Raw genomic sequence first — 115,343 nt, 5'->3', positions numbered from 1 at the left:
GCCAATATCAGTAAAACATCTGCGTACCGCAATATCGGATAGTTGTTGTTGTTATTGTTGCGCGCAAACGGTTCCGGGTCATAATATTTGAAAATACTCAGTTCCGTTAGTCCTCCGGAAGGATAGCTGACTACCTGTTGATTATTGGGGTCTATAAAACTGGAAAGAATCGAGGCGTCGCGTCTTTTATCGCTTGTTTCAAACGATTGCCAAAAGGCGTCTTCAACCATGTGGGCACTATAACCGCTCCCGCCTTTGAGAATTGCATTTGCTTGTCTGGACATAAAAAAATGGGAATAAGCGCTTCCCAGGCCTTCTGGACCTGATTGGTATTGGCAGGAGAAGATGTGTTCCCGCGTATTCTCATTTTCGATTTTCCATATATCCGAATATTCCTCAAAGAGACTGTAACCAAAGGACGCGGCATTATCAGCCACTTCTTGTGCTTTTGTTGCGGCGTTCGACCAATCACTCCTTGTAAGGTATACGTAAGCTAACAGTGTAGATGCCGCTCCTTTAGAAGCCTTTCCGCCTGATACAGTGTTTGGCAAAATGGCTTCTGCCTCAACTAAGTCGGATATGATCAGCTCATAAACTTCCTCAGCTGAACTTCGGGGTATACCCAAATCGGCAAGTGAAGCCGTTTCCTGAAGACGTAGCGGAACACCACCGAAAAGCCTCACTAGATTAAAGTAATTCAAGGCCCGTAAAAATCGGGCTTCCGCTACAATGACACCTGCGCGTTGGGCATCCATGTCAATATCCGGAACACGATCAATCACCGCATTTGCACGGTTGATATTGCGGTAACTGTGATTCCATATGTTCATCACAATCTGATTCTCTGCTTCAAATTGAAAATTATCGATATTAATACGATCGACGTTTGTTCCTGTTCCAAAATTCGTTTGCTCAGAAGGTAGATCAGCTAAAAAATACATATTCTGGCTATAAATACTCATCAGGCCGGCATACACCGAAATGATTGCGGCCTCTGCATCTGACGATGTACGATAGTAATTAGTTGGTGATAGAAAATCCTTCGGACTTTCATCCAAAAACTTATTGGTACATGCGTTTATGGTGAATAGCATGATGATGAATCCTAAATTTATATGTAATGCCTTATTTTTCATTATTCATTGATTTAATATGTTAAATACCGATATTCAGTCCGAACATAAAGGTCTTAGCCATTGGATAACTTCCCCGATCAACACCAATGCTCAAATTAGCTTGTCCAAATGCGTTTACCTCCGGATCGAAACCCGTATAGGAAGTGAATGTCAATAGGTTCTGACCACTGACATATATCCGAAGGGAACGAAGATAGCGTGAGATCATCCGTTGGGGTAAGTTGTAGCCCAAGGTAACATTCCTTAACCTTAAAAACGAACCATCCTCTACCTGTTTGTTGGTAATACGCGATCCGAGCGCTGATCGGGGAATGTCGGTGTCTGTATTGGTGGGTGTCCACCTGTTCAGGGCATCGGGCACATTAATGTTCGTTTCGGCATTGAGGTTAAGATTCAAAATGCTGTTGCCTTGCACACCTTGGAAGAATACGCTAAGGTCAAGTCCGCCGTAGGAAATATTGTTGGTAAAACCGTAGAAAAAGTCGGGTTGCGCGTAGCCAAGAATAACCCGGTCATTCCCATCCAGCACGCCATCCTGATTGACGTCCTTATACCGGCGATCTCCCAGTTCAACATTGGGTTGCGGAGAGGCATCGATCTCTTCCTGGCTTTGGAAAAGCCCGTCTGTGAGATAACCATAGAATATGCCCACCGGCTCGCCCACCCGAAGTATGCCCGAATAAGGAATTTGCCTTCCTGGACTAGCCTGACCGGCAGGCCGCTCAAAATCACCACCCAAATCCAAGACCTTATTGCGGTTAAAGGTGATATTGAAGGATGTCTCCCACCGTAATGCGCGGTCTATATTTACGGTATTCAAGCTAAACTCTACGCCCTTGTTAAGCATACTGCCCGCGTTCTGTAATGCCGAAGTGAAGCCCGAACTCCCAGGGATGGCAACATCAAGCAGTAAATCGACCGTCTTCTTATGGTAAAAATCAGTGGTTATCTGAACACGTTCGTCAAATAAGGCAAGGTCGAGTCCGACATCAAACTGTGCAGTGGATTCCCACCGTAGATTGGGGTTGGCCACACGATTTGGCGCAAGGCCACTGGTGATCGCGCCGCCGACCGGATAATTATTATTCCCCAGTGCGGCCAGACTTTGATACTGAGGGATCTCCTGGTTACCCGTTACACCGTAACTAACCCGGAGTTTAAGGTCGTCGACAAACCGCACCGGTGCCATAAATCGCTCCTGCGACAAGCGCCATGCGACAGACCCGGATGGAAAAAAGCTGTATTTATTATCGGCGCCAAAGCGAGATGAGCCATCGATACGGCCCGTAAGGGTGGCAAGAAACCGGCCTTCGTAATCGTAATTAACCCGGGCAATGTATGATTCGAGTGCCCACTCATCTTTTCCGGACGACGGAGGAAGGGGAAATGCTCCGCTGTTCAGTGAATGATTTTCAAGGATATCGTTCACGAAACGTTGGGCGCCTGTTTGCGCGGACTCCCTGGAAAATGCTTGCCGGGTGAACCCCAATAGACCTGTAAAAGCGTGCTTATCAAACCGTCGCCGGTAAGTCAGCGTATTTTCATTTAACCAGCTAAAACTATTGATAAACCCTTGCCGTGCAATCGCATCTACCCCTTCATCCTGTATGGATGCCGGGTAATAAAAATCTTCCTTGAGGCTTATCTGGTCAGCGCCTAAACTTACTCTGGCCGTGAGGCCTTCAGCAATTTCATATTCCCCAAATAAATTACCTAATATGCGATTGGTTTTTACACTATTGGTTAACATATCTAAACGCGCAATGGGATTAACCACAAAGTTGCCGTCGTTGCTGAAAAAACGATTGTAGTTTCCTTCTTGGTCATAGACGGGCTCTGTTGGCGGTGTTGTTAAAAGTGCCGTAACCGAACCAATCGTAATGTTGCTGGCAGGATCCGTATCAGACGTTATCTGATGGTTGGTGGTACGTGACGCATTGAAGCTGGTACCAATATTCAGTTTCTTGCTGACTTTGCGATCGAGGTTGACCCTAAGGGAGCCCCGCTGGAGATCGGAGCCCCGGACGATGCCTTCTTGTCCAAAATAGTTACCGGAGACCGCATACCTCGTTTGCTCATCGCCTCCATTAAACGCTAATTGGTAATTCTGCACCGGTGCTGTCTGGAACCCTTCGCTCTGCCAATCCGTGCCTTCACCAAAAGATTGGGGGTCTGGATAGGGTTCTGGACGATTAAGGCGAATCGCTTGCTCATTCGCTAAGACCGCGAAATCCGATGCTCCCAGCAGCGGTATCTTGCGCCGTATGCTTTGCAATCCATAATAGGATTCGAAATTGACGTCGGACTTCCCCGCTTTACCTCGCTTCGTAGTGATGATCACAACACCGTTCGCACCCCTTGAGCCATAGATAGCCGTGGCCGACGCATCTTTTAAAATTTCCATCGATTCAATGTCGCTCGGATTGATGGAGGCCAGTACATTTGCAGGTTGCCCGTTATTCAACGCGCCGGTGGAGTATTGGTTGTTATCGTTGTATATTGGGAAACCGTCAATGACGTAAAGCGGCTCATTACCGGCGCTTAGCGAATTGCCCCCCCGGATCCGGACGGATGCATTGCCTCCGGGCGCGGAGGAAGATTGGGTCATTTGGACACCGGCAGCACGTCCTTGCAAAGCTTGGTCAGGTGATGTCAGGACAAGGTTTTTCAAATCCGATTCTGGTATTGACGATATGGAGCCGGTAATGTCCCGGCGCTGCTGGCTCCCATAACCAACCACTACTTCTTCCAATTGGTTTGATTGTAGCGTCAGACTTACATTCACTTCATTGTCTGATCCCAGACTGACGCTTAACTCTTCGTAACCGATCATGTGAAAGACTAAAGTCTTGGCATTACCCGGTATGGTCAAGCTAAAATGGCCTTGTACATTCGTTGGGGCGACTTGGGTTCCTTCGCCGACTTTTACCGAAACCCCTTCCAGCGGTTCACCGTTTTCATCTGTCACGCGGCCACGAATGACTCGTTCCTGCAATAAGGAAAACTCGCTTTTCTTATCCTTCTTCAAAGGAGGAGTAATAATCACGATGGTATTCTCCCAAATGTTATATGTCAAAGAAATAGGCGCTAATACAGCTTCCAGTGCACGCGTTAGACCAACTTTATTGAGCTGGATAGAGACACGGGTATTGGGATCCAAGAAACGATCATTGAAAACGACGGTGAAATCCGTCTGTGCCTCTATGCTTTCAAATACCTTAGCGATGGATGCATTTTTCACATTCAACGATATGGTTTGTGAACGCGTCTCGGCACTCAGGTGAAGGGAAACAATCAAAATTATAAAAGCAACCAACTTCATGATCCGCAAGATTTGGATAATATCATAAATAGGGTTCTTTTTCCCCCTCATTGGGGGAAAATCATAATTAATCATTACGTTTGTTAATTAATGTAGTTTACTAATCGGTTTATTTCACTTTGCTGTAGACTGGTTAGTCTAAACATCGGGGGAAGTGTTGGTCGCACTTCCCTTTTTTATTGTTATTGGTTGGACATTTTTCTCATTCTAAACATTTTATAAGTTAATAATTGGACAATTGCTTACCGGTTTATTTACCATTAACGATTAATTTTTTGTCTTCCAGACGGACATCGATTGTTGATACCTGAAATATATTCAACACGCCTTTTAACGATACGTCCCGATTCATTTTCCCACTGAATGTTTCTTGCGGGATTTCATTCCGGTATTCGACCTCCACATCGTACCAGCGCGAGATTTGCTTCATGATTTCTGTCAACGGTGTGCGCTGGAAATGGAACTGTCCGTTCTTCCAAGCGGTGTATGGACCGACATCTACCTTTTGCACATGAATATGCGTACCTTCGGCTCCGATAATTGACCGCTGGCCGGGCTGTAATACGGAGAATTCATTCCCCGACGCTACTTTGACCTTGCCTCGTACCAAGGTGGTTTTGATGTCGATATCGCCGGCATATGCCGATACGTTAAATTCCGTGCCCATGACTTCGATGGTTTGGTGCTGGCTAAGGACTTTGAAAGCTAATGGCTGTTGTCTGACGTCGAAATACGCTTCTCCTTCCAGCTCCACTACACGCTCATCCCCCTGAAAATGGACAGGATATTTAAGGGTGGAGGCCGAGTTAAGCCAAACTTTCGTCCCATCGGACAGCGTAATCTGGTAAATGCCACCCTTTGGCGTACGGAGTATGGCATAGTGTGCGGTGCGGCTTCCTGCGCACGCGCCAGGATCCTGACCTTCTAGCTTCCTTGCTCCAGCACCGAACACTACACTACCATCTCTATACCTCAGTTCATTCCCGATAACAATTCCTTCTTGCGCTTCACTCAAGTCGATGACACGGCCATCGGATAGGCTAAGGGTAGCACGGTTACCGCCGGGTTGGATATCCGCTACCTTTGCGGCATCGATTGGATGACCAACATTGGAATCATCACGGAAAACTCGAAGGCCTATCAATAGCAGGATAACAGCTGCAGCGGCGACATAGGGCCACAAGCGACGAACGCCAAAACGCTTCGGATGGGATTGCATACCTATCTGCTCCAACAGACGCTGGTACATACGGGTTTTCAACTGGTCGGCGTCATCCCCAGTGCCGGAAGGCACGACCACTTCAGTATCATCAAAATGATTGTACCAATGGACCAACTCTTCCAATTCCTGGTTGGTGATAGTACCTGTCGATAACTTGACGATAAGTTCATCGATTTTGTGGTCTTGCTTCATTGGTTTTACCGCTTTTTCTTATAGACACCAAAACAAAGCGGGGGGGTAGGTCATTTTTGGAAAAAACAATAAAACATCATGATCCAGGCTAGGATATCCAGGTTTCCCCGGATGTTACGATTGGCTTTTTTCAGGTGATACTTCACTGTATTCTCGGAAATATCCAATTCTTCTGCAATTTGTTTGTTCGTCTTCCCATCCTTTCGGCTCATTTCGAAAACAATCCGGCATTGGTCGGGCAAGGTTTTTATTGCCCGGTCGATCCGTTCCTGAAGCTCACGAACAATCAGCTCCAGTTCAGGAGAGGGATAACTGGTGTCAGGAATTTCATAGCTCGTTGCCCGCAAGCGTTCCCGATATCGCTTCAAACGCCTGTTGAAAACTTGGTTACGAACCGCCACACCGAGGTATGCTGACAGGTTTTCGTTTTCAATGCCGAACGACTCCCGCATTGTCCATAGCTTATGGAAAACATCTTGCACACACTCTTCGGCGTCTTGTTGGTCGCCCATCCGGTTCATGGATACTACAAACAATTTATCCCAGTACCGCTCGTAAATTTCCGAAAAAGCCACCTCATCGCCCTTTCGCAAACGGGTAACCAGTTCCTTATCAGTAAATCGTTGGTAATTAGACTGCATAGGTTATATTACGGGTAATTCTCGTTTTCAAGTTTAATAAATATTCCGCACTTTCAAGTGATGTGGTATGTTTTTTAAAATTCGTTAGCCTGCAATGACCTATTTCCTGCCTAGCTTTGGAACCTATTAATTATAACGGCGGATAATATAAAAACGTGATTCGCTATCGTACCCTTATACAGGAAAAATAGCGCACAACATATAAGATCCACTGACGATTGACGTAGCGTTATAGACCGGAATAAATGTTTACCATACACAAAAAAACTTTGAAGCCTCTCAACTTTTGTTACCTTTACCAATCTAACAATAAATCTAAGGCCAAAAACCAGTTGATCTATACATAGAACGGCTAAGCGAGATTATGAAAGTATCCACAGACCAGCAGCAATTATTGATTGCGATGAGGAATGGTAGCGAGGCAGCGTTTACTGCTTTATACGAGCTTCATTGGCAGAATCTGTTTACCTATGTAATGAAGGTGGTTAAAGATGAGGACGAGACTGCAGACATTATACAGGACATTTTCCTTAACCTATGGCTATCACGAGATAAGGTTCACCGCATCGAGGATCTGGATGCTTACCTTTTTATTATGGCGAGAAATACCAGTTTACAGCGCTTGGCAGCCAAATCTAAAAATAATAAACTCGTGGAAAGACTACAATGCTATTTGGCCGGTACGCACCAGACAGAAACAGATAAAATGATGTTTGGAAAGGAATTGAAAGAAATTGTGGATAAAGCCATAGCGCAACTTCCCAACAAAATGCGCGAAGTTTTTGTGCTCAGCAGAGAGGAAGACCTCTCCCACCGGGAAATTGCTAACCGTTTAAGCATCTCAGACAAGACTGTAAAAAAACAGGTTAGCTATGCGATAAGAATCATCAGGGCTTGTATCAAGGCTAAAATCCCTATACTGGTTTGCACGCTCCTCCTATTTATTTAACCTTTTTTTTATTTTCTCTACTACCAACTGGCTGTTTTTTAATCTTTATATAAAAGCAGCGGAAATTAAGCCTATATGAACCGAGCGGAAATTGAACGCCTTTTAGTAAAATATCGTCAAGGGGCATCCAGTCCTGAAGAGGAGCGTCTTCTCCACGAGTGGTTTGCCAATGAAGCGGAGCATAGCAAATGGGAATGGCAGGACCAACAGCAGATGTTGCAGATGAAAGCCCGAATCAAGCAGGTTTTAGATAAGCAAATCTACGCTTCTTCTTCTCCAAAACGCCTAACCCCCATATACCGATACGCCGCAGCGGCAGCTGCGCTCTTATTTTTGACCATAGGCCTGTGGTATTTTCTGGAAACAGATCGTGGACTTAAACATACGGAAGCAAGCTATGCGAACGAATCGGTCACTGCCGGGAGCAACGCTGCCATCTTGGTTTTAGAGGACGGCACTTCCTTACGATTAAATGATACCGATGATCCACTTGAAGTTACCAAGGCACACAGAAATACGCGAAAAGCCCTAAAAGGCGAACACAAACGCACCATTCATGTTCCGAAGGGTGGAAATTTCCAGCTTACCTTATCTGATGGCACCAAGGTGTGGATGAATGCCCAATCATCACTCACCTACCCGCTCTCATTTGATGGTAAAACGCGAGAGGTATCGCTGCTTGGTGAAGCCTACTTCGAAGTGGCTAAAGATGTACAAAAGCCCTTTAAAGTGCAATCGAAAGGTGACCTGATCCTAGTTACCGGCACTAAATTCAATTTAAAAGCCTACCCCGATGAACCGACGGTAGCGGTCGCGCTTCTAGAAGGAGGTGTCAACCTGCTGCACGAAGAATCAATCGTATCTGTTAAGCCCGGTCAACAGGCCGTAAGCCGCTTGGGCGAGTCACATATAACCTGTACTAACATCGACATTGAAAGCGAGATTGCCTGGCGGAATGGATACTTCGTTTTTGATAACCAAGATATAACTGCTGTTATGAACAGTTTGGCGAGATGGTATAATGTGGAAATCAACTTTGTTGATCCCCCCTCGTCCAGAAAATTTAACGGCACCTTTGCTAAATCCAGAAGCCTGGAAGAGGTACTCAACTTTCTCACAAAAGTAAGCGATATCCGATTTGAGCAAAAAGAAGGGAGGGTATACGTTATGCATTGATACGTTTATTTTCGATAGCTTATATGCAAAAAAAACCAGAAGTGATGCGAACACTCCTGGCTAACCAATTAATTGGCATATCAGGTGCTATCAATAACCCTATTCATTATTGAAATTTAACCTATAAACAAATGTATAAAAAAACTACTGCATTCAAACGCAGCCTGTATATCTGTGTCTCATTTAAACGATGCTTAAAGATGAAGCTCTGCCTTTCGATTTTGTTACTTTCGTTCATTCATGTCAGTGGCAGTAACCTGCTGGCACAGCACGTGAGCATACAGGAGAAAAAGATATCCATAAAAGCTGTGCTAAAACAGCTTAAAGCGCAGGCCAATATCGAATTTCTATATATGGCCGATGAGCTGGATGATCAGCAAAAAGTAAGTATTAACTTAAAAAACAAGCCGCTGCAGGAGGTGCTAGATGCATGTTTTAACGACCAGCCGGTAAACTATACCATCGATGGTGCCGTCGTGCTGATCAGCCGGAAGAATACGAAAACTATCACGCAGTCACCTTCCCAGCAAGAGAAGACGGTAACGGGCACGGTGCACGATGCATATGGCAATCCGCTAAGCGGTGCTTCTGTCACCCTGAAAAACACGCCGTCCACCAGCACTTCCGTACAATCGGATGGCAAATTTTCCATCCGCGTGCCGGCTAATGGTGTACTTATGGTTTCGTACTTGGGCTTCATTACGCAGGAGGTTCCAATTGAGGGTAAAGAAAACCTACAAATCATATTGGATGAGGAAAATGCCGAATTGGAAGAGGTCGTTGTTGTAGGCTATGGTACCGTTACCCGTAAAGATCTAACGGGATCCGTATCTTCCGTAAGTGCCAACCAGATACAGGATCTGGCCGTGCCACGATTAGATCAAGCCTTACTGGGTAAAATTCCAGGCGTGCAGGTGATGCCGGTATCCGGAGCACCGGGCGCCGAGCCTCAGATCCGGGTTCGGGGTGTAGGAAGCATTTCAGCAGGTTCCACCCCCCTTTATGTCGTGGATGGGTTTCCAATTGATAATATCCAGACACTGAACCCCAATGACATTGAAAGTATGGATATCTTGAAAGATGCATCGGCTACCGCCATATACGGCTCCAGAGGGGCCAACGGTGTAATCATCGTCAATACCAAAAGGGGGAAGACAGGTAAGCCTGTGCTCGGCTTCGATGCCTATTATGGCTTACAATCCATCTCTAAGTCGCCGAGCTTTATGAACGTACAACAGCAGGCACAATATTATTACGACGGTATACGCAACCGTAATATTGACGTCAACAATGCTATTTCCGGAGACCCCGCGCAATGGGGCTTTACCGTTCCACAGACCGTTCTCGATGTATTAAATGGCACCAATACGACCAATATAGATGCCCTTGATTATGTCTTGCAAACCGCTCCACAGCAACAATACCAGCTTTCGGCGAACGGTGGAAGCGAAAATGTTAAATATGCCGTTAGCGGCGAATTTCTGGATCAGGAAGGTATTATTATTAATAGCGATTTTAGACGCTATTCGTTCAGAAGTAACCTGGATGCCAAACTAAGCGATAAGCTTAACATACAACTCAACCTAAACGGCGCCTTTACTGATGAGAATAGAGTAACCGAAAGTGGCTGGGGCGGTGGAGCCAATCAAAGCATTGTCTCGCAGGCAACGTCCGCCCAATACTATTATCCCGTATTAAATAATGACGGTTCCTATTTCATCTATCGCGACTTAGATGCCTCCACTAACCTTTTTAACCCACTGGCACTCGCCACTGATATCAAAAACTCGGTGCAGATGGCTCGGTTTTTAGGAAATATCAATGCTTCCTACGCCTTTAGCGATTCCTGGAAATTGAATCTCATGGCCGGTGCAACTTACAACAGCTTGAAAGATATGCGATTTGTTCCGCAGCTGCCTGCGTTTTTAAATAGTCCGCCAAACGGAACCGACAATACCGCTATGACCTTAAATTGGATTACAGAAACGACCCTTAATTATAGTAAAACATTTGGTGACCATAGCCTTACAGCATTGGTAGGATTCTCGAGTCAGCAGGAAACGATCAAAGACAATTTTTTGGAAAGCAACAATTTTCCAAACAATTTAGTTCCCTATTTAAGTGCCGTTAGTGGCATTTTTACCGATGGTAGTGCCAACCGAAACGACTGGTCGCTGGTCTCTTACCTATCCCGTTTTAATTATAACTATAAAAGCAAATATTACCTGACTGCCTCGGTAAGAACGGATGGATCTTCGCGTTTCGGCAGCGACAGCAAATATGGATTTTTCCCTTCTGCGGCATTCGCATGGCGGCTTTCTGAAGAAGGATTCCTACGCAATGTGGAGGTATTAAACGACCTTAAAATGCGCCTAAGTTATGGGCAGACCGGCAACAACAACATCGGCAACTACGAGCATTTTGCTACGGTCATGTATTACCGATATAATCTCGGCGGATCTCCGGTAGGCGGCTATGCGCCTGACCGTTTAGCTAACCCCAATTTAACCTGGGAGAAACAACGTTCATTAAACCTGGGGGTGGATGCTACGCTATTGAAAAACAGAATCTCGGTGACGTTCGATTATTTCAACTCGAGGAATACTGACCTACTGCTAAACGTTAACGTTCCAGCCATCACTGGGTTTAACACCACCTTACAAAATATAGGTGAAGTGGAAAATACCGGCTTCGAATTTGTATTAAATACGCAGAATATCAAAACCGCCTTTACTTGGAGTACTGATCTCAACCTATCCACCTACCGCAATAAAGTTTTACGCTTAGGGCCAACTGGCGACCCCATTATCTCTGCCCGCCATATCACGATGATAGGACAGCCCATTGGCATGTTTTACGGTTTACAGACAGATGGTGTTTTCCTTAATCAACAAGAGCTTGATGCGGGCCCGATTTATAATCCTGGAGCACCAGATCGCTCACGGGTGGGAGATCAGCGTTTCCTGGACGTCAGTGGCCCGAATGGTGTTCCTGATGGCGTAATCAACAGCTACGACTATACCATCATCGGCTCCCCTTATCCTGATTTTTATTATGGCATGACCAATCGCTTCTCTTATAAAAACTGGAATCTCAGTATCAGCTTACAAGGCGCTTATGGCAATCAGATTACCAGCACGGCCAACGACATACGCCTTACCACCCGCTCAAGGAGTAAGACGCTTGACACACAACTAAATTACTGGCGTTCGGAAGCCGATCCGGGAGATGGCCTGACACCGCGTCCGAACGATGCGCCTACGGGGGGAGTGCGTACCGTAAGCGACCGATACCTTGACTCTGGCAGTTACCTGCGTATTAATAACATAACACTAGGCTATATGCTTCCATCTGCTATGGTAGAAAGTATGAAAATGAGTTCATTCCGGATTTATCTCAGTGCAAATAACCCATTCTTGTTTACAAAAAACACCTCATTCAATCCAGACGTAAGCACTGGGATCGATGCACTCACCCCGGGGATTGATTACAATAACTATCCACTACCGAAGAGTTTTATCTTAGGAATTAATGCCCGTTTTTAACCAAAGCTATTAAACCGATGAATACAATATATCAAAACAGTAAACGATTATACTTTCGAGGATTACTTTTCTTTTTATTGACCTTGAGTGTATCCTGTAGCAAGAACTTTATCGATCTGGCTCCCGAGTCAACCACCACCACGGATCTTTTATATCAAACCGACAGTCATTTTCAAGATGCTGTTAATGCTTGTTATACCGCCATGCAGGAGCAGTACCAGAATTTCTGGATTTTTGCGGATGTTCCGGGAGAGGATGTGGCCCAGGAAGTTGTTAAAAACGATGCCTGGTATTTTGCTGACGCCTTCACTATGCCGGATAATGTAGAGATGTTACACGATACCTGGAGCAATTATTACGTGGTTATCAACCGCGCCAATATCATTTTGGAGAAAATAGAGGAAGCGGACGAGTCCCTGCTGCAAAGTAAAGACCGACATATAGGGGAAGCAAAATTCCTTCGCGCTATGGCTTACTTTGACCTGGTGCGGATATTCGGAGGAGTACCCCTCATCACACAAACCCTGGCGCCTCACGATGCTTACGCAATTGGACGGACCGACGTACAGCAGGTATATAACGAACTGATCATACCCGATCTGCTTGATGCCGCCGCTCGTTTGCCGCGCAGTTACAGCGGAACACATATCGGCCGTGCCACTTCCGGAGCAGCCCTGGCAATGCTTGGACGCGTATACCTCACAACTGGTGATTTTGTGAATGCAGAGCTTACTTTACAGGAAGTAACCACAATGGGTTACGCCCTGTTACCCCACTTTGAAGACCTTTATGATTATGGACTTGATGAACATCACAGTGAGTACATATTTGATATAGAATACGAGGAAGGTCTGGGTAACCAGGGTAGCGTTTTTACCCATCGCTTTATGCCGAATTCCTCCGCAATGGCCGATTTTTATGATATCAGAGGAGGGGAGCTATCAGAGACATTTTCACCGACCGACCAATTACGAGCACTCTTTATAGAAGAAGATCAGCGTCGTGATATAACCGTTGGTGTATCTGGTGGATTTTATGATGCCAGCGGGAGCTTTCAGCGCTTACCTCAAGCTACCTCACAGAACTATACTAAAAAATATATTACTCCGGTACAGCTTGTAAACGACAGCCGGGCGAACTGGAAAGTTATCCGTTACGCTGATGTCTTGCTGATGTATGCCGAAGCACTGAATGAAAACGGGAAAACGAGTGAGGCGTTGGCGCCACTGAACGCCGTACGCTCACGGGCAGGCCTAAGCCCTTATGACCTTAGCGCTCCGGATGACATCCGGGAAAAAATCTATTTGGAGCGGCGTATGGAATTGGCATTTGAGGGGCATCGTTGGTTCGACTTACTGCGAACGGGCCGCGCGCTGGATGTCTTAGCTCCTTTGGGCATGCAAAGCTTTCGGGTACTGTTTCCAATTCCACTCAGCCAAATACAGGTAATTAATAATCCGGCAATATTTCCGCAGAATCCAGGCTATAATTAAAGATCCTATGATGAAGTGCTTTTATCTATTTACCCTGTACCTGTCACTAATATGTCTACCGTTTTTTGTAAAGGCGCAAATACAGATCTTTTCGGACGCTCCCGATGAACTGATATGGGCCTTGAACCGATTTGAACAGGAAGTCAGGGAAACAGGCGCCACGCTGTCCAAAGCTGTCTCTCTCGAGACGCTTGGAACAGGCAATGCTCTTGCCGTCATTACATCGGAAGAGAAAATGCAAACTCTGGCATCGGAATTCCCTGGTTTTTCGCCAAGTAGCATACAGGAGGAGGGATATGCTTTACAGTGGGCCAAGTATGGCAGATTGCTCTTTATTTTTGCTAAAGATCCGCTGGGCGCACAGTACGGACTGCAAGATGTTGCTGAGCATTATCGCAAACATCGAAAGCTTCAAGGTATGGTAGCTAAAGTAAATAATCCCTACCTCAACTATCGTATACTTAAATTTAATCTGCCATGGTCACCCTACCGAAGAAGTAAAGCAAGCAGTGTTCATGAAGAAACCTGTCGGGATCTGAAGTTTTGGGAGCGCCTCTTGGATATGATGGCGGAAAACCGCCTCAACGTGCTTTCACTCTGGAGCAACCACCCCTTTCCCTTCATGGTCCGATCGGCTACCTATCCGGCAGCTAGCCCTTTTAACGATAGGGAGCTGGCGGAATGGAAGAGCTTCTGGACAGCGCTTTTTGCTTTAGCGAAGGAGAGAGACATACAAACCTTTATCGTGAATTGGAATATTGTTGTGTCACCTTCCTTCGCTGCCGCCTATGGCGCGAAGGAGTATAGCGACCTTTCGACGCAAGTCATAGATTACACACGGGAAAGTGTGCGACAGACAATTGATGAATATCCTGACCTAACGGGAATAGGCGTTACCTTAGCCGACTGGATGGGGAACTTCCCCGATAAACTCAGCGCACAGCAACGTGAAGACTGGATTGCAAAAACATTTGTTGCCGCCATGCAGGAAGCTTCGCGGCCCATAAAGTTTCTCCACCGATCTGTTCTCGCCGGCGACCCCATCGCCATGCGGGAGCTTATAGATCAGGCAAAGCTTAAAGATCGAGCTTTGGTAGAAATTAAGTTTAACTGGTCGCACGGCCACTCTACCCCCGACCTTGCTATTACGCACGACTATCATTCCGGAGAGGTCGATCGTCGCTTTTGGGATCCGCAACCTGAAAATTACGACATTCAGTGGATGGTTAGAAATGAGGATTTTTTTATCCTCCGCTGGGGGCAGGCCGACTTTATCCGTAAACATCTATTGGCCAACAAGGCACCTGGTGTCAATGGGTATTTCATTGGATCTGAAGGATATATCCCGGCGGCCGACTATGCTACCATAGCGCTCAACGAGCAAAGCTGGGACTATGCCTTTGAAAAACAATGGTTATTCTATAAGCTCTGGGGCCGTCTGCTGTATGATCCCAACTACGCAGATAAACATTTTATAGAAGAACTGAACAGACGCTATGGTGCCACGGCTTCATTGCCTTTATGGACAGCCTATCAGCTAGCTAGCAAAATGCCCCTACGCTTGGCTTCCTTTTTCCGCTCTACCTGGGATTACACCTTATATAGTGAAGGCTTTATAGCGGCAGAACCTGCCGATCCAAGTGACAGTACTTTTAACAGGAATTCGCCATTCATAGCTATTCAGGATCTTATTCATCATCCCACCTTAGACACTTCACTGCTTTCTATCGGCACCTTTGTACAGCAAGAACTTGATGGAGCCGTAGCACAAGATAAAACCAACCCGCTCGAGCTAGCAGCCCAGTCGGAACGCGACAGTAGGGAAAGTTTGGCCATGTTACGGAAAATTGAGAAAAACTTACAACCAACCGGTTCAACGCTATTGTCTGAAGTACAGGACTTAGCCGTTTGGAGCTACTTAGGGCTATACCTCTCCGATAAGATACGCGCGGCAACAGCCGCTCATCGCTACCAGATCAGCGGTGATAGTCGCGAAAAGCGGCAGGCCTTGCAGTACATCGATAAATGTCAGCAGCACTGGGATGAAGTTATCCGGCTAACCAAACACCGCTATCGAGCGGTACCCCATGTCAGTACGGAAAATTACGATCACCATTTCCAGGCATTTTCATGGGAATTAATGCGTCCACACGTTTTGGATGATATAGAATGGGTAAAAGCGTTGACCTACAATAAAAAACAATAAAGCCTTCATTATGATAAATAAAACATATCTCTTCACACTGCGCCTACTTTTCTCCTTCATTCCTTGTCTTGTTCTTGCCCAGGAGGAGGATCCCTCTTGGTGGAAACGCAATAATCTGCGGGTCATTCAAACTAATCTTCCAGACTTTACTGCGAAAAACATTGAGCCGAAAGCTTTCGTAGAACAGCTGGTGGCAGCCTCTGCCAACACATTGATTATCAATGCTGGTGGCATTATGGCCTTTTACCCCACCTCCCTACCCTATCATTACCGCAACCCCTATGCCGCCGATCATATGTTGGCCGATATCATCGATCGGTGTCACCAATGGGACATACGTGTCATTGTGCGGGTAGACTTCAGCAGACTGCACAAAACCGTTTTCGAACAGTACCCAGACTGGTGCTATTTATCTGCCGACGGCCAGCGGATGTTTAACGACGATATTTATGTCGTATCTATCAATGCGCCCTATGTACAGGAGAAGTCGTTTGAAATTATCAACGAAATAATAGGACGATACCCGGTTGATGGCATTTTCCTTAACATGCCCGGTTACCAAACCGCCAATGCCTATAAAGGACAATATTATGGTATAGACCACAATCCGCATGACCAAGCACGCTTCAAATCTTTCAGTGGCGGATTGGATTTACCCAAAAAAGAAGATGGCAAAGACCCGGTTTTTAGGAAGTACCAAGCATTTAAGCAAATGACACTAAACAAATGGGCGGAGAAGTTGCATACCTTAATCAAAACCAAAAATCCGGCAATAGCCATTTGCACTTATTCAGATCAATATGTTGACATCATTCGTCATGAATCCCAAAGTAATACCAGCTTACCCTACTGGCCTTATACCGCATCTGACAATGTCAGTAATGCCATGGGTTCTTATCCCGAACATATTGTAAGCAATGCATCCATCCAGCAGGTGTCGTTTCAATCGCGCTTTAACAGTGTTGGGCCTGAAGAAGTTCGCATCCGGCTATACGAAAATATTGCCAATGGCTCGGGATTGGATGTCAGCATGATGGGCGAATTTAATCATAGTGCTGATCCACGCAACTTTCAAGTCATCCGTGATGTTTACCGTTTTCACCAGCAGAATGAAGGTTATTATGGTAATTATCAATCGCTCGCTAAAATACTGGTACTTTCCCCAGCGGCCTGGGCACATGGTGAAGCTGGAGAGGAATACAGAGGCATTCAGCTCATGTTGAAGGAAGCCCATATTCCCTTCGATGTGATGGAGCGGCGCCGCCTGAATGCACAAGAGGATAGGCTTAGCCAATATGAAGCCATCATCGTACCGGGCACCCCGTCCTTCGATAGTGTAGATTTAAAAGCCTTATCGGCAGCAACAGAAAGCGGGGTGAGCATATTGGCAACCGGCCCTTCGTTTATACAGCACCGGTCGTTTTTAAAGGAGCGTTTTGGAGCATCAGTAGTAGAAACGGATTATGATGCCGCTGGAAATTATCTGATGATTGACGATACAACAGTTTTTACAAAAATGGATGGGCAACGTCAGGTTTTTCTAAACTACACCGCGGGGCTCTATACCTTTGATTCCGCTGTTTCCACTTATTTACCGATCCTCAGCAAAGGCAGACCAGGCCCGCCGGAAATTGTAGGTGGTCATGAGCCCACTGACTATAAAGGGCTTGGAGTTGCGGGTACCAATGAGCTTAAGCACGCCCTCATGCCGCTTTCCATCGGGCGTCTCTATTACCTCAAAGGTTATGAACAACATAAACAACTATTTTTAAATACGCTAACAGCAATCTACCCTCAGGCACAAGATCTCATAAAAACGAATGCCCCAGAGAAGCTGGAAATAGTGTTTAAGCAATATGCCCACAATAATGCTGTCAATTCCTCCTCCGGCTTTCAGAAAAATGGACATATCTTACATCTTATTAATCTCACAGGCTTCAATGGAAACACTTATTTTAAACCATATGACCTATCCAATATAGTCATAGAATGTTCGCTTAAGGATGAACCAAGCGAAATACACTTATTGAAAAGTAGTCAGCAAATCGATTTCACTTGGAAAGATGGCAAATTGCATTTCACGATTCCAAAAATAGTTGATTATGAAGCAGTGGTTATAAAAAATAAAAAATAGCCTTAATTGATCTTTTATGAGATTCCTTCTCCTGTAGATCAGTTAAGCAAAAAGGGGCAGTTCCATGGAGTTGGCAACTTGCTCCAATATCTGAAGCTTTTGTTTATCTGTAAAATTCATCCACATAGCTTGAGATCGATAGAGGTTAATAATGTGCTTCTGAACCCGCACAGAGCCATACATCAATTGATCTTGTAGTGCACATAATCTAACGTAGAAACATAATCTAACGTAGAAGAAATACTAAACGGTTAACAATATACTAAAAAAGTACCAAAAACGATCGGAATTTCGGGTGGGATTTAATGGAATTTCGTCCTCACGCATAATTTAAATCATCCTCAGTTTGGCTACAAAAAAAAGCAATTCCACTACAAGACCGGTCTGGTTCAGATTTAACTTTGTTTTATCATTTAATACGTAAAATTATGTCGTCAGAAAAAAAGAAAATCGCGCTTGTAACAGGTGCAAATACCGGAGTTGGCTATCAAATCGCAAAAGCATTGGGAGAAAATAATTACACCGTTTTTGTGGGTGCAAGAAATATTGAGAAAGGAAATGATGCCGCGTCAAAAATAGGAGAAAATGCAGTCGCAATTGCACTGGACGTTACAAAGCCAAACACGATTAATGCAGCAGTGGATGAAATTCAGCGGATATTTGGAAAACTTGATTTATTGGTTAACAATGCTGGCATTTCCAATGCTGGGAACCAAAACAGAAGCATGGAAGAGATGCTTGCTGCTCAAAAGCCAAGCGTAGTGAACATTGACGAAATGCGTACCGTTTGGGATACCAACGTGTTTGGAGTAGTCGCTGTAACACAAGCATTTTTGCCTTTATTAAAAAATGCCGAAGCTCCTCGTATCGTCAATGTTTCAAGTGGACTGGGTTCTTTGACCGCCAACATGAACCCTGAGAATCCTTATAGAAAACATTACGATGTAGTTTATGGCGCTTCAAAGGCAGCGATGAATGCCGTTACCGTTGCTTTGGCCATAGATTTGGAGGATACAAATATTAAAATAAATGCAGTAAGCCCTGGCTTTACAGCCACTGCACTTAATTACTTCCAGGGAACAGAAACGGTAGAGGAAGGATCAAAAGAGCCAATTAGAGTTGCACTTGATGAAAGTGGTGTGACCGGCCAGTTCACCGGACCTAATCAGGAAGTTTTTCCTTGGTAATACATAAAATAAAAATCTATGGCGGCTTTTCGACTATAGATTTTTATTTTTTTAAATTTAATACATGAAGAAAGATGGAAAATTGGTTCGCTACAGTTCCATACCTGATATACATACCGCCTTTGGGCTGCCAAAGCCACAACATCCGCTGATTAGCTTGACTTATTTCGCTAGGGACAAACCGTTGAATCCTTATAATTTGCCAGGTTATGATGTATTGAGCTTTTATAAAATCACCTTTCTGCTGGATGGAACGGGAAGACTGAAATACGGACAACATCATTATGATTTTGGCGACGGCGGTATGCTGTTCCTGGCACCAAACCAACTAGTAGGTACTTCAGATAGCAATGGTGATGCTACCTATTATATTTTGTTGCTACATCCCGATTTCTTGCATGGTTATCCTTTGGCAAAAAAAATTAAACAATATAGTTACTTTTCTTACTCGGTAAACGAGGGGCTTCACTTATCAGAAGATGAAAAACAAACCATCCTTTCTGTATATATGATTTTAGAAAAGGAACTGAACAGCAGAATCGACGAATACAGTCAGGAAGTTGTCGTTGCGCAATTAGAGTTGTTGCTGAGTTATGTCAACCGATTTTACAAAAGGCAATTCATTACCCGTAAAACAGCGAACAAAGATTTGCTTCAAAAAACGGAAGCCCTTTTGGATGATTATTTTAACAACGAGCTATCTCTTAATCTTGGGATTCCTACAGTACGTTTTCTTGCTGAAAAACTTAATCTTTCCGCAGGATATTTAAGTGACATGTTACGCGCGCTCATGGGCAAAAGTGCCAAGCAATATATTCACGAGAAGCTTATAGAGAAAGCGAAAGAAAAGCTTTCTACGACGAGTCATTCCGTCTCAGAAATTGCTTACGCACTCGGATTTGAGCATTCGCAATCCTTCAGTAAATTATTTAGGCAAAAAACAAACCAAAGTCCGTTGGAATATCGGGCGGGATTTAATTAGCATAGGATATACCAATGCTCGGTTTCAGTGTCAGTCCACGCAAGATTTTTAAGATATGCGTCACATTCTTTTCCTGTTAGCAAGACTATAAATTTCGCTTGTTACTTTCAATCGTAATGAACTCGGGTAAATATTCTGGAGTACAACCCTTTGATACCACCTTGCCTTTGTAAAGACCTGTTTTTTCTCCAAGTGCAATGCAACGATTCCGACACTTTTTGTCATAAACTCCAATCCAGCCCGCTGCGAAATTCATTGCCCATTGAACTTCTGGTTCTTCTTTTTCAATTTGGCTTTCAATTTTAGATAATAACTCTTCATTGTTTGGAGGAGGAGTTTGCCCCATCCAACGTAAGCGACCTTGATAATACCAGAATATCCGTCTCTGAAGTGTAGAAGGACTATCTTCCCAGGATTGAATCAATGTAATTGTTTTTCTGCCCTTAGTCAGCTGATTGGCCATGAGCCAATCCGTAAGCTGATTTCTCTCATTCAATGGATGCGTCTGCATGTCCTTATCAAGCTTGTTAATCAAATCTTGGGAAAGAAGCTGACTATCCATAATCAAGATGGCCAATTGTCTGGATAAAAAACTTTTGGTTGACCATAATTCCATAGCCAGTTCGTGATCCTTTTTGATGCCCTTAGCGATCTTCCGCAAGTCTCCCAGCTTAGTTTCAGTATTGATTTGAGCCAAGATGTTTTCTGCTTGTGACGATAGTTTCATATCAATCTTTTATGTTTGGAGACTAATAAATAATTCTGAACTTAAATATTCGTCCGCTTATTTTGCTGTTGTCTGTACATTGATAGGCTCTTTTGCAATTATACCAATAATTGCCCGTTGTGTAGGGTCGGCTGATGAAATATTCTCATTTTCTGCCGTTAAATTAACACCTAGATTGATTTGGCAGTTTTCTTTTTCGGCTTCCGCCAATCCCAGGGCGGTATCGGGTTAGGATCCTTCCAAAGACCTATCTTTTGCTGCCTTGCCTCTGACTCTATTTGTGCATAGATGGAATCGCTGGAGTATCTTTTAAAATGCCAAGCCATGCCCAGTCTGAGCATTTCCTGATTGATATTTTGGTTTTTATTATTCCGTACAACAGCGATCAGCCGGCCATAACGATCGTAGCTATCACTGTAGACCTCTACTTCCTGGCCGAAACATAATGCCGACAATGCTTCTTTAGCAGCGTTGCCAAAAGGCTGTGAGGCTCTTTTCTCAGGGCAATCTATATGCGCCAGACGTACTTTGATTGGATTACCCTCGTAAAGTACTTCCATCGTATCGCCATCAATAACGCGGATTACCTTGGCTGTAAAGTGCTGATCTTTTAACCTTTGGGCTAAAGCAAAAACAGCTTTATTTTGCCCAAAGATTGGATAGCTATTTAAACATAAGAGCAATAAGATTAATTTTCCCAACCACATAGTGTTTTGCCTTCTTTCTTAGCTTTCGCCAGCGTTGTTTTAATAGTCTTATAATGGCAATTACTTAGACCTCTACAGCTTGCGCTTAGATGATATTTTTTTCCTCTACCGCTGCCGCAAAGATAAACTGTTTCCTTTGTCTCGCTAACACTTACCTTTTTATTTGTGCAGACACTATTGAATAGAAGAAACAGGACAAAGAAGAGTATTTTCATTTCTTTTACAAAGACCAAACGTAGCGACTGCCCCGGTTTTGATGAAACAGGTATAAGCCGGAAGCAGTCTGCTACAATCTGGTGGTTTAGGTGATGTGTCTGTTGTGCTTCATTTACTTGGTATGGCATGCATACGAACATATTTTACAACCATCTGCGCTGGCATATATCTTTTTCGCTTCTGCAACGGCTTCTCTACAGGAATTGAACTCTCCCAAGTATCTTCTGTTACTAAGTGTTGGCAGGAATATGCAGTCTGCACGATGGACCTCATGATCGCCATTAGCTTGTGCCTTGGTGTTTACATAGTACTTTCTCATAAATATCTTTTTTCGATTTTCTTATTCAAAAATACCTAGCTACCAAGCTCTTGTCTTACGGGAAACCGTAACGCGATGATCTTTTCTGAAAATTAAACAGGTTTATATAATCCCCATGTCTTTACAGTAGGCGACGAGCTGTTCGTTCTTGGAGAATTCGAGTACTTCCTTCATGAGATTAAGACGCTTTTCAATACTACTTAAACCTGCCGGTTTAATATTGTGCTGTTGTAAATAAAGCGGAATATCTTTCTGTAACATCCCTTGAGCGAGTAAAGAGATGATGGTGATATCGAAGGATGAAAATTCATAGGAATTCTGCTGCTTGATCTTCTGTCTCAGATCTGGCGAAATATATTTACCACCCTTGTAGACGGCATGGATTGCTTCCTTCAGTGCCTGAGCATCATTTCTCGCTTTACGTACGTAACCATCGATCGAGAGCTCTTTAAAAAGTGTATCAACAGCAGCAGGTCTGCTTTCAGCAGAAAACACGATTATTTTGAGGTTCGGTTGCTCATTTTTGACAACTTTGATAAGCTGGGCACCACCCGCTAGTTTTGACTTGTGATGATCTTCTTCGAAAAAAAGATCGGTAATGAGTAAATCATAGGCTTCTTCTTTTTTATACGCATTGCGTATCCAGGTCAACGCATCATCGCAGTAGAATACGTAGTTGGCTTTTGATATGCCAAAGTCTTCCAGGGTTTTCTGTACCGAAATATTTGCGCTTTGGTGATCTTCTGCTATTAATACTTTTTTGAACATCCTTTTATCAATTTACGAAATGGGGAACGAAAAATGAATTTTCAATCCTCTTTCAACTTTGGTGTCAAAGATAATTTCACCGTGAAGACTTTTAATACGGTTTCCCGTATTCGTAAGCCCGTTACGATAAAGCAAACCTGCTGGCATACCTACTCCATTGTCTGTGTAGTAAACATGTATATCGTTAGCTTGCTGTTCAAACCTGACCAATACGTTAGTGGCCCTGCTATGCTTGCGCATATTGACCATAAACTCCTGAAGGATATGCTCTAGCTCGTATTTTGTTTGCTCGTTTATCTTCTGCCATAAACTGGCTTCATTTCCCGCAATAATGATTTTTGTACTTTCCGTAGCAAAAGACCGGAGTAGATTGGCTATCTTCTCATTGAAGTTCTGCTGTTTGTTGGGCAGCGATTCAGCTTCATATGAAATATCACGAGATTTTTCATACATCTGCTCCAAACGTCCTAAGACTCCCTCTCTATCAATAGCAGGTTGGTTCTCAATCTCTGACATTACTCTGTACAAGCCATTTGCAACAACATCATGCACCTTTTTCGACGTTTTCAATCGATTTTCCCGGATAGTGTTTTCAGCTGCTAAAGCTAAGTGCTGCTTACGTTTTTTATACCAGACCAGGCTTATAATGGAGCCCACAAGCACTATAAGAAGTGTACTGAAAAGTACTATACGCTGTTTGATAATTTGGTATCTCTTTCTGGTGTTGTCCTGCTGTAACTCTAGGTTATCTGCTTTGTGTTTTTCCGTTTCGTACCGGATGAGCGCAAACTGATTTTTAGCCGCACTACGGGCCAGTTGAACACTGTCATTCAACTGCTGGTAAATTTCAAAAAAATGTTTGGTGGATTCGGATGGACTCAACCTGATCAGTTTCTGCAGGGCTTCGATCTGATCATCCGGACTGTTCAACTTCTTGGCTATACCATACATGCTGTGCGCATAGAGAAGACCTGAATCGGGCTTGCTGTTGGCATAATAATCGGCCAAATGAGCATAGCTGGCATTCTGGCCCCAAAGATCATTTTCCTTTTCCCGGATACTTAGTGCTTTTAAAAAGTCTGGCACTGCGTGATAACGTGGATTTTGAAGCCATTTAGTTTTTGCTATATTGGATAGTACCCTTGCATATTCCTTTTGATTTGCGGTATTATCGGAAACAATCTGACTATAAATATGGAGGGCTTTATCAAACTCTTCGATCTTTTGGTAAGCTAAAGCCTGATTATTTAACATGATTAGCCGCGAGGCGTCTTTGTCAGCATACTTGAGTGCTAAATCATAATATCTCAAAGCGACTTCGTAATTTTCTAAATGAAGATTGTTTAACCCCAATTCATTGTAATTGGAACTAAAACAGTCAACATGCGCAGCCTTGTTCTCATCTAAATAGGTTAGCGCGGTTAACGAACTTTCAATACTTCCAAAATAATCTCCCGCACTATTTTGTATTACTGCCATGTAGGTGTAAGCTATCGCGATGTCCAAGCTGTCCTCGGAAGCTGTAGCCATCGTGCTGAAATAATAAAAAGCAGAGTCATTATCTTTATTGAAAAAAGACACCGCCTTGTCATAATTGACATCCTCTCTCGGAACATCCGTATTTGGCGCTTGCTTACACGCAAAAATGGTAAATATTAGAATTATAAAGAGTAATAGTCGTTTCAAGGCTGAAAAATATTTACTCAAACTTATATAAAATGCTTTGCATTCACGAACATAAAATAACAGGGGTCGTTTTGTGTAACGGAAACAAAAAAATAGGGCAGTCAAACTGCCCTATTTTTTTTCTGCTATGGTCTTGTAGGTAGGACGTGCCCGCCTTCACCACCGGTCATAACCGTTGCACTGTTTTTATTTTTATTGGTGTTGTGCTTCTTTGGTGGGCATGCCAATCCCAGCATAATGGCAATCATTATTTTCCACATGATTCAAAAATTTTAGAATGAAATACTCGGTAGGTCCCCGCGAACCATTCGTGAGGATTGCTACAATTGCGTATCAGAAGGCCTTCTGAAATTTTTGGGAAGTGGGAGAATCGAATGCGGGAGCTAGTAACTGCTTCCCAAACCGGCTATTAACCACCACATTTTCATCTCATTGTGAAATCTGTTTTGTACATTTGATCCGATTTACCGAATAGAAGCTTGAACCGATTTCTGATGCAAACATACAGCACTCAAACACCTAACCATCAGGTAATTCCGATAATTCCAATGATTCTGTCGGCATTCCAGAAATTCCGAACGGATTCCGGAAATTCCGGTGAAATACGGTTTAGGAACACCCAAAATCTACATGCGTTCTACTTAAAAAGCTTATTGAAAAATGTTTGAAGATTATAAAAAGGGAATATTCGGCGACTATAAAAGGGAGGTAATAAATGCTTATCGAAAAAAGCAAAGCAAAGGTGAACTTCCCAGTGATCTGGAAAGCCCTACCCCCAGTAAGTTGAGAAGCCAAAGTCTGCTTGCCCTTAGAGATAGGTACTTACAAAAGGATGATCAAATGCTCAGGGATTTTTTCAATCCAGAGAATAAGTTTGACTCACACGAAAAAAGTATCAATAAATTTGAATTGACTAGGTTCAAACCCTTAGTGAATTTTTTAAAAGGCGAAACAAATGGTACCTCAGACGATAACATTAAGCTACTAGCTTGGCTAATAGGTTTCGAGCCAAGGCCATACGAATATTGGAGAAAGGGGAATGGTAGCGTAAAGTTTAACTTAGATTCGATTACTGATGAAACTCAAGAGACGGATATTTCAAAAACTCTTGCTGCTGAGGATGAACATGATGAGGAGGCAAAAGGTAAAGAAGTTGTAACGGTAGATGAAAAACCAACGGAGGGGACAAGCATCGAAAAAGCCGATACACCAATTATTGACAAAGGAGAAAAAAACACCGAGCAGTTGGAAACCAGCACTAAAGGGAAGGGCATTGGACGATTGGCGTTATATTTTATTGGGGCAATAGTAATAGCTGGTGTAACCTACCTATTCTCTAGAAATAGCGTTCCGGGATGTATGTTTTGGGCAGATGATCATTATCAGCCTATTTCCTGCAAAGAGAAGGTTCAGGACGCGACTGTTATTGCGCTGGATACATCTTTGGTAGAAAATCAAAAAAAAATCACTCAACGGGACACCCTAACCAAAAATGCCTTGGATAAAGTTTGGTATGTGAAGATAAATGCAGATAGTATTGAATTTTATACGGCTGACGGCTTTCATCCCGTTTACACAGACAAAAAACTGAAGCCCGTGACCATATACATTCTAGATAAATATGTAAAAAATTAACATGATGCATATCCAGTAAAACGAGTACCAAAGTTTACGTATTTAAAAATGCTGGTTTACATTTCACGAACTTAAGAACTATCAGTTTCCCAAACAAAAATAACCTATTTACTTTCATTCGCTCCCGAAAAACATCAGGCAGCCAAATGCGAATCTTTCTGACAGCAAATCAAAATTGGTGTTATTTTTGACGTGACGGTAGTATCGGTAAGATGTTCAAATACGACAGAAAATGGATCTCGCCTGTATCGTTGAGATAAAAAAATGCAATTGCCTGTGGAAAAATGTTACATCATCAATTACGATTTGAACAAGGCTAAAGATTATAAAAGTCTGTTCGATGCCATTGAATCTTATGGAACTTACGTAAAAATCCTGGAATCCTGTTGGGCTATCACGACCACAAAATCAGCCATAGAGGTACGGGACCATTTACTATCCGTGATGGATAGTGACGATGGGATCTTAGTTGTTAAATCCGGCTACGAGGCCGCTTGGATGAACGTGGAATGTTCAAACGAATGGTTACAGAAAAAAATCTGACCGAAAACTGAAAAGCCCTCCCGAAGGAGTTGGCTTTTCAATTTTCGGTCAGGTCTTCTCATAAAATCGGTTATTGCCCAGACTGGACGACGAACGGTCTGGAGGACAGACAGGCAATGGAATTAAAGCATAACGGTCATTCTCGTACCCCGAAGATGCGTTCATCCAGCGATAAAAGGGCAGAACCACCTCCTGAACGTCGGCAAGCGAAAAGAACGAGTGCGATGTAACCCCCTGTTATATTGCATAATTTCTTCATGGTGTATATGTTGGGTCGTGCTGTTTTCATTTTTTGTCGGTGGACGACTCCGTTGTGATCACCAGTTCCTTTCCTTCCTTTAATTCGTCATGCGAAACAAACCATCCATCTATTTTACGGCCTCCGTAATTGATGTCCCTTATTTTCTGGCCATTGCCTTTTTTGGTTATCGTGAACCGGTTACCATCGCCCATTGTAAATTCAACCTTATCGAACAGTGGAACGGTTACGATATATTCCGGATCGGCCGGCGAATAGGTATACAGGCCTATTGCATTAAATACATACCATGCCGACATCTCACCGGCGTCATCCATTCCGGCATAGGCAAGCTTGTCGGCACCCATGTCATAGTAGTGATTCATTATGCTATCCAGATAGAATTGTGCCTTTTCCTGTTTCCCAATGAAATAATACGTATAGGGCACACTATGGTTAGGTTGGTTGCCGTGGCAGTAGTTGCCGATGAATCCGGTCATATTGTGTGCCTCATAACCCCGCCAAGGTTCTGAAAAAAGTGAATCCAGTTTCGCATCGACAGCCTCGCGGCCCGAATATAACGCAATCATCCCTTCGGGATCATGCGGGGCGAAGAACAGCGATTGCCAGGCATTGGCTTCCCTATACATATAGGCGTAATATGGATAATACGGGTCGAAGTCCTTTATCCAACTTCCGTCGTCTATTCTGCCCCGCCAAAAACCGGTTCCGGGATCGAAAAGATTTTTATAATTGGACGAACGCGACATCAGCAGGTCGAAGTTCTCTTCATCACCAAGTTCCTTCGCCAGCAGTGCCGTTGCGTAATCGTCATAGGCATACTCGACGGTCTTGGTAACCGCGGCTTTATATTCATCGTGCGTAGGTACATTTACCGTATCTTTTTCTGCTATCCAACCCCGCTCCATATACTCGTCGAGGTAAGGGCGGCCTCCCCTGCCGGGAACGGTCGCATTTTTCAGCAGTAATTCATAGGAGCGCTCCAGGTCAAAATCCTTGATTCCCCGCAGGAATGTTCCGGCAACGAATACCGACGCGTGGTCGCCATGGAAGAACGTAGGCATATACCCATTGCGTTTCTCACCTTTATCCGTAATTGATTTGATAACGTCGGTAGTGACTTCCGGCTGGAGCATGGCCAGCAATACAAGTTTATTGCGGTAATCGTCCCAGAAAGACGGGTCAGTGTAATACCGGAATCCCCCGTTGGCAAGCTCCCCCGTTTCATCCATGTAATCGCCGTTAACATCGCTCCGCAAAGCAGGCCAGAGGAAAGAGCGGTAAAGGGTGGAATAGAAAAGCCCTTTTTCCCGTTCCGTTCCACCGGTCACCTTGATCTGAGATAAGAGTTCTTCCCATTTTTGGTCTGCTTCCCCACGTACCTGGCTGAAACTCTTGTTGAGCATTTCCTGTTCCAGGTTCATCTTGGCGTTCTCCATGCTGACAAAAGAAAATCCTATCTTTAATTCGAGTGGTTCTGACTTTTTGCTGTCGCGGAAGTTCACAACGGAAACCACATTCCCTTCCTCCCTTACCTGCTCGATGTTTGCTATCTCATAATTGGAGACGGCATAGAAATGGAGTTTCCCGTCTGCATCCTGATATCCCCCAAACGTATTCTCGTCCACCTTCTTTATTTCCCAATCCTTTACGCGATTATTGGAACGCGCCATATCGGCAAGTAGCTTTTTGTCGGTTGTGTCTGGGAAAGTGTACTTATGGTAACCGCAACGAAGCGTGGAAGTCAATTCCGCGTTAATGTGGTAACGCTCCAGGAAGACCTGATAATAGCCTGGATGGGCGGATTCATTGTTATGGCTGAATTCCGATTTGAAATCTAGCGGCGATACCTCACCCGTAACGGGTAACATCGGTATATGGAGCAGATTCCAGTGTCCTTTATTTGTGTGGGCAAAACCATAGATCACCGTATCTTCATATTGGTAGCCCGCCCCGCTGCGGTATTGGGTTACGGGGCTTAACTGCACTAGTGCGTTAGGCAGGGAGGAACCCGGGAAAACCTCAGCACCCCAGGTCCGTTCCTCTATTTTGCGAACATATCCGAGATCCTCCGGTTCCCAGAGGGTTGCCGTACCCAGAAAAGGGTTTACATGATTGGTCAAATGGCTGCCGGTCTCCTGGCAGCCCGCTATGGTAATGGTAATCAGCAATGCAAATAGCACAAAAAAATTTCCTTTCATATATCTGTCTGTTTTATTTTGGTAATGCTGTATTGGTTACTTCATTCCCTTCGAACGTAATTTTATTACTTTCGGCGGCTTCGTTTCCGTCTGCAACGATGATCGAACGTAGGGGGTAATCTTTAGGGTGCTATTCTTAGTGTACTCGTATATGCCTTCGTACGATTTAAGATGCTCACACGAAACCTGGTATTCTTTCTGGACTATTGTTGCCATACAAAATAGATTAGTAAGCAGGGCGGGTATATATTTATACATGGTTTTTGCACTACAATAAGGTATAAATCTAGTGAAATAGTTTAAAGAAATCTCATAAAATAAAGATTAAGGATAGCCGTATGCATTTAAAACGTCTCAACCTATGCAGTAAATTGTATGGGTTCTGTTTCTTATTTTGCGCAGGAAGATTAGTTTATACAGAAGTAAATAAAAAATCATCCCTCCGTGATACAATACGCCATCCCGAAATTCACCATCAGCAGTAAAGCCTGTATCGTCTTTATAATCAATATGGTTTCCTGTTACTTTGTAACTACCTTGGTAAGCACTTTTTCGATTACCTCGGGCTTCATCGTATCGGTTATTGGGTAACAGTTTACCGAATATAACCATCTGTAGTCACCCACATACCGATAAATGCCTTTGTTTCTTCTATTGTTGATTTAATAACAAAGCCTGTTTTTTGATCTCCATCACCTTGTCTGCGTAATCTATTTTGTTATTTCCTTTTATGAGACTAATCTTGAAATAATCCCGTCGGCAGTAAGGTATGGGTTTTTCGCCTGTCCCTACAAAAGGATCAAGCCGGAATACATTAAAATGACCTATTTCCTGTTGGATAATACCTGGTGCCCAATTCAGCTTGGCCTTATAGAAAACCTCTATCATTTCAGTCTTATTCATTTTTAAAAAAAAATTCAAATGAAACGCCTCAATTTAATGGGTAGCTTTTAATTGGAGTTAAATTTAGAACCGTAAAAGCGGGCCATGCGAGATGGTCTCACTGATAACGCTGTTCCATTACGGGCAATTCAACAACCTGAAATTAAAGAGCCCGTTGAACTGCAATCGAAAAAATCAAAACCAAATGATGCAGATCTTACTGCGGAGGAACCGCACCATTTTTTCGACTTCATTAATATGCCGATAAAAAAGAAGTGTAAACGCAAAAGAGGTCAGCACTAATCATATTTATTTCTCAGTGGAAATCAGTAACATCATCGGACGACGTAGCTCATCTTTCATTTCGGGGATGTTTTTCAGCATCTCATCGCTGGGTACGGGTTCTTTAACTTCAACGATTTTAAAACCTTTTTTTAAAAGCACATTCAAATATGTGCCAACCGTTCTATGATATTTTAATACACGCTCTCCCAAAAATAAAGTATTTCTCTCTCCCTCAAAAAAATAGCTATCAACAGCCCAATGCGACTTGTTTCCAGCTGCATCATAAACCCAATCCTGACTATCTTTGGATGTAAAAACCGGATGTTCAACAGAAAAGACAAATCTGCCTCCGGCTTTAAGCCACTGATATATGTTACCGATAAGCATATCATAAGATTGGATATAATGAAAGGTTAAAGAGCTGAATATTACATCAAATATTTCGGGAGTAAATTGAACATCTTCAAGTGCCATCCGTTTATATATAATACCATCTAATTGATTGATTTTCTTTGCTTTTTGAAGCATTTTTTCAGAAAGATCAATACCGACTACCGACTTTGCTCCTTTTTCGATTGCGTATCTACAATGCCACCCGTAGCCACAACCTAAATCAAGCACCTTTTTCTCCTTAAAATCTGGCAGCATTCCCTTTAATACATGCCACTCTCCCGCAGCGTCAAGCCCTTTTTGAGAACGGCTCATTTTTCCATATTGCTCAAAAAATGAAAAATCATCGTATTTATTTTCTTTCATCTGTTCTGCACTATAATATTACCATACAAAAATATGATAAAAAGTTCTCAATGGAGGAGGAGAGATCGACAAACGGCTTTAGCCCTCATGAACCGAGTGTAACGAGCTCATGAATACCGAACAAAAGCAAATGCTTATGAATAATTCCTTTTATACGCTACGCAATTATTATATTGTATATAAAAGGAAATTTATCTAAGTTTGATAAGGATATGCGCATAAATCCGCTCTGATCAAGATCCATGCAGGCTGTTATTTACCCATTGGCTTTTATCAAAAGCCCCTATTGTATGAAAGTCAAATGCGTAGAAAAAATTATAATACCATTAAGGTTATGAAAAAGGTTCTTTTAGGCTTATTAATCGTTCTGATTGTTTTAATCGGCTTCATGCTAATTCGCACAATCACCTATCCTTTTAAAGAAGCACAGTTCATTAAATCTCAGGCTTTCACTATTCAAAGGGACGATTCTGCTATCTATCGCTTTTCCGGAGGGATAAAGATTCCGACAATTTCTACCGGTGAACTTGGTGATTTTGATTATACGAGCTTTGATGAGTTCAAAAAATACTTAATGAAAACTTATGCCCTAGTTTATCAGCGAACAGATCATTATGAAGTAAATGGCTATGGGCTGGTTTTTAAGTTAAAGGGCAGCAATCCTGCCTTGAAGCCTATTCTATTTCTGTCGCACATTGATGTTGTTCCTCCCGGTGACGCGCCTATTCTAAATAAAGAAGGAGAGACTTTCAATCCGCTGGACAAAGCAGTACCGGCTATACAAGAAGTGGCTGAGAAGTGGGATTATCCTCCCTTTTCCGGAGCTGTTGCCAATGGAAGGATTTATGGGAGAGGGTCCCTGGATATGAAGGGGATGCTTTTTTCATTAATGGAATCAATGACGGGTTTGATTAAAAAGGGCTATATCCCCCAGCGTGATATTTATTTTGCTTTTGGTTTTGATGAAGAAGTTGGTGGAAGAAAAGGCGCTGAAAAAATTGCGGCGGATTTTAAACAAAGAGGATTGGAATTCGACGCCGTTTACGATGAAGGAGGGGTAATATTAGAAAAGGGAAGTATCGGTGGGATAGATGCTGATATTGCACTGATCGGTTGCGCCGAGAAAGGGTTTCTATCTGCAAGGATAAAAGTTAAAGGTCTAGGTGGGCATTCATCCATGCCTCCTCTGGAAAGTGCCATAGGTAAGGCTGCTATCATTATGCAGCGGTTAGAGGATAACCAAATGAAGCCAGCCATTACTCCGCTTATCCAAGAATTTTTTGATAACGTTGGCGGAGCTATGTCTTTCACTACCCGGATGGGTATTGCCAACAAGTGGTTATTAAAACGTATTTTCCTGTCGCAACTAACAAAGAACAACTCGACAAACGCATTGGTTCGCACCACCACGGCTTTAACGATGATGAAAGGAAGCGATGGCACGAATGTTCTTTCACCAGAAGTATCCTTTGTCGTCAATTTCAGACTGTTGCCCGGCAATAGCGTTCAGGAGGTGAAAGATCATATCGCAAAAGCTACAAAGGGTTTCGATGTGGAAATAGAGGAAATTGATAATACTAGGGCAGCCTCTAATGTATCCCCAACTAGCACAAAAGCCTACCAAATGATAGAGGCCGGTATTCAGCAGGTCTTCCCTAACGTTTTAACCACACCTTATCTTACCGTAGGTGGAACAGATGCGTATAAGTACCAGATTGTCAGCAAAAATATCTATCGATTTATACCCTTTAAAATTAATAGCGCCGAACAGCAGAGTATTCATAGTACCAATGAATACATCAGCATCGAAAATTATCAGAAGATGATCTATTACTTTACGTATATCATGCAAAATTATGACAATTAAACGCAGAAAATCATTAATAAAAAACAGAATACATCTTTTCTTTGAGATCACAGGCCCGAACTGCGTCTTCGAGAATCAATATAGTCCGTTAATAACGGCAGTTGAGGAAAGGTAATTGATTTGACAGATTACATTTTTGGTTATAAAGCCAAAGGTTGGCTACCTACGGGCCAACCCATTTTCCCTTTTTGTCCTCTAAGATCAGCAACGACCTTAATCTACAAAATGGTTTAGTGGTCAATAAACTATCAATCATGAAGGCTCATACGTAACCACTGCAGATACCTTCATGCACCTCCCAGCCTTGCGGAACCTCACGGTTGGTAAATACCAACGCTCTTCATCTCCATTCAATCGGTATGCTGTTCCCCGGTAAAAGTACGAGGTATTACCGGTTACCAGAGATATTTTGCTCAAATTTAAAACAAAAAGCACCACATATAATCAGGCCAATGCTTTTGTCATATTTATCTATCGAATGGTTCAGTTGAACGAAGCGCGAAATTCTAAAGGCTATGCTTTTGTTTTCTTAAAAAGCGTACTGAAGTTAAAATTCACTGGAGCAGCTAAGAAAGCACATGAAGAAGGTTTTTATGAAGAAATTGTCTCGCATTTGAAGAAGTGGGAAAGTAGAAGCTATTTTATTAATATATTGGTTATTAATGATTTATAAATCATCTAAAACGCCTATGGTTATCATGCAACATGCTGTGTTAAAACCCTAATAACGCTTCAGTTTACAAGGATTATTTTAGACAAAGTCTTTCGATAAGTTCGGCCTGAGTGGGACATAGCTCAAGTAGCTTTTCTTTTTCTCCAAGCTCGAACTCCGAGAATTCAAATCCAGGAGCAACCACGCAGCTTGAAAGAGAAAAACCAAGGCGGGATGGAATTTCTGCAGCAAACCACATTCCGGCTTCTATGATTACAGATAATGAACCGGTTTCATTAATGGAAAGTTCCTTCAATTCATATTGACCATCCGGCCGGAGTATATGTATGTGAAGGGGGGAGCCTACATGAAAATACCATATTTCATCCGATTGAAGTCTATGAAAACTGGAAAAATCGGCATTTTGCAGCAAGTAGTGGATTGAAGTGCACGAATTTTTTAGTTGACTTTCTCCCTTTCGTATTACCTGCTGCTCAGAGCGGAAGACTTCATTGTAATACCCTCCTTCCGGATGCGGTTTTAATCTTAAATGCTTTATCCAGTTATCTGCCTGCGCTGAATTCATGCTCATCTTGTTTTTAGTAATGCACTGATGCTGATGTAAAAATACTTTTTTCGACGGAAATCAATAGCCTGGCTTTTGCTGCAATTGACTGGAGGGCTCCTGAGACACTCATGTTGGTTAAAATATAAAGGTTAGATAGTGAAGATGTAGTTCGTAGGGATGCTCAAATCAATCGCCATCATCTTAAATGAATTATCGAATTTTCTATACATCTCTACAAATTTAAAATTACTCTTAAATATGTCTTTAAAGGTAGCAACTCCACTTTACACCTTCGTCATATCGAAAGGTAGACGTCTGATCCGCTTGCCGGTAAGATCGAAGACCGCATTGGCAAGCGCTGGAGCAAAGGGAGGCAGGGCCGGTTCGCCCACTCCGCCCGCATTTTCGGCATTTTCCATAATATGCGATTCAATCAGGGGCATGTCCATGATTCTCGGAATTTTATAGTCATAGAAATTTTTCTCGTTCACCAGGCCATCGGTGAACGTAATCTCATGCATCGTTGCGGCACCCAGCCCCATGATCACACTTCCCTCAATCTGCGCATGGATAATATCCGGGTTAACAAACCAGCCGCAGTCCATCACCACCCATACCTGATCAATCTTGATACCCCCCTCGGGTTTGCGCGACACCTTTACCACCTGTCCGACGGTAGAATCGAAGCACTCGGTAATAGCCACGCCATAACCCTCGTTGGGCCTGCGTGATTTCCATCCGGACAGTTCTTCCAGTTTATCAATCAGTTGATGCACACGCTCTTCTGGAAGGTGAGCCCTGCGGAATTGCATTGGATCGCTGCCGGCGGCAACGGCCAGCTCGTCGATAAAACTTTCATAGGCAAAGCCATTGGTAGATGCATATACAGAGCGCCACCACAGCACCGGTATGGGAAGTTCAAAAGGCACATCGGCAATACTGATGGCCGGAATAGCTTTCAGATAGGGTTCAAGGAAGCCCTCACTGGAGCTCCCATTGGCTTTAGATCGGTCGTCGCTGCTGAAGTGACCGATATTCTGCCCGCAAAGGCGAACCTTCATTGCCCCAATTTTTTCTCCATCCACCACCCCTTCGCAACGGTAAGAGATTCCGGGGCGGTAAGGGCCCTGGGTAGCATCATCCTCCCGCGTCCAGACCACCTGCACCGGCCCGCCCACTACCTTAGATACCATAACCGCCTCAAAAGGGTAATCCATAAAAGCCTTACGCCCGAAGCCACCGCCCAGAAAGGTCATGTTAACTTTCACCTGCTCCCAGGGAATGCCAAATTCTTCAGCGATTGCATCCTGAACAAGCTCCGGTGCCTGTATCGGCCCCCATACTTCTACGGTATCCCCCTTCCAATGGGCAATACAGTTTACCGGCTCCATTGCATAGTGCGATTGATAAGGCGTTTCGTATACCACATCCAGTTTACTGCCTGCTGAAGCAATAATTCCTGAAGGATCGCCCTGCATATGGTAGGTCAGCCCCTCCTCTCCGGCCAATAGTTCTTTCTGGCGTTGATAGATATCCGCCGTATTAACGTGTTCAAAGCCGCTATCATCCCACTCCACCTTCAGCTTTTTCTTAGCCTGCAAGGCCGCCCAAGTAGAGTTGGCCACTATGGCCACCCCTTCGCGCCAGGTATTGAATACCTTCATCCGCACCTTGAATACCCGCTCCACTCCTTTCACCTTCATGGCCTCCGCATCATCGAAGGACTTCACGGTGCCACGCATACGGGGATTACGCACCACCGTAGCAAAACGCATATCGGGTATTCGCTTATCCAGGCCAAAAACGGCAGCGCCATTTGTTTTCAATGGTGTATCTATCCTACGGAGCGGCTTCCGGATAAGCTTATACTCGCTCATTGGCTTCAGGTCAACCTCCTCCGGTGCCTGGAGCTGCGAAGCGGCGGTCACCAGTGCCCCGTAATTCAGTTTTTTGCCCGAACTGCGATGGATGACATGGCCCGCCTCGGCATAGCAATCTGCAACATCCACGCTCCATTCATTTGCCGCGGCCTGCACCAGCATCATCCGGGCGGTGGCGCTCAGGTTTAGCAACTGCTTATAGCTGCCCCTGATGGTAGAGCTCCCGCCGGTAATCTGTCCACCGTATTTCTTTCGATCACCGGGTGCAAATTCGACCACGATATCCTTCAGATCCACTTCCAGCTCTTCAGCAATAATCTGTGGAACCGAGTGGTAAGAACCCTGCCCCATTTCTGCGCGGTGATCGAAAAGCGTCACTTTCCCGTCGGTACCGATGTGTATCCACGCATTGAGGGATACGGTTGTTGCGACGTCGGCATTTCCCGGGGCCGTCATGTTCACTATCCGGGCACTGGCAGGCAATAAATAGCCCAGGCAGAGCGTGCCCGCACCGATTCCCGTTGCCTTTAAGAAATTGCGCCGGGATATGGAGGTTCTTTCTTTTTCAGTAGCCATATCTGTTCATCTTATTCTCACTTAATGATTCAGGTCATCTTCATTATTGCGCCTCTTTCTCCGGCGCTGGCGCATACGCTCCGTTTGGAGTTGCTACCTTTAAAGCGAGACAGATTTAGACAGTAATTTTAAATTTGTAGAAATGCATAGAAAATTTGATGATTCGTTTAAGATAATGGCGGTCGATTTGAGCGTTGTTAAGGGATCTGTAGCCGATGTAGCTAAGGAATTAGACATAGACCCCAGTTTACTGAGTAAATGGCGTAGAAATCCACGTTATAATGGGAATAAGGTTTTACCTGACAATCCCAAGATCAGTCCGGAGGAGCAGGAGTTAAGGATTTTACGCAAGAAATTAAGAGATACAGAATTAGAACGCGATATCTTAAAAAAGGCCATAGCCATCTTCTCCAGGGGAGACGGTCCATATACCGGTTCATAAAGGAGAACCGAGAAGTATATTCCGTAGAGAAGATGTGCGAAGTATTGAACGTTAGCAGCAGTTGTTTTTACCGTTGGCTGGTTTGGCCCGAATCCCCCAGGGAACAACGCAGTAAAGCACTTGTGGATAAAATACAGCAGGTACACAGTGACAGTAAGTATATCTATGGCAGCCCACGGATAACCGCAGAGCTGCACAAAAAAGGTGAAATGGTATCAAGAAGCTACGTAGCAAGATTGATGAAGAAACATGGGATACGAAGTAAGGTTAAGAAAAAATATAGGGTGACCACAGATTCGAGCCATAGTTATAGGATAGCTGAAAATCTCCTCCAAAGAGATTTTTCAGCGGATTCCCTATCGCAAAAATGGGTTAGCGACATTACTTACATCCATACCGGCAAAGGGTGGCTTTATCTAACAACGGTTATCGATCTGGCGGACAGAAAAGTCATTGGATGGTCTTTAAGCACCGATATGACGACTAAAAACACTTCTGTACAAGCCATCAAAATGGCTATTAGAAACCGAGGTATCAAAGATGGTCTTATCTTCCATTCGGATAGAGGGATCCAATATGCCTGCGATGAATTCAGGAGGGTAATTGTAAAAAACAAGATACTTCAAAGCATGAGTAGGAAGGCCAATTGCTGGGACAATGCAGTAGCTGAGAGCTTTTTCAAGACACTAAAGGCTGAAATGATCTACCATAGAAAATTCATCGATCAGCAATCGGCTAAATTGGAGATCTTTGGATATATTGAAGGTTTTTATAATACCAAAAGAACACATTCTGCCCTGGGATATAAAACCCCTAAGCAGATCGAAGAGATGCTATTGGAAAAAGAGAAAATGGCAGCATAAAAAAGTCTCCTATTTTAAGTTGCAATTCCAGTGGGGCGTTCGCCCTTCGAAGACCATTTTCATATCTTCGGGTGGGAGGTGCCATTCCGGATGGCCGGGCGGGGCGTGCGGCCCCTCGGTATTTTCCGGCTGGTGGCAGTTGGCGCACTTCATGGCAAGCATACCCTTCCCATCGGGGCCCCTTTTCGGGTTCATTTCGTGCAGGTGGCTATCATCACCCTGTAAGGGGATGTCCCCTGCCGGATGGCAGTTCATGCACCGGGGGCTCATCAATACCGCGTAGACCTTCTCGAAGGCCTGCACGGAAACGATACTATCTTTGGCCAGGGCTATCTCCTTCCTATCGAGCATCGGCTCTCCCGTCTTTACGGCACTGAACACCGAATAGCCAGCGATAGCGATGATCCCTGAAATGATGGTACGTTTAGTGATTTTAGACATGATTAGTTTAGTTTAGTTTTTCCTGGAGTCTTGAGGCTATCCCTTCGGTGTGTCCTGTGCAATTTTTGCAGCCAGGTGAATGGCCTTTCTCACGCGGAGGTAAGTCCCGCAGCGGCAAACATTCCCCGACATGGCATTGTCGATATCCTGATCCGTCGGGTCCGGAACTTCCCGCAGCAGTACTGCAGCGGCCATAATCTGGCCGGAATGGCAATAACCGCATTGGGGCACATCAATTTCGGCCCATGCCTGCTGCACGGGGTGGTCGTTCGCTGCCGATAACCCTTCGATGGTCATCACCTTTTTTCCTTCCGCCCGTTTGAGTTTGGTGACGCATGACCGGACGGCTTCGCCTTCCAGATGCACGATGCATGCGCCACACTGGGCAACCCCGCAGCCATACTTGGTACCGGTAAGCCCGACGATATCTCGTATCGCCCAGAGAAGTGGCATTTCCGGATCTGCATCCAAGGTATGCAGCTCTTCATTTACCGTTAATGAAATCATATTTTATATAATTATTGTTCAATCGGTATTGTTCCGGGCAAGCATTTCGCTACGCTATAATCTATCCACATGTTCAACCATTTAGCCACCAGCTTGCTACTACAATTCTAATCTATTGATTAATAGTGACAATACAAAAAAGAAGTAAATGTTTTAGTTCAGTGCTTATAGAACAATATCAGTACATCCTAAGCGGCCCTAGCTAAAGGGATTAATATTGAGCAGGATGAAAAACCAAATTGAAATATATCAAGCTAGTGATGGGCAAACGCAAATCGAAGTAACGTTCGAGCAGGATACCGTGTGGCTCGATACAAATTCCATGGCGGCAATTTTCGAAGTTCAACGACCTGCCATCGTGGAACACATAGGCAATATTTATAAATCTGGCGAATTAATAGCAGAATCAACCTGTTCCATTTTGGAACAAGTTGCTACGGACGGTAAAAAAAGAAAAATTAATTTTTATAACCTGGATATGGTTATCTCAGTTGGTTATCGAGTTAATTCTACAAAAGCGACATTATTCCGCCAATGGGCTACCCAAAGATTGAGAGCGTATCTTGTTTCAGGGTTATGCTATCAATGAAAAACGACTGGCACAAAAGCAGCAAGAAGCTCAAACGTTAAAAGACGGAATCCGCATTTTGAGCCGTGCCATCGAAGACAAGAAAGGGGAAACTGATTTTGAAAGGTTGCATCAATTTGCTAAAGGACTTGAATCTTATCCTGCCAGCAGTCATCGTATTGGTTCCATTGATTGTACTTTATAGGAATGTACTGATATTCTCGAAGCCTTCGTCTCAATAATTTCTTAACGGAAATAGATGAAGATTTCTTTATAGGAAGAGATCGTAAACAAATACAACTTAATCCATACCAAAAAACAATTCATATGATGTTAAAAAGAAAGATAAATAACCCATAACTAAGAGCGGTATTCTCTAACCAAACAGGGTCGCTTCGAACGCATTGTTCGCAATCGAACACAGGTGTCCGCTACCGCACACAGATAAAAAGCCAAATTGTCCCTAAGTGTCCCTAACCAAGATATATCCAATTGGCAGTCTTCTTGATAATGAATGTGTAATACGAAAAACAGCATGATGCTATGTTCAAAAATTACTTTACGATAGCTTGGCGAAACCTGGTCAGAAACAAAGCCTATACCGTTATAAACATTTTCGGTTTAGCGTTGGGTATGACGATAACAATCTTAATAGGTTTGTGGGTATGGGACGAACTATCGTTCAATAAAGGTTTCAAAGATCATGAACGAATTGTAAAGGTACTGCATAATTCGTCGGATGGGCTCCATATCAATACTGTAGGAAGTATATCCATTCCCGCAGCCATAGAGCTGAAAAGCAAATATGCTGCCGATTTTGAGCATATTGCACTATATCGGTACGGCCGGGCAACCATGTCAACAAAAAATAGTGACGAAAATGCAAACAGCTTCGGCTTCTATGCAGAACCCGGGTTTACGGATATTCTATCATTACAGTTGGTAAAAGGTTCTGTTGATAGTTTTGCCGACCCATCATCTATTTTGATCAGTGAACGTCTTGCCACTATTCTTTTTGACAAGACAGATCCTATTGGTCAGGTTATCAAAATAAATAATGAATCATCTGCAACGGTTACAGGTGTTTATCAAAACTTTGCGCCCAACACAGATTTTACTGAACAACAGTTCATACTTCCCTGGAACAGTTTAGTTGCGTCGCGAACATGGGTAAAAGATGCTTATAAGCAATGGAACAATAACTCCTTTTTTATTTTAGCCAAAATTGCAAAAAATGCTGATTTAGAACAGGTTTCAGGCAAGGTTAAAAACTTGCTCGTGGGTAAGCCCGACCGGAACGATCAGCCGGAAATCATACTCCAACCGGCAACGGAATGGCATCTTTACAATGAATTTAGGAATGGCAAGAATGTAGGTGGTAATATCCAGTTTGTATGGATGTTCGGTTTGATAGGTCTTTTTGTCTGCATACTTGCTTGCATTAACTTTATGAATTTAAGCACAGCACAATCTCAAAAACGGGCAGCGGAAGTAGGAATCCGTAAAACAGTAGGTTCTTCCAAAGCGTATTTGGTCATGCAGTTTTTGAGTGAATCGATACTCATTGCCATTTTAGCTTCAGTTCTAGCCATTATTTTGGTTTGGCTTGCCTTGCCCTGGTTTAATACTTTATCCAGTAAGGAGATGCTGCTTCCGACGCATGCCCCCATATTTTGGCTAGCTATTGGCCTGTTCGCACTCTTCACCGGTATATTATCAGGAAGTTATCCAGCGCTATACCTATCTTCGTTCAAACCAATAAAGGTATTGAAAGGTGCATTTAACGTAGGCCGTTTTTCAGAAATATCAAGACGTCTGTTGGTCGTTTTTCAGTTTACGGTTTCATTATCCCTTATTGTCGGCACGGTGATTATTTTTCGGCAGATACAACATGTCAAAAATAGGCCTTTGGGTTATGAACAACAAGGTCTGATCAGCATAGACATTAACACTCCCGATCTGAAAAAGCCGGGTATTTATGCTGTTTTACGGAATGAACTGATAAATTCCGGTTATTTGGAAAACATGGCCGAAGCTTCCAATACCGCCACTTACATAGGTAACCATTTCAGTGGGTTTGATTGGCCGGGAAAACAGCCCGATATCAATCAAAGTATTGGTGTTTGTTATGTTACGCATGATTTTGGCAGTACCTTAAAGTGGCAATTTAAGGATGGTAGAGATTTTTCCAGAGACTTTCCCACGGACACTAACGCTATTATTCTCAATGAAGCTGCTGTGCGCTATATGTCCTTGGAGCATCCGATTGGAGAAACCATAAAATACGAAGATGTTCCCTATAAGGTTATCGGTGTTATAAAAAATGTTTTAATGGAATCGCCTTTTGAGGAAGTATCTCCGAATGTGTTTATGCTCAGTTATACGGAGTTGGACGCAATAACCATTAAAATTAAATCAACGGTAAATACGGCGAACGCACTAGCTGCTATTGAATCGATCTTTAAGAAATATAATCCGGCCTCCCCTTTTGAATACTCCTTTGTAGATACAGATTATGCAGAGAAGTTTTCCTTTGAACAGAAAATAGGAAGCTTGGCAAGATTGTTTGCCAGTTTTGCAATCTTTATCAGTTGCCTTGGAATTTTTGGATTGTCAGCTTTCATGGCCGAACAGCGGACAAAAGAGATTGGTGTAAGAAAAGTTTTGGGAGCAACGGTGCTCAGTCTCTGGGTATTGTTATCGAAGAACTTTTTGTTATTGGTTCTTGTTTCTTTTAGTTTGGCCATACCACTTTCTTGGTATATTATGAATCATTGGCTAGAGGGGTATGATTACCATACAGGCATCTCTTTGTGGGTTTATTTATCTACAGCAATAGGCGTGATTATGCTAACGCTTGTTACGGTGAGCTTTCAAACCATAAAGGCAGCTTTGGTAAATCCGGTGAAATCACTAAGAAGCGAATAGTAAATAGAGGATTGTCCAAAAAAAGATCCATAAGGTCTAGAAAAACAAGCTTTTATAATGAGACTCCGATAATAATATATTAAATATAGTTACATGAAAACTTTTTTTGCAGAAATTATCACCAAAATCGAAAAGTTTAGTAAAAAGCTTTAGAACTTATTTACTTTGTTGGACAACCTTTAAAATCGATGCAATTGATTGCTCTATAACTCTTGCCCTGTTTTGTCCATAGCACAGTACGTTGAATTTAGTTGTCTATGGTGATCTGTTTGGCCCTTTCGATTCGATAGAATGTTTTTTATCAAAGCGGTTCTTTGCAATTGCATAGGCTTCTTCGATGAAATTGATTGTATATATGAGATTATTTTCCAGCGGATTAAGTATACAAATGAAATTTTGAGCGGCATAATGAGGGTGAGGCATAAAAGAGTTTAATTCAGTAAAATCCCATTCCTTTTTAGAGTTAGCAAAAAGTTTGTTGAACGTTTCTTTTGAAACCCCAATATTCACGCGAAATACGCCGTCCCGGTTTAGATTGGAGACACTGTCATATTCATTATCTGATTTAGCAATGCTGATAAATGGAAGAACATGGTCAGTTCCGTAAAAGAAAAGATTGTATCCAAAACTATCCAATTTCTGAACGTTGTGGAGATTTTTGGAAATGTGATTTTCAATTTTTTGTAATGACATAATTGATGGTTTTATCAATTGCAAATTTCTACCTTACACTTTAGATTTGCAAGTAGTTACCATTTTGGCTATAGGAACATAAGGTAAAGTTATGGTAGGGATACAGTCATGGGCTACAGAAAATTTTGATCGGGAGTAAACTCATCCCTGCTAGTGGCTTAACGATAGTCACATGGTACAATTCCAATTACTGACCGTTCCTAAAAGGAAATGGTCTCACTATCATTATGAAAGACAATTCCGAACTACCTCTAGAAATTAGGCAAAAGATCATAAAAACGATATTCGGTATATCGAGCAAATAAATAAAACCCGTTCAGCTTGAAACATACAGTTAGTGATTATGTCGACTTTTCTACGCGGTTGCACATGACTAGTGTTTGAATATTGATTCAGTAATCTAACCATTCTTTTAATAGCGTTGCTTTTAATCTGCTCACTATAATTCCTTCCTTAGATTGTTTTACATCTAGTTTTATTTTGGAGTTGAAATAATTATGTACTTTCTCAATTGCCCGGATATGCACAATGTACTGTCGGTTTGCACGAAAAAAGTATTTAGGATTTAACTGTTGTTCCAGCGTTTCCAACGTCTTGGGGATAACGTTCGATTCCCCATTAAATAAGGTTGCGACACAAGTCCCATCTTGGGAGTAAAAAAAAGCGATGTCCTCAACATCGACCTTTTTATATCCATCGCGGTAGGGCAGCAGAAATTTTTCTCTGTATTCTCTTTTGTCTATGTAATCAAGCAGGTTCCTGATCAGCAGATGCTGCTCAAAAGATTGTTGAAGTAATGATTCAAATTTTATTACGGCAGTCTCCAGCTCTTCCTCTTCGATCGGTTTTAAGAGATAATCGATGCTATTGTATTTGAAGGCTTTGACAGCATACTCGTCATACGCCGTCGTAAAGATCACCGGATATTTTATTTCCGTAAGGTTGAAAATCTCAAAACTTATGCCGTCAGCAAGGCGGATATCCATAAATATTAAATCAAGGGGCTCTCCATGAGACAGCCAAGCTATTGTTTTTCCTATACTGTCCAGTATACCTAATACTTCATATTCGGGTCTGATTTTCGCAAGCAATCTTTGCAGACGCTGCGCATTTACTTCTTCATCTTCGATAATCAGTACTTTTTTAATAACTTTCATGCCAACAAAGGTATTTTTACGGTAAATGATAATTCATTTTGTTCGATATGGGGCTCCCTATCAGAAAGAAGCGCATAACGGCTTTTAATATTTCCCAAACCTATACCTGAAGAACGTGGCTTTCTCAGCAATGGTAATAGGTTGTTATGGACAATCAGCTCATCAGATTCATTCGTAAAAATGCGTACCCTTAATGGCTTGTCTTTCTCTATACGATTGTATTTGAGTGCGTTTTCCACTAACAATTGCAAGGTAACCGGTGGAAGACGCATATCCAATTTAGTTGGCGATACTGAAATTTCAAAATTAACACCCGATCCGATGCGATTTTTCAGCAGAAAGAGATAGGCATCAAGAAACTTCAGCTCATCTTTCAATATGATCAACTTGCTTTTTGAATTAAGTAACAAGTAACGATATACCTTTGCGAAATTTTCGGTATACTCAAAACCTAATTGTTGGTCTTTTAAGATCAGTTCGGACAGAACACTCAAATTGTTGAATACAAAATGTGGGTCCAGCTGTAATCGCAAAGCCTGTAATTCTATTTCGGCAACCAGTTGTTTACTTTCTGCAGCCTTGATTTCATGTTCCGCCCTGTTTATGATTTCCGATTTCCAATTTTCTGTCAAATAGTGAATCGTGCTCACACCACTAATCATCAGGCTCAGTACGATGATTGCCGTGATATAGTGCCGGAGATTTACATCATTATCGGTCAATTCTTTGACATCAACATTTAAAAAGCTGAAAATTCCTGAGATCATAATAGACAAAACTATGAGAAGCGGGAAAATACATATGATTTGGACGATGGTTTGAACAAATAATCTTCTTAAGGTCCCTTTTGTCCATGGTAAAAACCTGTTCATTTTTCTGTCGACTAATAGTGAAAATTCTACCATGATGATGCAGAAGAACAAATTAAGTAAAAAGTTGATGAGTAAGTTTGCAAAGGTCAAATCAACATAATTCGCCAGGAAAAAGATTGGATCAATTAGGTATGCAACAAAATACAATACCATCAAACTGAAAAAAATCAATCCTATTTTTTTCCATAGGCCATTGAGTCTATAATTCAATCCATTTCTCACACTTTGTACCTTTATAAATCCGTTTTTAGAAACTTAATGATTACAAAATACAAATTTCACCGAATAATAGCCAAAGTTGAAAATGGTTACTGTTTTAAACTCTTACCCATGAAGGTATTACATAGGTAGGGGTTATTGTTTTTTAATAAAGCAAACGTTTTCTTCACCTAGCGGTTAGCGTGCAATAAAATTACTATATTCTGAAAGTGTTTGTACCTTTACTTCCTGTCCAACAAATTTAGCGAACATATTGAGTTCATCACTGACCGTAAAGTATTGCTTAGCTTTATCATCCCAGTTATATTTAGTGGTTTTGTTAAGCTTGTCAACATTCAGTATTTTAACTTTCACTGGTTTCTCATTAAGCACTTCTGAGTATTCTAGTTGCTTGTTTTTAAGGTTAATAGTTAAATAAGTCCTGCAGTCTTTCAAAAAAGAGGCGTCTTTGGTAACTGTATTGGGATCAAGTTTGAAACTGATCACCAGCTGATCAGTATTCTCCTTTTCAACTTTATAACTCGCGTCATCCGGCTGGGGTTTTTCTGATTGCTCTTTCCGGTTTTTGATGAAAGATTTGACTGCTGATTTGCTCGGAGATTTTCCGTCTACGGAATTTACGATCCAACGTTCTGCTTCTGGTTTTGAAGGATCGTAGCTAGCCAAAGTGATCGTTGATTTATCGGCCGTTACAACCGTCTGTTTGAACTCGTACGCATAACCTTCCGGCTGTTTTACATCAACTGTTAAAATATCTGCATCGATGCCATTTTTGGAGAAAACATCCAACACAGTCGATTTTTGGGCCGAAGCAACAAGCGTTAATAAGGAAAAAACAGAAAGCATCAATAGTCTGTAAATCTTTAGGTAGGGATATATACATATATTTTTGCTGTCGGTGCCGATGCTGGTATCGAGAAGATTTTCTTCAAATTGATTCTTAGACTTGGTCGACCTCACTCTCAAGGATGACAGGGGCAGTTCTTTAATTATTTTCATCTATTTATTTTCTTTTATTCATTTTTTGCTTGTTTTTATAAGCATTCATGCTGCCTTCGGCGGTTAATGGCTGATGAAGAGCTCGATGTAAATAACCGAAGCGACAGCAAAGCTCATTGACACCTGAAAATGTAAATACTTGTCAATAATCATTTCCCTGCGTGTCAATATTATTTACATCTCGGTTTCATTTTTGCTTTTTTTATATTTCGATTAGCCAAAATTAAGTCCACACTGGGTCTCCGATCCAAAAACTTCAGCGAAGTTTCAAAAACGATCTATGAGAAGCCAAATAAACCGGATGAAATGAAGTGGGAGTACAAAACCGGATTGGGAACTTGAAAAAATTTAATGGTTGAATCAAGCTGTGAAAGAATCAATTTTTGGATACGAAAAATGATAAAAGATGAAGTAGAGTTTCTAGAAATATATGGATATGTAGTTCACGACCAGCAAACGTTTAACGATTGTCCGGCAACTTTGGAAAAGAAATGAATAGCTAAACATAAGCATCGCTGGAATAGAAAATAGTTTTGACGTATTAAAATCGTCAATGAATTAAGACGCATAAAATGCTAAGACTTGATATTCACTATAAATATGTCCCAAGAAACGTATTTATTAATTACCTAAAAATAGGTCAAATTAAAAGCGCTGCATCGCATTGCTTAACAGATACAATTACGACGGATGCTCAGTCACAAATTCATCTCGTCTCAAACCTGCGAAATTCACTGGGTGTATATTGCAGGTGTTTTTTAAAGAAAGCGCCAAAATGGGTCGGCCCTCCAAAACCTAACGAATATGCAATTTCAGATATGGTCCAGTTACTATGCCTGAGTAGGACTTTAGCTTCCTCTAAGATACGTTCCAAGACAATCTCGGTCGTGGTTTTTTTTAAGACCTCTTTCACAGACTTGTTCAAATGGTTGACATGTATTGCCAACTGTGAGGCGTACGCTGAGGGCGAGCGCAAGGGCGGCTTTGCATTTGCCCCATTCAAGGGAAATTGCTTTTCGAGCAGTTCCTGGAAAAGTTGAGTTGTTCTTAGGGCTGCAGTAGCATGCACGGGCCTGATCGATGAAGAGGGGCGCATCTTCAGCGCAGCGTGTATGATCTGGAACACAAGACTGCGTAGAATATCTTTTTTAAATTCGAAGTTGTCATTCTTTTCGGCAATCATTTTAGTAAAAATATGATCGAAAAATGAGAATTGCTCAGTGGAAAGTTCAAATACCGGATCATTGCCTGGTCGAAATACCGGATATTCTTTGATATGACCATAATCAAGAAAAAAAATGTCGTCGAAGATACAACTATAGCCAGATTGGTGCTTTTCTACCCATTCCCAGTTATACGGGATCAGAGAGTTTCCAAAAAACAAAGCCTTATTTTTAACATGTATGCTTTTATCGGCGTAATGTATAAAACTATCTCCTTCAATAATGCATATTTTCAGATACTCCTTCCGGCCGAATGGAATAGGTATGTCATTCGTCGGCGTATATTGCTCCATCTTGAAAACATCAAAATGCCCAAAACAGGAAGTATCAATTGGCATTGCAAACGAATGTTTTGCATAAAATTCTTCTATACTCTGATGCATGTTTTCCAATTCGAATGTTCTTATAATATCGTTAAGTTAACTAAAATTATTATTTTTCATCTGTTGTCTGCTTTCGGCTCTTCAAGAGGTCACTTCACTCTGTTCATATCCTTTTGTTTATGGTAATTTATGCAGATTTCATTCACTGCCCAAAGAAACACTTTTTCCGTTGTGAATGGAAAAGCACCACCTGCGGACTTTAAACCGGTTGGTTAGACATATGTCAACTTGATTGATTTTTTAGAGTTATTGATTGTTCAATCATAACTCCAGGGAATCTTTCAGCGCTATATTTGCCCTTATTGAATTGATAGCTTATTAGTAATAAGGAGAATCACTTAAATATAGGAATATTATGAACACAAAAGAGCAAATCAGAATATTGGCGCAGCAGGCATTTCAAAATCACCTGGATTATTTATCTGCCGGCCGTATTCGGGAATGGGTAGACCTTTTTACTGAAGACGGGGTACTTGAGTTTCCTTACGGTCCCGAAGGTTTTCCAAAAAACGTTTCAGGTAAGAAAGAATTGTACAACTACATGCAAAATTTCCCCAAGCATTTCAAAGTTGTTTTCGAGAACCTTCATTATCATTTAACAGAAGAACCCACACTTGTCATCGCTGAGTTCACCAGTAATGGGCATGCCCTGGAAACAGGTAAACCTTACCTTCAGCAATACATCTCTGTGTTAACAACAACGTCTGAAGGAAAAATTATCCGCTACGTCGATTTTTGGAATCCTTTGGTAGCCATGGAGGCTATCAATGCACCGTTAACAGCCTTTATAAAGCAATAAATCTAGACGAATTAAAAAACATTAAAAACTAAGCATATGGAAAAGCGTATAATCAATCCCTGGACCTGGCAGGAGAAGCTCAGTTATGTTCAGGCCGTAGAAGTGAAACAGACAGAAGGAACATTATACGTTGCCGGGCAGGCGGCGGTGCACGCCGATGGCACATCCAGCAATGCTGATATGCGCACCCAACTTGGATTGGCGATACAGAACCTCGAAACGGTAATCAGTGAGGCGGGTTATGAATGCCGTAATATTGTTAGGCTGACGGTTTACTCGACTTCCTCTGATGAGTTTATCAAAAACTGTTTTGATATATTCCGGGATTTCGTGGCAAAACACGGAATGAAACAAGTGGTTACGCTACTGCAAGTGGTTGCCCTGAACGAAACACTGAATGTAGAGCTGGAAGCTACCGTGGTAAAATAAAGCGTCAGGAAGCTCTATAGGCCGTACTTTTGAATATAAATTTCCTGTATTTCGAAGCGGCGCAAAAATGTGAAACCCGATGGTCTCACATTTTTTTTGCAACGTATACGGTAAATACCAAGGGACAGCTTATCTTTACCACATTTAACCGCACACACCATCGGCACTGCAAGATGGCCCTTCAGAGATATCCAGCTTGACCACCGGATGTTCGGCACGCCATTCGGCAAGCGATTTCTCCAGTTTTTGGCGAAAGACAGCCACCGGTTGGGCGCCTGATATGGCGTATTTGCGGTCAAACACAAATAACGGCACACCCGTCACACCGATCAGCCGGGCTTCCCGGATATCCTGTTCCACTTCGTCCGTATACTGATTGCTGCGGAGCATGGCCTCTACTTCCGCGGCATCCAGGCCTGCCTTTACCGCGATATGGATAAGAACAGTGAGATCAGCTATGTTCTTGCCCTCATTAAAATGCGCCTGAAATAGTTTTTCCTTGACGGTATCCCCCAATTTGTGGGCCTGTGCCAAATGAATCAGCCGGTGCGCGTCTAAAGAATTGGCGACCACCGCATGTTCAAAATCCAGTTCCAGACCTACCTGTAATGCCATACTGGCCACATTGCCTGTCATTTCCCTAGCTTGGTCCTCACTGAGCCCCTTCTTTTCCGCCAGATATTGATAAACGTTACCCAGCTTCTCGCCCTTCGGGATGCTGGGATCCAGTTGGAAACTTTTCCATTCCAATTCGATATCCGTGGTATCGCCAAGCTGTTTGAGTGCCGCTTCGTAATGGCGTTTCCCGATATAACAAAATGGGCACATGATGTCTGACCAAACTTCTACTTTCATAATTCCTTCAACTATTTTACAACGATGTTCTGGGTAGGTGCCTGTTCACAAAGACACGAGATATAAAATTAGGATGTAAAAAAATAAAATCATGTTTTAAACAGTTAATAAAACCGAAGTATGACAAACCGGAGCTCTTCTGATTTTGTAATTACATTTGTGAACAACATTAATCTAGAACGGTTTCGTATGGTTTTCTCCTTACAGTGTAAGGTCTTTTCAGGACCACACACATACTTCCATCCGATGATAAGGAGAAGTATTTTTCATCTTTGATATTGATTTCTGCGACACTAAGCCCTATTGAACTTTTTGTGTGAGTACAAAAAGTCGTTACCAAATCGAACTGAATCCAAATCTTTTATCCAAAGATTCCAAGGAATTGGCAACAATTGTAATTTTGCATGAAGCATCCGTGCATATTTTCATATGAATGGAAATTGGAGGAATTGCACCACGGAGAGATGGCTATAAAATATACTGACTTGTTAGCTCAAGCTTTAGTTGACCTCTATAATGGCTAGCAAGGGCCCGAAGCATATGCTAACAGGGCCTTTTCTAAACCAAAGTTAATAGATTTCACTTGCCCACACGCAATATACACTTTCGGTCATCCAATTATAATCGCAGAAGTAAAAATCTTGCCAGACTTCACCCTGTTGAGTGGTGAAATACGATGAGGTACCAATGGCTGTTGCGTTACCCCCATTAATCGCTGTTGCTTCCTCCATTGAAAGCATTTGAACTCCAGCTAAATTTTCCATAATGTTTGTAAATTAAGTTATGCCTACTCTTTTAAAGCTTTTCGGCCTCCGCTTAATACAAAAGTAAGTAGGGAGCATAAGTCAAACAATCCCTGAAATCAGCGGTTTTTTGGCGTCAAGAGTAACCGTGCCCGGTTGGCCAGAGACCATCGCCAAAATAACCAGATAAATGAACGGCAGGCTATCCGTTTTCATTTTCCAGCCATTCCATGCTGAAATCTCCGATGGCGATACTTCGGTAAGGTTTCTGTTTGGGCCGGTGGATAATTGCATAAAAATGTAAACCTATATCAGTAAAAGACCCTTTAAAAATCTGTCCAGATACGAACATAAAGTGTTCAATATCGTACACTACGCATCTCTACTTTTCTTATTAACCAGTTAATCAGTTATTTACAAATATGGCTTGGTTGATGATGCTTTCAGGTTAGCCGGAAATAAATACATCTGGCTACTGAGTGAAATGGATCAAAGAACACAAAAATTATGATCAAAAACTATCTCAATGCCACTTGGCGCAACCTAATTAAAAGCAAGGGTTACAGCGCGCTGAATATCGGAGGGCTCGCAGTGGGCATGGCCGTGGTCATGTTAATCGGATTATGGGTGTATGATGAGTTGACATTCAATACTTATCATAAAAATTATGATCACATTGCACAGGTAATGCAACACGCCAATTTTAACGGTAAGGTGACAACCCAGAACGCCAATCCGGCATTAATGGGTCCGGAACTTCGAACAAAATATGGAAGTGATTTCAAATACGTAGTGCAAGCTTCATGGTATTACAGTCCTTTGCTCACGGTGGGCGATAAACATATCACCCAGGGTGGAATCTACTTCGAACAGGATGCCCCGGAGATGCTCACCTTGCAAATGCTGAAAGGGACCCGGGCCGGATTGCATAGCCCGCATTCCATTATGCTAGCAGCGTCGGCTGCCGAGGCGCTGTTTGGTAAAGAAGATCCGATGGGTAAAACGATAACCTTAGACCGCAGCCAAGAAGTGAAAGTGACCGGAGTGTACGAAGACCTACCGAACAATACTACATTCAGTAATGTGAAGGTCATCTTACCCTGGACCTTGTGGCTCATTCAAAACCCATGGGCCAAAGAAATGATACAACCATGGGGCAGCAACTTCACCCAGACCTTTGTACAGGTTGTAGAAAAGGGAGATTTGGAAAATATATCTGCGAAAATTAGGAATGTAAAATCAGATAACCTAGGCGACGAGGAAAAAAATGCAGAGTGGTCTGTTTTCCTGCACCCTATGCGGAAATGGAACCTCTACGACGAATTCCGTAATGGTATAAATACGGGCGGAGGTATACAATATGTTCGATTATTTGGCCTCATTGGCAGCTTCGTATTGCTGTTGGCCTGCATTAATTTTATGAATCTAGCCACGGCCAGAAGTGAAAAGCGTGCCAGGGAAGTGGGTATTCGCAAAGCCGTAGGCTCTCATCGCTTTCAGCTCATTGTTAGATTCTTCGCAGAATCATACGTTACGGTGCTACTCGCATTTGTATTGTCGCTGCTTTTGGTAGTGGTATTTTTACCCTCTTTCAATGAACTTGCCGACAAGAAGATCGGGCTACCTTGGTTTAATTCCGTTTTTTGGGGTAGTAGCTTAATCTTTATATTCATTACCGGACTACTGGCTGGCAGTTATCCGGCACTCTACCTATCATCGTTCCAACCATTACAGGTATTGAAGGGCACATTTAGACTTGGCAGATTTGCATCCATTCCACGACAAGGACTGGTGGTTGTACAATTTACTGTTTCGGTGATACTCATCATTGGTACTATCGTAGTCTACCAACAGATTCAGCATGCTAAAAACAGGCCGGTGGGTTACACCCAAAAAGGACTTGTAAATCTGCTCTTCCAGGACGAGCTGAGAAGCCATTTTGATGCGTTCAGAACGGAATTGATACGCTTAGGAGCCGTAGAAGAAATGGCTGGATGTGTTCCCCTTACCGGCGTGTGGAATACCAATGGGGGTTTTGATTGGGAAGGTAAGGACCCTAATCTGGCTACGGATTTCCCAAACAACTCCGTGTCACATGATTTTGGTAAAACAGTGCAGTGGAAAGTGATGGCAGGAAGAGATTTTTCCAGGGATCTTCCTTCTGATTCCATGGCCTTTATCATCAATGAATCGGCGGCAAAGTTTATGGGTTTCAAAGATCCCATAGGGAAGATAATCCGGCAAAGAAGTGAGTATTATACCATTATCGGCGTTGTTAGCGATATGCTACAGGAATCTCCCTTTTTTCCTGCACGACCAACACTTTATCACCTTGACTCATATGATGACATGGTCAATATTGTCTTAAAACTGAATCCAAAACAAAATGCTAAGCAATCAATCCAAACTATTGAAAAGGTGTGGAAGAAATACGTTGACGACGTACCCTTTGATTATTCATTTGTGGATGAGGTATTCGGTGCCAAATTCAAAACAGAGGAGCGTATTGGCAAACTGTCATCCTATTTTGCAGTACTCGCCGTTTTTATTTCGTGTCTGGGGCTTTTTGGCATGGCCAGTTTTGTGGCAGAGCGGCGAACCAAAGAGATTGGCATCCGCAAGGTGCTTGGGGCCACCGTTGCTAACTTGTTGATGTTGCTCTCAAAAGAATTTGTTTTATTGGTTACGATTTCGTGCATCATCGCAGTGCCAATAGCTTGGTATTACCTTGGCCAATGGCTAACCAATTACGACTACAGGATTGAGATCAGTTGGGTTGTGTTTGTTGTAGCCTCGGTATTGGCGCTTACCATCACCGTTTTCACGGTTGGCTTCCAAGCGGTAAAAGCAGCGACAGCGAATCCAGTGAATAGTTTAAAGGACGAGTGAAAGAGTTTTCCCTAAGAAAAACTTCATTTATTAATCTATCTGTATCTGATAAATTATTCCTTATACTGCCCCGTGTCCAATGAAAAAACACTATAAGTTCCAAAAAACAATGGAAAAGCACATATTTATTACTTTCGCCATCTTAAGCTTAAACTTATTTTATATCAGTGCACAAAGCATGGACTCATTAAATCCCGAATTCAAACGGAGGCTGGAGGCGCTACTTAAAGAACAAAATGTACCCACTGCCGCTGTCGGACTAATAGAAGATAATAAAATGGTAGCCACCGAAGTTTTTGGTTTAGGTAGCTCTACTAATGATGCTCCCTCGGAACTTCTCTTCAGCGTAGCTTCGTTGACAAAGCCTGTTTCCATGATGCTTGCTTTGACACTGAATAGCAACAACTTATGGAATCTCAATGAACCTTTGGCAGACTATTGGATCGATCCGGATGTCAAAGAAGATAGTTTAGTTTATCAGCTGAGTAGCAGGCATGTTCTAAGCCATCAGGGAGGTTTTACCAATTGGCGTTCCATGAATTCCGATGGTAAGCTGGCATTCGATACAGTACCGGGTACTTCCTTTCGCTATTCCGGCGAAGGCTTCGAATATTTAAGACAGGCTATAGAGAAAAAATTCCATCAGTCTTTCGAACATCTGGCAGAATCGTGTTTATTTAAACCCTTTAAGATGGATCATAGTTTTCTGACCTGGCCGGACAACCTGGATACCCTGCAGTATGCGGGTCGTTTTGATCAAAATAGTAAACGGTACCCATTTGAAAAAATCACCTCGGCAAACGCAGCGGCCAGTTTGGTTACCACTATCCATGATTATACCAAGTTCGCTGTAGCATGTCTTAAAGGTCAGGGTATATCGAAGGCGTTAAATAAACAAATCCATACGCCTCAGATTATGGTACCCCAGGCAAAAGATGTGGGAATCGGCCTTTCATGGGTTGTGGTTAAAAATCTGAGCGGAGGAGAATACGCCTTGATGCATAGCGGAAGTGACCCCGGCATCAAAACGTTTGTAATATTGCTTCCTAAATCAAAACGAGCTCTCGTGATTTTTACAAATGGTGATAACGGGCAAAAAGTATACGAGCATGTGCTTAAAGAATTATTGGACGTTGGGGACGAGATCCTTAGGAGAATGAATCAGTCATCCTAAATAGATAATATAGCGATGAGAATTGCGAGCATCATTAAATTTTACAAACGATACCCAAAATATTGTAAAGAAAGGTATCTTCTTATCAGGTAAATTTGTAACATAAACTAAAAATCTTCAGCTAAGACAAACTCCGTACGCTTAGCAAGCAACGGAAGGTAAAAAATGGTCCATAACAAGATCTCAACTATATTCAATTATGAAAGAAATACAGTATTCTGGTAATGATGGACTACCCCTTTTTGCTGTTTCGTTGGAATCTAAATCAAATACACCGAAATCGACACTGATCTTTTTACATGGTGGTGGACCGGACCATCACAGCTTGCTTCCACTGGCTAAAAGCTTCCAAGGAGCGTACACAGCTATTTTGCCAGATTTGCGTGGATATGGTCGTTCGATTTGTAGAGATAGAAACTGTTATACGTGGAGGCAATATGCCGATGACCTTGTTTACTTAATCGATACGATCGAAACGGAAAGTATAATTGTTATAGCAGCAGGGATTGGTACAACGATAAGCCTAAAAACAGCCTTGCGTTTTCCTGACAAAATTCATGGCTTAGTATTAATAAGCATCGAAGACATTGAAAATGATGAAGGTAAGAAGCGGGAGATTGAACTTCTGGAGGCTTTTGCTGCTTGTGTCGTTTCAGATGGAATCGAAGCAGCCTGGGAACCGCTTCTCAGTTTTCTCTCACCGGTTATCGGACACATGGTACGTGACGCTATTCCGAGATCAGACCCTGCTAGTATTGTTGCGGCAGCTTCTATCGTTTATGATCGCGCCTTTGATAATTTCGAAGATTTAAAAGGAATCACTATTCCCACATTGATAATCCCTGGGGATGATGACAGGCATCCTGCTGCTCTCGCTAAAAGCATTGCTAAATCGCTTGTCAACGGACATCTTTCAGATGTAACACTTTCCAAAGACATTATGACTATCAATGATTTTTCTAAAACCTTTGCTCCTACAATTCAGCAATTCTTAAATAACTTTCAAAAAACACATCAATAAAAATTAGACCGTCATGAATAAATTAGAAAAGGGACCGGGTAAGTAGAAAACCGTATGGCCCCCCTCCCCTCACCCCATATTGCTTTTTCTCTATACCAGACCTAAATTATAAGTTTGGCACTTTTATACATATTATGCCTGAAGTATAAATAATAAGTATTACAATAAAAAAATAATCTGTCATCAACATTAAGATAAAGCATACATGCAGCGGGGTTAAATAGTCCCAAAGATTTCGGCCAATTTTGTATCCAAAGCTCCCTCATCTGAGCCGTAACGACCGATTATTTTACCTTCCTTGTCTATAAGTATTTTAGTGGGAAGCCGATTCTGCTTAAATCAACACCAACTCCGTTTATCTGGATGCTATCGGTGTTAATAGATAGAATTTTAGCTAGTGGAATAAGATAAGCAAACAAACTAAGGAACACCTAAATTCCTGTCTTCTCCCGATAGCTGCTCAACCAACCGCGGTGGATTGATTTTAGCATTTGCTAAAAAATATCAAAAAAAGTATGGTGAACTTTGTCGAGTAAACAATCACTGAAATGCGGAGACGAGAAATGTCTTCGAAGAACTAGTAAAAACGCTAACAAAAAATTAGTATGAAACTTATGTTATTGACAGCATTATTTCCGTTGTTCTCTTATTCTGCTCCTAATCCATCCAAAAATAAAGAACTTTTAAAGCGCTTTTATAAAGAGTTGTATGTTGATTGGAATATGGAAACAGCGGATGAGATGTTATCTCCGGATTTTATCTCCCATGATTGGCCGGAAAAAGGACAAAAGGGACCAAAAGCATTTCGAAAATATTACGTAGCATTCAAGAAAGCGGTGCCGGACGCAAAATACGAAGTGAAAGACATCCTCGCCGATGGAGATCGGGTAGCCGTTCGTTGGGAAATGCGCGGCACTTATAGCGAACCTTTTCCGGGAATTGATATTCTTCCCAACGGACAAACTGTGATCCTTAAAGGAGTGGCGATTTACCGAGTGGAAGATGAAAAATTAATGGAACGTTGGGTCGTCTCCGATTTGCATGGGTTATTGAAAACAATTCAGGAACCTTCGAAATAACAAATCTCCTTCCATGCCCATATCCACTGCTCGTATTTTGATTGGTTGCGGGACAATGCGGCGGGGCCACTCCCGCCACCCCCGACAACGTCGCTGAATCTTTTGGAAAGAAAGCTGGTACGCTCTCCCATCTTAACTACGAAAATTAAAGAAGGACCAATTTATTCCAGCATACTCACTTTTTCAATATCTCAACAAAAACAGTAAATATTTATTGATAAACAATAAATATTTGTTACATTTGCGGTGTAACTCAAAATTCTTAGCACATTATGAAAAGAATTTCAATAATATTTCTTCGGGTAGTCGTTGTATTGATCGGTATCGGAACTCTAGCCTTTTTGCTTTGGGAACCCCACATTGAAGGCAGAAATATACACGCAACGTTTTTTGATATTTACTTCAAAGACCCATTTCTGATCTATGTATATATCGCATCTGCTTCTTTTTTTGTGGGATTGTATCAAGTATTTAAGCTGTTAGGTTACATTGGGCAAAATAGTGTATTCTCGCAAAATACCGTAAGGGCTTTGCGAACTATAAAATATTGTTCAATAATCCTTATTATATTTATTCTGGGAGCAGAAGCTTACTTTTTTATAGTTCAGTCCAGTAAAGGGGAGGATATTGCTGGCGGCGTTGCAATAGGTTTTGTTATGATTTTTATTTCTCTTATCATCGCCACTGCTGCTACTTTATTTGAAAAAATCTTACAGAATGCCGTAGATATGAAATCTGAAAATGACCTAACAATTTAAGCTATGCCAATTATTGTAAACTTAGATGTGATGATGGCAAAGCGAAAAATATCTCTGAATGAACTTTCTGAACGAGTTGATTTGACATTATCTAATCTTTCTATCTTAAAAACGGGAAAAGCAAAAGCTATTCGTTTTACCACTTTAGACTCCATTTGTAAAGCATTGGACTGCCAACCGGGTGATATTTTGGAATATGTAAGTGATGAAAAAAACAACATTTAATTTCAAGCAGGTTCCATCTCGTCATCGGGGTTCAAAGTCAGGCTTCGCCGGGTCTCTGCTGATAGGAATCGACTCTGGTAAAGCGTTTGCATCAAAAAACAGCCCATGCTCGCTTATCCCGCCTTCGGGATACTGCTCTTCAAAACCCCAGAAAACGTATCCGAACTTCCCTCCTACCTTCCTTGACCATAAAATAGCATTTTAGAAAACTCGGTTTATACTATAAGGGCGATAATATGATATCAATCCTTTGTTCACTAGCGAACGGTGGGTCTTCGCATACGGACACCGTGATACCGCAGAATGCCCATATTTAGCGATTCCTTTAACTATTGTTGACTTGGCCTTTATATTGCTGTTGAGTTCAAACGGACGCCCGTACGTTGACAGCGGACGAACCATTGAACAACAAAGGAGATCCTACCTCACTTATGTAAACGTATATCCGGTAGAACGAATCTCAGGCCAGAATCTACATGATTTTCTAAAAGCCGAGCTCTTCGATCCATTGGAAATGGGCAGCACGGGGTTCTATATCAATGAAGAGGATAAAACCAGGCTATCCGGATTATATCATTATGATGAAAATAAATTGACGTTGATTCAAGCCCCTGTAACAAGTCACTTTAGCCGTAAGCCAACAATTTTCTCGAGAGGGGGAGGAATGCTGGACAGTATTGGTGCGCTATTGTCTACTGTAGGGAATTATGCTAACTTCTGCGAAATGATACTTCAATATGGTAATTTCAAAGGAAAACAGATTATGAGACCGGAGACAATTGAGCTGTTGATTTCTGATCAAATTTCTGGCATTGATAACCGATCATTCTCGCTCACCGGATATGGGTTTGGTGTTGGGGTAAATAATAGACCGAATAACGGAAAAACAAAAGCGATTAGTTGGACAGGAGCATATAACACTATATTCTTAATTGATTACGAAAAGAAACTAACGGCCATTTTTATGACCCAGCATCACCCATGGGGTTATTTAAATATAATGGGTAAGTTCGTTACCGCTGTCGTAGAGTTTGATGAAAATTAGTGCTGGTTTGTTGAAGAACCTGACTGGCTAGCGCTTTCCTTGCGAAGCGTGTTTAACCAGATTCTACGTGAGTAAATTATTCTCAAATAGTTAGTAAATTTATCATATTTGATCTATTATACTATAGCTATGTTTTTTGCCAAGATATCATTTGTTACCTCATTACTCTTTAGCTGCCTCTGTTGTTTTGGTCAGAATAAAGGGGAGAGAGCCCATAAACTTAAGTTGACGAAGATCATTGATTTCAGGCAAATCCGGTCTCCGATTTCTTTGCTTGACCCGATAAAAACATGGGGGGCAGGAAACCTCTGTAGACAGTATTCTGTGGGGTATACAACTGCAAAGAAACCCTAAAGATAATTCTAATAGAAACGATCAGCAATTGACCTCTAAACCAAAGGAAAGAAAGGGAAAACCGTGTACTGAATTGCCAAGCGTTCTGTTTGTTTTGCAGGAGTACCTAGGTGATTCGGTAAAAATTTCTTTGCCCAAAAGACATAACCCTTTTCTAAATGAAGAAATAAAACTTGTCTATCCTACCGATTCTTTGATGAGCTGGACAAGTGAAAATGTACCGGAGGGAGCAATTCCGGAGACATCCGTAAATTTCCCTTTTTGCGTACACGATGAAATCGTCAACGAGCAGGTGGTGCTGTACCTAATTCCACTGAAGAATCCGGTAGTTACATGGAACGATGATAGGCTGAACCATATTCCCACACTTTCGGTGATGCTGGCAACAAATAAGACGGCCAATTTTCTGGGAGCCGAGATTTATGTCGTGCAGTTAAAGTACGACCATCACCGTTCACCTCTCTCTATCGAAATTAAAGAGAACGGTCAATTCCATAGAGACAGAATTAACGAAGGATTGGCATATAAACATTCCTATCGTTTACAGGACACGGTCAATATCGAAGGAAAGCCCTATCGACTTGACAGTCTTGATACGGGAATGGAAAACTTGTATCTGCATCCAGTTGTGGAAACCGGTGCAGCATATATACCGGACGTTCACCTGGCGAAGCTCCTACCCTATTTTTCCGAAAATAACGAATATCTGGTGCTGGATTTCTGGGGGACCTGGTGTGCTCCCTGTATCGAAGCACTCCCCCATTTACAGGAGTTGTACAGTTCCTCAAAGGAGGAATATGATTTTCTGAGCATTTGCTTCGACCGGCCTGAAAACTTTGACAAGGCAAAAGAGATCTTTTCCGAACACGGGGTAGCATGGCCTCAATTATTGGACAACCAGCAAGCTAGGAAAAGTACAATTAGTAGAGGTCTAAACGTTTCCAATTTTCCTACATATATGATTATCGACAGGACGGGGGAAATCCTATACAGCAATTACGGTACCGAAGGATTCGAGGGATTAAAAAAATTCATGGTGAGCGAATGATTAAAGTTGCCTTTTGCGAGGGCTGAAGGCTAATGAGGTAAAGAATTGAAATTTGAGGGGGATTATAAGATCTTTCTCCCCTTTACAAAAGAACAACTAGAGGCCCTTAGCTATTTCGCCTGGCATAGGTAAGGGCCTTGATAGATAAAACAACCCCTGAAGCGCGTTTGATATTTACACAATTGAAGCTTCTTTAAAGCAAAGAAAAGACAGTTATAATGCCTTCAGGAATAGTTATTTCAATAAAGACTTTGAAACAGCATAACTATCTTCCAACAATGTGTATTTGACAATTCTACTATCCTCCACAACAAAATGAATAAAGAAAATTGAACTTACAGTTTTGTTTGTTTCCAACATTTTTGTAACAAATGCTCCCGTAATAACAACGTCAGATTTGTCAATAAAAATTTTATACACTTCAGCAGAAACAGGTTCTGTCGCTGACCAAAGTAATTCGAAAAATTCTTTCACTTCAATCCTAGAACTTCTTGTTCCTAACCATTTTATGTCGTCTGTGTTTCCGGGAATCTGCCATTCTATTTCATCAGAGAACAAATTTACAAGGCTCTCTAAATCTCTATCCTGAAGGTGTTTAAGGAAAACATCTGCCATTATTTTTGGACTGACCATATCTTAAATATTTTGTAAACCTCTGTTTTGCAAGTACGCCATTAACCCTACCCAACCTGCAACTGCAAGAATGATAACAGAACCAACTATGCTGATCAACTGAAACAATAGGATGACAGCAATAATACTTGCAATTACCCAGGTTATATCCATTCCGATAATGAGTTTCGTCCAGCTTTTTTGATTAGGGTTTTTAAAAGCAGTTGCCAGTACAAATAATGAAAATAATATCAGAAAAATCCCGACTTCCACAAATGGAACGACATAACTCACCTTAAACAGGTTTGCAAAAAAATTTGGCATTAGTGCCAACTGAATTCCTGTAACTCCTGAGCTGATAGCATTTATCAGCAGAACTTTTTTTAGTGTCATAACCTTAGCTTTTTATTTTCAACAAAGTTATCTTTAAGTTGACCTTTTACTGTTATCTTAATACGACACTGTATTGGTATTTTACGTCAATCTATTGCAAGGCAACAAAACATTTCTGTACTTTTACGCCATGAATTACAGGCGAACTTTTTTGCAGGCATTGCTGCTATTTTGCGGAGAAAGAAATATAGATCCTCAAAGAATAACATCGTTATCGGGCATTTCGCTTCGTGAATTAAATACCAAAACAAAGTTCAACCTTACCAATCAACAACTGGAGAATGTATGGAAAAACATTGTTCAGCTTTCAGGCGATGAACTGATAGGATTACATTTTGGAGCGACAATGCAAATTGCGGCCCTGAATACAATTGGTCAGATTATTCAAACAAGCAATACCGTTAAAGAAGCTTTGCAACACGCGTGTTCACTTGTTCATTTGATTACGGACTTTTACACGATTCAGATTGAGGAAAAAACAAAAACATTTACAATTACTTTCCAAAAAAATGATGGATTTGACAACTTTCCTACCGCTCGAAATCAAATGGGTGATTTTTTGATTACTTTTACACTATATGAATTAAAAGGGTTGGTACTTGAAAATCCGAAACCGATAAAAGCTAGTCTGTTAACTTATAAAAAGATTTACGACAGAGAATACCAAAACATTTTAAAATGCTCAACGAAGAAAAATGATAACTATTCTTTAGAGTTCAAAAAAGACTACCTGAAAACAAAAATCATAACCGCCAATTATGAAATTCAAAATCTGTTAATTGAACAAATCAATAAACTACAAAATCCAACATCGTTAAATGGCGGTTTTTCAAAAAAGATTTTTAATTTTCTGATTGCAAACTCTTACCTATACTCACTTTCTATTGAATCCGTAGCCGGAAATTTCAACTTAAGTGTGCGTACACTTCAACGAAAACTCAAAGAAGAGGGCGTGTCTTATCTTCAAATAGTAGAAGAAGTGCGAAAGTCGTTGGCGATTCATTACATTCAAAACAGTACTTCGTCTATAAAAGAAATTTCGTCAATTTTGGGTTACGCGGAACCAAGCGGGTTTGTTCGAGCATTTAAAAAATGGACAGGAAAAACGCCATCTGAATACCGACACAAGTATAAATAGCCAAGCGAAAACCTGTCTGCATATAATCGGTTTAGCGAATAAGGAATTATAACAAAAAAGTGGAAGACATTTTTTGTTATAATTCCGATAAATCCTTTTCAGTAGTTGAAATAGACATTGGAAAACATCATATCCATAAACCATAAAAATCTTAAAGACCTGTATCCGCAGAACTATTAAAATATTGTTCAACAAGAAAACATGTAGTTCATAGGATGGATATATATGAAACAATAGGCAGATTTTATTACTGTTTGTTTCGGCAAAATATTTTCTGTGTAAGGAGGGTGACCATTCGTGTAAAAAATTTATACTTTGAGAAATCTTCTATTATTTTAGCTGGCAAAGCCTAGGTTATACCCGAGTTTTTGGTTGCCTAGCATCATATATAGGTGAGGGCCATCACGTTTATGATATGTGAGGCACTTCCGATCACAGTACTTTTGGCGTGAAAGGAGTAATTTTTGGAGCAATTTCTATAATAGTTGTGCTACTTGTTTTTCAGACAGAAGTGTATGAGAATAAACAACATGAAATAGCAAAACAATTTTTAAGAAAATCAGTTATATTTTAAATATTATTGATTATAAATTTAAACAATACCCCTTAAAAACAATTATTAACCAATTATTATGAAGAATTTTTCTATCAAATTATTTGTAGCTACCTTATTTTTATTTGCCTGTATTACGCGAAATGGTTTTGCTCAAGATGGTGCCAGTTTCTATCTAGGATATGGAGTTGCGACAGCTAATTCAATAGACGACGTCATTGCGGATATTATCATAACAACCGCTACTGGAGGCGCGTATAATGTGGCTGATTCTAAATATACAGGCGCAATTTTCGGAGGATATAGAGCTTACGTAACTGAAAAACTGGAGTTTGGTGGAAGTTTTGTTTATGAGAATTCCAGCAAAGATCTTTTGATGGAATCCACTAAGGCGGGCAGCATATCTACTAATACTTATGCGGTATTAGCTGAACTCAAATATAATTACATTAATCATAAAAACTTTAGATTGCATTCGGGTATTGGTGCCGGTGTTGCGCACGCTCGGAGTTCCACAAAAGACGATGTAATTATTGAAAAGGACAAAACCACCGATTTTGCATATCAGCTGGATGCCATAGGCATTAGCTATGGAAATCCGTTTAGTATCTCTTTAAACGTTGGTTATGGCTATAAAGGCATTGCTAATCTCGTGTTGGCATATAGGATTAAGTAGTTATTTATCGTTACTATACAAGCGGGATGAGCAGGCTGCCCATGCTCTTGATCTCGATATAACCTTATCAATTCCATGTTAGGCCTTATTTTTCACATAATTGTTTATCCTGTATTGTTAATTGCCAGTTTAGGTATCGGCAAGAAAGTAGCTGATTATGTTTTTCCAACAAGACCTAAATGGACGCCACTTGGGATCGAAAATGGACTTGTAGGATTCTACTCATTATTGATTTCATTTTCATTGGTACAGGCTGGAAATAACGCCAAAGAACGTACCGGATATATCCATGATACCGCGGATAAATTAGCCTTAATATTACGGAAAAGTAAGTTATACGATCACGAATTACAAGTAGAACTTTACAACTACATGTCCTGTATTTTTGATATGCAGCTAAACGCTGTACAGAGATCGAACGCCGAAGTGCGAGAAACCGTAAGAGAAATAGAAACATTAGACCACAGCTTTGATCGCTTCTTAGTAGATTATATTGCAAGGCATCCGGGAAAAAAACAAAATGTTTCTGAATTGATAAATGCGCTCGAAGAGATGGAACACATCTATTACAGGTTACTCTATTCATATCATCGAAACACTCCTACCCTAATTCTTTTTATTTTAATACTTTTTTCTCTACTTATTGGCTTTTTGTTGGGCTTCCTGCGTGGAATGTTGCATACCAAAATGCATATTTCGGCTATTATTTTTGCGGTGATGAGCTATATTATTCTTTATACAATACAAGATCTTGACAACCCGTCAGCGGGGATTATCAAACCAGACTTTACCGATATAAAGAACATCAGGGAATTGTACGACAATTATTTTTTATCATTAAAGCACCCTTCAAAATGAGCATATAACTAACATTCAATTAGACGCGACAAACACGTTCTACTATATTACGTATACTTTACCTGATAGCTATCTGCCGCAGAAGCATTGACACCTTCAGGTTTTTTCTGTTTATTTTCATCGCTCTTTAAATATAATGCTAAAAACACTATTATGAAAACAAGCTTTACACACTTAGTTCTTAACTTAACAGCTGTTTTTATCTATTTATTAGTTACATACGCTAATTTAACGGCACAAACCTTATCCCAAAAAAGTACGTTATTTCAACGTGAAGACAGTTTAACACTAAAAAGAGTTAAACAGTCTTTCTTTGAAAAAGACGCGGTAAGAATTGGGCTCGCTCCGGCTATTTTCTTCGCGGCTAGTGCAGCAACTTGGAGCGGTAGAGAGAAAATCAGAGAAGTTCGTAATCGGTACATTCCTACTTTCGCACATCATTATGATGATTACATGCAGTATGTGCCGGCAGCAAGTGTTTACGCCTTAAACCTTTCGGGTGTAGAAGGTCGTAACAAGCTGGGGCGTGCTACCATCTCTTATGCTGCGAGTGCCGCAATCATGGCTGTTATTGTAAACTCAGTTAAGTACACCGCCAAAGTAGAGAGGCCAGATGGCTCACGTGCAAACTCTTTTCCTTCGGGACATACGTCTAATGCTTTTATGAACGCTACTTTTATGCACAGGGAATTTGGCCATATCAGCCCCATGTATAGTATCGCAGGATACTCTATGAGTACCTTTACGGGGATTGGACGGGGGCTTAACAATAGGCATTGGATTTCCGATGTGTTGGCAGGGGCTGGTATTGGCATATTATCTACGCAACTGGGTTATTTTTTTGTGAACAAATTTTATAAGAACCAGGGTGATCGCCCAGGTGATTTTCGTTTTGACAACCCGCTAAATAAGCCTTCGTATCTATCTTTAAAAGTTGGTTTTGCCTCTTCTATTCGAAATCTGGTTGAAAACCTTGATATTGGAATTCGATCGAAAGCTGGTTTTGAGGCTGGCTTAGACGGCGCCTATTATTTTACTAAGAGTTGGGGTTTGGGCGGTGATTTCTCATTTGCAAGTTTCCCGATAAGTACGAGTGAGACAACTTTTTCAGATCCAGATATTGGTTCTTCATCCTCATCAATTGTAACACAATCTGTTGGTGTCTTGAACTTCACAATAGGTCCACATTACACCTACGAAATCACCTCCGATTGGCTCGTACAAGCGAAACTTGGTGCAGGGATAGCTACTGGCGCTACGGGAAAAATTTCATTTAAATACGAAGACGATGATGACAATATACTTAATGATGAGGTTGACTTACTAACTTATAAGCCAGCGCGCGCTTTTAAGATGAATGGCGGGCTTGCTCTTACACGGATGTTGAATACTGAATTAGGAGTTACTGCCTATGCCGATTACCATCATTTGAAGCCAATCTTTACCTATACCATAGCTGAAGATTTTGAGGATCCCGACCCAGAACCTTCGGCAGTACAAACATTCAAGGAAAAGAATAATATGAATTACATAACGGCAGGCTTAAAGTTAACAGCATTTTTCTAAACGGTGAGCCCCTCGTAATGTTTGTTTTCTTCGAATGGCTGAATATATGTCATATCCCTGTTCTAGAAAAAAGCAGCGTAGAAATTTACATTAGCTCCTATACTATGCTTTATAAATTCGGGTATCGACCCGAAAAATCTAAAGAAGAGAAACCCTTTTCGCTAGGCGGTAGAAGATCAATGGTAATTATAGATAGAATGGCGATGGCAAAAAAAGAAAAATTGATTGTTTTGATCAGAAATTAACAGCTTTAAAAAAATGGGTTAAGTATCTATTAATTTTAATTGTTTTATTCTTCTTTAGGCAACGTTCCGAGCAATTCTTTGGCAGGCACTTCTTTGATTACACCATCCTTCTTCACAACAAGACTGCCCCCTGTCGCTGCAGTTTCCTCTACCAATTTACGCATAGCCTTTCGAAGTCCTAAGAGAACACGAGCACTTAATGGCGATTCCTTTGAGGCTGAATCAATATTTATCATGGCCTTGTCTTTCTATCCTTTCCCAAAGTTCGGTATTATAAATTTCTTTTCCAAGTGAATCAGACTTTGCAATCAATTCAGGGCTTACATCCATATTAACAAAAACCATCCATTCATCGCATATGGGTATATACAATTCAAATAAATTGACAACACCCCTCTTGTATCGTCTAGCTACTATATCATCAGGAATGTGATGTCCCCCGCTTGCAACTCTTTTTGCTACACGTTTTTGGGCTTGTTCTGGAGAGTCCAGCCAGAAAAAAAGTAAAATGACATTAAAACCTCTGTCTCTCGCATTGCGAATCAATGAAACATAACTACGGGTAGCCAGGGTTGTCTCAAATGCAAAATCGACTCGTTCTTCAATTAGCTCATTAATTCGATTAAGCATAATTCTACCTGCTTCCAAAGCAACACTCTCTACATTAAAGGGAGATATCCCAGCCGCAATTATATCGGCATTTACGAATTCTTTACAATTCAAGATTTCGGGTAAAACGGTGTAGCTAGCTGTTGTTTTGCCAGCACCATTACAACCTGCTATTATATATAAATTTGGCATTACAAGATGGTTCGATCCTAAAGTGTTATAAGCTTTTGTTTAGATCATTTACTAGAGTAAGATAGGAATTTCTGTGTAATTTTTGATTATAAAATGGAGGAATTTTAATACTAAGAAAAAAGGTGATCTTCGATAATTTGATTTTACTAAATCAAAGGTGAATAAATGCTTGATGAGCTTGACACGATATCCCGATTTTATTATATTAGCATTGACTGACAATTGTGATTCGGTTTGCAAATCATGCACAGGAGATTCTCCGCCTGACTGAGTTTGCTCATCGATATGTATAAACCCCGGTTATTCTCTTGTCGATAGGCATGACTATCTAACAAGATGCTCTAAACGACAAAGCCATGATAAAATATCTTTTGCTCTTATCAGCTTTTCTCTTATTTTTCAACCCTAAGACCACTAAGGCACAAGATGCCAAACCGTTTAAGGTGGTAGGTTCGATAGATACTGTTCCGGGCGCATCTTATTATGTAGATTACCGCTATAATCCCGATAGTCTGGTTTATGACACCGTTAATTTGGATGAAAACGGGCATTTCATTTTGAGCGGATACATCACTGAACCAACGACCATATCGCTTTCTATAGACAATATCTATGATAAAAACTACCTGGGCAACTGGCGGTGCTATTCTTTTTGGGTGGAGCCGGATAAAGAAATCTATTTTGAGGGCCTTCGTGGTTTTGACAAACAGATAGTTCGGAACTCGGAAACGCAGCGATTAAGTGAGGAACTCCGCCTTAAAGCGGAGCCACTCAGTACTCAACTGGCTTCGTTGGACAAAAAAATCAGATCGAACGCTTATACCGAAGAGGATCGCCGCGTATACGACTCATTGGCGAGAGAACGTGATGAAATGAATATTCAATTTATTGATACGCATCCGAATACATTTTTTGCAGCAAGCTTACTGCACGGTTATATACGAAACGACCCTTCGTTTTATGCACGTGGGGAGCGCTTATATAATAAGCTAACGCCTGAAGTCAAGGCAACAAAGAAGGGCCAAGTTTTACAAGAGCTTCTCAGGAAACAACTATCAGTGCAATTGGGGGAGCAGTTAGAGGATTTCTCTTTGGCTGACACGGCAGGTAACAGCGTCAGTCTTTCCAACTATAAGGGCAAGTACGTACTGGTAGAATTCTGGGCCAGCTGGTGTACGCCATGTAGACGCGAAAACCCGAATCTTGTTAAAAGTTATAATGAGTATAAATCGAAAGGCTTCGAGATTCTAGCGGTTTCGTTTGATCAGAAACAGGAGGACTGGATAAACGCAATCAGAGAAGATGGGTTGCCTTGGACACATGTTTCGGAATTGCAGAATCTATGGAATAGTGCTATTGCAAAAAAACTACTTGTTACATCGGTGCCAGATAATTTTCTACTCGACCGGGAAGGAAGGATTATCGGAAGAAATTTACGCGGAGAGGAGCTGAACCAAAAACTAGATACCATCACCGCGGCAGATTAATCAGCACCGCCTTTTGGATGCACGCCGGGTTTATCCTGTTGATTGCTTGCATAAATTTCATCAACCTATCTACCGTCAAATCAGCCAGCCGTGCCAGGGAAGTGGAGTTGCGTAAAGTCCTTGGCTCCTACCGCCGTAGTTTGATGATGCAATTCCCTGCCGAATCCATGCTGTACAGTTTACTGTCTATCGTGCTCGGCGTATTGATGGCTTGGCTGCTCCTGCCGTTTTTCAACCCGCTCGCTGGCAAGCAACTGGTATTTCCATGGACAAGCGTATGGCTGTTTCCAGCTATTCTACTTTCAGCTATTAGGGTAGGGCTACTTGCAGGAGTTTATCCCGCAGCCTATCTCTCCGGGATGAGTAGTATGAGGAGCAAAAGGTAATATGGAGCTATTTCCTGAAGGCTGTATATTTTAATTGACCGCAAGTTGGCAAAGGAATTTTTATCTACGTGATTTCTTTAATCTGATTTGGATTCAAACTAATTTTCCTTTCTATCTGCGTAAGCAGAACGCCTCCTAAAACCAGCACGAAGGCATAGATCTGATGGGGAACGATCCGTTCATCAGCTATCAACCATCCAATAAAAACGGCGACCATCGGGTTGACATAAGTATGCGTGCTCACGACCGCGGGCGGCTGTATGGTAACCAACCAGGTAAAAGCCATATATGCCACCATTGAACCCATAAATATCAAGAAGATCAATCCGGACCAGGCCTTCAGGCTTATATCATGGACTGTAAAACGGTTCCATTCGCCAAGGCAAAAAGCAATCAACGCCGAAAATGTACCGGCCGCCAATAGTTGTATTGCAGAATTCGTTATATTAGAGGTTCCAGTTCTCATTCTTTTATTTGCGTATAACGTTCCCACTACCCATAAAACGGCACTGACCAGTAAAATAGTGGTTCCGACCAATTTATCAGCAGTTCCGGCAATTCCGGATTCCGGCGAAAAATAGGAGAACAAAACAATGCCGGAAAAACCCGAGAAAAGCCCCACAAGTATGTTGCGGTTGTTAAAATAGAATTTCCAGTGTTTTTTATCCAACAACACGAACCAAAATGGCTCTGACGCCACGACTACTGCAGCATAACCTGAATTAATATATTGTTCGGCAAACACTACCAGCCCAGAGCCACCGACCAGCATAAGGACTCCGCTTACAGACAAGACTTTTATCCCATATAGATCAGGCCAGATAAGCCTTTTGCCAATTACCCAGGTAAGCAATAATAAACCAGCGACGAGATACCTCAAAGAAGAAAGTACAAATGGCTCCATACTTTCAAGGCCAAATAAATTGGCGAGATACGTCGTCCCCCAAACAAAATAAATGGCTATGAACGCCAAGATCATGGTAATGCGATTGTAACCTTTTTTGTTGACCATAGTTTATTACTGTTAAAATTTATTTTAAAGGTAGTAAAATTATAAAAGATAACAACCTTTAAAACCGGTTTAGCCGGTTATGTTTTTTCGTATATTTCCTCTATAAAATAAGCTCTCAATAGCAGAGGAGAGATCGACAAATATGATTTTATATACAACGCGATTAAATTGCATATAAAATGAAAATTATCTAAGTTTATCCTATGCCAACAGCAAAGACTATAGAGAACATGCCTCTTGACGGAGGAATAGCCTGTCTCGATTTCGTTAACTCCGGTTTTGACACTGAAAAGGACACGATAGTGGAAAGACTGCGCGATTACAGCGATCTACTTACGCTTTCTGAAAGGTTATCGCTGTTAGATAAGGAAAAAATAGGGGCCTTGAGAATACTTTCTACAACCCATATTGAAGAAGGCGAACGGGTCTTAACCGTGGCACGTGAAGTGAGACAGGTATTTTTCAAGGTATTTACCGCTCTCGCAACAGGCATGCTGGATAAGCTTAATCAGGAGATTCTTAAAGCATTTAACGGATATATTTCGCGAGCATATTCAAATCAATCTTTTTTTATCGAAGGGTCTCAGCTAAAAAGGGATTGGAAAAAAGACAGGGTAGACCTTTGGCAACCATTGTGGGCATTTTTATTGTCAGCACACGATTTGCTGGTTAACAGAGACCAACAATACATTAAAAAATGTAGGGCATGCGAGTGGCTGTTTATTGATGAGACTAAAAATCATCGGAGAAAATGGTGTGATATGCAGGCGTGTGGAAGTCTAGAGAAGTCAAAACGATACTACCAGAGAAAAAAACTGAAAAAAACCTGACATTCAGCATTCCGGGAATTGATATTGTAAAGTTAAGGAACAGCAACTCCTTTTTAAGCTACTATTATTATACCCGCCCTCTACCGGATGATTGGGCAATGGCCGTATTAAACTAATATATTTCAACTTCATCCATTTCTTTGCTTATTATTTAGCGTACCCCCTATGTTTGTCGAGTGGAAGAATGGTCAGGCGTTTCCTAAAGGGTAGTTCCGGATGAAATCTGAATGAAAACATAACGCATATCCTACATAACTATCGGTATCTTCTGGCGAATAAACAACCTGTTTGGTTTTAAAACGCCATCCCGCCTTCTTCAAAAATCATAATACGCTTGCCAATATTTTGTATGCCCTTTAAATGCAGACTAGAAGGAAATCTTAAAAAAAACAAGACTGATTTTCTAGCCTTTTTCAAGCATTTCTACTGCCATATCATGGCGGTTATATCTGATCTTTCACTATCAACCGGTCGACTTCCAGCTCATTGATGTGCAGCTTTCCGAATTTGCCTTTTCCGATTCGTAGTACACCGACAGTAAGCGCTCCTATTGCCAGAACCCCAACAGCCATCGCTCCAACAGCTAATGCTCCAACCGCCAGACGACCAGCAGCAGCCTGTCCAACAGCTGCGCTCCTAATCTTACTTGTTAAATAATGATTTTTCTTCATCTTATGTTCTACGTGAATGTTCCTTTCTATACCGCTTTCTTGTAATCAAGAACATAACATTTTTCAGGGCAATAAGTTTCATAAGGTAAACTTTTAACAGACCGCCTATCGGTTCATTTGCTTCATTTTCTGCTTCGAGAGCGAAATGAAGCGTATTGGAATGAACGCCCCCCTATGAGAGGATATATAGCGGATTACCCATTGCTGTGCCTGTTACTCAAAGCTTATTTTCAGCGTACTTTAACGTGGTATTGCTTTTCCTTCTATACAGATAGGCGAGGTTGAAAATCACGACAGCCGTAAAAATCATTCCAAAGGCGATGATCTGTACCGTATTGACGGGCTCTTTATAATAAAGAACTGCCAATAAGAAACTGATAATGGGATTTAAGTATAGCAAGGTGCCGACAACGGAAGAATCCAATCCTTTTAAGGCAAAAATATTGAGGAACAGTGGAATAATGGTGTAACCCACAGCAATGATCGCAACAAAGCTATAGAACGTTATTGTTTTCGGAACAGCGGTATCAATAACCGTTAATATTGGGAGCAACAGGATGGTGCTTACGACGACGTGGATGGTCAATGTGAAAAATTTATCCATCTTAAACGTATTCTTCTGGAGCACTATGTAAATTGCATACGAAACAGCAATCACCATGCTGTAAACCAGGTCCATAAAATGGCCGTACGCTAGGATGATGCAACTAACCAAGCTTAACAATACTGCAAACCATTGCCCTTTATTCAGTTTTTCATGTAAGAAAAGGCTTGCCAGAACCGTGGCTACGATGGGACAGATCAGATAGGCCAAAGAAGTGGCATTGACACTGACCGCATTCATCACGTAAATAAACAGGAACCAATTCAATGCGAGCATAACGGCGCTAAAGAGTATGTTCACCATCAAGTTCATCCTTTCTTTCCTCGACGTTGTTCTGAGATAATGGATACTGGCAGAGGTTTGTTTCCTTCTGAAAATAAAACAGGCTAAAACGATGCTGATCGCGGCAAAGATTACACGATGGATAAGAATATCCAGAGCGGCATAAGCACTTAAAGGCTTTAATACCAATGCAAAAGTACCCCAAATAGCAAAGCCCAATACGGCAGATAGATAATATTTCATTAAGATGTAATAGCCACTACTTGATCTGACAGTCTGTGGTTCCAAAATACTGTCTTTGTTCTAGGCTAATATACTCCATTTTCTTCAATTTCGGCGGCCTCTATAAAAACGACTATGAAAAAATATCGGATAAATATATGGAGGATGCACTAAAAAGGATTACTATGTTCGGAGCCTCTAGCAATGCAGGATATGCCGTTCTAAAACAAGCATATCGGAAAACGCAACATCAGTGGGTTAAAATGAATGACTGCCTAAGCTAGCGGACTTAAAGATGGAGAAGCAACGAACAATTATTTGGCTGTTATTTCTACCAAAATTGTCGAAAAACCAACTTACGCGAAATCTATATTTAAAGCACTAAAAAATATATTAGACCTATTGGTCCTTTTCAATATAATGTGGTGAAAGAACTTCTTTATCTAAATGTATGTACATGTTTTTCATTGTAATTTTCGTATCAATAATTTGTTAATGAGACATTAATATATCTTTTTATTTGTATCTATCTCGAAACAGCAATAAATTCAGGAAAATATTTGTATATATGTATATACATATATATGTTTGTATTTGTATTTATAAACTTAGATAATCATTAAATGAGTACGACTGATTCTTACAGTAAGCGCCATATGTCAAGTACGGAAAACTACGAAACTGTTCAAGATACGGCCTATATAGAAAATAATACTTATGAAATCAGCCCTTCTCATAGTCTTGGCTCAAACAATATCCATAGAGGTTTTGATACGCTGGTAAATGCCATTATTAACAATAAAATTGTCTATATGGACGTAAATTGGGTCTTATGATTATCTCTTTATAATGGGAACCATGGTGTGGCATGTTTGCCATCTGAGTATTTGCATTTTTCTGCCTGGCAGCGCTTGTTGTGGTCTACAGGTTATTGCCCGAAACGAAAGCGTCTTCCATTTCAACCTGAACAGGAAACACTGGATGCTGTACTTATCACGTCTCTGGGCGATTTGGAAGACTGGAGCGGAAATAATCCCGGAAGGGGGGTATGGATCATCAACCAGAACTGTATGGTGGAGATTTATGCATTAATAGCAAAATTTAAGCAAGAACCTTAAAGATCAATTCCATGACAAGTAGAAAATTATTTTCTGTTTTTACAGCTATACTGATCGGGGGAATATTAGCTTCCTGTTCAGAGAAAACATTTGATCCGCTACAGTATGTAGAACCCGGTATCGGCACGGCGCACAGCAGGTGGTTCTTTTATACGCCGGCAGCTGTGCCGCACGGTATGGCAAAGCTGGCCCCTTCCACCAACGGTCACGAGGGCAACCCATCCGGCTGGGAGGCTGTCGGCTACGACATCAGGCACCAATCCATCGCCGGGTTTGTACATTTCCATGAATGGCAGATAGGCGGCGTATCGGCTATCCCCGCTACCGGAGAGCTGAAGGTGGTGCCAGGTAGTCTGCAGCAGCCCGAAACAGGTTACCGTTCTGCGTTCAACAGAAAAACGGAAATTGCCGAACCGGGCTATTACAGCGTGGTACTGGATGATTACGGCGTAAAGGCGGAACTCACCGCCACTGCCCGCGTGGGGTTTCACCGCTATACCTTTCCGGAAAGTAGCCAATCCCGTATCATTTTGGATGTAGGCAACGAACAGGGCGAAAGTGGCGAGGTAAAAGATGCACAGGTCCGCATGATCGATGATACCCATTTCGAAGGATCTGTAAGCACCTACCCCAAGTATGTGGAAACGTACGATCCCGGGGGAGAGATCACGATGTACATTTGGGGGGAGTTGAACAGGGCACCGCTAGGCACCAATGCCTTTAACAGGGAAGGTATTCACCGGGAAAGCAGGGAGGCCGGGGGCGTTGGGGCGGGCCTATCACTGGAGTACAAAACAGCGGCAGACGAAGTGCTGGAGATGAAGGTCGGGCTGTCCTACACTTCTATCGCGAATGCGAGGGAAAATTTCCAAAAGGAAGCGGCCGCACTTTCGTTTGATCAGGCAAAACAACGGGCGCAGGAATCCTGGCGGGACGAGCTGGCAAAGATACAGGTGTCAGGCGGAAGGGAGCAGGACCGGATCAAATTCTATACCGGTCTCTACCATGCCCTGCTGGGCAGGGGCGTTGCCAATGATGTAAACGGTGCCTTTCCGTTACATGACGGTACAGCGGGACAGATCCCCCTGTCCGAAGAAGGGAAACCGGCCTATAATTTTTACAATACGGATGCCATCTGGGGGGCTTTCTGGAACCTTACCCAGCTTTGGGCACTTGCCTATCCGGAGCGGTATAACGATTACGTCAATACGCAGCTGGAGATGTATAAACATCGCGGATGGTTCGGTGACGGTATCTCCAACAGCCAGTTTACCTCGGGTGTAGGTACCAATTTTGTGGGACTGGCAATTGCGGGGGCCTACCAGGCGGGCATCCGGAATTTTGACACCGATCTCGCTTACCGGGCGGTGAGAGCGAACGAACTGAGTACGGAGAGCCGACCGGACGGTTCCGGTAAGCAGGACGTACGGGCATTTATCAACAAAGGTTATGTGCCTTTTCTGGAAGAAAACATTACGGACACCAGCGGTGCATATTTTTCAGCTTCGCATACCATGGAGTACAGCTTCAGCGCTTTTGCGGCAGCGCAATTCGCCAGCGCACTGGGAAGGGAAAGCGACTATAAAGAACTGATAGGTTATGCCGGAGGTTGGGAAAAACTGTGGGACCCTTCCACAAAGCTGATCAGGCCGAGGGATATAAAGGGCAATTTTATTGAAAATTTCAAACCTACCGAACCCTGGAGAGGTTTTCAGGAGGGAAATGCGGTACAGTACACCTATTACGTGCCGCATAACCCGGCAAAATTAATAGCTAATGCCGGGCAGGACCGGTTCAACGAACGGCTGGACAGTATCTTTACCGAAGCCCGGAAAGGTGGTTTTGGCGGAGGAAAGGAAATAGATGCCTTTGCGGGGATCCACTCCCCCTACAACCATGGCAACCAGCCCAACCTCCATGTCAGCTGGCTTTTCAACTACTCGGCAAAACCGTGGCTGACCCAAAAGTGGACGAGGGCCATATGTAACGAATTCTATGGTGTTGAACCCATTCACGGCTATGGTTACGGACAGGATGAAGATCAGGGACAGCTCGGTTCCTGGTACGTGATGTCGGCACTGGGGCTGTTTGATGTAAAGGGCCTCACCGATCTAAAGCCAACGGTACAGATCGGCAGCCCTGTTTTTGACGAAGCCGTTATCGCGCTTCCCGGCGGAAAGACGTTGACCGTTAGAACGATCGACAACTCACCGGACAACGTATATATCCAATCGGCAACCTTCAATGGGAAAGAGCTGAAAAATGCCTGGCTGTACCATGAACAGATACGGGAAGGGGGTGTACTGGAGCTGGGTATGGGTGCCGGACCCAATGAAGAATGGGGGATAGAAACACCGCCGCCGAGCGAGTTATAATGAACGTCAACAAATTAAGATATCAGATGACGGACAACGCCGTTAAAAAGACTATTAAGGTGATCTGCTGCTGTATATTATTATTAGCGGGTAAATTTTGTCCCGGCCGGCAAACGGATACGGCAACGCTGTATCTGGACCGCGCAGGTACCATGTACAGCAACGTGTGGACAAAATACCGGGTGCCGGAGTATGCCGGGCTGTTTCTTGAAAACTATCCCTCCAGGCAAACCGAAAGGGTATTATTTCTTTATCGGGTTAATAAACAATAATTAAGAACCCCGCCAATATCTGATACCCGACCAGCTCGGGTTTATGCCGTTACAATCGATATCATGAGAGATTTAACTACAACAGACTAGGTATTGGTTACATAAGACCGGACGGTAAAGCCCAATTTTGTATCATCAATTTCGAGCAATGACAACAAAAAATAACAAATGACAAAGTATGGTTTGTGAGTACGTGATGTAGTTATCATTTGAAAATCGAAGGGCTTTAGATCTATAACTATTACAATAGTTTCTGATAATTATTTTGAAACGTTAGGTTTAATATATACATTTGTAATGTATGCCGAGGAACAAAGAATTTGATTACGATAAAAAGCTGAAAACAGCTAGAGATATCTTTTGGAAGAAAGGTTATAATGCAACTACCATGAATGATCTGGTGGATGCTATGCAGATCAACCGAAGCAGTTTATATCTTGCCTATGGCAATAAGCATGATTTGTTCTTAAAATCCCTGACCAATTATATACAAAAGAAAGATAAGCAATACAGCCAGGCGGCAAAAAAAAGTGAAGAACCATTGGAAGCGGTAAAAAACATCATCTATTCTGTATTTGAATCCGCATTACAGGATAATAATTGCCTGTTCACTAATTCTGTTTTTGAACTGGCGCCTACCGATAAAGAAGTAAGCAAACTTCTTACAAAGCAGACATTAAAAGCAGTGGGTCTTTTCGAAAAATTATTGAAGCAGGCAAAAGAAAACGGAACACTACAGTCAGATAAAGATCCTTTGGCACTGGCACACTTTTTAGTATCGGGCCTCGTATCGATCTATAATACACATATATTATTCGCTGATAGAAAACTAACCAAACAAACTACTGATATTTTAATAGAATCAATACCCTAATAATTTTTTTGCCTTATATTGAAACGATAGGTTTAAAATAAATCATGATCATACCACAAAAACTAAACAATAACACGGCTTTTGGAGCCCATTTAATAGGAAACTTAATGTTCGTGGTTGCATTAGGTGTTCTCCTATTATTGGGCTGCAACGGAACCGCAGATCAAAATAATAATATGACGAAAAAGGATTCGATACCTGCTGCCACAAAATCAAAAACCTTCCAGGAATTAGGTTTTTTTGGTCCTATCAAAAAAGACAAATGGAATGACTTTATTCAGGCAGTACAGAACAATATAATCAACTCAAGAAGGGAATCGGGGAACATGTCTTTCAGTTTATTCCAACCTGAAAACGGGAAGCTTCAACCCATATGGTTTGAACGATTTAAAGATAAAGAGGCTCATAATTCTCACAAAGAGCAGAACTACTTTAAAGATGCCATAACGGTTATTCAAAAATCTTTAGAAGGCGAAGCGAGGTCTATCGAACTTAAAGAGTTAGACGAAATTCCTGCGGCGATCCCAATATTTTCCGATAAGCCGGAAACAACACGTTACGTGATCGTGCTGTTTGAAGTCAGGTCGGAAAAGAGACGATCCTTTATCAACGCCATGGCCAAGGTAGCTCCTCTATCCAGGAAAACTCGAGGGAACCTGGAATTTAATCTTTATCAATATGCAGATGATCCTAACAAATTTGTTTTGATGGAAGGCTGGGAAAGTGTAGCTAACCATGAAACACAGTTAAAACTGGATCATATCAGCCAGCTGAATGCAGCCACAGAAGGCCTTTTTATATCCAACCCAATGGGTACCCGTTGGATAGTAAAAGATATATCCCGGTAAATAGCGGCGATCAGTAAAACCCATTTGAACATCTTTCATATAATAATTTAAATAAATAACATGCAAAAAATTAAATTAAACAATGGCGTAGAAATGCCCCTATTAGGTTTGGGCGTTTTTCAGATAGCAGATCTTGACCAATGCGAACAAACCGTTTTAACAGCCATAAAATCAGGTTACCGTCTTATAGATACAGCCTCGTTTTACCTGAACGAATCTGCGGTCGGCAACGCCATCAAAAAAAGTGGCGTAGTAAGGGAAGAACTGTTTGTCACCACGAAACTTTGGGTACAGGACTCCGGTTATCAAAAAACCAAAACTGCCTTCGAAAGGTCCTTAAAGGAATTGCAGTTGGAGTATTTGGATCTATATCTCATCCATCAGGCTTTGGGAGATTATTACGGTTCGTGGCGTGCGATGGAAGACCTGTACAAAGACGGGAAGATTCGCGCCATTGGCATCAGCAACTTCTTCTCGGACAGGGTGGTAGATCTGATCGCACATAACGAGATCGTTCCGGCAGTGAATCAGATAGAAATAAATCCTTTCTACCAAAGAGCTGACGAGCACGAGTTGTTGAAGAAGAACAATATACTGACGCAGTCCTGGGCCTCATTTGCTGAAGGTAAAAATGACTTCTTCAACAACGAAGTGATCTCTTCTATTGGTCGGAAACACAATAGATCCGTTGCACAGATTACCTTGCGCTGGCTTATCCAAAGAGGGATTGCCGTGATCCCAAAATCGGTGCGTAAAGAGAGGATGCTGGAAAACTATAGTGTTTGGGATTTTGAGCTGAGCAAGGATGATATGGATGCCATAGCGACGTTAGATACGGGCAATAGTGTATTCTTTGACCATCGTGATCCCGAAACTGCTGAATGGCTGACAAAGCTGACATTTTAACGAAACTGAATTTAAAGCATCGTCGCATTTGTAAAACTCCATGGCCTCTTAGGAAGCTATGGAGTTTAGATAATAAAGGTTTTAGCGAGTTCGCTAAAACCTTCAAATTCAAGGAACGTGATATTGCATTTGTCAATTCGCTCAATGACGAAATGTTTATACGCGATCGACATCTAGAAATTCTGCTCGCCTCAGTTGAAAATGATCTTCAATAGCCAGATTAATGGATAAGGCCATTATATTACCTTTGCATATCCCGCATTATAGGCATCAAACTCGATTTTTTTGCTAAACGACATCATCATTTAGTGTCAATAGGTTTAAATATTATTAAATGAATATATTGTCTTATTTTGAACTTTTTATTTTTTTAAGACATTTTAAAATGCATTATTTTTTTTACCTTATATGCATGAAACACATTGTAATATTAATACCTCCACAAACTTCAATATTAGACATTGCAGGGCCTTTGGAAGTTTTGTCAAAGACAAATGATTATATACAATCTACTAATGAACAAAGCAGGACTTTCTACATTACACATCTAATATCAATGGATAACTCTTCTGTTGTTCAAACCTCATGTGGAATGCCTGTTATATGCGAAGGAGGGTTTTCGAGTATTTTTTATTCAATAGACACTGTTATCATTGCAGGTCGAGGAATATACAATCAAAATATCCCTCAGAATATTTTAGATTACTTAAGAGCTATTGTGAAAGAGAATTCCAAAACAAGAATAGCGTCGGTTTGTGCAGGAGCTTTTATTCTCGCTGAAACAGGGCTTTTGAATGGTCGGAAAGCAACCACACATTGGATGCTATGCGATCAAATGGCCTTTCAATTTCCCGAGATAAAAGTTGAAAGAGATCCTATATTTATAAAAGATGGAAATTTTTATACATCTGCTGGCATCTCCACGGGAATTGACCTGACTCTAGGATTGGTAGAGGAGGATTTAGGCAGGAATGTGGCCATGAAAATAGCTAGAATATTAGTTTTATACCTAAAGAGACCTGGAAGCCAGTCCCAGTTTAGCACTATACTCATGATTCAGTCAACCGATAATTTACCTATAAACCAGATTGTTCAATTTATTCAGGAGCATTTAAGTGAAGATCTATCCGTAGAGGCGATGGCAGACAGATTATCTATGAGTAGCAGAAATTTTTCGCGGGTGTTCACTAAAGAAACAGGTATCTCCCCAGCGAAATATGTAGAAAAAGTAAGAGTTGAAGCTGCTCGGCGACGTCTGGAAGAAAGCAATTTAAGCTTAGATCAGATCGCACAAGAGTGTGGGCTGGTAAACGCTAATGGCTTACGGAGACTATTTTTGCGCCACCTGGCTACCAGCCCGGGTATCTATAGAAAAAATTTTGGTGTAAAGCTATAAAGTTCCGAAATACCGCATCGTTCTGACCATCTGTGAGACGAATGACATCTCGTTGTCATACCATGCAGCGGTTTTTATCAATTGCTGGTTGCCACTTCCGACTATTTTTGTCTGTGTGGCGTCAAATATAGAACCATAACTTGTTCCAATAATGTCTTGCGATACAATGGGAGCTTCACTGTAACCAAAAGACTCGTTCGCTGCACTGCTCATAACGTTGTTAATTTCTTCCAAGGAAGTCACTCGCTCCAAAACTGTATATAACTCTACCAATGAGCCCGAATGTACTGGAACCCTTTGAGATGATCCATCTAGCTTTCCATTTAATTCCGGAACAACAAGTCCAATGGCCTTAGCTGCTCCTGTTGTAAACGGAATGATATTGTCTACAGCGGCTCTAGATTTCCGAAATCCATTTTTTTTATCCGATACGTCCATCAAGGGCTGAGAATTGGTGTAAGCGTGAATGGTATTCATCTGCCCAGATACAATCATAAAATGATCATTTAAAATTTTGGCAAGTGGAGCAAGACAATTGGTAGTACACGATGCCGCACTTATAATCCTATCATCACCCCTTAATATATGATGATTAACGTTAAATACTACTGTTTTGACATCATTGTCTGAAGGTGCTGATATAATCACCTTTTTTGCACCGGCCGCTAAATGTAATGAGCTCTTTTCTTTGGATTCAAATATTCCTGTACACTCGAGCACTACGTCAATATCCAGTTTTTCCCATGGAAGACGATCGGGATTTCGTTCAGCATATACATTGATTTTCTGTTCATTAATGATCAACTCCTTCGTACCAGAACTAACCGAATGCGGAAATACACCGTGTACAGAGTCATACTTTAACAAGTAGGCCAACATTTCAGGCGTGCTTAAATCATTAACAGCTACGATCTTAACACTATCCTGATCAAATAATTTTCGGAAGGTCATTCTTCCAATCCTCCCAAATCCGTTTATTGCAACTTTTAACATTTCTGATTATTTTTATATTTCATCAAAGATAATAAGTAACAGAATAGTCTTAAATGACAACATTCATTCAATTTAAGACAGATGTTTTTTTATAACATGAATTTTTTGCTTTAACTTATCCAGCTGTTTATGAAACGCGTCCTGTAAACGGATTCATTGTCGCGGTGTATAAAATTGACAAAAAAATCCTGCTTATAGACTTGAAAATCGAGGAACTCAAGTTCGTCCGCAAGCAGCTGCTGGACGGGAAACGCGGATGCGAAAATGGAACAGGTGCTCTGCGAAACCCAAACGAAACCTCTCCCATTTTTGTAGAATAGGTTTAATGCCCCGGCTTTGGTGACCTTACCACGTAATAGTTTCCTGCTACCCAGTGCCACGGCAAAAGAGGGTCAAAGAGCTGCCCCAATTGTTACTTTTGAGACAGCCACTTTGCATAATACTAAAGGCGCAGCTTGATGCCGCCATTGATTACAAAGCCATCTACCGGTGCATAAATATCCCCGAATACCGGGTTGGTAATGGATCCCGAATAGATGGGGCCAAACTTAGTCTGGCGAGTGTCCGTGAAATTCTCGAAATTGATAAATAACGAAAATCTCTCCCATATCCGCTCTAACATCAGGCCAGCCGTCCAATAACTTTTGCCGGTCGCGCCATCGTTCAATTGCTGGGGACTGAAGTAATACGCCTCTGCTCCCACCTTCCATTTCTCCTCAATTTCATACATCAGCACATGATTGAGCCTGTGCCTGGATACCAGCGGATAGGTTGTCGTGGTGTTGCCTATATGCTGGTTGACGTCAGCATAAGTGTAACCCACGAACAGTTTGAAGTCGTCATAGGTGAGCTTGATGTTCGTCTCCATACCCTTTGTATTAAAATTACCCTCAGGCTGTACGTATTGGTAATTTTTCCCGGTGGTCTGGGTCAGCAGCACCGGGTTGTTGATACGGGTATAAAAGAACATATGGTTAATGCTGAAACCAATCTTTTCATCAAAAAGTGATGTACGATAGTTGATATCATAGTTCGCACCGTTAGATTGCTCTGCCTTCGTATTGTCTACATCTAGGGGAAGCACGCCGCGAAATTGTACGCGTTCTGCATCTTCTGTGAAGACCGTTGGCGCTTTATACCCCAAACCGCTCCCCAAGCGGGTGGAAAACTGTTCATCGATCTTCCATAAAGCAGAAATCCTGGGCAGAAAAAAGAATCCGAATTCATCGTGGTAATCCCCCCTAATTCCGGACTCTATACTGAATTTTCTGGTAGTATTCCAAGTATTCTGGATGAAAGCGCCGACGGTGGTATAGTTGTAATTGCGTGCCGTCGTACCGGTAGTCTGGTCTTCATCGAATATATCGGTCAAGAAATTAGCGCCAACCACCCATTCTGCCTGTTCTCCATTACGGGAGTAGCTTGCCTCGGTAAACGTGGAAACCTGGTCGCCGGAAAAGCGATAAGCCGGCAGACCGATGGAACGGTTATAATAGCTGACGCTGTTCTTAAATACCAGCTTTGCATTGTCATTCAAACGGTGCTCGAGTTCGAGTTGGGTGCTGTAGCGGCCGGTTTTATTCTCCTCAAAATAAGAGTGCTCGCTGCTACCATTTCCCTTGATATATTGCATATCACCACCTATACGTTTTTCAGTAGTGGCATTTATTCCCGCTGTCAGAGTAGTATTGTCATTGAAATAGACAAAGAGCTTCGGGTTAAGCGTGAACCGGTCGAATTGTGGGATAGCGGTCAGGCCGATATCTGCCGGGTCATAGGCAATACCACCATTGTAGGCTGCATATACCGTGGTACCCACACCTCTAAACTTTTGCGCATAGAAAGCACTGACGTCGATCCCTAAAGCAGAAGTTCCATTCAGCAGGAAGTCAAACTGGCGTTCCTCGGTTGGCTTTTTGGAAACCAGGTTAACTAGACCTGCAATAGCACCGCCCCCATACAGGGTAGAAGATGATCCTTTGATCACCTCCACCTGCTGCAGGTCTAAGGGTGCGATCTGTAACAGTCCCAGCCCTCCCGAAAAGCCGGAATATAATGGAAGGCCGTCACGGATCATTTGCGTGTATTTACCGTCAAGCCCCTGGATACGGATACTGGCGTTTGCACTGGTTGCCGAAGTTTGCTGAGTCTGGATGCCGGTGCTTTCGGCAAGCAGCATCCGGATGTCGCCGGGTTTCATATTACCCTTCTCATCCAGTTCCTCACCCGCGATGACCTCCACACGGGTAGGGATGTTATCGATGGTACGGCTGCTCCGGGTAGCTGAAACGACCACCTCTTCTAACTCATCTCCATCTCCTGCTAGCTCTAGGCCAATCTCCAGGGGTGCAGTCTGTGTCAACGGGAATATAAGGGTATCCCTGCGGATATCATACCCTATGAAGCGGAATTCGATGATATGCTTGCCCGACGGGATATTGTGGAGGGTAACCGCTCCCAAGGAATCGGAAGATGCCCCAATGAAGGACCCCAATACTTGCGCCGAAGCCCTCGACAACGATATGTTTGTTTTGCCGTCTTTGATGACGGCCCTAAATGTATTATTCTGGGAATATATGACGGTAGCATAAAGCAGTGCTGCCACCAACACTGTGAGTTTTTTCATTATAAAAATAAGATTAAGTTAAACATATAATGACCAGGCCTTTCCCTAGCCGAAATATGGTTTAACCTATCCTGGGTGGTTGCCAGATTGAAGAAAGGGGTTCCCTCAAAGCGGAGAGTAGATATAGTACATAATGTTCCGTGGACTCAAACGATAAATATGTCGACGGATACGTGACCGGTACTATTAAAACCAAGCCCAGACAAGTACCACAGGTATAAAAAGGGGAACAAAGGCCACTGCAGTCATCGCCCTGAGCGTGATGATCCTTTTCGGTACTGCACTGTTCTTGTCCATGCCCAAACGCTGGTTCCAATACGCTACACGGCACTACCGAAAGCGTCAGTACAAATATAGAAAGAATAAGCGCAACAAACTTCACGCGACGAAGTTAACAAATTTAACAGCTATTTCGTAGCTGGCATACGGTTTGACACGATATGTTCAGAATTAACTGTGTGATCCTAAAATAGCTTTAGGCTAAGTAAGGAGAAAATCGGACGAGACCAACTATAAAACTATAGACGGATAAGCCCCCTAGGTCCACAGAGTTTTGCCGGTCAATCATTGTCCTAAAACGCCATCTAGTTTGTCTTAATTGAACCCTATTATTGGAAGGAATACGGTTTATATTTGTGTTTGAAAGTAAAGTAACCAATAACTTTAATGCGAAAAAGCCATGTCACAAACCACGCAAAATTCAAGGATAATTAAAGCTTCCGCAGAGAAGATCTTTAAGGCCATCACTGACCCAAAGGCATTGGAGACATGGCAGGCTCCATTCGGGATGACTACTAAAGTACATGCTCTTAACCTTAAAGAGGGCCGGAGCTCTACCATGTCGCTCTTCTATCCTCCAATGGAAATTTAGGATGCTGTCATTTTCGGAGTAAAATAATGAATATATATTTCCAAGGCTAAACTAGTTGGATAATAAACACAAGGCTGCCGTTTGGTTTATGGCCGGGAACTGGTTTTCTCTTGGATATTTGTTTTTTGGAGAATTCACGTAAATAGCGATATTTATGTAACTGAAAGTTATGGCATATGTATGATACAGATTTAGCGGATAGGGTAAGAGCCTACCTGATAGGCGCGCCCGGTTTAACGATCGAGGAAAAGAAAATGTTTGGAGGGATGGCTTTCCTAGTCAACGGGAAGATGTGCATCAACGTTAGTGGCGACAAGCTCATGTGCAGGTTTGATCCGGCAGACCTGTCTGAGGTTGAAAAACGTAAAGGTTATCAGTCAATGGTTATGAAAGGGAAGACTTTACCGGGATATTGCTTAGTCAACCTCGAAGGATACGGCCAGCCGGACGATTTCAGCTATTGGATAGAGCTTTGTCTAGCTTTTAACAAGGAAGTGCGAGCATCTAAAGACCGGAAATGAGATACACAAATGAGCCACTGGTTGTTATTATCGGTATATACGACCCAATCATATTGCATATAAAAACAAATTTATCTAAGTTTGGATAAACCCTAGACAACGTCTGTAAATACCAAAAAAACCTTAATTCTGCTCACTGATATCACCTGATATGCAACGACGCAAATTTCTGTTCTCATCCCTGCTATCTGTGCCTTTGTTGGCATTGGGGAAAGTTAATAATCTAGGTAAGAAGAAAAACCGAGACACCTCCCCCGGGGAACCATTTTTCCTGAGATCCCATCAGATCCGATTTGAAGGGGAGCCAAAAGAATTGGTATTTGTTCCTATGGCACTACGTGTCATTGACTCCGTCGGTGTCGCCCCATGCCAATGCTCGATATGAGGCGGACATTTCACCACATCACCCTGTTCAATAATTTCGACGGGTTTCTTACAAGAAAATGAAACTGTTCCGATAAGAAATGGTATCGCTATGTTTTTAACGTTCATCATCCTGAATTTTAAAGATTGCTCTGATAAAAATTAACCAATTTATTTACAACCTGAGATACATATTCGGGTTTCCAGTAGGTCTGTATGTGCGTGGCTCCATCAATCAGAAACAGTTCTTTGTTTTTTGCGTGGGTTGCTTTGGCAAATGCCTCATCGGTCATGTATTTTGTGTCGGCTTTGCTTCCCGCCACCATCAACAGGGGCTGATCGATCAGATCCATATCCGAAGTGGCATCCCAGGTCATGAGGTCGAGCAAGCTACTCATGGTGTATAGAAAGGTTGAATTTGGGTGTGCGTGGGTTCTATAATAGTACTCAAATCCTTCACGATACAGATTCGTTGGCGTTTTAGCAATTTCTTCATCTGTTACGCTTGCCACACCTGCGTAAATAATTTCACCGCCGGCAGCTTCCTGCGCGCGGGCGTCCGAAGCTTGTTGCAAACGTTCCTGGATGGTGTTTAACTGAGTATTCTGGAAACCATTACGTCTTACCTCACCTGAATTGAACATACTCAACGTAGCGACAGCTTTAAGCCGTTTGTCCGATTGGGCTGCTTTCAACGTATAACCGCCCCCACCACAAATGCCTAAAGCCCCTAAATGATTTACATCAACCCCCGGGTATTGGGTAATAAAGTCGGCCATACCATGAACATCTTCTGTCCGGGATGCCGGGTTATCTGTATGGCGTGGCTCACCATCACTCGCTCCCTGGTAAGCTGCATCGGCGGCAATGGTAATGTAACCCGCCTCCGCCAAACGCTGTGCATATAGCCCGGCAGTCTGTTCTTTTATTCCCCCGTTGGGGTGTGCTACCACTACTGCCGGATATTTCTTTGATGCATCGTAACCCGCAGGGGTATACACATTGGCCGCAATCTCAATCCCGTTCAGTTTGTAGGTGACCGGATGGATATTTACTTTTCCCTCTTCATTTTCGGTAAGGGCTCCTTCATATACTAACGTGTAGGGATTTTCCTGGTGCCCTTTTTGTTTAGCTTGTGCATTTACAATAGCTGTTTCTGCCATTGACATCGCAAATGCAATTATTAATGATAATTTCCTCATCTTTTGAATATTTTATATGCTAATGTTTACTTTTTAATACCTCGTCCAACACGTTTTGTGCTGCTTCCGCTTCTTTTTTGCCAACCGTTGATTTGATCACGCCTACAAATTGCTGCAACTGATCCGGTGTTAAACCTACATTCAGGCACAGATTAAAATGGGAACGCAACATGGGTTCCACGCCGCCGATACTGCTGAGTACCGACACGGTTACCAGCTCCCGTTCTATATAAGTCAGCACATCCCGTTCGAAAATATCGGCAAAAAGGTGTTCTTTCAGGAAGACCTCTATGGTCGGCGCAAATGCTGCGTAACCCGTTTTCGGTCCGGTTTCCGGTACACCGCTTAACGCTTCCAGTATGGATTTGCCCCGTTCATATTTACTGCGTTCATCCTGTATTGGTGATGCTTCGGCTCCCATTTCATCTTCAATCCCATTGGCTTTGCGTTCATCCAATACGGCCATAAAAGTCTGTAACCCGCGCAGGCTACGGGGAAACCCGGCATAGGCATAGACATGCATGATCGCTTCCTTGATCTGGTTGATGGTCAATCCGGCCTCAAGCCCTGCATTCAGTTCTGCTTCCAGTTTCGCCAGATCGCCTTTGCCGGTGAGTGCCGAAATGCGGACTATGGCCTGTTGCTTGCTGTCTAAATTCTGATCTGCATTTATTTGGGCATTAGCGTTTGAGGTAACAATCACTGCCATAACAACTGCTATTGATTTTACGAGTCTGCTCATTATAATTTCGTTTTTATCATTTAATTTTTTCAACTTACTTCCCTTCTGCAACTGAAAAGTGATTGATACAAAGTTCCCGTTTTACATCCATTGGATTGGTATACGTATTACGGTTTTGTTTACCAATATTACCTATACAATCCCTTTTCCTGTAACCATTTTTGCCATCAGGTCCGCAATGTCTATATTGTCAGAGCTTGCAGAACACAAGAAATAGAACTTTATGCGAAAAGTTATGCATGAACTATAGGTTTTCGTTTTGTTCATTTTTATTTTTTGCGTCCTTCTCGATTACATCCAGTCGTGCTCTCTTGGGATCGGAATCGCCAGCCGCCGAATCATCAGTCCGGAACTCGAGGAGCTCATTCCTTTGGGGATTGTGAGAGAAAAAACATAAAACAAGAAGCTTGGTCAATTAGTTACCACCTGGGGTAAGTAATCGAGTAAACGATAATGACCCCAGTTTCCAGCTTCCGTCCTGTTTGATATAGACTTCCGTCACCATAAATGGATTCGTCACTTCATTTCCGCCAACAACGGCCAGCAGATCAATCCTGTTCAAAAGAATGGCCGTATTGTCGATGACCTGCACGGACACTTCATGGATATTCGCTTTTTTGTACCAGATGCCTCCACTTTCGATGACCTCGAGTTCCCGCTCCTTCCCCCATGATCCGCCCATGTGTACAAACATGGATTTTTCATCAAAAAGATCACCCAGCACTTCTACATTCTTTTCAGCCATCCACTGCCATTTTTCTTTGGAAAGTTCGATGATTTCCTGATCTGCAGTTGCTTGTTGGGCAAACGATGATTGTGTACTCATAATGAGTAAAAACAGCCCGACAGTTAATGCTCTCATATCGATAATTAGTTAATAAATTCTTGAATTTTGATTTTGCTTAATCACTCAGTTAACCAGCCCAATTTTTTCAACCAGTTTTGTACCTCGTTCTGCACCTGTTTCTCCCTGTCACCCTGCATCACGAATAAAATCCCATCCCTTTCCACACCGCCTTTGGTCGTGAATCCTTCCAGCACCTTACTATCGGGGCACAATTGTTCCACCGTTTCAAAGGTGCTGCCAATGCCATAACCACCGTTGGTGTTAAAGGGAATCACCGTTTTCCCACGTAGCTCATATTCATTCAAAAAGCTTTTCATTGGCGGGGGCAATTGCATGCCCCAGGTGGGGAATCCGACAAAGACCACATCGTATTCCGCGATGTTGTCAATGGTTGTTTTTAGTGGCGGCAAGTAACCGCGCGCATTTTCATCCGCTACCTGATCAACGGTAGTTTGATAATGTTCAGGATAAGGCGTAACCAGTTCCAATGCCACCAAGTCGCCACCTACTTTTTTTTGGATGATTTCAGCGACAGCCTTCGTGTTTTTAGTACGTGACAGGTAAACGATTAACACCTTTTTATCTGTTAATAATCTGCCTTTTTCTGTATGCGATTCTTCTTTTCCTTTTGCTGGTAATTCTGCAGAACAGGATGTCCACGTTAATAAAAATGTGCTCAGTAAAAACCAATATGTCGTCAACTTCTTCATCTCTGTTACTTTACTTAACATCCAGCCTTTTCGCCTTTAGCCATTTCGATAGTTCATCTGCTACCTCAACATTGTTCAGGTCAGAAAAAGGAAAGTGGGTATTGCCATTGATGCCGGTTTCAGGCAAGTGTACCACGGTAGCATCACCCCCATGTTTGTTGATGGTTTGTGCCCAGATCCTTGCCATTTCAAGCCCCGAACGCCAATGATCCATGTTCCATACATCGGTCGGCTCTTTAGCAATGTTATCACCATAGTAGATCACGATCGGTATTTTGGTTAGCTTCAGGAAATCAGCTAAAGGAATTTCCTCACCGTTAAGCGCACCAAAAAGTCCTGTTGATGTTATCGGTTCGGGCATTTCACCTTCAGGGAACAGGAAGCTGCTATAGGGTTCATAGGCCACGATCGCTTTAACCCCATCGTTTTTTATTGCCGTAAACCAACCCGGTCCGCCGCCCTGCGAATGCGTTACCAGGATACCCTCACCGATCTGATCAAACAACCCGGAAATGGCGTCCGAGATTACCTCACCATCAAAATCGCCTGTATTTGGGGTCATCTGTCTATAGAACTGTTCAAGAGAAGCAGCATCCTTTGGAAATTGGACATCTGGAAAGTAATCGGGATAATTGCCGATCCGAAATTGGGTGAACCAAAACTGCTCATCAGGTGTTGGGGTAACCGTTGCCTGAACAGTACTCTTCCCGGCATCACCACGTCTGGGCTGATCAAGCAGGTAAACGGAGAATTTTCTGCGAAGAAAAATGTTCTGAAACCCTTCCCTTCCATCCGGTGTTGTTTCCCAAGTTTTTTTGGACTGTCCTGCGCCATGTAGAAAAACTAACGGATATTTACGTGCCTTTACAGGAACTTGGTAAAAAACGTAGGCATGATCTCCATGAAAAGTTTGTCCTTGAGGTTTCAAGGCCTTATCCAGATTGAAGGCTCCCGGTTCAGTAAGCTTTGTCCCACCTATTGCAAAACTGCCCTGCCTGGCAATGCTTAATGGTTTCTGTTTGTTCTGGGCATGAAGTGATATGGATGCAGCCAGTAATAACATCAATGCGCTTGAGTATCTCCTAAATTTATTTTCCATTTCTATTAAATTCTATTTTCCTACCCTGTTTTGTAAATGCTCGGGATATCTAGCCCCTTGTATGGTGATTTTCGAAGCGGCCGCATCTATCTGCCCAACATCTTCTACGGAAAGGTCAATAGTAGCCGCTCCAATATTCTCCTCCAAACGATGTAATTTGGTGGTTCCCGGAATGGGTACAATCCACGGCTTTTGGGCAAGCAACCACGCTAACGCTATTTGTGCAGGTGATGCACCTTTCTCCATAGCAATGGATTTCAGTAAATCCACTAGTGTTTGATTTGCTTTTCTGTTTTCTTCCGAGAAACGGGGTACAATATTTCTGAAGTCCGTGCTATCGAATTTTGTTGTTTCATCAATGGCACCCGTTAAAAAGCCTTTTCCCAGAGGACTGAATGGTACGAAGCCGATACCCAACTCCTCCAAAGTGGGAATAATCTCCTCTTCAGGTTCACGGAAAAACAAGGAATACTCGCTTTGAAGCGCCGCGACAGGATGTACGGCATGTGCTTTACGAATGCTTTCTGCGCTTGCTTCCGATAATCCCCAATGTTTTATCTTTCCTTCGCTGATCAGATCCTGGATAGTTCCGGCGACTTCTTCCATAGGTATATTGGGATCGACGCGATGCTGATAGAAAAGGTCTATATTGGAATTGCAACTTAAAATAGGAGACTTTTTTATGCTGCCATTTTCTCTTTTTCCAATAGCATCTCTTCGATCTGCTTAGGGGTTTTATATCCCAGGGCAGAATGTGTTCTTTTGGTATTATAAAAACCTTCAATATATCCAAAGATCTCCAATTTAGCCGATTGCTGATCGATGAATTTTCTATGGTAGATCATTTCAGCCTTTAGTGTCTTGAAAAAGCTCTCAGCTACTGCATTGTCCCAGCAATTGGCCTTCCTACTCATGCTTTGAAGTATCTTGTTTTTTACAATTACCCTCTTGAATTCATCGCAGGCATATTGGATCCCTCTATCCGAATGGAAGATAAGACCATCTTTGATACCTCGGTTTCTAATAGCCATTTTGATGGCTTGTACAGAAGTGTTTTTAGTCGTCATATCGGTGCTTAAAGACCATCCAATGACTTTTCTGTCCGCCAGATCGATAACCGTTGTTAGATAAAGCCACCCTTTGCCGGTATGGATGTAAGTAATGTCGCTAACCCATTTTTGCGATAGGGAATCCGCTGAAAAATCTCTTTGGAGGAGATTTTCAGCTATCCTATAACTATGGCTCGAATCTGTGGTCACCCTATATTTTTTCTTAACCTTACTTCGTATCCCATGTTTCTTCATCAATCTTGCTACGTAGCTTCTTGATACCATTTCACCTTTTTTGTGCAGCTCTGCGGTTATCCGTGGGCTGCCATAGATATACTTACTGTCACTGTGTACCTGCTGTATTTTATCCACAAGTGCTTTACTGCGTTGTTCCCTGGGGGATTCGGGCCAAACCAGCCAACGGTAAAAACAACTGCTGCTAACGTTCAATACTTCGCACATCTTCTCTACGGAATATACTTCTCGGTTCTCCTTTATGAACCGGTATATGGACCGTCTCCCCTGGAGAAGATGGCTATGGCCTTTTTTAAGATATCGCGTTCTAATTCTGTATCTCTTAATTTCTTGCGTAAAATCCTTAACTCCTGCTCCTCCGGACTGATCTTGGGATTGTCAGGTAAAACCTTATTCCCATTATAACGTGGATTTCTACGCCATTTACTCAGTAAACTGGGGTCTATGTCTAATTCCTTAGCTACATCGGCTACAGATCCCTTAACAACGCTCAAATCGACCGCCATTATCTTAAACGAATCATCAAATTTTCTATGCATTTCTACAAATTTAAAATTACTGTCTAAATCTGTCTCGCTTTAAAGGTAGCAACTCCAATATAGTCTGTTTTAAGCCTTTTCATAGACGCTTCTGCCACCGCTCGTATTCTTGCAGGACTACTGTCCAATCCTTTCTTTGAGTCACCATCCTGAAAGCCGAATTTGGTCGCAATCACTACCTTTTCTCGAAAAGGTTCAAGTGCTTCCCCCAACAATTCCTCATTGGTGAAAGGACCATAACATTCGGCGGTATCAAAAAAAGTCATGCCTGCTTCATGCGCAGACCTAATCAATTTGACAGCTTCCTGTTTATTGGTAGCGGGGCCATAACCAAAACTTAATCCCATACAACCCAATCCAAGTGTTGATACTGCCAGTCCACTTTTTCCTAGTGTACGCTTTTCCATTCTATCAAAGTTTAACCGTTCTCATTGCTATCTAATTCTTCATGTAGAACCGAGAACACAAAGTTCTTGTTTGATTTTGAATGGATTGGTATACCTATTACGGATTTTACTACCAATATCACTGATTGTGACGCACCTGCTGTTCTTGTTATAGCAGAATGTTTAATTTTGTATAAGAAAAAATAACAGTTATGACACAGGCGTATAAATTTGATACGGTAAGCCAATACAATGCTTTCAATAACCACGAAACTTTACATCCATTAGTTAGTATCGTTGATTTCTCAAAAGCGAAGGAAAGAACCGGTTCTCGCATGACTTTTGGAATTTACTGTATTTTCCTTAAGGAGGTGAACTGCGGAGATTTAAAGTATGGCTGTAATTACTATGATTATGAGGCCGGCACATTGGTATTCATTTCTCCCGGACAAGTTATCGACGTGGAGAACAAAGTAGATTATTATCAGCCTATGGGCCATGGTTTGGTTTTTCATCCCGACTTGATAAAAGGGACACCTCTTGCCAAGAGCCTGAATGAGTATAGTTTTTTCAATTATAACACCAATGAGGCATTACATTTATCCGAGCGAGAAAGAAAGATTGTTTTCGATTGTTTTGACAAGATTGAATACGAATTAAGCCAGTCGGTTGATAAACACAGCAAAAGGTTAATTGCCTCCAATATTGAACTATTCCTGAATTACTGTGAGCGTTTTTACGACCGTCAGTTTATTACCCGGGAGCATATCAATAAGGGAGTATTGGAAAACTTTGAAGAATTGTTGAATAGCTATTTCTCTTCTGAAAAGCCTTACAGTATCGGATTACCCTCTGTAGCTTACTTTGCGGACAAGCTCAATTTATCGTCTAATTACTTTGGTGATCTAATAAAAAAAGAGACAGGTAAATCAGCCCAAGAATATACGCAGAACAAAATTATTGATATCGCCAAAGACAAGATATTCGATAACAATAAGACTATCAGCGAGATTGCATATGAATTAGGCTTCAAATATCCTCAGCATTTCAGTAGGCTCTTTAAGAAACGAGTCGGTTTTACACCGAACGAGTTTCGGAATTTGAATTAATGAAAAATGTGTTAATCTTATATCCATTAGAGCTTCAAAACTTCCGTAAGCTTCTTGTTGCTGCTTCAGCAGCAATGATAAGACCTCCAGCCAACATAATGATATCTTTTAGCACTAGTCTTCCCGCTCCTGATAAATAAGGGAACCCATAATTCGGTGTTGGAAAATCTCCACCGAGATTAGGTACATAAACTTCGGGTGTTGTGATGAGGAATGAAAGTGTAACCACGGACATTCCAACAATTAGAAGACCGCCCCAAAAACCGATTTTTGGAAACCAAATACCCAATAGTACTAGAATTCCGATAGTAACAATAACCGCCCCCAATCCGAAAGAAAAAATATAAGTGCCATTTTGCTGATGCCAATTCACATTTTCTTGGACGGTTTTGCCTTCAGGATTTTTATGCAACGTGTATGCTGCGACCTCTTCACCTTGCTCATTTACTGCGTTGTTACCGGTATTATGGTAAAAGAAACTCATAAAAGGACTGTTGATAACAAAGGGCACTATGCCGTCCGCTTCGTATGGAAAGGCTTTCAATCCGCCAATCCATGTCATCACTATAAATATAGCAATTCGCATCAAATCAATAAATTTGTTTTGAAAATAGACAAATAGTCTAAGAATTTTTTCCATTTTTAATTTATTTTGAATGCTGTCAAAAATACAATAGACAATCTTGGTTAAAAATGGACAAATGTGGATATTACATAGATTTTTCGGCTACTACAGATATGCCTACTTTTTCGCGAAAAGTCTTTGGAGAGACGCCCACCTCTTTTTTAAAATATCTGCTAAAATAAAACTCATCTTCAAAACCTAGTTCTGCGGAAATCTCTTTAATACTTTTATACGTAAGATGAAGCAACCTTTTTGCCTCCAGTATTAGACGCTCCCGGATCAGCTTTGAAGGTGCTTTCCCGTAGTATTTCTTTACTTTTTTGTTAAATGCGTTTGCGGATAAGCCATATCGATCTGCATAGAAAGAAACCGATTTTGATGAAGCAAAATTGGTATCAAGCATCGATTTGAAATTTAGAAGGTCCGGCTTTTTACGTGGTATTTCAACGTGCCTATTTTCAATCTGCTTTTCCTTACTGCACAGAGCTAGTATAAGCTGAAGATACGACCTGACTATAGACAAATCATAATTCACCTTAGCATCCCCAAACTCGTCTATCTTATCAAAAAGCACCATGATTTCATCAAAAAAATCATCGTTAATAGAGATGAAAGGCTTGTCATATATGTTATTAAATAATATGCCATTGCACGAAACTTCTGCTTTATGATACTCAATGCAATAAAAATCACCGTGAAACCGCAGAAAACGAATCCTTTTCAAATTTCCAGAATCCCACCTAAATAGTTGGTACGGAGATAAAAAAAGAATATGCCTTCCATGGATATCATAATTATTAAAATCTACGGAAAAAGAAGCTTTGCCATCCACCAAGATAATGAAATAATAAGGATCATTGAGTTTTGGAATAGAATCAGGATCATTGAAGCCGGATATTTTGATAAAAGAATCCAAAGAGAAAATATTGTTTTATTTGTACTTTATTGTATCAAATTTATTCATTTTTTTGAATGGATGAGGTATTGGATTCTTATTTGTACTTCAACACTTCGCCGCCAAAGGAAATGAACAATTTTTCCTACGTGACCGCTTGCTGAATTTCCGTTTTCAACCCCATGTTTTTCGTTTCAATCTCTCAATATAAATAGGTATAGTCAATTTTGAGAAGTTTGCTTGATAAGATATTATGACAAACTCGTACCATGTAAAAGGCTATCAATCTCGATACAATCTGTGTATTCAATACGTTCAATAAAGTTGAAACAAGACACTCTTTGGTTAGCTTGGAGAAGCGATCTCAGCTAACCCTGGAATCTGAAACGGTTTGATCTTATGCTAAATGATTATCTTTCATTGAATATTTACGAAACCGGAATTCCTACCGTAGCTTATTTTGCCGATCGATTACACCACTCACCAAATTATTTTGGAGATCTGATAAAGAAGGAAACGGGAAAATCGGCGCGAGAATATATTCATAATAGGATAATCGAGGAGGCAAAAAATAGGATCAGCGATAAGGATAAGTCAATTAATGAGATTGCTTTTGATCTGGGTTTTAAATATCCACAACATTCTTCCCGGTTTTTTAAAAAAATGGTCGGACTTAGTCCAAATGAATTTCGCGCTGCAAGCAGCAAAGAAAACAACAAAAGCACAGTAAAAACAGGGTCTGTAGAGTGCCCTATTCTCCTAACAAACCGTCCCTTTTGAGTGATTAGCCTTGAAACGATATCTCTTTAATTTTTAAATTTGTTTTGGGCGATATGGCTGTAAAGTCCTGCACCGCCAAATGTTCTTCTCTGTCGGGACCACACATTGCATAGAATCTCCTTCCGCCAACTTTAAAGTCCGTGTATTTTGTCCTGGAGATCCAGGGTTTCGGTGCCCACCACTGGCCAAGGATTTCTTGTTTAGTGGTTACGTCCCAAACCAAATTGCGCTCGGCCGCAAATTCCCTGTTTACGAATACCTTTTTTATTGTCTTGTCAACGGTAATGTCAAGCAACAAGTTGTTTTTAATTATTTCTGTTTAGTATAGAAGCGTAAAAATTTTTTAAATCAACTCAAAAACACAATCTTTTGATTTCGTATATTACTTCTTCAGCCAACTTTTTCAATTGGTTTTCATATCTTTTCTGCCCATATATATGCCCTCTTGCTTTGATATTCTACATCATTGTTGTAAGGTTGGCGTTCTATTGCATCTATTATTCTAAAACTGGTTTCCTGAAGCACGGCTATTATCTTGTCTGTATGAAAGAAGTATAAATCAATATCCACATCTATATCATTAGCCTTGTCAAAATGCACTACCTTATTCCCGGCATGAAAAGAGAATAAAAACTGTCCTCCTTTTTCCAGCACTCTGTTTACTTCACTAAAAGCTGTTTTGATTTGGTCGTAAGTAAAATGTACAATAGCGTAGAATGCAAGTACACTTCCAAAATAATTTGATTCATTGGATATATTCAGAATATCACCCGTTTCAAATTTATTTTTTGGAAAAAGCCTTTTCGCAGCATCAATCATTCTGGAAGATATGTCGATGCCGGTTACATCTTTTATACCGTGGTCATATAGAAATTTTGTTGTTTGTCCTGGTCCGCAGCCAAAGTCGGCGCATGGCCCTTTGTCCTTGTTGACCGAAGCAAATTCCTTCAATAACAAACAGTCAAAATGCTTTTTGGAAAGTTCGTTGCTGCGATGGGCTGCATAATCATCTGCCACATCGTTGTAGCATTTAATTATTTTCTCTTTTGACTGCATAAGCTTTGCTTTTCATAACGACTTTAAGTTGCGTTAGTTTTGTTGCAAATTGAAAACAGTACCTGCTGGATCCATAATCCAATGCATATTTTCAGGTAATTCTTCAATTTCGTCACAAGTTTCCACACCATTCGATTTCAAATAACTTGTCGCTTCATCTACATTGGGTACAGTTAGCTGTAGCCAGGTTTCGGAATGGGTGTAATTATCAACACAATCTAACCAAACTATATTATTACCGAATTTCACTTCGTGTGTTCTGGAAACAGTTGGATTGTCTATAAGTTTTTCCTCAACTTCCAACTTCAAAATGTCTTTGTAAAAAGCAACCGTTTTTTCGTACTTGCTTTTAGGTATTTTGATTGCAATATTAATTCCTGCCTCAAATTTTGTATTCATATTTTCGCTTTGTTTTTATTTTCCTTCATTATACCCCAAAATTAACCGATTTATTTGCAATGCTAAATTTTATGTATATTAACAGAACCCGGAAGCATACCATACGAACTGCATTCGGGTCATATTTACACACCAATACGCTTTAACGTTTATATTTACAACAAAAAGCCGTCGTTATATCCATAGCGTTGTTGCCCATAGCTGTAAGCTACCTGCAAACCGCCAATATTGTGCAAATTATTCTTAAAAACCCTTATGGATATTGGAAGCATATTATATTTCCCAGGTTTTCATATTAAATTGTATACGTCATTTAGGTGTCCTTATAGCTATATTTGATAAAAACCTTATGAAAACAAGATTCAACCTACTAACCCTCGGCGTAAAACGCCTACTTGTCGCTATTGGAGTCATCCTCTGGATATCACTTTTTATATGGACTATTTCTGAGCGAATGGAATTTTTGGCGGTAATCATCATACCTACTTTTTACACACTATTGTATGGAATCATGGTCGCTGTTGCCTTATGGATCTATGAAAGTGTTTTAAGGGATAGATATTGATTTTAATACGGGCTTTCTACCAAACTTCATTATGCAACTTCACTGTTTATCCATCAGCATTTTTAAAGCAGGTTCAATAGCCAAAACATGATCATGTCCAAAAACCACTATAACTTTATCATGCTTTTCCAACTCAGCGTCTATTTTTTCCAGTAAAACAGAATCTCTTACGACTTTGGACTCTCGCCCTATTAAACGATAGTTACAATCGGGATTAACGTAATCAAAAAGTTCTATGTCAGGATTAATAGTCAGTTCCTAATCATAGCCGTTTTGGATTTGTATAGTTTTTCATATCCAGCAAAGGTGTTCAGACGCTCATCAACCGGGAAACCTTCATCAATAAATCATTTTTGAATTACTAATTTGTATAAATTTGCGAAACTTCTATCTCGGTGAGCCCAATGTACTACTAAAGGCGTTCTGCCAGGAGGTTTAGGTGACGACTTTTCCTATTTCCAAAACAAAACCCCAAGTATTTATTTCTTCCTGGGTCGCTCAAATTCTGAAAAAAGATTGATCGCAGATCCAGATTCACCGGATTTTGCTGTAGATGAGGATTGTATCATTTGGTTGATGTAATTCTTTTTTTATGATTACAGAATCTAATTTTCAGCAAAAATAAACAGATCGATATAAGGGCTCCCTATTGACCATAAGTTTTCATTAATTCCCTAGCAGCCGCACTTCCAGCACGATTGGCGCCAATGGTAGATGCCGAAGGGCCATAGCCTACCAAATGAATTCTCGGTTCTTTGGCAACCATTGTTGCTAACCTCCCCGTCATGAGGATTCCACCACTTTCTTCCCTTGGCAGTACAGGGTCCAAGTGTGCCAATGCACTCCTGAAGCCCGTATTCCATAGGATGACATCCGCTCTTACTCCTCTCCCGTCTTCCCATTTTACGCCATTTTTGGTAATTTCGCTAAACATGGGAAAACGTTTCAGCACGCCGCGTCTGTCCATATCTTCGACTGCCGGCGTCACTGGCAACCCAGTTACGGAAACCACCGACAGGGGCGGTAATCCCTGCCTCACACGCTCTTCCACCAAGGCAACCGCATGATGTCCGGCTACATCATCAAAAGGCCCTTCCCTGAAATCGGGTGGACGACGCGTAACCCAGGTGGTGGTAGTTACCTTCGAAATCTGATCCAGCAATTGGATGGCTGAAATGCCCGCTCCCACCACGATGACATGCTTGCCCCGAAAATAATCCGCATTCTTAAAATCCTTAGTATGCAGTTGTTCACCCTGAAAAAGCCTTGCACCCGGATAATCCGGAATATAGGGATTGTACCAAGTGCCGGTCGCATTGATAATGCCCAACGCGGAGAATAAGGTTTGCGCTGTGTCTATATAAAAACGGTCTCGATGCGGAAAGACTTTTTCGACCTTTACAGGACGATATACCTGGAGCCCGAATTTCTTTTCGTATAAATCAAAATAATGCGGAACAGCCACGCTTGCGCGCACAACTGCTTCGTCTGTCTCTAACGTTTCTTCTAAAGACATCCCCGGCAAATCGTGAATTTTGTTGACCGTACTCAGTGTTAGTGAAGGCCAGCGAAATTGCCAGGCACCACCCGGACGAGGCGCTTCGTCCAGGATGATAAAATCCCGACCGATTTCCATTCCTGACTTTTTTAAATGGTAGGCAGCGGAAAGCCCAGCTTGACCCGCACCGATAACTGCTATCTTGGTTTTATATCGCAGGTTTTTTGCCATAGCGAACGTATGCTTAACGCCATCCCAATCCGGGTGCCACATGCTCCAATATAGCAGACAACACGTGTACGTTGTAATCCACGCCTAAGGTATTGGGTATAGTCAAAAGGAGCGTATCCGCTTCCCGGATGGCTTCGTCCTGCCCCAATTCCTTGATAAGCTGATCAGGTTCTGCCGCATAACTCCGTCCAAAAATAGCGCGTTTGTCCTTTTCGATCATACCGATTTTATCGTCCCGATTGCCTTCCTGCCCAAAGTAATACCGGTCTTGATCATTTACCAATGCAAAAATTGATCGGCTTACCGAGACCCTTGGCTCACGTTGGTGCCCAGCCTTTTTCCACGCTTCTTTGTACAACCTGATCTGCTCTGCTTGCTGTATGTGGAAGGGCTTGTCGCTTTCGTCGTATTTCAGGGTAGAGCTTTGCAGGTACATTCCATTTTCGGCTGCCCAGACGGCTGTGGCATTGGAAGCAGCGCCCCACCAGATCCGTTCACGCAAGCCCGCAGCATGTGGTTCTAAGCGTAACAAACCTGGCGGATTCGGGAACATCGGATACGGGTTCGGTTGGGCAAATCCGACGCCTTCTAGCCTGTTCAAAAACTCCAAGGCTTTACGGCGTCCCATGTCCGCGTCGGTCTCCCCTTCGGCCAGTTCATAACCAAAATAGCGCCAACCATCGATCACTTGTTCCGGAGAACCTCGGCTGATTCCCAACTGCAATCGGCCGCCCGAAATCAAGTCGGCAGCTCCGGCATCTTCCACCATATACAGTGGGTTTTCATAGCGCATATCGATCACCCCTGTGCCAATCTCTATTTTGTTCGTCTTTGCACCGATAGCCGAGAGCAACGGAAACGGCGATGCCAACTGGGCTGCAAAATGATGTACCCGAAAATAGGCACCATCCAGACCGATTTCTTCGGCAGCGACAGCCAGATCAATGGACTGGAGCAAAGTGTCACTCGCTGTGCGGGTGCTATAGGCAGGATGATTGGACCAATGTCCAAACGATAAAAACCCTATTTTTTTCATAAATCCGTTATGTGGTTACAGTAAAAATTCGTCAATTATTAGCCATATGTAAAATTAGAAGAGTGTCCAAATGTCAAACTCCAGTTCTAGGCAGCAGCCTTACCAAGCTTCTGACATGTTAAGTTTTAATTGCTCTCTCATGGATTCCCTTTTGATAGTCAAACTTAGATAAATTGCCGTTTATATGCAATAAAATTGATTTGTATATACAAGCAATTATTCATATATGTGTAGCCTTTAAGGCATTGCCAGTTATGGAATGTGTAGAACAATGTAATTTGGAATCCATCGCCCTTGCCTTGCATAAAGTTCATATATCAGGCTTTCCCAAGAATCATTTCAGAAGTTAACCAATCCATGTGGAGGAATGGCCTGAAAACAGTACGGGTTGTAAACGGTGTGTCGCCGGCATTATAAAAGGTGTGTATGGTATTTCGGAGCAACACATAGGACTCGCCCGGCCTCAATTCTATTTTTCCCCCGTTTACAAGCAGCCCCAGCTTTCCCCCCAGTATTTCGAAAGATTCTTCCTGCAGTGGGTGTATGTAGATGAAGCGTCTTTAGTGATTGTAACAACTTCACCGTTTGCTTCAAGCTTCATAGTTTTGTTCATGTCAATTTTACCGGCAATTAAGATGTAAACTGGTTATTGGATGAAAATTTAAATAAAGTATTACAGTATATGGATGATCACAAATAAAATTTAAACTAGTCTGTTTAATCTATAAACTACATCTTGCCAAAGCCTATCCTTCATCACTCTTTTGAAAAAACCAAAATGGTCGATCTTTCCCAGGCCAAACTCCCTTGGTGTTAGTTTTGTAAAAGATATCTCTTTTTCACTGTTAATGTGTTTCCAAAAAGCTTTGGTATTTTTCTCGTTGGAAATTGTATCATCGGCAGTCCAATAGGTGTGAATGGGAAATTTGTAATTTTTGAATTGCCCGATTGGAACTGTTTTCCCATAGAATTTCTTATCAAAAAAGTAGTCTTCTTTCTCTAACCAATCCCGCCATTCATACACTACATTTTTTGGCAGATCTTCCATTAGCCCGAATTGCTTTGCTTTGATATAACCCGTCAATAAAACACTGATTGGTGCAAAAACGTAAAAATAAAAATAGGCCTTTATTCTGTATGTTAAAGGCATGTTAGGATAATAGCCCGATGAAACCGCAAAGTTGATAACCCCTTTTATATTGTTCAACTCTTCCATAAAACCGATTTGCTGTCCGCCCGCACTGTGTGCCATGACAACGTAAGGGAGGTTTGGAAATTTTTGATTTAGGAATGATTTAATGGCAGGCATATCTTTTATTCCGTAATCTGAAAAGGTAAAATCACACTTACCTAAATTATCAGAAGAAGGGCCTCCGCTTCCACGGTAATCCCAAAGACAACACAAATAACCGTTTTCGGCCAAATAGGTAAGAAAAGAAAGATAAACTTCTTTTTTTGTTCCTGTGCCGCAATTGAACTGGATGACGGCTTTTGGGTTTTCCGGCATCAGCAAGATTCCTTTTAGTATTACACCGTCTTTGCAGATGGTTTCAAAACTTTCATTTTTCATCGTTTGCGATTCACTTTCTTCTAAATCATACCGGAACATTTGGGTTGAAACGATAGAAGCCATGATCTTGTTATGGTAATGGCTAGCAAATGAAACAACGCTCAAAAACCAAAGGTAAAAAATCGGTTTTTGTTTTTGAAGAGATTATCTGAAAGATTGTGGATACCAGATGTTAAGCAATTTATCCAATCGTTAGTGTTTAACGACGTATTGTTGTAATTTAGGATCGGATTTTTACTTTCATAGGTTATATTCATCCTAACAATATGGAAAATGAAAAGAAAAATGTTTTTGAAGCGTACAATGTTATTGCAGATTGGTTCTTCGAAAACCGTTATAAAGGAATAATGGAGAAAGCATACCTTGATAACCTAATTGATAACATTGGCAAAGGAGCGAACGTGCTGGATCTTGGCTGCGGTACAGGCATACCTATCATGAATTATCTATTGTTGCAGGGAATGCAAGTCGTGGGTGTTGATGCGAGTTACCGCATGCTGGAAATCGCAAAGAGAAATTTTCCATCCACGGACTTCATACAAGCAGATATGCGTCAACTTTTACTCAGCGAGAAATTTGATGCCATTATTGCATGGCATAGTTTCTTCCATCTTCCCCCCGAAGATCAGCCCTCGATGTTTCAAATTTTCAAAAATCATTTGAATAGCAATGGGGTGTTGCTATTCACCTCGGGAAAAGAATATGGTGAGGCTTGGGGAATAAGCGGAGGCATAAACCTGTTTCACGGCTCGCTGCATGCAAATCAATACCGATCACTTCTTGAAACCCATGGTTTCCGCGTTCTGCAATACCGGGAAGACGACCAGGAATGCGGTGGTGCTACTGTATGGATGGCTGCGTTGAATTCGGATCGCATTGAGTAAAAAGCCTATTTTAACGTAACATCAAGGTAGACGGAATGACGCCCGTATGTATCATAAAAAGGCTTAAAAACCACATTATCAATTTTGAATTGTAGACGCTGTGGATCACCCTTAATGGATTTGCCTATATCTTTGGCATCTAAGGTTACCTTACGCCATTCTTTTCTTGCTTCGGGCTCCTGAGCCGCCAGTAATATGGGGCCATAAAACAGACTGGCTATGTTCTGCTGATCCATAACCGGATCTAAGTGAAATTGGAAGGGCATTTTCAATTCTATCACATCACCATCTTTCCACCTACGGCTTATTTTCAGGTAACTGCCCGGCTTCGTATGAAGCTCCTGTTCTTTACCGTTAATCTTCACTAAGAATCCTTTGGTAGCCCAGCCTGGAACACGCACATGGATATCAAATTTTCCACTGCCTTTGATAGTCAGGCGGGTGTGGTCTTCCTCTGGAAAATTTGTTGTCTGCTCTACCGTTACTTTTTTTTCTGTCCATTCCAGCATAGACGGTATGTATAGATTGACATAAAGCGCCTTATTATCCTTACTTTTAAAGTAAATTGAATTTTGTAGCTTAGTACTACTCTCTATGGCTGTACCGTTACAACAGGTAAAGCCCGCCATGTGTGGATTGCCAAATTGTTTGATAGCACCTGGCCTGAGCGACACGTGATAGGTATTTGCAGGACTATCCTTGGCTACAGAAGCTAGAATATGGTTATATAAACCCCGCTCGTAATAATCCATCAACGCTGCCCGCTGATTGAAGAGGAACAGTTTACTGGTTAACTTCAACATATTGTATGTAGCGCAGGTTTCATTCTGCCCTCCGGCAGAAAAGCCATTTTCATACAATGTTGCCGGCTCACTGATAAAACATTCTGCATTGGCCGGATTACGTGCACCTGCAACCCCTCCAATGCTGTACATATAATCATTGACGGCCTTATACCAGAAGTTATCGGCCACTTTGTAATACTCCGAATTATTGGAGACGCGGTATATTTCAATACTTCCGACAATTTGAGGGATATGCTGATTGGCATGCAAGCCACGGAAACTATCTACATTTTTGGCCAACCCATGCGAATGTACTGCATCACCAAAGAACATGTCAATATTATCAAATAACTGCGCTGTTTTCAGATAACTCGGTTCGTTTGTAATACGGTACAGACGGGCCATTGCCTCATTCATGCCTCCAAACTCACCGGCAATGTAGGTGTTCCACATCTGTATCAGTGTGTCCGTCGGCAGCTGGCTCAAGCGGGCATACACCCAATCACCCATACCGGTAGCTATTTCAAGCGCTTTTTTATTACCGCTCACTTCATATACATCCATTAAGCCGGCCAAAATTTTATGCAAGGTATAATACGGTGCCCAAATCTGGTTCTTCTGGCTTCCGTATTTGGCACCGTTTTCTAACATGATAAACTGATCTGGAGGATAAGCGCTGATGAATCCTTCGCCCCAGTTCCAAAAATCAGTACGGATGCCTTCTTCACTGAGATCTGAATCATAAGCTGATTTTCCGGGACCATGCGGCACAGCCGTCGGATCAGATACATACGTGCCATCTGCTTCTTTCGCCTTTCCAGATAATTGCGAGAGCTCATAGAGTGTATTTACCATATACTCCATTTTTCCAGAGAAATTGACCTGTAGTGCCTTGTCATATCCTGTACCGGCATAGGCTTGTGCAATTGCCGTCAAGTAGTGCCCGGTGGCATGCCCCCTTAATTTGGTATCCTGACTGTCCCAGACGCCCAAAGGCTTTGCTCCTTCAGGCTGCGGCTGACCAAAAGCATGGCGGAACATATAGAGAAAGGAGTTGGGGTCGGTTTCAGCCAATGTTGTAATAAATTTATCGCGATTTTCGATAAATTTTGTTTTATGGTGATGAGCATCGTTTTCCAGAGAAACCTGGTTTAAATCAAATTCCTCCAGCTGCGAACTTGGCGTAGTGAATTTGTTGGACTCTTTTACCGTGACAATAGCTTTTGGCTGTAGATTCGTTCCCGCAACACGCCCCGTGAGAGTATAGCGTCCGGGTTTAAGAACAGCGCTATTGTCGGTAGCGGAAGGCCACAGCACACGTACTTTCGGCCCCTTCATTTCACCTTTGTAAGTTCCTTGCAGGTACCTTGGTAATCGTGGCAGATTACCTACTGCTGTTTCAACTTCCACATCGGATACCTGAACTAGAAAAGTATTATAAAGTTGTGCTGCGCTTGGGGAAAATTGCGGAAGATCCTCTTCAGGCTTAACTATATTTGCCGAATCTTCGTGAATGTCTTTCAGCGCATTGCGATAAATTCCGGTAATCTGCTTACTGCTCAGGGGAACACGATAAATACGAAAATCATGTATCAGGGCTTTGAGATTGGGATCGCCCGGCAAAAACGATTTTCCGATATAAAGCTGGTTTTTGTCTCCTACCTGCTGGCCGAATACCTCTGTTAACTCCGGCGGAATATCGCTGGCTTCGCCCACTGGCTTGCTGTCGACATAGGTGATCATAGCTTTTGAGGGAACGTCAATCACGATGGCAAGATGAACCCATTTACCGGCTTTTATAGCTGGAGAAACCGTTCCGTTTTCATTAGCGCCTTCTGCGGTTATCAACGCCTGGTAGCCCTGCTGGGTATTTGTCCCAACAGGAGCCGCAAAAAAATGTCTGTCGGCATCCTTTCCGAAATCGAAAAAACGTTGTCCAAGTTGATCTGAACGCAAGTTTATCCATCCGGATATACTGAGCGATTCTAAATCTGTTAACGCTTCTCCCGGGACCATAACATAATCATCTCTGTTTCCAGAGAGCGACAAAACCATTCCAAACCGATCGTCATTGACATATTTGGCCCCGGCACCTTGAAATTTGCCGTGTAAATTGTTGCGAGACCAGTCCTTGAGATCGCCATCAAACACATAACGTGCAATCATTCCTGTTTCACCAATCCCATCCAATATCTGATCTCCACTCTGAGCCTGCGCGGTTTGGACTCCCCCAGCCAAAACAGTCACAGAAAGGATGACACGCAAGAATACGTTGTACATTTTCATATTCTTAGAACTGTATTATTAAATATAAAGAAATAAACATCCGTAAACCATTACATTAAAATGAAGCATCCGTTGTTTTATAATTTTTGATAAAACTATGAAGAATTGACGCTTTTCTATAGGTCTATTTTAGCTAATAATCACAGGATATTAGCAGAACCCTACTCAAAGACCAAAGAGAAAAATCAACCAATGCTTTAACCATTACATCAAGATAATGATCAGCCATTTCTTGACTACTATTGTTAAGTTTGTCGGTAGATGTCCTTGCTCTAAATCGGCAATTCATTTAAATAGTCTAACATTTTGTTCCTTTGGTTATCAAGCCATCACTTTTGAGAGCAAATCGATTCTCGTGCGACCTGCTTCAGCCACGGCTTATGAACAAGCGGGTCCTGATAGGAAACAAAAGCTCGAGATATAAATTAATAATTTTTTTTATGGCTTCTTCAGCACTTAATCAGCCAACTATGGTTATTGAAACCATGAAAGGAAAAGGCAACCGCAGATGTAAAAGTGAAAGGTTTCTGCCTATGGGCGAGGTGGTAAATAGCTAGCTAACTAGCATTAGTTCACGCACCTTCTCTATTTACTTAACGTGTAGTTTCTAACGTAGGATAATAAACAGTTTAAGCGGGCAAAGTCACCGGATAAAAGATCGTTGAAGCTCTCCTGCTTTATCTTTCACATAATCAGCATGTGCATTACCCCAGTTATCAATGCCGGATAATAGCGGTAGGATACTGCTGCCAAGTTCGGTAAGACGATATTCGGTCTTTTTAGGGTAAACCTCTTCTGTTTCCCGGTCTACCACACCAAAAAAAAAGAGGTCTGCCAATTGCATTTCTATAACTCGTAAGGTTGATCCGGGAATGCTTTTATGTATTTCGACGGGGCGGACAATTCCTCTTTTGATGGCATCGATAATACAAAGCTTCCACTTTCCTCCAAAAACTTTTAGTGCTGCGCGAATGCCGCAGTCCAAATCTTCCTCCATTTTTCTCTCGTACATGATTGATATAGTTTTAAGCAGTACTATCCAAAGATACCCAATTCCATCAATAGCCGGATCTCGATACCGAATCTTTTTTCGGTTATTGTTCTCCTTTTCTGTTTATCTGACCTTTGTTCCAAATCAAAACGTAAACAAGATGAAAGCGACAAAGCAAACAGGTGGTAAAATATCCGTTATAGGATTGGGACAAATGGGGCGTAAAATTGTTCAGCTATATGTTGATGCAGGTTATCAAGTAACCGTATGGAATCGTACAAAAGGAAAAGCGGCAGGACTGGGAGGTGTTGTAGAGGTCGATCACGCCGAAGCAGCTATAGCTGCCAGCCCGTTGAGCATTATAATTGTCTATGACAATCAAGGTACATGCGAAATACTTGGAAGTGTACAAGACGAAGGCATCTATAGTGGCAGAACTATTGTCAACTTTACTACTGGAAGCCCGAAAGAAGCCACCGAAATCGAAAAGACTATTTCTTCTCATGGAGGGCACTATCTTAATGGTGCTATCCAAGTGGCCCCCGATCAGATGGGACTGGAAAGCACTACAATCCTCGTTTCGGGAGAGAGGGGAGCCTTTACACAACACAAAATAACGCTTAATATACTTGCGGGTAATTTTAGGCACTTAAGCGAAAAAGCAGCAGCCTCATCAGCTATGGATCTGGCAACGCTTACCTGGCTCTATGGTTCTTATATAGGTTTAATCTATGGCGTAAAACTTAGCCAAGAATACGGGTTGAATTTAGCTGATTATAGTAGTATTATAGGTGAGATTACGCCCGGTTTTACTGAGTTCTTCCAATACGAGATCGGGGTTATAGACGGTGGAAATTATAAGATCACGCAGAGCCCATTACCAATCAGTGTTGCTGCCACCCAACGGATTGCCAACAGCTTCCAAGAGCTTAATGTTATTCAGGAATTTCCGCAAATACTTAAAACTATTCTTGAGACAGCAGATCAAAATGGTTTAGGCAACGAAGAGCTTGCTGCTATTACCAAGGTTATAGGACGGCAGGTGTGAACGAAAACAAGGTTTCTTATTCAATTTACCTGCGGTCAGAGTGATGAAGGAATGACTGCGGGGCTCATCCGTAAAACTAGAAATAGCAACAGGCAAAATAGTGAACATGTTATTCCGTTTTGGAATGAAAGCTCGAATCTCAAGACTATACCGATGAAGAATACAGATCGATAAATGCTTTCAACGCCCGCGACTGCTGCATATCCTTACGAAAAACCAATACGGTGTTCATAGTGCCTAATTGTCGGTTCAAACTATGGGTTGTTAAGCTCCTTCTGTAATAATATCTGGAAACCACTTCTTCCGGCAGTAAACTAATGCCGAGCCCGGCTTCAACAAAATTGATAATGCCCTCTATCGAGTTAAGTACAGTGCGTTTATAATGAACAATCCCCTTGGAACTTAACCAAGATTCCAGCCGTACCCTAAAAATGCATCCCTCTTCAAACACAATAATTTTTAAAGGCTGCTTCGACAATAACTCGTTTATCTTTGGACCGTTTGAAGCTGTTAGAATAATTAATTGTTCCTCTTTGATACTGATCTGCTCAAGTCCGTTAACTTTAACAGGTGCTGATACAAACGCGGCATGAAGCTTATGGTTCAGAACATCATTTATCAGGTCATTCCGCATAGCCGACTTAAATTCCAATTCAACTTGAGGATAATCCTCTTCAAAACGGTTGAGTATCTCCGGTGCTTTCAATGCCATGGTCGTTTCTATACAACCAATTTTTAGACTTCCGCTGACCTTGTTACTGTTTTGGATGTTATTTTTAACCTCTTCAACCAGGTGCCCGATCTGCTTACAGTAGTGCAACAGGGTTCGCCCGTTGGGTGTGAGCTCCACTTTCCGGGATGATCGGGTAAAAAGTTGTGTGCCGAACTCTTCTTCCAAGCTTTTAATTCTAGCAGTGACATTTGATTGAACGGTGAACATAGCCGCCGCCGCTTTTGTAAAACTGCCTTTAGCCACTACGGCTTCAAATATTTTCAGGTCATTGATATTCATCCGAATTAATCATAAAAAGTGATTTAATATATCACAAATAATCGTTTTAACTAATCAAATATCATACTTAATTTCGATTCATCAAAAAAGAATATGGAAAAAGTATCAATTCGTTTTGTCGGCCTACTACTTAATCTGTTTTTAACCAGCAATGCTGAGGCACGGTCAAATCAACAGTCAAACTTAAATAATTAAGCTATGAAAAACACTTCAGTTCACTTCCGCAATATAGAGGTAAACGGGTTAAATTTATTTTACCGGGAAGCTGGGGCAGCGGATGCGCCAACCATCCTTTTACTGCACGGATATCCCACATCATCGCACATGTTCAGAAACCTGATTCCAATCCTGAGCAAAAAATATCATATTCTTGCCCCTGATCTTCCCGGATTCGGCTACTCTGATGCTCCGGATCATGATAGGTTCAAATATACTTTCGACAACCTTGCTAGTACCATGCAATCATTTGTCGACAAGCTTAGAATGAAACGCTTTGCCGTTTATGTGTTTGATTATGGGGCTCCGGTTGGATACAGACTAGCTATGGCCAATCCAGAAAAAATTACCGGTATAATATCCCAAAATGGTAATGCATATAAAGAAGGTTTAAGCAAGGACTGGAACCCGATCCAAAAATACTGGCAAGATGCTTCCCTGGTAAACCGGGATGCACTTAGGGATTTTGTTTCTAAAACGGCCACATGGTATCAATATCATGCAGGTGTATCAGATCCATCACTGATTGCTCCGGAAAGCTATACACTTGATCAGTATTTTCTTGACAGGCCTGGGAATGTTGAGATACAGTTGGATTTACTGAAAGACTACAGGACCAACGTCGCGCTGTATCCAAAATTTCACAACTATTTCCGAACCTACCGTCCAAGGTTATTAGCGGTATGGGGAAACAAAGATCCGTTCTTTCTACCTGTGGGGGCGGAAGCCTACAAAAAGGATCTTCCTGATGCCATTGTGAAATTTTACGACACCGGTCATTTCGCTCTTGAAACAAATGTAACAGAAATTAGCACAGATATCATGGATTTTATAGTGACATTGCCTAAGTAATGCAATGATCAATTTGATATAATTTGATTTTAATGGGTTTACGCTACGATTTACTGAATTTCACGGTATCACCGTCGACTTTTACATAAACCCAGGTATTGCACTATCGATTAGCTCACAGTTCTGGTCTGCTTTTATGTTCGCACGGAAGCCGGAGGAGTAATGTCGTACTAAATATGGTCAGGCGGGTTTCCAAAAGATAAGGATGAACGAACTGGAAGTTTTTATTTTGTCAGATGGATTTATCCGGGATAAGAACATTGATAGGTATTCTCCCAGTGCAGATCTTTCGGCTTTAAAAGTACTACTGAAAGCCAACTTTCGATCAGACGAATATGTAGATATGGCGATGAATGTCCCCTTGGTAAGGACAAAAGACAAGTTAGTTCCAATTGGCTGATTTCGGCCCGCCACAGATTACCGATATTTTGATTTCCCATGCACATCCCGACCATATTGGCGGTTTAGTCGATAAAAACGGTGCTCTCGTCTATCCGAATGCCAGGCACCATATAGCACATGAAGAGTTCGATTTTTGGATGCGGGCTGAGCTGGCGGACTTCAAGAAGAGCGGGCTTTCCGAAATGCCTGAATTTCTGGAAATGCTGCTTCCTCCTATAAAGCATATCTTGGATCGCATAGAGACAAAGACAAGTTATTTCAGCCACGGAACACCATTGTATGGGCGCTTTTCTTTCCAAAGGGCACAAGTTCATACACTTGGAATGACTTTGACGACGATCCATAGTGGCAGTGGCAACTTGGTTTTCATGGCTGACCTAGTTACACTCGGACGTTTTGCTGTTTCCACACCCAGAGTGGAAGTTCTCCGGCGATACGGATATTGACTTAGCGATCACATCGAGAAAGAAACTTTTGCAGGAACTTGCAGTATCGGGAAATTGGGCGTTAGGTTATCACCTGCCTTGGCCAGGGCTGGGGCATATAGGAACAAGTGATTCGACATTTCAGTGGGTGCCCTATGCACGTTTTGCCCCTAATGATATTATTCTTTAAAAAAGGGATTAAATTTTCTCCCTATCTGGCGTGATTGAATTTGTAGATAAGACAACGCAGAGAGATGCTATTTTGGCTATTTCAATGAGCGACAGGTAATGTTGCGGCACCGTTTGGAACCGGTATATTAGCTAATCAAGGAAAAGAAGTGGAAATTGGCAGAGGGTTGCTTGAAAGAGGGGTTTTATCACACTTCTCTTCTGCCTTCAAAAAACATTTCGGCTATACCCCGAGTAAAGTGCAGGAATTCAGCTCCAATCATCATCTTAATCGAATTTTACGACAGTATTCGGTCCTGGCCGTTCGTCTAATAACAAGAATTGTCGATTACCTTTATTAGGTGTCCATGGTGTTTTACCCAATAGACCAAAATCTGTGTAGGTGCCCAGCGAACCAAATTGTTCAAATACAAATGGTAAGCCCTCAGCGCCCAATGGAGATGGTCTGTCGGCAAGATGAAGGTGCAGATGGGGCCCAGTAGTTTGACCAGTGAAGCCAAGAGAAGCAATTACTTCGCCCTTTTCTACCCGTTGGCCTGCTTTTACACGCAGGCTCCCCGGTTTAAGATGTTCATAAAAAACATACTTTCCTGAATCGATTTTCAAACACACATAGTTGCCGGTTGCCTTTTCTGCAGGAATTTTAGGATGATCGGAAAGTGTAGGGCTCTCAGGAAAATCATCTTTGCTGATGATCACAACACCATCAGAAACCGCTAGCACATCTAAGCCATAGCCATACCAGTTGGTAATTTGATCATTATTGCCCTTAGCATATTTCCCCTGCTCATCCAACAACATAAAGTCTATCGCGAAGCGACCCGGAATACACGCTTGTCCATCAACGGTATAAATGACCTTTCGATGACCCCGCTCCCAAGAAGGCTCGTACAGGGCTACCCAAGGTCCGCCTTTAAGCGGGGGGCCGAAAACTGTTGGCGACTGAGATAACAAATTGACGCTGGCGCCGCTGACTGTTCTAACCTGCCCAGATTCAGTTGGCAAAAAGCTATACTCCAACAGATGGGATAGATGAGATATTGTTTGACCACCAGAAATGGAGAGTTCCAAATATAATATTGCTGATAATCCAGGATATAGTACCCCCTTCCTTTCGAAAGTAAGTTGGCCCACCGGGGTTATCTGATTAAGTAATTCTTTTCCTGTTAAAGATAGGACCTCTGTTGAGTCCAGTCCATTGAAAACGGCAAGCTTGTTAATGGCGAGCGTGTCTGCGGCAAAATTGGTTATGAAAAGCTCATAGTAGGCCGATTGCTTTCCGTCAATTGTTACCAACTGCGGAGGGTGCAATACACGTATGTCAAAAGTTGTGTGGTATTCTTGCGCGTTGGTGCGGCAACCCCAAATCAATATTACTGCAGTTAAATACAATTTGATATGATGCATGTCGTTTTATAAATCTGTTTAAAATTAATCACAGTAATATGAAATGCGTCGAAAGATTCGTTTTCCAACTACAGTATCAAAAATACAACATCCGTTTGAATTTCGATTATTAGACCAAAAAGGAAATGTGAAAATTTTAAGCCGCCTTAATAAAATTTTGTTAAATAAACAAAGCATGTCTTTTAGACATACTTTGCTCTCAGTATTTACTTCTTACACCTTACCGAGCTGTGCTTTAGCCGCTTCAATATGCATATCTTTACCGGCTTCTATGGCAAAAATGCCATAACTCAAAGGAGCGGCCGCATGTCGCTCTACTGCTTGTTTGAACAAACTGTTCCACACGCTACCGCCCAGCTTTTCGTATTCAGTAATCAACACTTTGAGACTTTCTTCACCGAAGACGGGAATATGGCCTGAAAAATCGATAGACGGGTCACTGACCTGTGCTTCCGACCAATCTATGATACCGCTGACTATACCTTCTTTCGCTGCCGAGACATGGCCTGCATACAAATCACCGTGAATAAGACGGTAAAATCCGGCCAGAGACTGTCATTATCCAACCTAGACTATAGTCTAGAAAATTTAGAAGTGAAAAAACAGGAAAAATCAATTACCATCATCCCTTTACTTATGCTGCCAATAAATAGTATCTCTTAATCTAACTAGTTTAAAAACGCTGGGCATGTTGTATATAAAACCAACGTCTTGATCTTAGTTTAATTTAAGAACACTCAAAGCGGCCAAATCTTGCTTGGCACATCTGTGCTGTATTACGGTTCTTTTAAATTAGTAACCCATTGCTAAGTTAATACCCAACAGGTTTATTTGTATCGTAAAAATTGGCCTGCAAATACTGCATATGCTTATCGTATGTGTTAGCTTTCCCATCGCGTGAAACGACTCCCAAACCTTCAGGTCTTCACCATCTATTATTAAATGCGCTACCATGGTTCAATAAAATTTTAGTTGTCATCATACAATCTACAAGTATTTAACTTTTAACAAATTTGCTACAGAGTGTTAGAAACTATTTATACCATCTACGCCATATAACGGTTACATTTGTGTAAATGTAATATACATATATTATGAGCGTACACACAAACGTATTAAATCTCCTTTCGTCTTCCGTGGAAAGTAAAGATGTGGAAGCCAAACTGGCAGCAATTAAGAGCTTGATTGAAAAATTGAATAAAGAGGTTTTTGAAGACCCAAAAGTTAATCACAGAAAATCAATTGATGCAAAAAAATACGATGCTTTAAAGAGCTCCGAAGAAACACAACGTGCCTTGCTAAAATCATTGGAAGAAGTGAATAAGCGAAAGACGGCATATAGTGATGAAATTACAAAAACATTTGAAGAATTAAATGTGTCAGAAATATATACAGTTCAACAAAATGCAGGATCTGGTGAGGAAATAAAAATAACGGTCACGCTTATAGATGGAAGAATTTCAATAAGTACAAAGTCAGTTAAATAGCAAAACTTATAGCTAAATATGACAGGTAGAAAATCAATGTTGAGACTGTAAAATAGACTGTGTCAAGGATAATAAATAGAAGTATTATTTTTGACATAGTAATTATGAGTATTAAAGAAAGCGATTTTGATTTTGAGTCCATGAAGGATAAAGCTCTGGAACAGTTACGCAGCGGAGAATCACTTTATGGCAAGAACGGAGCTTTTGCTCCTTTAATGAAGAAATTTTTAGAAGCCGCGTTGGAAGCTGAAATGGAGAGCCATATGGACGAAGCCCAACGCTCCGGTGGTAATCGGCGTAACGGCAAGTCCAGTAAGCAGATTCGGACTTCTGAGGGTACGATCGATATCGATACTCCCCGTGATCGTCGATCCAATTTCGAGCCCCAACTCGTTAAGAAACGGGAGACGATTTTAGCTGAGAGCCTAGAGAAGAAGATTTTAGGCATGTATGGCTTGGGTATGAGTTTTCGGGATATTTCCAACCACATCAAGGAGATGTACGATACGGATATCAGCCACAGTACACTTTCTTCGATTACCGATAAGATTATTCCCCAGGTCAGGGAATGGCAATCACGAAGCCTGGATTCTCTTTATACGATTGTTTGGATGGATGCCATGCACTACAAGGTGAAAGAAGACCATCGTTTTGTTTCTCGGGCTGTATACAATATCCTTGGCGTTGACCGAAACGGACATAAGCATTTATTAGGGATGTATGTTTCGGAGAGTGAGGGGGCTAACTTTTGGCTGAGCGTACTGACGGACTTACAGAACCGAGGTGTAGAGGATATCTTAATTGCCTGTATCGATAACCTAAAAGGGTTTTCAGAAGCAAT

At 41.8% G+C, this 115,343-nt stretch carries 114 protein-coding genes and 1 pseudogene (2 of these 115 cut by a window edge); 55 read left to right on the top strand and 60 right to left on the bottom strand.

What is annotated here, in order from left to right:
• The 4 genes from H8S90_RS10220 to H8S90_RS10205 form a co-directional block, all read right to left on the bottom strand.
• A protein-coding gene (locus H8S90_RS10220; RefSeq protein WP_187342440.1) for a RagB/SusD family nutrient uptake outer membrane protein crosses the window boundary here: on the bottom strand, nt 1-1,136 show its 5' portion. It extends 319 nt beyond the left edge of the window; 1,136 of the gene's 1,455 nt are visible here — the first part of the coding sequence; it begins with the start codon at nt 1,134-1,136; its stop codon lies off the left edge, out of view.
• A 19-nt stretch (nt 1,137-1,155) separates the two neighbouring features.
• On the bottom strand, nt 1,156-4,509 hold the full coding sequence (locus tag H8S90_RS10215; protein ID WP_187342439.1) for a TonB-dependent receptor: 3,354 nt from the start codon (nt 4,507-4,509) through the stop codon (nt 1,156-1,158).
• A 199-nt stretch (nt 4,510-4,708) separates the two neighbouring features.
• Nucleotides 4,709-5,872, bottom strand: a complete 1,164-nt coding sequence (locus H8S90_RS10210) for a FecR family protein (protein ID WP_187342438.1) — start codon at nt 5,870-5,872, stop codon at nt 4,709-4,711.
• 50 nt (nt 5,873-5,922) lie between these two features.
• Nucleotides 5,923-6,513, bottom strand: a complete 591-nt coding sequence (locus tag H8S90_RS10205; RefSeq protein WP_187342437.1) for an RNA polymerase sigma factor — start codon at nt 6,511-6,513, stop codon at nt 5,923-5,925.
• A gap of 364 nt (nt 6,514-6,877) precedes the next feature.
• Here H8S90_RS10205 and H8S90_RS10200 point away from each other — a divergent pair, with 364 nt between their 5' ends.
• From H8S90_RS10200 to H8S90_RS10165, 8 genes are all read left to right on the top strand, one after another.
• On the top strand, nt 6,878-7,462 hold the full coding sequence (locus H8S90_RS10200; RefSeq protein ID WP_187342436.1) for an RNA polymerase sigma factor: 585 nt from the start codon (nt 6,878-6,880) through the stop codon (nt 7,460-7,462).
• Between the two features lie 75 nt (nt 7,463-7,537).
• A complete protein-coding gene (locus H8S90_RS10195; protein ID WP_187342435.1) occupies nt 7,538-8,638 on the top strand; it encodes a FecR family protein in 1,101 nt (366 codons plus the stop codon).
• A gap of 200 nt (nt 8,639-8,838) precedes the next feature.
• A complete protein-coding gene (locus tag H8S90_RS10190) occupies nt 8,839-12,183 on the top strand; it encodes a TonB-dependent receptor (protein WP_222852279.1) in 3,345 nt (1,114 codons plus the stop codon).
• A gap of 17 nt (nt 12,184-12,200) precedes the next feature.
• Nucleotides 12,201-13,676 (top strand): RagB/SusD family nutrient uptake outer membrane protein, encoded by a 1,476-nt coding sequence (locus tag H8S90_RS10185; RefSeq protein ID WP_187342434.1) that lies wholly within the window; start codon nt 12,201-12,203, stop codon nt 13,674-13,676.
• A gap of 7 nt (nt 13,677-13,683) precedes the next feature.
• A complete protein-coding gene (locus H8S90_RS10180) occupies nt 13,684-15,882 on the top strand; it encodes a hypothetical protein (protein ID WP_187342433.1) in 2,199 nt (732 codons plus the stop codon).
• 10 nt (nt 15,883-15,892) lie between these two features.
• A complete protein-coding gene (locus H8S90_RS10175) occupies nt 15,893-18,016 on the top strand; it encodes an alpha-amylase family protein (protein WP_187342432.1) in 2,124 nt (707 codons plus the stop codon).
• Nucleotides 18,017-18,444: 428 nt separating this feature from the next.
• Entirely contained in the window at nt 18,445-19,203 is a 759-nt protein-coding gene (locus H8S90_RS10170) for an SDR family NAD(P)-dependent oxidoreductase (RefSeq protein WP_187342431.1), read from the top strand.
• A gap of 64 nt (nt 19,204-19,267) precedes the next feature.
• Nucleotides 19,268-20,185: an AraC family transcriptional regulator gene (locus tag H8S90_RS10165; RefSeq protein WP_187342430.1), complete on the top strand. Its 918-nt coding sequence runs from the start codon at nt 19,268-19,270 to the stop codon at nt 20,183-20,185.
• Nucleotides 20,186-20,270: 85 nt separating this feature from the next.
• Here the strand turns inward: H8S90_RS10165 and H8S90_RS10160 are convergent, their stop codons facing one another.
• The 7 genes from H8S90_RS10160 to H8S90_RS26195 all read right to left on the bottom strand — a co-directional run bounded on the left by H8S90_RS10160 (nt 20,271) and on the right by H8S90_RS26195 (nt 24,868).
• A complete protein-coding gene (locus H8S90_RS10160) occupies nt 20,271-20,912 on the bottom strand; it encodes a DNA alkylation repair protein (protein WP_187342429.1) in 642 nt (213 codons plus the stop codon).
• Between the two features lie 170 nt (nt 20,913-21,082).
• On the bottom strand, nt 21,083-21,619 hold the full coding sequence (locus H8S90_RS10155) for a thermonuclease family protein (protein WP_187342428.1): 537 nt from the start codon (nt 21,617-21,619) through the stop codon (nt 21,083-21,085).
• Nucleotides 21,601-21,963, bottom strand: a complete 363-nt coding sequence (locus tag H8S90_RS26200) for a hypothetical protein (RefSeq protein ID WP_255501892.1) — start codon at nt 21,961-21,963, stop codon at nt 21,601-21,603. Before H8S90_RS26200 ends, H8S90_RS10155 begins: the two co-directional genes overlap by 19 nt.
• Nucleotides 21,948-22,154, bottom strand: coding sequence for a hypothetical protein (locus H8S90_RS10145; RefSeq protein WP_187342427.1), 207 nt, complete (start codon nt 22,152-22,154; stop codon nt 21,948-21,950). The genes H8S90_RS26200 and H8S90_RS10145 overlap by 16 nt, the downstream gene beginning before the upstream one ends.
• Nucleotides 22,155-22,256: 102 nt before the next feature.
• Nucleotides 22,257-22,922, bottom strand: a complete 666-nt coding sequence (locus H8S90_RS10140; RefSeq protein WP_187342426.1) for a response regulator — start codon at nt 22,920-22,922, stop codon at nt 22,257-22,259.
• Between the two features lie 12 nt (nt 22,923-22,934).
• Nucleotides 22,935-24,608, bottom strand: coding sequence for a tetratricopeptide repeat-containing sensor histidine kinase (locus H8S90_RS10135; protein ID WP_187342425.1), 1,674 nt, complete (start codon nt 24,606-24,608; stop codon nt 22,935-22,937).
• 125 nt (nt 24,609-24,733) lie between these two features.
• A complete protein-coding gene (locus H8S90_RS26195) occupies nt 24,734-24,868 on the bottom strand; it encodes a hypothetical protein (RefSeq protein ID WP_255501891.1) in 135 nt (44 codons plus the stop codon).
• A gap of 400 nt (nt 24,869-25,268) precedes the next feature.
• Here H8S90_RS26195 and H8S90_RS10130 point away from each other — a divergent pair, with 400 nt between their 5' ends.
• The 3 genes from H8S90_RS10130 to H8S90_RS10120 all read left to right on the top strand — a co-directional run bounded on the left by H8S90_RS10130 (nt 25,269) and on the right by H8S90_RS10120 (nt 27,016).
• Nucleotides 25,269-26,243 carry a hypothetical protein gene (locus H8S90_RS10130; protein ID WP_187342424.1) on the top strand — a complete coding sequence of 325 codons (975 nt, stop codon included), beginning with the start codon at nt 25,269-25,271 and terminating at the stop codon, nt 26,241-26,243.
• A gap of 276 nt (nt 26,244-26,519) precedes the next feature.
• Nucleotides 26,520-26,786, top strand: coding sequence for a hypothetical protein (locus H8S90_RS10125; protein ID WP_222852278.1), 267 nt, complete (start codon nt 26,520-26,522; stop codon nt 26,784-26,786).
• 29 nt (nt 26,787-26,815) lie between these two features.
• On the top strand, nt 26,816-27,016 hold the full coding sequence (locus H8S90_RS10120; RefSeq protein ID WP_187342422.1) for a hypothetical protein: 201 nt from the start codon (nt 26,816-26,818) through the stop codon (nt 27,014-27,016).
• Between the two features lie 55 nt (nt 27,017-27,071).
• Here H8S90_RS10120 and H8S90_RS10115 read toward each other — a convergent pair whose 3' ends face one another.
• The 4 genes from H8S90_RS10115 to H8S90_RS10100 form a co-directional block, all read right to left on the bottom strand.
• Nucleotides 27,072-29,246, bottom strand: coding sequence for a GH92 family glycosyl hydrolase (locus H8S90_RS10115; RefSeq protein ID WP_187342421.1), 2,175 nt, complete (start codon nt 29,244-29,246; stop codon nt 27,072-27,074).
• 354 nt (nt 29,247-29,600) lie between these two features.
• The gene (locus tag H8S90_RS26435) at nt 29,601-29,858 is read right to left on the bottom strand and encodes an Atu4866 domain-containing protein (RefSeq protein ID WP_222852277.1); all 258 of its coding nucleotides are present in this window, start codon (nt 29,856-29,858) and stop codon (nt 29,601-29,603) included.
• A 39-nt stretch (nt 29,859-29,897) separates the two neighbouring features.
• Nucleotides 29,898-30,149 carry a hypothetical protein gene (locus H8S90_RS10105; RefSeq protein ID WP_187342420.1) on the bottom strand — a complete coding sequence of 84 codons (252 nt, stop codon included), beginning with the start codon at nt 30,147-30,149 and terminating at the stop codon, nt 29,898-29,900.
• A gap of 288 nt (nt 30,150-30,437) precedes the next feature.
• Nucleotides 30,438-31,169 carry a bifunctional 2-polyprenyl-6-hydroxyphenol methylase/3-demethylubiquinol 3-O-methyltransferase UbiG gene (locus tag H8S90_RS10100; RefSeq protein WP_187342419.1) on the bottom strand — a complete coding sequence of 244 codons (732 nt, stop codon included), beginning with the start codon at nt 31,167-31,169 and terminating at the stop codon, nt 30,438-30,440.
• A 334-nt stretch (nt 31,170-31,503) separates the two neighbouring features.
• On the opposite strand from H8S90_RS10100, the gene H8S90_RS10095 reads away from it, so the two are divergent.
• Both H8S90_RS10095 and H8S90_RS10090 read left to right on the top strand, forming a co-directional pair.
• Nucleotides 31,504-33,036 carry a M20/M25/M40 family metallo-hydrolase gene (locus tag H8S90_RS10095; protein WP_187342418.1) on the top strand — a complete coding sequence of 511 codons (1,533 nt, stop codon included), beginning with the start codon at nt 31,504-31,506 and terminating at the stop codon, nt 33,034-33,036.
• 409 nt (nt 33,037-33,445) lie between these two features.
• Complete coding sequence (locus H8S90_RS10090; RefSeq protein WP_187342417.1) at nt 33,446-33,709, top strand: hypothetical protein; 264 nt, start codon at nt 33,446-33,448, stop codon at nt 33,707-33,709.
• 73 nt (nt 33,710-33,782) lie between these two features.
• Here the strand turns inward: H8S90_RS10090 and H8S90_RS10085 are convergent, their stop codons facing one another.
• Entirely contained in the window at nt 33,783-34,274 is a 492-nt protein-coding gene (locus H8S90_RS10085) for a cupin domain-containing protein (RefSeq protein WP_187342416.1), read from the bottom strand.
• Between the two features lie 266 nt (nt 34,275-34,540).
• Complete coding sequence (locus tag H8S90_RS10080) at nt 34,541-36,712, bottom strand: molybdopterin cofactor-binding domain-containing protein (RefSeq protein WP_187342415.1); 2,172 nt, start codon at nt 36,710-36,712, stop codon at nt 34,541-34,543.
• 142 nt (nt 36,713-36,854) lie between these two features.
• On the opposite strand from H8S90_RS10080, the gene H8S90_RS10075 reads away from it, so the two are divergent.
• Together H8S90_RS10075 and H8S90_RS10070 are read left to right on the top strand one after the other, a co-directional pair.
• Nucleotides 36,855-37,154: a transposase gene (locus H8S90_RS10075; RefSeq protein WP_187339052.1), complete on the top strand. Its 300-nt coding sequence runs from the start codon at nt 36,855-36,857 to the stop codon at nt 37,152-37,154.
• On the top strand, nt 37,067-38,017 hold the full coding sequence (locus H8S90_RS10070; RefSeq protein ID WP_187342851.1) for an IS3 family transposase: 951 nt from the start codon (nt 37,067-37,069) through the stop codon (nt 38,015-38,017). The genes H8S90_RS10075 and H8S90_RS10070 overlap by 88 nt, the downstream gene beginning before the upstream one ends.
• A gap of 9 nt (nt 38,018-38,026) precedes the next feature.
• Here H8S90_RS10070 and H8S90_RS10065 read toward each other — a convergent pair whose 3' ends face one another.
• Entirely contained in the window at nt 38,027-38,458 is a 432-nt protein-coding gene (locus H8S90_RS10065; protein WP_222852276.1) for a hypothetical protein, read from the bottom strand.
• 36 nt (nt 38,459-38,494) lie between these two features.
• A complete protein-coding gene (locus H8S90_RS10060; protein WP_187342414.1) occupies nt 38,495-38,965 on the bottom strand; it encodes a (2Fe-2S)-binding protein in 471 nt (156 codons plus the stop codon).
• A gap of 226 nt (nt 38,966-39,191) precedes the next feature.
• On the opposite strand from H8S90_RS10060, the gene H8S90_RS10055 reads away from it, so the two are divergent.
• Together H8S90_RS10055 and H8S90_RS10045 are read left to right on the top strand one after the other, a co-directional pair.
• Complete coding sequence (locus H8S90_RS10055; RefSeq protein WP_187342413.1) at nt 39,192-39,554, top strand: virulence RhuM family protein; 363 nt, start codon at nt 39,192-39,194, stop codon at nt 39,552-39,554.
• A gap of 522 nt (nt 39,555-40,076) precedes the next feature.
• Nucleotides 40,077-42,461, top strand: a complete 2,385-nt coding sequence (locus H8S90_RS10045; protein WP_187342411.1) for an ABC transporter permease — start codon at nt 40,077-40,079, stop codon at nt 42,459-42,461.
• Between the two features lie 255 nt (nt 42,462-42,716).
• Here H8S90_RS10045 and H8S90_RS10040 read toward each other — a convergent pair whose 3' ends face one another.
• From H8S90_RS10040 to H8S90_RS10020, 5 genes are all read right to left on the bottom strand, one after another.
• Complete coding sequence (locus tag H8S90_RS10040; protein ID WP_187342410.1) at nt 42,717-43,154, bottom strand: DUF6194 family protein; 438 nt, start codon at nt 43,152-43,154, stop codon at nt 42,717-42,719.
• A gap of 392 nt (nt 43,155-43,546) precedes the next feature.
• The gene (locus H8S90_RS10035; protein WP_187342409.1) at nt 43,547-44,311 is read right to left on the bottom strand and encodes a LytTR family DNA-binding domain-containing protein; all 765 of its coding nucleotides are present in this window, start codon (nt 44,309-44,311) and stop codon (nt 43,547-43,549) included.
• Nucleotides 44,308-45,078: a sensor histidine kinase gene (locus H8S90_RS10030; RefSeq protein ID WP_187342408.1), complete on the bottom strand. Its 771-nt coding sequence runs from the start codon at nt 45,076-45,078 to the stop codon at nt 44,308-44,310. Before H8S90_RS10030 ends, H8S90_RS10035 begins: the two co-directional genes overlap by 4 nt.
• A gap of 501 nt (nt 45,079-45,579) precedes the next feature.
• Nucleotides 45,580-46,401 (bottom strand): hypothetical protein, encoded by an 822-nt coding sequence (locus H8S90_RS10025; RefSeq protein ID WP_187342407.1) that lies wholly within the window; start codon nt 46,399-46,401, stop codon nt 45,580-45,582.
• A gap of 706 nt (nt 46,402-47,107) precedes the next feature.
• Nucleotides 47,108-48,007: an AraC family transcriptional regulator gene (locus tag H8S90_RS10020; RefSeq protein ID WP_187342406.1), complete on the bottom strand. Its 900-nt coding sequence runs from the start codon at nt 48,005-48,007 to the stop codon at nt 47,108-47,110.
• A 355-nt stretch (nt 48,008-48,362) separates the two neighbouring features.
• Here H8S90_RS10020 and H8S90_RS10015 point away from each other — a divergent pair, with 355 nt between their 5' ends.
• Both H8S90_RS10015 and H8S90_RS10010 read left to right on the top strand, forming a co-directional pair.
• On the top strand, nt 48,363-48,806 hold the full coding sequence (locus tag H8S90_RS10015) for a nuclear transport factor 2 family protein (RefSeq protein WP_187342405.1): 444 nt from the start codon (nt 48,363-48,365) through the stop codon (nt 48,804-48,806).
• Between the two features lie 36 nt (nt 48,807-48,842).
• Nucleotides 48,843-49,235 carry a RidA family protein gene (locus H8S90_RS10010; RefSeq protein WP_187342404.1) on the top strand — a complete coding sequence of 131 codons (393 nt, stop codon included), beginning with the start codon at nt 48,843-48,845 and terminating at the stop codon, nt 49,233-49,235.
• Between the two features lie 144 nt (nt 49,236-49,379).
• Here H8S90_RS10010 and H8S90_RS10005 read toward each other — a convergent pair whose 3' ends face one another.
• The 3 genes from H8S90_RS10005 to H8S90_RS25925 all read right to left on the bottom strand — a co-directional run bounded on the left by H8S90_RS10005 (nt 49,380) and on the right by H8S90_RS25925 (nt 51,127).
• A complete protein-coding gene (locus H8S90_RS10005; protein WP_187342403.1) occupies nt 49,380-50,090 on the bottom strand; it encodes a DsbA family oxidoreductase in 711 nt (236 codons plus the stop codon).
• Between the two features lie 569 nt (nt 50,091-50,659).
• On the bottom strand, nt 50,660-50,854 hold the full coding sequence (locus H8S90_RS10000; RefSeq protein ID WP_187342402.1) for a hypothetical protein: 195 nt from the start codon (nt 50,852-50,854) through the stop codon (nt 50,660-50,662).
• 81 nt (nt 50,855-50,935) lie between these two features.
• The gene (locus H8S90_RS25925) at nt 50,936-51,127 is read right to left on the bottom strand and encodes a hypothetical protein (RefSeq protein WP_222852275.1); all 192 of its coding nucleotides are present in this window, start codon (nt 51,125-51,127) and stop codon (nt 50,936-50,938) included.
• 213 nt (nt 51,128-51,340) lie between these two features.
• Here H8S90_RS25925 and H8S90_RS09995 point away from each other — a divergent pair, with 213 nt between their 5' ends.
• The 8 genes from H8S90_RS09995 (at nt 51,341) to H8S90_RS09960 (ending at nt 60,426) form a co-directional block, all read left to right on the top strand.
• Nucleotides 51,341-53,722: an ABC transporter permease gene (locus tag H8S90_RS09995; protein WP_187342401.1), complete on the top strand. Its 2,382-nt coding sequence runs from the start codon at nt 51,341-51,343 to the stop codon at nt 53,720-53,722.
• A gap of 109 nt (nt 53,723-53,831) precedes the next feature.
• Entirely contained in the window at nt 53,832-54,896 is a 1,065-nt protein-coding gene (locus H8S90_RS09990) for a serine hydrolase (RefSeq protein ID WP_187342400.1), read from the top strand.
• Nucleotides 54,897-55,095: 199 nt separating this feature from the next.
• A complete protein-coding gene (locus tag H8S90_RS09985; RefSeq protein ID WP_187342399.1) occupies nt 55,096-55,917 on the top strand; it encodes an alpha/beta fold hydrolase in 822 nt (273 codons plus the stop codon).
• Nucleotides 55,918-56,522: 605 nt separating this feature from the next.
• Complete coding sequence (locus tag H8S90_RS09980) at nt 56,523-56,996, top strand: ester cyclase (RefSeq protein ID WP_187342398.1); 474 nt, start codon at nt 56,523-56,525, stop codon at nt 56,994-56,996.
• A 272-nt stretch (nt 56,997-57,268) separates the two neighbouring features.
• A complete protein-coding gene (locus tag H8S90_RS09975) occupies nt 57,269-57,754 on the top strand; it encodes a DUF2975 domain-containing protein (RefSeq protein ID WP_187342397.1) in 486 nt (161 codons plus the stop codon).
• Between the two features lie 3 nt (nt 57,755-57,757).
• Nucleotides 57,758-57,979, top strand: a complete 222-nt coding sequence (locus H8S90_RS09970) for a helix-turn-helix transcriptional regulator (protein ID WP_187342396.1) — start codon at nt 57,758-57,760, stop codon at nt 57,977-57,979.
• 250 nt (nt 57,980-58,229) lie between these two features.
• The gene (locus tag H8S90_RS09965) at nt 58,230-59,024 is read left to right on the top strand and encodes a serine hydrolase (RefSeq protein ID WP_187342395.1); all 795 of its coding nucleotides are present in this window, start codon (nt 58,230-58,232) and stop codon (nt 59,022-59,024) included.
• Between the two features lie 382 nt (nt 59,025-59,406).
• Nucleotides 59,407-60,426, top strand: coding sequence for a TlpA disulfide reductase family protein (locus tag H8S90_RS09960; RefSeq protein ID WP_222852274.1), 1,020 nt, complete (start codon nt 59,407-59,409; stop codon nt 60,424-60,426).
• A gap of 234 nt (nt 60,427-60,660) precedes the next feature.
• On the opposite strand, the gene H8S90_RS09955 is transcribed toward H8S90_RS09960, so the two are convergent.
• Both H8S90_RS09955 and H8S90_RS09950 read right to left on the bottom strand, forming a co-directional pair.
• Nucleotides 60,661-61,059 carry a nuclear transport factor 2 family protein gene (locus H8S90_RS09955; RefSeq protein ID WP_187342393.1) on the bottom strand — a complete coding sequence of 133 codons (399 nt, stop codon included), beginning with the start codon at nt 61,057-61,059 and terminating at the stop codon, nt 60,661-60,663.
• Nucleotides 61,060-61,062: 3 nt separating this feature from the next.
• Nucleotides 61,063-61,431, bottom strand: coding sequence for a hypothetical protein (locus H8S90_RS09950; RefSeq protein ID WP_187342392.1), 369 nt, complete (start codon nt 61,429-61,431; stop codon nt 61,063-61,065).
• 130 nt (nt 61,432-61,561) lie between these two features.
• Here H8S90_RS09950 and H8S90_RS09945 point away from each other — a divergent pair, with 130 nt between their 5' ends.
• From H8S90_RS09945 to H8S90_RS09930, 4 genes are all read left to right on the top strand, one after another.
• Nucleotides 61,562-62,569 carry an AraC family transcriptional regulator gene (locus H8S90_RS09945; RefSeq protein WP_187342391.1) on the top strand — a complete coding sequence of 336 codons (1,008 nt, stop codon included), beginning with the start codon at nt 61,562-61,564 and terminating at the stop codon, nt 62,567-62,569.
• A gap of 632 nt (nt 62,570-63,201) precedes the next feature.
• On the top strand, nt 63,202-63,798 hold the full coding sequence (locus H8S90_RS09940) for an outer membrane beta-barrel protein (RefSeq protein ID WP_187342390.1): 597 nt from the start codon (nt 63,202-63,204) through the stop codon (nt 63,796-63,798).
• Nucleotides 63,799-63,873: 75 nt separating this feature from the next.
• Nucleotides 63,874-64,656 (top strand): hypothetical protein, encoded by a 783-nt coding sequence (locus H8S90_RS09935; protein ID WP_187342389.1) that lies wholly within the window; start codon nt 63,874-63,876, stop codon nt 64,654-64,656.
• Nucleotides 64,657-64,809: 153 nt separating this feature from the next.
• Nucleotides 64,810-66,222 (top strand): phosphatase PAP2 family protein, encoded by a 1,413-nt coding sequence (locus tag H8S90_RS09930; protein WP_187342388.1) that lies wholly within the window; start codon nt 64,810-64,812, stop codon nt 66,220-66,222.
• Between the two features lie 289 nt (nt 66,223-66,511).
• Here H8S90_RS09930 and H8S90_RS09925 read toward each other — a convergent pair whose 3' ends face one another.
• Both H8S90_RS09925 and H8S90_RS09920 read right to left on the bottom strand, forming a co-directional pair.
• Entirely contained in the window at nt 66,512-66,703 is a 192-nt protein-coding gene (locus H8S90_RS09925) for a hypothetical protein (RefSeq protein ID WP_187342387.1), read from the bottom strand.
• Nucleotides 66,690-67,268 (bottom strand): zeta toxin family protein, encoded by a 579-nt coding sequence (locus H8S90_RS09920; RefSeq protein ID WP_187342386.1) that lies wholly within the window; start codon nt 67,266-67,268, stop codon nt 66,690-66,692. Before H8S90_RS09920 ends, H8S90_RS09925 begins: the two co-directional genes overlap by 14 nt.
• A gap of 356 nt (nt 67,269-67,624) precedes the next feature.
• Between H8S90_RS09920 and H8S90_RS09915 the strand changes: the two genes are divergently transcribed.
• Nucleotides 67,625-68,755, top strand: coding sequence for a peroxiredoxin (locus H8S90_RS09915; RefSeq protein ID WP_187342385.1), 1,131 nt, complete (start codon nt 67,625-67,627; stop codon nt 68,753-68,755).
• Nucleotides 68,756-68,772: 17 nt separating this feature from the next.
• Nucleotides 68,773-69,141: an ABC transporter permease gene (locus tag H8S90_RS09910; protein WP_187342384.1), complete on the top strand. Its 369-nt coding sequence runs from the start codon at nt 68,773-68,775 to the stop codon at nt 69,139-69,141.
• 64 nt (nt 69,142-69,205) lie between these two features.
• Here H8S90_RS09910 and H8S90_RS09905 read toward each other — a convergent pair whose 3' ends face one another.
• The gene (locus H8S90_RS09905; RefSeq protein ID WP_187342383.1) at nt 69,206-70,153 is read right to left on the bottom strand and encodes an EamA family transporter; all 948 of its coding nucleotides are present in this window, start codon (nt 70,151-70,153) and stop codon (nt 69,206-69,208) included.
• Nucleotides 70,154-70,356: 203 nt separating this feature from the next.
• On the opposite strand from H8S90_RS09905, the gene H8S90_RS09900 reads away from it, so the two are divergent.
• Nucleotides 70,357-70,983, top strand: coding sequence for a CGNR zinc finger domain-containing protein (locus H8S90_RS09900; protein WP_187342382.1), 627 nt, complete (start codon nt 70,357-70,359; stop codon nt 70,981-70,983).
• A gap of 443 nt (nt 70,984-71,426) precedes the next feature.
• Here the strand turns inward: H8S90_RS09900 and H8S90_RS09895 are convergent, their stop codons facing one another.
• Nucleotides 71,427-71,654, bottom strand: coding sequence for a hypothetical protein (locus H8S90_RS09895; RefSeq protein WP_187342381.1), 228 nt, complete (start codon nt 71,652-71,654; stop codon nt 71,427-71,429).
• Between the two features lie 217 nt (nt 71,655-71,871).
• Nucleotides 71,872-72,783 (bottom strand): EamA family transporter, encoded by a 912-nt coding sequence (locus H8S90_RS09890; RefSeq protein WP_187342380.1) that lies wholly within the window; start codon nt 72,781-72,783, stop codon nt 71,872-71,874.
• A gap of 602 nt (nt 72,784-73,385) precedes the next feature.
• On the opposite strand from H8S90_RS09890, the gene H8S90_RS09885 reads away from it, so the two are divergent.
• From H8S90_RS09885 to H8S90_RS09850, 8 genes are all read left to right on the top strand, one after another.
• Nucleotides 73,386-73,598, top strand: a complete 213-nt coding sequence (locus tag H8S90_RS09885; protein WP_187342379.1) for a hypothetical protein — start codon at nt 73,386-73,388, stop codon at nt 73,596-73,598.
• A gap of 27 nt (nt 73,599-73,625) precedes the next feature.
• Nucleotides 73,626-73,880, top strand: a complete 255-nt coding sequence (locus H8S90_RS09880) for a hypothetical protein (protein WP_187342378.1) — start codon at nt 73,626-73,628, stop codon at nt 73,878-73,880.
• A gap of 11 nt (nt 73,881-73,891) precedes the next feature.
• Nucleotides 73,892-76,255 carry a GH92 family glycosyl hydrolase gene (locus tag H8S90_RS09875; RefSeq protein WP_187342377.1) on the top strand — a complete coding sequence of 788 codons (2,364 nt, stop codon included), beginning with the start codon at nt 73,892-73,894 and terminating at the stop codon, nt 76,253-76,255.
• Nucleotides 76,255-76,527, top strand: coding sequence for a hypothetical protein (locus H8S90_RS09870; RefSeq protein WP_187342376.1), 273 nt, complete (start codon nt 76,255-76,257; stop codon nt 76,525-76,527). Before H8S90_RS09875 ends, H8S90_RS09870 begins: the two co-directional genes overlap by 1 nt.
• Nucleotides 76,528-76,828: 301 nt before the next feature.
• A complete protein-coding gene (locus H8S90_RS09865; protein ID WP_187342375.1) occupies nt 76,829-77,401 on the top strand; it encodes a TetR/AcrR family transcriptional regulator in 573 nt (190 codons plus the stop codon).
• Nucleotides 77,402-77,445: 44 nt separating this feature from the next.
• Nucleotides 77,446-78,249, top strand: coding sequence for a putative quinol monooxygenase (locus tag H8S90_RS09860; protein WP_187342374.1), 804 nt, complete (start codon nt 77,446-77,448; stop codon nt 78,247-78,249).
• A 60-nt stretch (nt 78,250-78,309) separates the two neighbouring features.
• The gene (locus H8S90_RS09855; protein WP_187342373.1) at nt 78,310-79,155 is read left to right on the top strand and encodes an aldo/keto reductase; all 846 of its coding nucleotides are present in this window, start codon (nt 78,310-78,312) and stop codon (nt 79,153-79,155) included.
• Between the two features lie 412 nt (nt 79,156-79,567).
• On the top strand, nt 79,568-80,551 hold the full coding sequence (locus H8S90_RS09850; protein ID WP_255501890.1) for a GlxA family transcriptional regulator: 984 nt from the start codon (nt 79,568-79,570) through the stop codon (nt 80,549-80,551).
• Here H8S90_RS09850 and gap read toward each other — a convergent pair.
• From gap to H8S90_RS26430, 3 genes are all read right to left on the bottom strand, one after another.
• The gene (gene gap / locus H8S90_RS09845; protein WP_187342371.1) at nt 80,546-81,544 is read right to left on the bottom strand and encodes a type I glyceraldehyde-3-phosphate dehydrogenase; all 999 of its coding nucleotides are present in this window, start codon (nt 81,542-81,544) and stop codon (nt 80,546-80,548) included. The genes H8S90_RS09850 and gap overlap by 6 nt on opposite strands.
• 442 nt (nt 81,545-81,986) lie before the next feature.
• Nucleotides 81,987-84,170, bottom strand: coding sequence for a TonB-dependent receptor domain-containing protein (locus H8S90_RS09840; protein ID WP_187342370.1), 2,184 nt, complete (start codon nt 84,168-84,170; stop codon nt 81,987-81,989).
• Between the two features lie 61 nt (nt 84,171-84,231).
• Nucleotides 84,232-84,552, bottom strand: a complete 321-nt coding sequence (locus H8S90_RS26430) for a DUF6660 family protein (protein WP_370525691.1) — start codon at nt 84,550-84,552, stop codon at nt 84,232-84,234.
• Between the two features lie 297 nt (nt 84,553-84,849).
• On the opposite strand from H8S90_RS26430, the gene H8S90_RS09835 reads away from it, so the two are divergent.
• Nucleotides 84,850-85,041: an SRPBCC domain-containing protein gene (locus H8S90_RS09835; RefSeq protein WP_187342369.1), complete on the top strand. Its 192-nt coding sequence runs from the start codon at nt 84,850-84,852 to the stop codon at nt 85,039-85,041.
• 176 nt (nt 85,042-85,217) lie between these two features.
• A complete protein-coding gene (locus H8S90_RS09830) occupies nt 85,218-85,562 on the top strand; it encodes a TfoX/Sxy family protein (protein ID WP_187342368.1) in 345 nt (114 codons plus the stop codon).
• Nucleotides 85,563-86,065: 503 nt separating this feature from the next.
• Here H8S90_RS09830 and H8S90_RS09825 read toward each other — a convergent pair.
• The 9 genes from H8S90_RS09825 to H8S90_RS09785 all read right to left on the bottom strand — a co-directional run bounded on the left by H8S90_RS09825 (nt 86,066) and on the right by H8S90_RS09785 (nt 92,775).
• The gene (locus H8S90_RS09825) at nt 86,066-87,127 is read right to left on the bottom strand and encodes an alpha/beta hydrolase (protein ID WP_187342367.1); all 1,062 of its coding nucleotides are present in this window, start codon (nt 87,125-87,127) and stop codon (nt 86,066-86,068) included.
• Between the two features lie 19 nt (nt 87,128-87,146).
• Nucleotides 87,147-87,869 (bottom strand): carboxymuconolactone decarboxylase family protein, encoded by a 723-nt coding sequence (locus H8S90_RS09820; protein ID WP_187342366.1) that lies wholly within the window; start codon nt 87,867-87,869, stop codon nt 87,147-87,149.
• A gap of 415 nt (nt 87,870-88,284) precedes the next feature.
• The gene (locus H8S90_RS09815; RefSeq protein ID WP_187342365.1) at nt 88,285-88,731 is read right to left on the bottom strand and encodes a nuclear transport factor 2 family protein; all 447 of its coding nucleotides are present in this window, start codon (nt 88,729-88,731) and stop codon (nt 88,285-88,287) included.
• 44 nt (nt 88,732-88,775) lie between these two features.
• Complete coding sequence (locus tag H8S90_RS09810) at nt 88,776-89,447, bottom strand: flavodoxin (protein ID WP_255501889.1); 672 nt, start codon at nt 89,445-89,447, stop codon at nt 88,776-88,778.
• On the bottom strand, nt 89,437-90,525 hold the full coding sequence (locus tag H8S90_RS09805; RefSeq protein ID WP_187342363.1) for an alpha/beta fold hydrolase: 1,089 nt from the start codon (nt 90,523-90,525) through the stop codon (nt 89,437-89,439). Before H8S90_RS09805 ends, H8S90_RS09810 begins: the two co-directional genes overlap by 11 nt.
• A 12-nt stretch (nt 90,526-90,537) precedes the next feature.
• A complete protein-coding gene (locus tag H8S90_RS09800) occupies nt 90,538-91,131 on the bottom strand; it encodes an aldo/keto reductase (RefSeq protein ID WP_370525690.1) in 594 nt (197 codons plus the stop codon).
• A 74-nt stretch (nt 91,132-91,205) separates the two neighbouring features.
• Nucleotides 91,206-92,141 carry an IS3 family transposase gene (locus tag H8S90_RS09795; RefSeq protein ID WP_255501940.1) on the bottom strand — a complete coding sequence of 312 codons (936 nt, stop codon included), beginning with the start codon at nt 92,139-92,141 and terminating at the stop codon, nt 91,206-91,208.
• A complete protein-coding gene (locus H8S90_RS09790; RefSeq protein ID WP_187339052.1) occupies nt 92,069-92,368 on the bottom strand; it encodes a transposase in 300 nt (99 codons plus the stop codon). Before H8S90_RS09790 ends, H8S90_RS09795 begins: the two co-directional genes overlap by 73 nt.
• 23 nt (nt 92,369-92,391) lie before the next feature.
• Nucleotides 92,392-92,775, bottom strand: coding sequence for an aldo/keto reductase (locus H8S90_RS09785; RefSeq protein ID WP_255501888.1), 384 nt, complete (start codon nt 92,773-92,775; stop codon nt 92,392-92,394).
• Between the two features lie 191 nt (nt 92,776-92,966).
• Here H8S90_RS09785 and H8S90_RS09780 point away from each other — a divergent pair, with 191 nt between their 5' ends.
• Nucleotides 92,967-93,863, top strand: coding sequence for an AraC family transcriptional regulator (locus H8S90_RS09780; protein WP_187342362.1), 897 nt, complete (start codon nt 92,967-92,969; stop codon nt 93,861-93,863).
• A 34-nt stretch (nt 93,864-93,897) separates the two neighbouring features.
• Here H8S90_RS09780 and H8S90_RS09775 read toward each other — a convergent pair whose 3' ends face one another.
• Entirely contained in the window at nt 93,898-94,503 is a 606-nt protein-coding gene (locus H8S90_RS09775; RefSeq protein ID WP_187342361.1) for a DUF417 family protein, read from the bottom strand.
• A gap of 70 nt (nt 94,504-94,573) precedes the next feature.
• The gene (locus H8S90_RS09770; RefSeq protein ID WP_222852273.1) at nt 94,574-95,404 is read right to left on the bottom strand and encodes an AraC family transcriptional regulator; all 831 of its coding nucleotides are present in this window, start codon (nt 95,402-95,404) and stop codon (nt 94,574-94,576) included.
• A gap of 378 nt (nt 95,405-95,782) precedes the next feature.
• On the opposite strand from H8S90_RS09770, the gene H8S90_RS09765 reads away from it, so the two are divergent.
• Nucleotides 95,783-96,163 carry an AraC family transcriptional regulator gene (locus H8S90_RS09765; protein WP_187342360.1) on the top strand — a complete coding sequence of 127 codons (381 nt, stop codon included), beginning with the start codon at nt 95,783-95,785 and terminating at the stop codon, nt 96,161-96,163.
• A 4-nt stretch (nt 96,164-96,167) separates the two neighbouring features.
• Here the strand turns inward: H8S90_RS09765 and H8S90_RS09760 are convergent, their stop codons facing one another.
• From H8S90_RS09760 to H8S90_RS09750, 3 genes are all read right to left on the bottom strand, one after another.
• On the bottom strand, nt 96,168-96,458 hold the full coding sequence (locus tag H8S90_RS09760; RefSeq protein ID WP_222852272.1) for an SRPBCC domain-containing protein: 291 nt from the start codon (nt 96,456-96,458) through the stop codon (nt 96,168-96,170).
• 119 nt (nt 96,459-96,577) lie between these two features.
• Nucleotides 96,578-97,219: a class I SAM-dependent methyltransferase gene (locus H8S90_RS09755; RefSeq protein WP_187342359.1), complete on the bottom strand. Its 642-nt coding sequence runs from the start codon at nt 97,217-97,219 to the stop codon at nt 96,578-96,580.
• Between the two features lie 33 nt (nt 97,220-97,252).
• Entirely contained in the window at nt 97,253-97,618 is a 366-nt protein-coding gene (locus H8S90_RS09750; RefSeq protein ID WP_187342358.1) for a VOC family protein, read from the bottom strand.
• 349 nt (nt 97,619-97,967) lie between these two features.
• Here H8S90_RS09750 and H8S90_RS09745 point away from each other — a divergent pair, with 349 nt between their 5' ends.
• Nucleotides 97,968-98,183, top strand: coding sequence for a hypothetical protein (locus tag H8S90_RS09745; protein ID WP_187342357.1), 216 nt, complete (start codon nt 97,968-97,970; stop codon nt 98,181-98,183).
• 646 nt (nt 98,184-98,829) lie between these two features.
• Here the strand turns inward: H8S90_RS09745 and H8S90_RS09740 are convergent.
• The 4 genes from H8S90_RS09740 to H8S90_RS09725 form a co-directional block, all read right to left on the bottom strand.
• On the bottom strand, nt 98,830-99,912 hold the full coding sequence (locus H8S90_RS09740; protein ID WP_187342356.1) for an NAD(P)-binding domain-containing protein: 1,083 nt from the start codon (nt 99,910-99,912) through the stop codon (nt 98,830-98,832).
• 13 nt (nt 99,913-99,925) lie between these two features.
• Nucleotides 99,926-100,948 carry an LLM class flavin-dependent oxidoreductase gene (locus H8S90_RS09735; RefSeq protein WP_187342355.1) on the bottom strand — a complete coding sequence of 341 codons (1,023 nt, stop codon included), beginning with the start codon at nt 100,946-100,948 and terminating at the stop codon, nt 99,926-99,928.
• Between the two features lie 317 nt (nt 100,949-101,265).
• The gene (locus tag H8S90_RS26425; protein ID WP_370525699.1) at nt 101,266-101,484 is read right to left on the bottom strand and encodes a cupin domain-containing protein; all 219 of its coding nucleotides are present in this window, start codon (nt 101,482-101,484) and stop codon (nt 101,266-101,268) included.
• 167 nt (nt 101,485-101,651) lie between these two features.
• Nucleotides 101,652-102,581: a serine aminopeptidase domain-containing protein gene (locus H8S90_RS09725; protein ID WP_187342354.1), complete on the bottom strand. Its 930-nt coding sequence runs from the start codon at nt 102,579-102,581 to the stop codon at nt 101,652-101,654.
• A 203-nt stretch (nt 102,582-102,784) separates the two neighbouring features.
• Here H8S90_RS09725 and H8S90_RS09720 point away from each other — a divergent pair, with 203 nt between their 5' ends.
• Complete coding sequence (locus H8S90_RS09720; RefSeq protein WP_187342353.1) at nt 102,785-103,402, top strand: trans-aconitate 2-methyltransferase; 618 nt, start codon at nt 102,785-102,787, stop codon at nt 103,400-103,402.
• Between the two features lie 5 nt (nt 103,403-103,407).
• Here H8S90_RS09720 and H8S90_RS09715 read toward each other — a convergent pair whose 3' ends face one another.
• Nucleotides 103,408-106,467, bottom strand: coding sequence for a beta-L-arabinofuranosidase domain-containing protein (locus tag H8S90_RS09715; RefSeq protein ID WP_255501887.1), 3,060 nt, complete (start codon nt 106,465-106,467; stop codon nt 103,408-103,410).
• A gap of 649 nt (nt 106,468-107,116) precedes the next feature.
• Complete coding sequence (locus H8S90_RS09710; RefSeq protein WP_187342351.1) at nt 107,117-107,485, bottom strand: helix-turn-helix domain-containing protein; 369 nt, start codon at nt 107,483-107,485, stop codon at nt 107,117-107,119.
• A gap of 139 nt (nt 107,486-107,624) precedes the next feature.
• On the opposite strand from H8S90_RS09710, the gene H8S90_RS09705 reads away from it, so the two are divergent.
• Entirely contained in the window at nt 107,625-108,512 is an 888-nt protein-coding gene (locus H8S90_RS09705; protein ID WP_187342350.1) for an NAD(P)-dependent oxidoreductase, read from the top strand.
• A gap of 145 nt (nt 108,513-108,657) precedes the next feature.
• Here H8S90_RS09705 and H8S90_RS09700 read toward each other — a convergent pair whose 3' ends face one another.
• A complete protein-coding gene (locus H8S90_RS09700; RefSeq protein ID WP_187342349.1) occupies nt 108,658-109,524 on the bottom strand; it encodes a LysR family transcriptional regulator in 867 nt (288 codons plus the stop codon).
• Nucleotides 109,525-109,722: 198 nt separating this feature from the next.
• Between H8S90_RS09700 and H8S90_RS09695 the strand changes: the two genes are divergently transcribed.
• The 4 genes from H8S90_RS09695 to H8S90_RS09680 all read left to right on the top strand — a co-directional run bounded on the left by H8S90_RS09695 (nt 109,723) and on the right by H8S90_RS09680 (nt 111,609).
• Nucleotides 109,723-110,592, top strand: coding sequence for an alpha/beta fold hydrolase (locus H8S90_RS09695; RefSeq protein ID WP_187342348.1), 870 nt, complete (start codon nt 109,723-109,725; stop codon nt 110,590-110,592).
• Nucleotides 110,593-110,797: 205 nt separating this feature from the next.
• Complete coding sequence (locus tag H8S90_RS09690) at nt 110,798-110,992, top strand: hypothetical protein (RefSeq protein ID WP_187342347.1); 195 nt, start codon at nt 110,798-110,800, stop codon at nt 110,990-110,992.
• 28 nt (nt 110,993-111,020) lie between these two features.
• Nucleotides 111,021-111,440 carry an MBL fold metallo-hydrolase gene (locus H8S90_RS09685; protein WP_187342346.1) on the top strand — a complete coding sequence of 140 codons (420 nt, stop codon included), beginning with the start codon at nt 111,021-111,023 and terminating at the stop codon, nt 111,438-111,440.
• Nucleotides 111,391-111,609 (top strand): hypothetical protein, encoded by a 219-nt coding sequence (locus H8S90_RS09680; RefSeq protein ID WP_187342345.1) that lies wholly within the window; start codon nt 111,391-111,393, stop codon nt 111,607-111,609. The genes H8S90_RS09685 and H8S90_RS09680 overlap by 50 nt, the downstream gene beginning before the upstream one ends.
• Before the next feature lie 266 nt (nt 111,610-111,875).
• Here the strand turns inward: H8S90_RS09680 and H8S90_RS09675 are convergent, their stop codons facing one another.
• Both H8S90_RS09675 and H8S90_RS09670 read right to left on the bottom strand, forming a co-directional pair.
• Nucleotides 111,876-113,015: a M23 family metallopeptidase gene (locus tag H8S90_RS09675; protein WP_187342344.1), complete on the bottom strand. Its 1,140-nt coding sequence runs from the start codon at nt 113,013-113,015 to the stop codon at nt 111,876-111,878.
• Nucleotides 113,016-113,228: 213 nt separating this feature from the next.
• Nucleotides 113,229-113,581 (bottom strand): annotated as a pseudogene (locus tag H8S90_RS09670) (phosphotransferase); the annotation flags it as partial.
• A 528-nt stretch (nt 113,582-114,109) separates the two neighbouring features.
• On the opposite strand from H8S90_RS09670, the gene H8S90_RS09665 reads away from it, so the two are divergent.
• Both H8S90_RS09665 and H8S90_RS09660 read left to right on the top strand, forming a co-directional pair.
• Nucleotides 114,110-114,502, top strand: coding sequence for a hypothetical protein (locus H8S90_RS09665; RefSeq protein WP_187342343.1), 393 nt, complete (start codon nt 114,110-114,112; stop codon nt 114,500-114,502).
• A gap of 104 nt (nt 114,503-114,606) precedes the next feature.
• Nucleotides 114,607-115,343, top strand: partial view of an IS256 family transposase gene (locus H8S90_RS09660; RefSeq protein WP_187339332.1) — the 5' portion only. 490 nt of this gene lie beyond the right edge of the window; 737 of the gene's 1,227 nt are visible here — the first part of the coding sequence; its start codon is at nt 114,607-114,609; the stop codon falls past the right edge of the window.

Origin of the sequence: Olivibacter sp. SDN3, from assembly GCF_014334135.1 — a bacterium.
Lineage (GTDB): Bacteria > Bacteroidota > Bacteroidia > Sphingobacteriales > Sphingobacteriaceae > Olivibacter.
This window is presented reverse-complemented; position numbering and strand designations above follow the sequence as displayed.

Excerpts from the sequence above, each read along its gene's own strand:
- H8S90_RS09855 (WP_187342373.1), top strand. The coding sequence starts at position 78,310 with ATGCAAAAAATTAAATTAAACAATGGCGTAGAAATGCCCCTATTAGGT.
- H8S90_RS09835 (WP_187342369.1), top strand. The coding sequence starts at position 84,850 with ATGTCACAAACCACGCAAAATTCAAGGATAATTAAAGCTTCCGCAGAG.
- H8S90_RS09820 (WP_187342366.1), bottom strand. The coding sequence starts at position 87,869 with ATGAGCAGACTCGTAAAATCAATAGCAGTTGTTATGGCAGTGATTGTT.
- H8S90_RS10155 (WP_187342428.1), bottom strand. The coding sequence starts at position 21,619 with ATGTGGTTGGGAAAATTAATCTTATTGCTCTTATGTTTAAATAGCTAT.
- H8S90_RS10015 (WP_187342405.1), top strand. The coding sequence starts at position 48,363 with ATGAACACAAAAGAGCAAATCAGAATATTGGCGCAGCAGGCATTTCAA.
- H8S90_RS09705 (WP_187342350.1), top strand. The coding sequence starts at position 107,625 with ATGAAAGCGACAAAGCAAACAGGTGGTAAAATATCCGTTATAGGATTG.
- H8S90_RS09785 (WP_255501888.1), bottom strand. The coding sequence starts at position 92,775 with ATGGAAAAGCGTACACTAGGAAAAAGTGGACTGGCAGTATCAACACTT.
- H8S90_RS09725 (WP_187342354.1), bottom strand. The coding sequence starts at position 102,581 with ATGGCTTCTATCGTTTCAACCCAAATGTTCCGGTATGATTTAGAAGAA.
- H8S90_RS10180 (WP_187342433.1), top strand. The coding sequence starts at position 13,684 with ATGATGAAGTGCTTTTATCTATTTACCCTGTACCTGTCACTAATATGT.
- H8S90_RS10055 (WP_187342413.1), top strand. The coding sequence starts at position 39,192 with ATGAAAAACCAAATTGAAATATATCAAGCTAGTGATGGGCAAACGCAA.
- H8S90_RS09710 (WP_187342351.1), bottom strand. The coding sequence starts at position 107,485 with ATGTACGAGAGAAAAATGGAGGAAGATTTGGACTGCGGCATTCGCGCA.
- H8S90_RS09940 (WP_187342390.1), top strand. The coding sequence starts at position 63,202 with ATGAAGAATTTTTCTATCAAATTATTTGTAGCTACCTTATTTTTATTT.
- H8S90_RS09950 (WP_187342392.1), bottom strand. The coding sequence starts at position 61,431 with ATGACACTAAAAAAAGTTCTGCTGATAAATGCTATCAGCTCAGGAGTT.
- H8S90_RS09720 (WP_187342353.1), top strand. The coding sequence starts at position 102,785 with ATGGAAAATGAAAAGAAAAATGTTTTTGAAGCGTACAATGTTATTGCA.
- H8S90_RS09865 (WP_187342375.1), top strand. The coding sequence starts at position 76,829 with ATGCCGAGGAACAAAGAATTTGATTACGATAAAAAGCTGAAAACAGCT.
- H8S90_RS09910 (WP_187342384.1), top strand. The coding sequence starts at position 68,773 with ATGCACGCCGGGTTTATCCTGTTGATTGCTTGCATAAATTTCATCAAC.
- H8S90_RS09850 (WP_255501890.1), top strand. The coding sequence starts at position 79,568 with ATGAAACACATTGTAATATTAATACCTCCACAAACTTCAATATTAGAC.
- H8S90_RS10205 (WP_187342437.1), bottom strand. The coding sequence starts at position 6,513 with ATGCAGTCTAATTACCAACGATTTACTGATAAGGAACTGGTTACCCGT.
- H8S90_RS09830 (WP_187342368.1), top strand. The coding sequence starts at position 85,218 with ATGTATGATACAGATTTAGCGGATAGGGTAAGAGCCTACCTGATAGGC.
- H8S90_RS10085 (WP_187342416.1), bottom strand. The coding sequence starts at position 34,274 with ATGAATTCAGCGCAGGCAGATAACTGGATAAAGCATTTAAGATTAAAA.
- H8S90_RS10140 (WP_187342426.1), bottom strand. The coding sequence starts at position 22,922 with ATGTTCAAAAAAGTATTAATAGCAGAAGATCACCAAAGCGCAAATATT.
- H8S90_RS09750 (WP_187342358.1), bottom strand. The coding sequence starts at position 97,618 with ATGAATACAAAATTTGAGGCAGGAATTAATATTGCAATCAAAATACCT.
- H8S90_RS09935 (WP_187342389.1), top strand. The coding sequence starts at position 63,874 with ATGTTAGGCCTTATTTTTCACATAATTGTTTATCCTGTATTGTTAATT.
- H8S90_RS10170 (WP_187342431.1), top strand. The coding sequence starts at position 18,445 with ATGTCGTCAGAAAAAAAGAAAATCGCGCTTGTAACAGGTGCAAATACC.
- H8S90_RS10045 (WP_187342411.1), top strand. The coding sequence starts at position 40,077 with ATGTTCAAAAATTACTTTACGATAGCTTGGCGAAACCTGGTCAGAAAC.
- H8S90_RS09665 (WP_187342343.1), top strand. The coding sequence starts at position 114,110 with ATGAGCGTACACACAAACGTATTAAATCTCCTTTCGTCTTCCGTGGAA.
- H8S90_RS10165 (WP_187342430.1), top strand. The coding sequence starts at position 19,268 with ATGAAGAAAGATGGAAAATTGGTTCGCTACAGTTCCATACCTGATATA.
- H8S90_RS25925 (WP_222852275.1), bottom strand. The coding sequence starts at position 51,127 with ATGCAATTATCCACCGGCCCAAACAGAAACCTTACCGAAGTATCGCCA.
- H8S90_RS09800 (WP_370525690.1), bottom strand. The coding sequence starts at position 91,131 with ATGGAAGAAGTCGCCGGAACTATCCAGGATCTGATCAGCGAAGGAAAG.
- H8S90_RS09775 (WP_187342361.1), bottom strand. The coding sequence starts at position 94,503 with ATGGAAAAAATTCTTAGACTATTTGTCTATTTTCAAAACAAATTTATT.
- H8S90_RS09825 (WP_187342367.1), bottom strand. The coding sequence starts at position 87,127 with ATGAGGAAATTATCATTAATAATTGCATTTGCGATGTCAATGGCAGAA.
- H8S90_RS10105 (WP_187342420.1), bottom strand. The coding sequence starts at position 30,149 with ATGAATAAGACTGAAATGATAGAGGTTTTCTATAAGGCCAAGCTGAAT.
- H8S90_RS10160 (WP_187342429.1), bottom strand. The coding sequence starts at position 20,912 with ATGAAACTATCGTCACAAGCAGAAAACATCTTGGCTCAAATCAATACT.
- H8S90_RS26195 (WP_255501891.1), bottom strand. The coding sequence starts at position 24,868 with ATGTGGAAAATAATGATTGCCATTATGCTGGGATTGGCATGCCCACCA.
- H8S90_RS09790 (WP_187339052.1), bottom strand. The coding sequence starts at position 92,368 with ATGCATAGAAAATTTGATGATTCGTTTAAGATAATGGCGGTCGATTTG.
- H8S90_RS09945 (WP_187342391.1), top strand. The coding sequence starts at position 61,562 with ATGAATTACAGGCGAACTTTTTTGCAGGCATTGCTGCTATTTTGCGGA.
- H8S90_RS09870 (WP_187342376.1), top strand. The coding sequence starts at position 76,255 with ATGAACGTCAACAAATTAAGATATCAGATGACGGACAACGCCGTTAAA.
- H8S90_RS09755 (WP_187342359.1), bottom strand. The coding sequence starts at position 97,219 with ATGCAGTCAAAAGAGAAAATAATTAAATGCTACAACGATGTGGCAGAT.
- H8S90_RS09895 (WP_187342381.1), bottom strand. The coding sequence starts at position 71,654 with ATGAAGAAAAATCATTATTTAACAAGTAAGATTAGGAGCGCAGCTGTT.
- H8S90_RS10000 (WP_187342402.1), bottom strand. The coding sequence starts at position 50,854 with ATGGAAAATTTAGCTGGAGTTCAAATGCTTTCAATGGAGGAAGCAACA.
- H8S90_RS09715 (WP_255501887.1), bottom strand. The coding sequence starts at position 106,467 with ATGTACAACGTATTCTTGCGTGTCATCCTTTCTGTGACTGTTTTGGCT.
- H8S90_RS09970 (WP_187342396.1), top strand. The coding sequence starts at position 57,758 with ATGCCAATTATTGTAAACTTAGATGTGATGATGGCAAAGCGAAAAATA.
- H8S90_RS09955 (WP_187342393.1), bottom strand. The coding sequence starts at position 61,059 with ATGGTCAGTCCAAAAATAATGGCAGATGTTTTCCTTAAACACCTTCAG.
- H8S90_RS10060 (WP_187342414.1), bottom strand. The coding sequence starts at position 38,965 with ATGATTTCATTAACGGTAAATGAAGAGCTGCATACCTTGGATGCAGAT.
- H8S90_RS09765 (WP_187342360.1), top strand. The coding sequence starts at position 95,783 with ATGCTAAATGATTATCTTTCATTGAATATTTACGAAACCGGAATTCCT.
- H8S90_RS10210 (WP_187342438.1), bottom strand. The coding sequence starts at position 5,872 with ATGAAGCAAGACCACAAAATCGATGAACTTATCGTCAAGTTATCGACA.
- H8S90_RS09740 (WP_187342356.1), bottom strand. The coding sequence starts at position 99,912 with ATGGCAAAAAACCTGCGATATAAAACCAAGATAGCAGTTATCGGTGCG.
- H8S90_RS09980 (WP_187342398.1), top strand. The coding sequence starts at position 56,523 with ATGAAACTTATGTTATTGACAGCATTATTTCCGTTGTTCTCTTATTCT.
- H8S90_RS09735 (WP_187342355.1), bottom strand. The coding sequence starts at position 100,948 with ATGAAAAAAATAGGGTTTTTATCGTTTGGACATTGGTCCAATCATCCT.
- H8S90_RS10130 (WP_187342424.1), top strand. The coding sequence starts at position 25,269 with ATGTTTGAAGATTATAAAAAGGGAATATTCGGCGACTATAAAAGGGAG.
- H8S90_RS26435 (WP_222852277.1), bottom strand. The coding sequence starts at position 29,858 with ATGGTTATATTCGGTAAACTGTTACCCAATAACCGATACGATGAAGCC.
- H8S90_RS09675 (WP_187342344.1), bottom strand. The coding sequence starts at position 113,015 with ATGCATCATATCAAATTGTATTTAACTGCAGTAATATTGATTTGGGGT.
- H8S90_RS09745 (WP_187342357.1), top strand. The coding sequence starts at position 97,968 with ATGAAAACAAGATTCAACCTACTAACCCTCGGCGTAAAACGCCTACTT.
- H8S90_RS10100 (WP_187342419.1), bottom strand. The coding sequence starts at position 31,169 with ATGAAAGAAAATAAATACGATGATTTTTCATTTTTTGAGCAATATGGA.
- H8S90_RS10080 (WP_187342415.1), bottom strand. The coding sequence starts at position 36,712 with ATGGCTACTGAAAAAGAAAGAACCTCCATATCCCGGCGCAATTTCTTA.
- H8S90_RS09885 (WP_187342379.1), top strand. The coding sequence starts at position 73,386 with ATGAGTACGACTGATTCTTACAGTAAGCGCCATATGTCAAGTACGGAA.
- H8S90_RS09805 (WP_187342363.1), bottom strand. The coding sequence starts at position 90,525 with ATGGAAAATAAATTTAGGAGATACTCAAGCGCATTGATGTTATTACTG.
- H8S90_RS09915 (WP_187342385.1), top strand. The coding sequence starts at position 67,625 with ATGATAAAATATCTTTTGCTCTTATCAGCTTTTCTCTTATTTTTCAAC.
- H8S90_RS09905 (WP_187342383.1), bottom strand. The coding sequence starts at position 70,153 with ATGGTCAACAAAAAAGGTTACAATCGCATTACCATGATCTTGGCGTTC.
- H8S90_RS10020 (WP_187342406.1), bottom strand. The coding sequence starts at position 48,007 with ATGCATCAGAGTATAGAAGAATTTTATGCAAAACATTCGTTTGCAATG.
- H8S90_RS09995 (WP_187342401.1), top strand. The coding sequence starts at position 51,341 with ATGATCAAAAACTATCTCAATGCCACTTGGCGCAACCTAATTAAAAGC.
- H8S90_RS09975 (WP_187342397.1), top strand. The coding sequence starts at position 57,269 with ATGAAAAGAATTTCAATAATATTTCTTCGGGTAGTCGTTGTATTGATC.
- H8S90_RS09990 (WP_187342400.1), top strand. The coding sequence starts at position 53,832 with ATGGAAAAGCACATATTTATTACTTTCGCCATCTTAAGCTTAAACTTA.
- H8S90_RS09860 (WP_187342374.1), top strand. The coding sequence starts at position 77,446 with ATGATCATACCACAAAAACTAAACAATAACACGGCTTTTGGAGCCCAT.
- H8S90_RS09810 (WP_255501889.1), bottom strand. The coding sequence starts at position 89,447 with ATGTTAAGTAAAGTAACAGAGATGAAGAAGTTGACGACATATTGGTTT.
- H8S90_RS10035 (WP_187342409.1), bottom strand. The coding sequence starts at position 44,311 with ATGAAAGTTATTAAAAAAGTACTGATTATCGAAGATGAAGAAGTAAAT.
- H8S90_RS09690 (WP_187342347.1), top strand. The coding sequence starts at position 110,798 with ATGAACGAACTGGAAGTTTTTATTTTGTCAGATGGATTTATCCGGGAT.
- H8S90_RS09815 (WP_187342365.1), bottom strand. The coding sequence starts at position 88,731 with ATGAGAGCATTAACTGTCGGGCTGTTTTTACTCATTATGAGTACACAA.
- H8S90_RS10030 (WP_187342408.1), bottom strand. The coding sequence starts at position 45,078 with ATGATCTCAGGAATTTTCAGCTTTTTAAATGTTGATGTCAAAGAATTG.
- H8S90_RS09695 (WP_187342348.1), top strand. The coding sequence starts at position 109,723 with ATGAAAAACACTTCAGTTCACTTCCGCAATATAGAGGTAAACGGGTTA.
- H8S90_RS09780 (WP_187342362.1), top strand. The coding sequence starts at position 92,967 with ATGACACAGGCGTATAAATTTGATACGGTAAGCCAATACAATGCTTTC.
- H8S90_RS09890 (WP_187342380.1), bottom strand. The coding sequence starts at position 72,783 with ATGAAATATTATCTATCTGCCGTATTGGGCTTTGCTATTTGGGGTACT.
- H8S90_RS10040 (WP_187342410.1), bottom strand. The coding sequence starts at position 43,154 with ATGTCATTACAAAAAATTGAAAATCACATTTCCAAAAATCTCCACAAC.
- H8S90_RS09930 (WP_187342388.1), top strand. The coding sequence starts at position 64,810 with ATGAAAACAAGCTTTACACACTTAGTTCTTAACTTAACAGCTGTTTTT.
- H8S90_RS10115 (WP_187342421.1), bottom strand. The coding sequence starts at position 29,246 with ATGAAAGGAAATTTTTTTGTGCTATTTGCATTGCTGATTACCATTACC.
- H8S90_RS10095 (WP_187342418.1), top strand. The coding sequence starts at position 31,504 with ATGAAAAAGGTTCTTTTAGGCTTATTAATCGTTCTGATTGTTTTAATC.
- H8S90_RS10190 (WP_222852279.1), top strand. The coding sequence starts at position 8,839 with ATGAAGCTCTGCCTTTCGATTTTGTTACTTTCGTTCATTCATGTCAGT.
- H8S90_RS10065 (WP_222852276.1), bottom strand. The coding sequence starts at position 38,458 with ATGTCTAAAATCACTAAACGTACCATCATTTCAGGGATCATCGCTATC.
- H8S90_RS10185 (WP_187342434.1), top strand. The coding sequence starts at position 12,201 with ATGAATACAATATATCAAAACAGTAAACGATTATACTTTCGAGGATTA.
- H8S90_RS10075 (WP_187339052.1), top strand. The coding sequence starts at position 36,855 with ATGCATAGAAAATTTGATGATTCGTTTAAGATAATGGCGGTCGATTTG.
- H8S90_RS10010 (WP_187342404.1), top strand. The coding sequence starts at position 48,843 with ATGGAAAAGCGTATAATCAATCCCTGGACCTGGCAGGAGAAGCTCAGT.
- H8S90_RS10145 (WP_187342427.1), bottom strand. The coding sequence starts at position 22,154 with ATGAGAAAGTACTATGTAAACACCAAGGCACAAGCTAATGGCGATCAT.
- H8S90_RS09700 (WP_187342349.1), bottom strand. The coding sequence starts at position 109,524 with ATGAATATCAATGACCTGAAAATATTTGAAGCCGTAGTGGCTAAAGGC.
- H8S90_RS10195 (WP_187342435.1), top strand. The coding sequence starts at position 7,538 with ATGAACCGAGCGGAAATTGAACGCCTTTTAGTAAAATATCGTCAAGGG.
- H8S90_RS10200 (WP_187342436.1), top strand. The coding sequence starts at position 6,878 with ATGAAAGTATCCACAGACCAGCAGCAATTATTGATTGCGATGAGGAAT.
- H8S90_RS10175 (WP_187342432.1), top strand. The coding sequence starts at position 15,893 with ATGATAAATAAAACATATCTCTTCACACTGCGCCTACTTTTCTCCTTC.
- H8S90_RS09920 (WP_187342386.1), bottom strand. The coding sequence starts at position 67,268 with ATGCCAAATTTATATATAATAGCAGGTTGTAATGGTGCTGGCAAAACA.
- H8S90_RS10005 (WP_187342403.1), bottom strand. The coding sequence starts at position 50,090 with ATGAAAGTAGAAGTTTGGTCAGACATCATGTGCCCATTTTGTTATATC.
- H8S90_RS10215 (WP_187342439.1), bottom strand. The coding sequence starts at position 4,509 with ATGAGGGGGAAAAAGAACCCTATTTATGATATTATCCAAATCTTGCGG.
- H8S90_RS26200 (WP_255501892.1), bottom strand. The coding sequence starts at position 21,963 with ATGCCATACCAAGTAAATGAAGCACAACAGACACATCACCTAAACCAC.
- H8S90_RS09875 (WP_187342377.1), top strand. The coding sequence starts at position 73,892 with ATGACAAGTAGAAAATTATTTTCTGTTTTTACAGCTATACTGATCGGG.
- H8S90_RS09900 (WP_187342382.1), top strand. The coding sequence starts at position 70,357 with ATGCCAACAGCAAAGACTATAGAGAACATGCCTCTTGACGGAGGAATA.
- H8S90_RS10025 (WP_187342407.1), bottom strand. The coding sequence starts at position 46,401 with ATGAAAATAATTAAAGAACTGCCCCTGTCATCCTTGAGAGTGAGGTCG.
- H8S90_RS09985 (WP_187342399.1), top strand. The coding sequence starts at position 55,096 with ATGAAAGAAATACAGTATTCTGGTAATGATGGACTACCCCTTTTTGCT.
- H8S90_RS09840 (WP_187342370.1), bottom strand. The coding sequence starts at position 84,170 with ATGAAAAAACTCACAGTGTTGGTGGCAGCACTGCTTTATGCTACCGTC.
- gap (WP_187342371.1), bottom strand. The coding sequence starts at position 81,544 with ATGTTAAAAGTTGCAATAAACGGATTTGGGAGGATTGGAAGAATGACC.
- H8S90_RS09925 (WP_187342387.1), bottom strand. The coding sequence starts at position 66,703 with ATGATAAATATTGATTCAGCCTCAAAGGAATCGCCATTAAGTGCTCGT.